The sequence below is a fragment of the Pseudoalteromonas sp. A601 genome (assembly GCF_002165575.1).
Taxonomy (GTDB): Bacteria; Pseudomonadota; Gammaproteobacteria; order Enterobacterales; family Alteromonadaceae; genus Pseudoalteromonas.
Genome location: NZ_MXQF01000016.1, coordinates 1 through 115,343, shown reverse-complemented (window position 1 = coordinate 115,343; position 115,343 = coordinate 1). Strand labels below are relative to the sequence as shown.

Sequence of the window (115,343 nt, the reverse complement as noted above, 5' to 3'; positions counted from 1 at the left end):
GTTGCCATAGAGCAAAGAGTTACAGCCAAGCAGACCGAAGTTGCAGTGGCTAAACAAAGCTATAAACCACAACTAGGCGTAAATATGGGTTATGGCTATCGCGACGATACGCCAATGGACGAGTCCCGTGCCGACTTGTTTTCGGTAGGTATCAGTATCGATTTGCCGCTGTTTACCGACAATCGCCAAGACCAGCAAGTCAATGCTGCTATTGCCATGGCTGAGTCGGTGAAAACAGAGAAATTGCTCGCACTACAAAAGCTTAAAGGGACGTATTTTAAAGAGTTTAGCCAGCTTGCTCGGCTACAACAACGGGATGCGCTTTACCACACAAAGCTATTGCCACAAATGGCCGAGCAAGCGCAAGCCACCCTGAATGCTTATACCCGCGATGATGGTGAGTTCTCAGAAGTTATGCGTGCTCGCATCAGCGAACTCAATGCCAAAATCGACGCTTTAAACATCCAAATTGATCAACAAATTATTATTGCTCGCTTGAATTATTATGCCAGTAGCAAAGATGCTGCGGTAATGACAGAGCTACTAACAGGAGAGCATGATGAACACTAATTTAAAATTGCTTATCGCAGTGTTGCTCGGTGGTTGTATTGCGTCGGCTGGCTTTACTTTTATGAATGACTCAACAAACTCTACAGCCGCTAAGGTAGAGCAAACCCCCTTGTACTGGGTCGCACCTATGGATAGTAACTATCGTCGTGATGAACCTGGCCTTTCGCCAATGGGCATGGATCTAGTGCCTGTGTATGCAGAAGACGAGGGTAACGACCAAGATGGCCCCGGCGCGGTGATGATTTCTGCTGCTGTGATCAATAACCTTGGTGTCAGAACCGCTAAAGTGCAGCTCAAAGCACTGCAAAGTGAAGTAAACACTGTAGGTTATGTACAGTATAACCAAGACCAACAGGTGCATATTCATCCGCGTGTGGAAGGCTGGCTAGAAACGTTGTTTGTCAAAGCCGCAGGTGATCAAGTCACAGAAGGGGAACCGCTATATACCTTGTATTCCCCGCAATTGGTGAACGCCCAAGAGGAGTTTGTACTGGCAGTTAATCGCAATAACCCAGTACTGATCCGTGCGGCTAAAGCGCGCTTAAAAGCATTAAATGTATCGGATGGCTTTGTTGAGCGCTTACAAACCAATAAAAATGTGATGCAAAACATCACCTTTTATGCCCGTCAAAGTGGTGTTGTTGATGAACTTAATGTTCGCGAAGGTTTTTATGTAAAGCCCGGTACTTCAATGATGAGTATTGCTCAGCTTGATGAAGTTTGGGTAGAAGCTGAGGTATTCGAACGCCAAGCTCAGCTCGTTGAAGTGGGCTTACCGGTGACCATGACGCTTGATTATATTGCCGGGCAAAGCTGGCGCGGTAAGGTTGATTATATTTACCCAACACTGGATGCCACAAACCGTACTCTACGGGTGCGTTTGCGCTTTAATAATCAAGATCATCAGTTAAAACCTAATATGTTCGCACAAGTGAGCATTCATGCTAAAGCCGCTGAGCAACAACTTATAGTGCCAAAAGAGGCAGTGATCCGCACAGGCTCTCAAGACCGCGTTGTCGTTGCGTTAGGTGGAGGTCGATTTAAATCAGTGGCGGTAGAGCTTGGTCGTAGCGATAGCCATAATGCGGTTATTTTAGCGGGTATTAAAGCCGATGATGAAGTGGTTACCTCGGCGCAATTCTTATTAGATTCTGAATCCAGCAAAAGCTCTGATTTTAAGCGTATGCAAACACCTGATATAAGCAGCACTGTTTGGAGTAAAGGGGTGATCAACCAAGTAATGGTGGCTCATCGTAGAGTCAATATTAGCCATGAGCCGATAGCAGAATTGGATTGGCCTAGTATGAAAATGGACTTTACAGTTGCAGATGATGTTGACTTTCAAGCGTTGGACACAGGGCAAACGTTGCATTTTGAGCTGACTAAAAAAGCTGATAACAGCTATATGGTAAGCGCTATTCACATTATGGATTCAACCCATATGATGGTTGATGCGGCTAATACAGCGACCGTAACAGGCACAATCAACAGCATAGATAAAGCCGCTCGTGTAGCCAATATTAGCCGCGGGGCAATTGCAAAGTGGAACCGTGGTCCGGTAACTATGGACTTTAAGTTTGCTGAGAATGTTGATTTAAACTCTCTTGAGGCGCAGCAACAGCTGACATTTACTTTTAGTGTGCAAGACGGTGAATTTGTTATCCAGCGCATTGATACTGCATCAACTATGCAATCACACAGTGGTCACTAGGGGGCATTATGATAGCAACAGTTATACGATGGTCTGTGACTAATCGGTTTTTTGTCTTGTTAATAACCGCAATACTAATTGGTGGCGGTATATTTGCAGTAAAAAATACCCCAGTCGATGCCTTACCGGATTTATCCGATGTGCAGGTGATTATAAAAACCTCATATCCTGGCCAAGCGCCGCAAGTAGTGCAAGATCAAGTTACTTTCCCGCTCACTACCGCCATGCTCTCTGTGCCTGGAGCACAAACAGTACGCGGTTTTTCATTTTTTGGTGACTCCTATGTGTATGTTATTTTTGATGAAAAAACCGATCTTTATTGGGCTCGCAGTCGAGTGCAAGAATATTTAAGCCAAGTGGCTAGTCGCTTACCAGACAGCGCAACCGCAGAGCTTGGCCCAGATGCCACCGGTGTTGGTTGGATTTATTTATATGCGCTGGTGGATAAAACCAACCAGCACGACATTAGCCAGTTACGCAGCTTGCAAGATTGGTTTATAAAGTTTGAATTGCAAACCGTACCTGGCGTGTCAGAGGTTGCGTCTGTGGGCGGCATGGTTAAGCAATATCAAGTTAATGTAGAGCCAGATAAACTGCGCGCATACGGTATTCCGCTGAGTTTAATTCAAACCGCCATCAAACAAGGTAACCAAGAAATGGGCGCCTCGGTGGTGGAAATGGCCGAAGCCGAATACATGGTAACCAGCACCGGTTATATAAAAAGCGTTGCTGATTTAGAGGCCATTCCACTGGGCGTTAACGCCAACGGCACGCCACTACAATTGCGCGATGTTGCCGATATTCGCCTTGGTCCACAAATGCGCCGCGGTATTGCCGAACTCAATGGAGAAGGTGAAGTTGCTGGTGGTGTAGTGGTAATGCGCTTTGGCGAAAATGCGCAAAAAACCATTGAACGGGTGAAAGCAAAGCTCGAATCATTAAAAAAAGGCCTACCAGATGGTGTTGAAATAGTGCCGGTATATGACCGCTCTAATTTAATTAAAAATGCCGTAGATAACCTCACTAGTAAACTGCTAGAAGAGCTAGTCGTAGTGGCGCTTATCTGTATTGTATTTCTGTTTCATGTACGCTCATCCTTGGTGGCAATCATTACTTTACCGCTGGGAATTTTAACGGCGTTTATCATCATGTATTGGCAAGGCATTAACGCTAATATTATGTCGCTCGGCGGTATTGCTATTGCCATTGGCGCAATGACCGACGGCGCAATTGTAATGATCGAAAATATGCATAAGCACATGGAAAAAAAACCATTAACGGATGAAAACCGTTGGCAAGTGGTGAGCGATGCAGCGAGTGAAGTCGGCCCAGCACTGTTCTTTAGTTTAATGATCATTACCGTCAGCTTTATGCCTGTGTTTATTTTAGAAGCGCAAGAAGGGCGCATGTTTGCTCCACTGGCGTACACTAAAACCTATGCAATGGCAGCATCGGCGGGTTTAGCAATTACCTTAGTGCCCGTGTTGATGGGTTACTTTATTCGCGGCAAAGTCATTTCAGAGCAGAAAAATCCAGTTAATCGCTTATTGGTTAACGCTTACAAGCCATTACTTTATCTCGTTTTACGGTTTCCTAAAATGACCTTAGTGTTAGCACTGGTAGTCGCAATTATTGGTTTTTATCCGGTAAACAAAATTGGCAGTGAATTTATTCCACCGTTGGATGAAGGCGATTTAATGTATATGCCGACCACTTATCCAGGTTTGTCGATAGGTAAAGCACGGGAAATTTTACAACAAACCGATAAGCTCATCGCCACAGTGCCCGAGGTGTTAACCGTGTTTGGTAAAGTAGGGCGGGCAGAAACAGCCACTGATCCTGCACCACTGACCATGATTGAAACCTTTATTCAGCTCAAGCCAAAAGATCAATGGCGCGAAGGAATGACCCTAGACAAATTGAAAAAAGAGCTCGACGGCTTAGTGAATTTTCCAGGCCTGACTAATGCGTGGGTGATGCCAATAAAAACTCGGATTGATATGCTGGCAACCGGGATTAAAACGCCGGTAGGCATTAAAGTCGCGGGACCAAATTTGAGTGAGATTCAAGAGATTGGTCAGCAGATTGAAGTGTTACTTAAAGATGTACCCGGCACGGCTTCCGTTTACTCTGAGCGAGTAGCGGGTGGGCGTTATATCAAGGTGGATATCAACCGTGAAAAAGCCGCTCGTTATAGCTTAAATATTGCCGATGTGCAGCAAGTTGTTGCTACCGCTATTGGTGGTATGAATGTAACCGAAACGGTTGAAGGGCAAGAGCGTTACCCGGTGAACTTACGTTACCCACAGGATTACCGAGATTCACCCGAAGAGCTGATGCTATTGCCAATAGTTACGCCAACAGGTCAGCGTATTGCTCTTGCCGATGTTGCCGATGTATTTATTGAAGATGGCCCGCCGGGAATAAAAAGCGAAAATGCCCGTTTAAATGGTTGGACTTTTATTGATATTGATGACATTGATATTGGCAGTTATGTAGACAATGCGCGCCAAGTGCTTGACGAAAAGCTAGTGCTACCAACGGGTTACTCAATAACTTGGGCTGGGCAATATGAATACATGGAGCGTGCTAAAGATAAGCTTGCCTATGTATTACCACTGACCTTAGCGATTATAATTGTTTTGTTGTATCTCAACTTTCGAAGCTTTGTTGAAGTAGCCATAATAATGGCCACCTTACCGCTGGCAATGATAGGTGGTATCTGGCTCATGTATTTAGAAGGCTTTAACTTCTCAGTCGCGGTGGGTGTGGGCTTTATTGCCCTTACTGGAGTCGCGGTGGAAATTGGCGTCATTATGCTGGTGTATTTAAATCAAGCCTACCAAGAAAAGTGCACTCAAGCACAACAAGCCGGCACAACGCTTAGTTTTGCAGAACTTAAGCAAGCCATAGTCGAAGGCGCAGGCCTGCGAGTACGCCCAGTGATGATGACAGTCGCGACCATTATTATTGGCTTACTCCCTGTGCTATACGGTACAGGCACTGGCAGTGAAGTAATGAGCCGCATCGCCGCGCCGATGGTCGGCGGCATGTTTAGCGCCATTGTATTAACTTTGCTCGTGTTACCTGCGGTGTATTTGTTATGGCGCAAGCGGGGTATCAGCTCATAGCCTATAACTTTTACCTAAGGCGTGTAACTTGTACTGCTTTATAGTTTGTAAGTTACACGATATGATTTTTTGTCCTTGATTTTTAAAGGTTTTTGTTTTGGCATAGATCACGCATTGTATTGATGAATAACGTTAGTTAATAAGGAATGCACATGCAAGTTAAAACAATACAACAAGTATACGATTGGACAGTTTTGTTTCACACCCAAATGGCGGCGAATTTTTATAGCGTTAAAGACATTTTAGATGAGCATAATAAAATGCTGGTTGAGTACTATCTTAAGTACGAAAAAAAGTTAGCGGAAGATCTTGTTGGTTTTAAAGCGATCACAGAAATTAATACACTGGATACTTACTGCTATGAATACTTTGCTGAAAATCCCGAGTTACTGACTTTTAATGATTTAAATAAAGATAAGCAGGTAGATGAGCAGGTTATTCAAGCTTATTTATCAGGCCAGCACCAAAAGGTGATCGACCTATATGAATATTTACTAGCACGTGCAGAAACAGAGCACGGTAAAGAAAAGCTACAGCAGTTACTTGAGCTTGAGCAACAAGGTGTAAAACAAATGATGCAAAGCTCTAACCGTCATATGGACATGTAAGTTTTTAAGAGTTTGGATAGCGTGACGCTATCCAAACTTCCTATACAAAGTCGATTAAAAAACCGACCTTTTTCAGATAGCGTTGCTCTTGCTGTAAATCAGCTAAAAGCAAAGTTTGCTCTCCTAACCAGTCAACTGGAAACTGCAGTAACATGCTGTTGCCTTTTACCGTTACTGCCAATTCTTGGTTTTGACCACTCAAGCGTTTTTGATTCAATAAAACGGCCAATCTAAGCAATACTATAAGCTGCAATATTTTAAAATGCGGCACAGACAGCAAATTAGGGAACTCTTCTAGGCGGATTTTTTTGCGATAAAAGCGGATCATACAACTTAATAAGGTTTGCTGTTGCTGAGTAAAGCCAGGAAGTTGACTATTTTGCACAACATAAGCACTATGCTTGTGTAAGCCTGATGAGTTAATACTTAAACCAATTTCATGTAATTGTGCTGCCCAACCTAGCAACTGACGGTTATCCAAAGAGTCTAATTGCCACTGAGTTTGCACTTGCTCAAATAGCCAATCAGCAGTCACAGCTACTCGCCCAGCATGTACTTTATCTATGGCATTTCTTTCACTTAAGTTCGCAATGGTATTAGTACGAATATCCTTAAGAGCCAGCTTTTGCTGCATTTCATGCAGTAGACCTTCACGCAGGGAAAAGTCGCTGTAGTCCATCTCTTTAATGGCAAATAACTCAAAAATAGCAATTAGTATGGCCAAGCCACCACAAATACTTACTTGGCGCTCTGGGCTTAAGCCTGTGATCAATAAGTTATCAATGGTTTTAGCGGCTATAAACTGTGTTTTTAGTTCTTGTAAACGCTCTAAAGTAATGTTTTTTTGTTCTGGATCATTAGCACTTATCATCGCCAGAATTGACTTAATCGTGCCTGATGTACCGACAACCGCTTTCCAACCTGCACTAATGTAGTTAGCGTAGATAATCTCAAGCTCTTGCTCTGCTTTTATTTGTGCTTTCTTAAAGCGCTTATCACTAATGATGCCATCAGCAAAGAATTGCTTGGTATAGCTTACACACCCCATATTACGACTAGCTAACAATTTATGCTTAAAGTTTTTACCGATTATAAGTTCAGTACTACCACCACCAATATCAATAATTAAACGGTTTTCATCATGGTGGATATAGTGGGCAACGCCTTGATAAATTAAGCGGGCTTCTTCTTGACCAGATATAACATCTATATGATATGGAAACACTTTGCTCGCTTGAGTTAAGAACGAGTTAATGTTTTTAGCGCGCCTGAGAGTATAAGTGGCTGCGATTTTGACATTACTCTCTGGGAAATCTTGTAATGTCGCAGCAAATTGCTTTAAGACTGCCAAAGCTCTATCAGTAGCGGCCTGACTTAATTGAAATTTATCATCTAAGCCATCAGCTAAGTACACTCGTTGCTTTTCTTTATGGAGAATTTGCAAAGAGCCATCTACCTCTCTTGCTACCACTAAGTGAAAACTATTTGAGCCTAAATCAACGGCAGCAATTGAAGGATAATCATTCATTGTTATAATTATGTTCCCATTTTTTTAGGTGATCATAAATCGCTATTTGTGAGCGAATTTTTTTACGGTTACCACGTTTAACGTAGTTGTTTTTTTGCTCACTATCGATAATGCGCGCTTTGGTACGGTCTTTAAATTGTAGCTCAATTATATCAATGATCAGCTGTTTTAATTTTTCGTCATATATGGGCACACCCACCTCAACACGATGATCTAAATTACGAGTCATCCAATCTGCAGATGAAATATAAACTTTTTCTTCGCCATTGTTGCCAAACACCATCACACGTGGGTGCTCTAAAAAGCGGTCAACAATACTAATAACACGGATATTATCGCTAAAATTGCTGATACCAGGTACTAAAGAGCACATACCGCGTACTATAATGCGAATTTTAACACCTTTTCTTGCCGCGAGGTACAAGCAATCGATTAGCTCTTTATCAACCAAGTTATTTATCTTAACGGTGATTTTTCCGCTATAACCATTTTCTACATGCGCTATTTCTTGGTTAATTAAATTTTTAAGTACTTCGCGGGCATTCACTGGCGAAATCATTAAGTGTTCGAATACAAAGGGTTTATAACTACTTTCTATAAATTTGAATACATTGTCACTTTCATCACAAATGCCGGTGTGTTTAGTAAACAAACTAAAGTCAGTATAAATTTTTGCGGTTTTCTCGTGGAAGTTTCCCGTGCCAACATGTACATACTTTGCAATTTGGCCTTTTTCTCTGCGGTGTATAATACATAACTTACTATGTACTTTTAATGCCGGTATACCAAAAATGACCTTAATGCCTGCTGCACTCAGTACCTTTGCCCACTCAATATTGTTTTGCTCATCAAAGCGTGCTTTTAGCTCCACCATGACGGTCACTTTCTTACCATTTTTAACTGCATTAATTAATGATGAAATTAATCGTGATTTACTGGCGACACGATAAATGTTTACTTTAATTTGCGTGACCTTTGGATCAAATGCCGCTTGGCGCACGTACTCCAATAAATGATTAAAAGTGTGGTACGGGTAATAAAGAAGTATGTCTTGTTTGCTAATAGCATCAAACACGCTGGCGTGATTGTTAAAAGCGCTACTTTGTAATGCAGGCAATTTTTTATTTTCTAAATATTGCCTGCCAATGTTTGGAAAGCCAATAAAATCTCTAAAGTTACGGTAACGCCCGCCAGGAATAAGGGCATCATGATGAGTTACACCTAAACGCTTTTTCATTACTTTGAGCATAGATTCAGGCATGGCTTCATCATACACCAGACGCACTGGTTCTGCATATATACGCTGCTTTAGGCCTTTTGACATTTTATCTAGAATGCCTTCTTCGAGTTCATCATCAAGGTTGTATTCGGCATCTCGAGTTAGTTTAATCGAGTGACCTTGTATTTCGTTAAAGCTAAAAAAGCTACTGAACACGTCGTTGATAAAAAATAAAATAATGTCATCAAGCAATACTATTGTTTTGTGTCTGCGGGTTTTTTCTGGCGGTAAGATCACAAAACGCGGAGCTCTATCGGTGGGAACTTCTAACATGGCATAGTGGTTTTTATCACCCAGCATTTCAACAAATATGTAAGTCATAGTGTCGTTGATATGATCAGAGTAATCTTTATTCTCGTCGAGCATTATAGGAGCAATATGCTGTAAGACGTTGTCGAAAAAGAATGTTCTTAACCAATTGATATGAAATTCACTGAGTTCTTCTGGTCGGCCGACATGAATGTTATGTTCGTTTAAATCAATTAAAATTTGCTGATGTATTTGATTAAACTTTTTACCCAGTTGTAACACTTTTTGCTGGATTTGAGTAAGCAGTAGTTCGTCTTCATCAAAGTTCGTATCAGGGAGTTTATTGAGTAGAATACGGCGCTTTACATCGGCAACTCTTACTCTAAAAAATTCGTCTAGGTTATTCGAGAATATCCCTAAAAAGCGCATGCGTTCGATGATAGGGTTGTTTTTATCTTTTGCTTCTTGCAATACGCGGTCGTTAAATGAAAGCCAACTTAGTTCAGGGGCAAAGTAATTTATTGTTTGCGGCAAGTCAGTGCAAGCATTCATGTTCTATTCCTTTATTTAAAGCTAGCTAAAAGATAGAACAAGAAGATGACATTAACATGACAAACATGTCATTTTTATTACACATTTGCCATGGGGATATTTTGGTTTTTAGATCTTAAGCGTCTTCAATATCAACAATGAGATCAGCCGTGATAGCTTCAAGTGCAGCGACAACTTCATCTTTATTCATTCCATTGGGTAACTCAACGGTCGCAACAGCACTAAATATTGGCACACCCCAATTAGGTGCGCTTTGCTGCTTTGAATTTAAATGAGTAATATTTGCCCCTTTATGTCTAATCACACCGGCGAGCTCTTGGATAATACCGGGGCGATCATTACCAGTGATAACAAAATTAAGTTCTTCAACAGGTGTATCTGGTAGCTCATCGCTACCAGTTTCAATACGTACTTCTAGTTGTGGCAGGCCGTGTAATGAATCTTGTAACTCTTGTAGATGCTCAGCTGGTACTGCCACTTCAATAATACCCGCGAAATGGCCTGCTAAATGGCTTAAATTGCTGGTGAGCCAATTGCCATGATGATTTAAAACTGCAGAAGAAATATCTTCTACAAGCCCTGGACGATCTTGCCCTAAAATAGTTATAACTAGTTGCTTCATAGTAGATTCCTAAAAATACCGATTATAAAGAGAGAAGTGCGTCGGCGTAAAATAGTTGCATGATTGTTATGGTTAAAAATTCAGATTGAGTATTGACTCTATCCGCTATTTTGTCCAACTTTTTGACTTTAAGTTTAATAAGTATACAATATATTAGTCCCTTTTTATGTGCTGTTTACGCTAACTAGCTGATAGTGATTAACAAAAATTTTAGTTGAAATTTTCTCATCTTGGCCAGTTTTACTTTAACAGCATGAAAAATAATACCTTTTACATATACCATTCAGATATGAAAACTTAACCTCGGAATTGTGACGGCTGTAACAATACTGTCATCTTGGTGAAATATAATCAGCCCAACGTTAAGTTTTAAAGGTGTTTCGATGACTTCCAATCCGAATAAACCGTCTTTTAATACGGATAGAAGCCGTCTATTTAAAGACAGGTTTGCCCAATTTAGCATTACTGCTGGCGGTATAATGGTATTAATAGCTTTGCTACTAATATTCTTTTATCTGCTTTACGTTGTTCAACCTATTTTCGAATCAGCTAAAGTTGAAACCCGCGATAGCTTTGCATTAAATAATACAGAGCAGGTCGTCGGTTTAGGGGTGGAAGAGCAAACTGAAGTCGCTTTTTTACTTTCTAAGCAAGGTAATGTTGATTTCTACAGCGTAGCAGAAGCCTCTTTTGGCGATAAACTTGAATCACTCGATGTTTCGCTAGAAGCGGATGTAACAAGCTTTGCTAACAGCGCACCATTTCAAGGTTTATATGCATACGGTTTAGAAAACGGTACTGTTAGTATTGTTGCACCAAAGTTCCTTGTTACTTTTCCAAATAATACTCGCAAGTTAACACCTCGACTAGATTATCCGCTGGGTGAGATTTCGTTAGTTGTTGATGATGGAGGAATTGCTTTATCGCAGTTTGCATTCAGCCATTTTGAAGAAAGTACCGCTGTGGTTGCACAAACCGCAGATAAGCGCATTGTATTTAGTAGCTTTGTGGCACAAGAAAATATGTTTACAGGCGAGGTTGAATGGCAAGTAGAGCGCACTGAGCTAGATGTAGAAGGACGTGTTGATCAGCTTCTTATGTCGCCTGATACGACGCGTGTTTTTGTTCGTACCGCAAATCAAATTTATATTTACGATACTCGTTACCCAAGTGAAGTTGAGTTAATTCAAATACTGGCCGCAAACGAAGAAAACGCCAACCTTGTTTCGGCTAAATTGCTGGCTGGGGCTAACTCGTTGATGTTGGCAAATGACAACGGTGAAGTGTCACAGTGGTTTGAAGTAAACACTGATGATGGTCGTGAGTATCAAAAAATTCGCTCATTCGAAACATCTAAACAAAGTAAGTTAGATATCTTCACTGAATTTTATCGCCGTACTTTTTTCACTACTAGCTCTAATGGTGAGTTAGGTGTTTATTACACCACTAGTGAGGCTAAGTTATGGCAAGGCAAAGTAAGTGAAGGCCCAATCGAGAACTTTGCTATTGCGCCGCGTTCAAATGCAGCATTGGTTTTAGCGGATGATAAGTTAACCGTGCTAGAAATTCATAACGAGCATCCAGAGGTAACATGGTCAGCGCTATGGCAAGAAGTATGGTACGAAGGTTACCCTGAGCCAGGTTATATTTGGCAGTCAACCTCAGCCAGTGACGACTTTGAATCAAAATTCTCATTAGTGCCGATTTCATTCGGTACAATCAAAGCAGCTATGTATGCCATGTTGTTCGCTGTGCCGATTGCATTGTCAGCAGCAATTTATACTGCTTACTTTATGTCTGGTTCATTACGTAAGGTGGTTAAGCCAACAGTTGAAATCATGGAAGCATTACCAACAGTTATACTTGGTTTCTTAGCGGGTTTATGGCTTGCACCATTAATTGAAGAGCACCTACCTGCTATTGTCGGTTTGTTGGTTATGCTGCCATTGGGTATTTTAGGTACCGCTTACGGCTGGACTAAATTACCTTCGAGCATCCGTCATCGTATTCCTGAAGGCTCACATTCAATTTTATTAATCCCAGTGGTATTACTTATCGGTTGGCTAGCTTTTGCCATGAGTGGTGCAATTGAATTGTGGGTGTTTGATGGCAATGTACGTCAGTACTTAACCAATGAGCTTGGTATGACCTTTGACCAACGTAACTCATTGGTTGTGGGTATTGCAATGGGCTTTGCCGTTATCCCAACTATTTTCTCAATAGCAGAAGATGCGGTATTTAGCGTGCCAAAACATCTTTCGAATGGTTCGTTAGCTTTAGGTGCAACGCAATGGCAAACCTTAGTGAGTGTGGTGCTACTAACAGCCAGCCCAGGTATTTTCTCTGCTGTAATGATGGGCTTAGGTCGTGCGGTAGGTGAAACCATGATTGTACTTATGGCAACGGGTAATACGCCAATTATGGATTGGAGTATTTTCCAAGGTATGCGTACATTAGCCGCAAACATTGCAGTAGAAATGCCAGAGTCTGAAGTGGGTAGTTCTCACTATCGCATCTTGTTCTTAGCAGCATTTGTATTATTCATATTCACCTTTATTTTCAACACAGTAGCTGAGTTTGTTCGTCAGCAGCTGCGTGATAAATACAGCTCAATGTAAGTGGAGAGACACGACATGGTAAAGCAGTGGTTTAAGTCAGGTTCTCCTTGGATATGGATGACAGGTGGTGCAGTAAGTATCAGCTTAATCTCTGTATTAGGGTTATTAGCAATGATTGCTTGGAAAGGTTTAAGCTTTTTCTGGCCATCAGAAGTTGCGCAGTTTGAGTTAGATGGCTCAGTTGCAAAGCAAACTGTTATTGGTGAAATTTATGACCGTGAAATGGTGCCAAAGTCTCGCTTAGAGGCGATGGGTATTGATTTGTCAGGCTTTGACAAAGAGCATTTAGAGCGTTTATTGATTAAAACTGGTAACCGTGAATACGTTGATTTAGATTTTCGTTGGATTTTAGAAACAGACATAAAATCAAAATCTATGCCTGCGGACTTAGCAGTATTCGAACGTAGTAAAAACGGTAACTTCTACGGTTATGTTGAACAGGTGATAAAAGACGGGCAAGTCATCACTAATAATAAAACAGAGCTATTAGAAGAGCTTGTAGAACGCGCTGTTGAGTTAAACGAAGAAGCGCTTGATTTACAAAATGGTGATATTGGTCATATAAACTACGAGTTAGAGCGTATTCGTTTAAGAGAGAAATCTTATTTACTTGATGATGCATTAACAGACGAACGCGTGGCAGAGTTAGCACAAGAAAGGGCTGAACTTCGTGCTGAATATCTCGTGTTAGAGAAACAGTTGTTCGCATTACGTAATCAAGCAAAGCGTGACCAAGTCATGGTTAAAGATATGCGTGGTGAAGTGGTAACGATCCCGCTGTACCAAGTACTCGATTTTTGGCAACCAAATGATATGGGCTTCTTTGCAAAGCTAGGCCATTATTTTGTGCAATTGGGTAAGTTTGTTGCTGATGATCCTCGTGAAGCAAATACTGAGGGTGGGGTATTCCCCGCAATCTTTGGTACTGTTTTCATGGTAATGCTGATGGCGGTGATTGTGACTCCATTTGGTGTTATTGCCGCGATTTACCTTCATGAATACGCGTCTAAAAATGCCGTCACAAAAATGATTCGAATCGCGGTAATCAATTTAGCGGGTGTACCTTCGATTGTTTATGGTGTATTTGGTTTAGGTTTCTTTGTATACATGCTCGGTGGTAGCTTAGACCAATTGTTCTACCCTGAAGCGGCGCCAAGTCCTGTATTTGGTACCCCCGGTGTAATGTGGTCTGCATTAACCTTAGCTATTTTAACGCTGCCAGTGGTTATCGTTTCTACTGAAGAAGGTTTATCACGTATTCCAAGTACCGTTCGTCATGGTTCGTTAGCTCTCGGAGCAACTAAAGCTGAGACGTTGTGGCGTATTATTGTACCAATGGCAAGCCCAGCCATTATGACAGGTTTAATATTAGCCGTTGCTCGCGCAGCGGGTGAAGTAGCACCATTAATGTTGGTCGGTGTAGTTAAAATGGCACCTACATTACCACTTGATGGAAACTTCCCATATTTTCACTTAGATAGAAAGTTTATGCACTTAGGTTTTCATATATATGACGTAGGCTTCCAAAGCCCTAACGTTGAAGCGGCTCGTCCGCTAGTATACGCCACAGCATTCTTGTTAGTATCGGTGATTATTACATTGAATATCACAGCAATCGGCATACGTAATCATTTACGTGAAAAATTCAGATCGCTTGAGCATTAATTAGTAAAGGTAAAAAGACATGATTACAGTCGCTCCACAAGTTAACCAGTCAGGCAGTAGCTTGAAATTGGACTTAGAAAATTTAGCAACAGAGCAAACGGCACTCGAGATCAAAGACTTAGATCTTTACTATGGTGATAAGCAAGCGCTAAGCTCAGTGAATATGAAAATCCCTAAAGGCCAAGTAACTGCCTTTATCGGGCCATCAGGTTGTGGTAAATCAACACTATTACGTTGTATTAACCGCATGAATGACTTAGTTGATATTTGTCGTATAGATGGTGAAATACTGCTACACGGACAAAATATATACGATAAAAGCGTTGACGTTGCAGCCCTTCGTCGTAATGTTGGTATGGTGTTTCAGCGTCCAAACCCATTTCCTAAATCAATTTACGAAAATGTGGTTTATGGCCTACGCTTACAAGGGATCAAAGAAAAACGTAAGCTAGATGAAGTTGTAGAGCAGTCACTTCGTGGTGCTGCATTATGGGATGAAGTTAAAGACAGACTTCATGACAGTGCATTTGGTTTATCAGGCGGTCAGCAACAACGTTTAGTGATTGCCCGTTCAATCGCGATTGAACCAGAAGTTTTGTTACTGGATGAACCAACGTCTGCACTTGATCCTATCTCTACGTTAGTTATTGAAGAATTGATAAACGATTTAAAAAATAAGTTTACCGTTGTGATTGTTACTCATAACATGCAACAAGCAGCACGTGTATCTGATCAAACAGCATTTATGTACATGGGTGAGTTAATTGAGTACGCAGATACCAATACTCTATTTACTACACCGAGCAAAAAGAAAACTGAAGACTATATTACAGGTCGTTACGGTTAAGGTAATTGCTACCGATTTTGCAGTGTTATTACGAATTTGATAAGAAGGTAAACAATGGAACACAATATTAATAAGCATATCTCAGGTCGCTTTAATCAAGAGCTTGAGAACGTACGTAACCATGTTTTAAGCATGGGAGGCTTAGTTGAGCAGCAGCTCAATAGTGCGCTAGATGCTGTCAGTAATGGTGATGCGGAGCTTGCGCGCAAAGTACGAGAAAATGATTATAAAGTAAACGCAATGGAAGTGAACATTGACGATGAGTGCACACGCATTATTGCTCGTCGTCAGCCTGCTGCGAGCGATTTACGTTTAGTCGTTGCGATAGCTAAAACCATTGCCGATCTTGAGCGGATTGGTGATGAAGCTGAACGTATTGCTAAAGTTGCGTTAGATTCGTTTACCAAAGATCAGCAAGATTTATTAGTGAACATTGAAAACATGGGGCGTCAGGTATCTAAAATGCTGCATGATGTATTAGATGCATTTGCGCGTATGGATGTACAAAAAGCATTTGAAGTTCACAAAGAAGATGCCAAGGTTGACCGTGAATATGAAGCGATCACACGTCAAATTATGACCTATATGATGGAAGACCCACGTTCAATCCCAAAAATTATGGATTTAGTGTGGTCTGTTCGTTCATTAGAGCGTATTGGCGATCGTTGTCAGAATATTGCTGAATACATCATCTATTTTGTTAACGGTAAAGATATTCGTCATACATCTCAAGAAGATATAGAAAAGTCATTATAAAAATGACTTTGATAATTTATTATTGAAAGCGGCTTTAGGTCGCTTTTTCTATGAGTGCTGTTATTAATATTGTATTCAGGGCGCAGTGAAGTAATAAAAAGCGTTCACAATCGTTGTGAATGCTGTAAAATTCACGCCGCAAAGCATACTAATTTGATTTAAGGGTCAGTTATGCCTACAAACGCATTTTTAGGGGTATTCGCAAAATCTCCTATCAAGCCAATGGAAGATCACATCAAAAAGGTACATCAAGCAAGTAAAGCTTTGATCCCTTTTTTCAATCACGTATTTAAAGAAGAATGGGCTCAAGCAGAAGAGATTCGCTTGAACATTCGCAATTTAGAGCGTGAAGCCGACGATATGAAACGAAATATACGTTTACAACTACCGCGTGGCTTATTCATGCCGGTAGAGCGTACAGATCTGCTCGAACTCGTCACCCAACAAGATAAAATTGCTAATAAAGCAAAAGACATTGCTGGTCGTGTAATTGGTCGTGAGATGACCATCCCTAAAGAGATTCAAACTGATTTCTTAGCCTATCTAACTCGTTGTGTTGATGCAACTAAACAAGCATCCAATGCGATTAATGAGTTAGATGAGTTACTAGAGACCGGTTTTAAAGGTCGTGAAGTGACCTTAGTAGAGAAAATGCTAGTTGAATTGGATGCAATAGAACAAGACACGGATGATATGCAAATCAAAATTCGTCGCCAATTACGCGTCGTTGAAGATGATCTAAACCCAGTTGATGTAATGTTTTTATATAAAATCATTGAATGGGTTGGCGAGCTTGCTGATATTGCAGAGCGCGTAGGTTCACGTCTTGAGCTGATGTTAGCTCGTTAATTTACACTCAGTTCAATAACGAAAGATTAAGGTTACACAATGGATATCATTGCATCTTATGGCACGGTATTAATTTTAATTGCCGCAGCAGTCGGTTTTTTTATGGCTTATGGTATTGGCGCGAATGACGTTGCTAATGCTATGGGTACCTCAGTAGGTTCAAAAGCGTTAACTATCAAGCAAGCTATTTTTATTGCGATGATTTTTGAGTTTGCTGGGGCCTATCTCGCAGGCGGCGAGGTAACATCGACGATTCGTAAAGGTATTATCGATTCAACTCCATTCTTGGATATTCCAGAATTGATGGTGCTGGGTATGATCTCTGCTCTTTTTGCAGCAGGTAGTTGGCTACTTATTGCATCATTTTTAGGCTGGCCTGTTTCAACAACTCACTCAATCATTGGTGCAATTATTGGCTTTGCTCTTGTTGCAGTAGGCAGTGAAGCCATTCAATGGGGTAAAGTTGCAGGTATCGTAGGTAGTTGGATTGTCACCCCTGCTATCTCGGGCTTTATCGCTTACCTCATCTTTATGAGTGCGCAAAAACTGATTTTTGATACCGAAGCTCCACTTAAAAACGCTAAACGCTTTGTGCCTGTATATATGGGTCTAGCCGGTTTTATTATGTCTTTAGTGACTATTAAAAAAGGCTTAAAGCATATTGGTATTAATTTAGGTGCGGTTGAAGGTTATGCGTTTGCTATCGGTATTGCTGTAATCGTTGGTATTATTGGTAAAATTGCTATCTCTCGCTTAAAGATAGACCCACAAGCGGATAAAAAAATGCAGTTCAACAATGTTGAAAAAGTATTTGCTATCTTAATGGTATTAACCGCTTGTTGTATGGCATTTGCCCATGGTTCAAATGATGTAGCCAATGCAATTGGACCACTAGCTGCTGTTGTTAATATCGTTGAAAATAACGGTGAGATTGCTAAAAAAGCGGCCCTAGCTTGGTGGATATTACCATTAGGCGGCATCGGTATTGTGGCAGGCCTTGCTATTTTAGGTAAAAAAGTAATCAAAACTATTGGTGAAGGCATTACGCATTTAACGCCTAGCCGTGGTTTTGCTGCGGAACTTGCAGCAGCATCGACTGTTGTTATTGCATCAGGTACGGGCTTGCCTATCTCTACTACACAAACCTTAGTTGGTGCTGTGTTAGGTGTGGGTATGGCCCGTGGTATAGCTGCACTTAATATGGGTGTAGTAAGAAACATTGTGGTTTCTTGGGTAATAACATTGCCAGTTGGTGCAGGTCTTGCTATTGTTATTTTCTACATATTAAGAATTGCGTTCGGAGTCTAATTCCCGCAGCTTTTAAGTAGCACAGACTTTTAGCTTGAAAAGATCTCAATGCCCTAGGTATTGGGGTCTTTTTATTTGTAGGTAACAAAGTAATGACTAATTTACCCAGTATTAAACAGCTGCAATATTTATTGGCTGTGCATCAGCATCAACACTTTGGCCGTGCCGCCAGTGCTTGTTTTATCGGTCAGTCAACGTTAAGTAGTGCAATTCAAACTCTAGAAGAAACACTCGGTTGCCAGTTAATTGAGCGTGAAAATCGCAGCCTAATGTTTACTGCTATTGGCGAAGAAGTTGCTGAACGTGCTCGTAAAATCATTGACGATACACTAAGCGTTAAAGAGCTGACTAAAAGTCATTTAAACCCATTAAGTGGTAAATTAACGTTAGGGGTAATACCTACCATAGCAAGCTTTATAGCTGCGCCTTTATACCATTTTTGCCAGCAAAACTTTATCGAATTAGAACTGATACTGGTCGAAGATACCAGTGATCAGTTGCTAGATAAGTTAGAGCATGGCCATATAGATTTAGCACTACTTGCCTTACCCTATGATACCGATAAGTTTCATACCCAAGTATTGGCTCAAGATCATTTTAGTTTAGTGCATCACTCAGACTACAAACCAGCCGCAGGTATTGAAGACTTTAATTTATTACCAGATGCGAGTGTATTTTTATTAGAGCGTGAACATTGCATGACAGGGCACGCACTAAGCGCTTGTCATTTAAATCGTTCAAGTTGTATTAATCCCTTTGAAGCGGCAAGCCTGCATACGTTACTAAGCATGGTTGAACATCAGCTCGGCGTAACATTCCTACCACAAATGGCGATCAATGCAGGGATTCTTGCCAATAAAAATATGCTTGCAACACCATCAAAGGGTGATGCATACCGCGATATTGGAATATTGTGGCGTAAAACGACCGGTCGAATTCGAGATTTTAGATTGTTTAGCCAAGCGCTCGAGGAGTTTTTAAATAAGCAATGTCAAATGGGCAATGCCTCCTAGCCACAAATACTGAAAAAGCTCAATTTATTTGAGCTTTTTTGATCTCATTTCAAACTATTTATTTTCTCCCCTCGACTAATCTAATAAGTAAGTTAATTAAAAATTGAGAATTGTGTTTTTTCAATCACTAGAAACATTAATCGCAAAGGCACAACAAGGTAATAAACGTGCATGGCTTAAGCTGGTTAAACAGCATGAGAGCCAAGTTTATAACTATTGTTTGCGGATGCTGAGCAACCCTGATGATGCAATGGACTTAATGCAGGAAGTGTTTATTTCTGTGTACAAAAGTTTGCCAAAATTTCGCGGTGAATCAAGTTTTAACACCTGGGTATTTCAAATAGTGCACCGGCGTAGTGTTGAGTATTATCGGCGCCGTAAGCAGTTTCAGAGCCTTAATGAAGTGCCTGAACAGGTGTGTGAGCATAGCGAACTAGAGAATAATCAGTTAGTGCAAGTTGAGCATCAACAATTAAAAATAATGTTAAATAACTTACCGTGGGAGCAGCGTTTAGTGGTCGAGTTAAAGTTTTTTCAGCATTGCACTTTCGAAGAGATAGCTGAGCAGCTCGATATTTCCATAAATACCGCCAAGTCACGGTTATATAGTGCATTAGGCAAATTAAAAGTTCATTTGGAGGCCGTTGATGGCTAATTTAGAGTCGCTTTTTGAGCAATGGTTAGAAGGCAATGTTTTGAATGCTGCGCAATTACAGCAGCTTGAAAATGATCCTGAATATAGTGCGCTGATGAGCCAAGCACAAGTCTGGCAGCAGCATAGTAATGAATATAAAACGGTGCCAGTGCCACAGTGGGATCGCCAGTCGACCATGCTACAGTTCGCTTCTGTAAGCGTATTTAGTATGGCTGGGGTATGGGCTGTTGCGGCATCAGTTGTGGTTTGTTCGTTAATTTTTTTAGTGATGCCAAAACAACAGGCGCCAGAATTACTGAATCAGGTCGCTAAACAAACACAGTTATTAGAATCACAGCAAAAGCAAATAGACCAGTTACAGAAAGTTATAACTGCACAAAATGAGTTACAACAGCAACATATGTATCAACTAGCAAAAGAGGCAATAGCTACCGGACGGGTTGAGCGCCAGGAAGATCTTAATAATTTACTGACTTATTTCAAAACGCAGCGTGCTCAAGATCAAGCTTATCTACGGATGCAGTTAAACGATTTAGCCGAACAAGTTCAAGAGCAGCCATTGGCAGCTATCGCAAAAAATTAGGAGTAAATGAATATGAATAATAAACTGATTAGCGGCGTTATTATTGCCATGCTAGGTTGTACGAGTAGCAAGTTATTTGCACAAAGTCCGGATGATTTAGCTGCCATACAGCGAGAAGTTGGCATTATGGAGAACATTCTTAGCGCAGCATTAAAACAAGATACCGATAAAGCTGTGCGTGCTATAAAAGCTCATTATCTTGTTAAGCAAGGTGTTGTTTTTGAATTAGACATTAGAAGTTCGAACCGTTGGCAAAGTTTTTTTAGTAGCGTACCTAATGCGCCATTACCTCCTCTGCCTGAGATTGATTTTTCTGAAGTGAATATTGAGTTTATTAGCGACCATGCCCAAGCAATAAGCGAACATGCTGTTGAGTCATCCCGTAAAGCTTATCAACAAGCTATGGAAGTAATGAGAGAAGGGGCTGAACAAGTAAGAGAAGCAGCAGAACAAGAGCGTGATATAAGTCGTGAACTACGCGATTTAGAGCGTGAAAAGCGTGATCTTGAGTTTGCTAGCCGCCATGATAATAGCGCAGAAGCAAAAGAGTTAGCGCAACGCAAAAAGAGCCTTGAAAAAGAAATTGCAGCACTTGAAAAACAACAAGTAAAGCTCACTAAACAGCAACAGAAACTGCGTCAAGATATAACTGAAAAACAAGCAGAGCATGCCAAACAGCAAGCCGTAGAGCAACAAAAATTGCTCACCCAGGTTAATAACAGCATCAGTTTAACTTTGTGTGACTATGGCAGTGGGTTGCGTAACTTACCTAATGATGAGCATGTAAGTTTTGTGCTCAATGGTTTGGCTGATAACAGAAAAAGTATGATCAAAGTATTTAATAAGGCGGATATAAAAAAGTGTGTAATGGGCGATATTAAAGCTAATGACTTAGCCCTTAAAGCCATTAGCTATGAGTTCTAATACAACTTATTAAGAACGATCCCTGACCAACAAAGCAGCCTGTCATAAAGGCTGCTTTTCATTGTGTTCTTCATACTCAAACTGCTTATTGAATGGAGTAATATCCGGTAAAAACAATAAATACACCCATACCACTAGATTAAAGTAGGGTACTAAGCCTAGGCAAGTAAATGTAGTAACAGGGTAGCCTTTTAAACAAGCATAGCGGTAGCACTGATAAGTTATCCCTAAATTTACCAATAGCAGTAGTACGATCAATTGCGTCATAATTTAACTCCTTAAATTCGACAATACCACTAACAAAATGTTAATTGCTCAGTAGTATGTTCTAGCTAATTAGTGATGTCATGTGAATTTTTGTTTATCACAGTAAAAACAAGACATTTAACAACATCGTGTACAAAGTATAGATGAGTTACAGCTATATGGAAGTAAAAAATACGCAGAATTACGCAAGAAAGTATGTTTTTTGAGCTAGGTTATTGTTCGTAAAAAGTTTTGTTTTGAGATATTTTTTCAAGCTCATTTTTTATTTTTTCTACCGGTACAGGGCGTGAAATAAAGTAGCCTTGTCCGTAATCAACACCAATTTCTTTTAGTGCTAAAAATATCTCTTCATTTTCAACATATTCCGCTACAGAGCGCTTATCTAAAGAGCGGCTAATATCATTAATCGCTTTTACTAAGGCCAAATCGATAGGGTCATTAAGCATATCCCGAACAAACGAGCCATCAATTTTTACATGTTGCGCAGGGAGTTGTTTTAGATAATTAAAGGTGCTAAAGCCTGTACCAAAATCGTCAATTGAAAAGTGGCAGCCAAGACGGTTTAGTTTTTCAATCATGGCTCTTGTTGCAGCTAAATTGTTTATACTGGCAGATTCAGTTATTTCAAAAATCACCCGAGTTGCCGGTAAATTGAACTTCTCAAGGGTTGATTCAATATGGGGTAGTAACCGCTCATCTAAAAATGATTGAGCAGATAAGTTAATCGCAATTTGATTGAGCTCTGGATTAGCTGCGATAGCTGCAACAGCATTACGAATTACACATTGATCCATTAAGTAGGTGTCATTGAGTAATTCAAGAGAAGGTATAAATTGGTTTGGATATATCAATTCACCATCAAGCTTTAATCTCAGAAGTGTTTCAAAGTAGGCGACTTCACCTTTTTTGAAGTCCCAGATAGGTTGATAATGCAGTTCAACTTGATCCTGCTGAAGGGCTTGGCGGATGCTGTGGCCCCACTCTAGGCCAGCTTGTAATGTATTATGGCTGGCGTCGTCTTTAGAATAGCAATGAACCAAATTACGGCCTAAATTTTTGGCAATATATAAGGCGATATCAGCTTGCTTTAAACACTCACTCGGGTCGTGATTGGCTGCTGTTATTTGTGTTAAACCAATAGAGCAGCTAATTGAATAAATTTGTTCTTCCGATTTGAATTGATGGCCTTCAATTGCCATGCAGATGCTTTCAGCTACCAAATGAGCGTCTAACAAGTTTATGTTTTTTAAGATAACCGCAAACTCATCACCACCAATTCTACAAACAAGGTGTTCATCACTAATATTGGCTGTAAACAACTGAGCGACTTCTTTTAAAACAATATCACCTTGTTGATGGCCTTTGCTATCGTTGATAATTTTAAAGTGGTCTAAATCAATGTAAATCAGTGCATGTTCTACATCAGCAAAGGTATTGCTTGTTTGGCAAATACGATTTAATTGTTGATCAAAGTAATATCGGTTATGCAAGCCGGTTAAAGTGTCATGCAAAGCTAGGTGGCGTAATTGTAGCTCTGCTTGTTTACGCTCATGAATGTTATCAATGGTTGCAGTGATAGTAGTAGCGCTACTGCTATTTTTTATTAGTTGTAAGCGACACTCAACCCATATTGCACGGCCATCCTTATGGATGATCTGAATTTCAACTTTTTGTTGTTCTATACCATCTTGTAGTATCGTGCTGATTGTACTTAACAATTTTACTTTGCATTCATCAACACAAAAATCAGTGAGTGATTTAGTTAAAGTATGTTTTATGCCAAAGCCACTGAGTGACTCCCAAGCCGGATTAATAAAGCGGATAAGCCCTTGTTGATCGAACTCAAGCACGACGGTATTTAAGTGTAATAAAATACGCTGGTGCGCAGAAAACAGTTCTTTATAGCGGCTTTGGCTTTGACTTAATTGTTCAACCTTCTGTGCAAACTCAGCGTAACTTACCATAAAATCTTCACGGCGCGCGGCATGGTCGCACACTTTGCTCAAAAAAGACTGTTCGTAAGGGGCGCGTATAAAATCGGTAACACCAGAAAGAAGCAATTGCTCTGTGTAATCAGCATCATTCGTTTCAATAATGGTTACAATCGCTTGCTTAGAATTGTGTTGCAATATCTCTTTGACTAGCTCATTGGCAGGTCCTGCAAGATCTGCAGTTGCATCCAGCAACACAATAGAAAAGTCTTGCTGTAAATAAGTTGCTAATGCTTGTTTGTTGGTTGTAGCGCGATTACAAGCAAAATTTAGCGCCAAGGTTTGCTCAATTTCAGCCGCTTTGTCATCGTCAACTTCTACTAACAGTAAGTTTAAGCGACTACTCTTTTCTAAGTGTGTGGACAGTACATTGGCTAACACTTGTGGCAGCATATCTTGGCGTTCAAACGGCAGCACAGCATCAATACCATAACTACGGGCTGTTGTTTCAGCTATACGTTCACAATAAATAGGAGGAGTAAGTAGAATGGGCGTATTCTTTTTAGTTTTTAACAGCCCAGAGCGTATCATCCGAGAAAAGCGCCAGCCATCAATTTTACCCACATCGAGGCCAGTGATTACAACATCAACAGCTTGATGTTTTAAAATCTCTAACGCTTGTTGCGTGTCGCTAACTTCAATGAAAGTGAATACATTTAGTTTAGTAAGAGTTGACCTAATAGTCTGACGCTCAGTCACACTGGCGTTTAAAATCAGCAACTTTAGCTGCTTAGCCATGAAGTCATTACCTCTTATTAACCCATGCTTAATTCAATAGATTAGGATAATGCCATTTGTTCCTAATCACAAGCAAACATTCTGGCTATTTTATAACTGAGTTAGTTGAGCAAAGCGGCTGATACAGTTAAACTTGGCGCGACTTTTTTGATCTGGATATATTTAATATGCGCGTTGCTGACTTTAGCTTTGATCTCCCTGATGAATTGATTGCTCGTTTTCCAAAAGAGGATAGAACAAGCAGCCGTTTACTTACTTTAGATGGCCCATCAGGTGCACTTGAACACAAAGTATTTAGCGATATTTTAGCGCTAGTGAACGAAAATGATTTACTGGTCTTTAACAATACCAAAGTAATTCCAGCGCGTATGTATGGGCAAAAAGAGTCTGGCGGTAAAGTTGAAGTGTTAGTTGAACGTGTACTTGATGAGCACAGAGTACTTGCTCATGTGCGTGCAAGTAAATCACCCAAGGAGGGCACCACGCTGACACTTGAAGGTAAAGCGAAAGCAACCATGATTGGCCGCCAAGGGGAGTTGTTTGAACTAGAATTCACCGATAGCCAAAATGTATTAGAGATTTTAAACGATATTGGCCACATGCCACTACCACCTTACATCGACCGCCCAGATACAGACGATGACCGTAAGCGTTACCAAACAGTGTATGGCGAAAAGCCTGGTGCAGTAGCTGCGCCCACAGCAGGACTCCATTTTGACGATATTTTAATGGCCGCGCTAAAAGAGAAAGGCGTTAACATGGCCTTTGTTACGTTACACGTAGGAGCAGGAACTTTTCAACCTGTACGTGTTGACTCTGTAGATGATCACATTATGCACTCGGAATACATTGAAGTGCCTGATGAAGTGGTTGCTTTGGTGGCTAAAGCAAAAGCAAATGGTGGACGAGTAATTGCAGTAGGTACCACGTCGGTTCGTTCTTTAGAATCTGCCGCAAAGATTCACGGCGGTGAACTCGCCAGTTACTTTGGTGATACTGATATCTTTATTTATCCGGGCTATCAGTTCAACGTAGTTGATGCCATGGTTACTAATTTTCACTTATCTGAATCAACACTTATTATGTTAGTGAGTGCTTTTTCTGGGCAAGATAACATCATGAGTGCGTATCAAACAGCGATAGAACAAAAGTACCGCTTTTTTAGTTATGGTGATGCAATGTTTTTGACCCGTAAGTAAATAAGACTCAGATGTAAGTAAAACCCTAGCTAAATGCTGGGGTTTTTTACTTTTAATCTGGGCTTTTATCCCAATTAATAGTAATGCCATAGTAACTAATGGTAGAATCGAGCGGTTAAATTATAGCTTGTTGGTGTTATTCACCGACATCAGTAGTTGGACTGTTTTTCCGACATTGAGGACGATATGAAATTTGAATTAGACCGTACTGACGGTAAAGCGCGCCGCGGCCGCTTGATTTTTGACCGAGGTGTTGTAGAAACACCTGCATTTATGCCTGTTGGTACTTACGGTACTGTTAAAGGCATGACCCCAGATGAAGTTAAAGATACTGGCGCACAAATTTGCTTAGGGAATACCTTTCACCTAATGCTGCGCCCTGGTACTGAGATCATCAAACAGCATGGTGATTTACACGACTTTATGAACTGGGATCGTCCTATCCTAACTGATTCAGGCGGCTTCCAAGTATTTAGTCTTGGCGCTATGCGTAAAATTTCTGAAGAAGGTGTATTGTTTAGCTCGCCAGTTAATGGTGAAAAAATCATGCTTTCTCCTGAAAAAGCGATGCAAGTACAGCGCGATTTAGGCTCAGACATCGTGATGATTTTTGACGAATGTACGCCATACCCAGCCACTGAAAAAGAAGCAAAAGATTCAATGGAGCTATCACTTCGTTGGGCTAAGCGTTCGAAAGAAGGCCATGGTGATAATCCATCAGCTTTATTTGGTATTATTCAAGGTGGTATGTACCCTGAGCTTCGCGCACAGTCGCAGCAAGGCCTTGAAGAAATAGGCTTTGATGGCTACGCGTTAGGTGGTTTATCTGTAGGTGAGCCAAAAAATGAGATGATCAACATTTTGGATCACTGCGCATATAAAATGCCAGAGAACAAACCACGTTACTTAATGGGCGTAGGTAAACCTGAAGACTTAGTTGAAGCGGTACGTCGTGGTATTGATATGTTTGACTGTGTTATGCCAACGCGAAATGCGCGTAATGGTCATTTATTTGTGACTGGCGGCATTGTTAAAATCCGTAACGCAGTACATAAGACAGACACTGGCCCACTTGATCCTGAGTGTGATTGTCATACATGTAAAAACTATTCTCGTGCATACTTACATCATCTTGATAAATGTAATGAAATTTTAGGTGCGCGACTAAACACAATCCATAACTTACGTTATTATCAGCGTGTGATGGAAGGCCTACGTAACGCAATAAGCGAAGGCAAATTAGATGAATTTGTTAATGATTTTTATGCTCGCCGTGGCCAAGAAGTGCCAGAGCTGGCAGATATAAACGATTAAATTTTATAAAAATTAAAGAGGAAGTGTTATGAGTTTATTTATTTCAAATGCCCACGCAAGTGCGGCTGGTGCAGCCCCAGCAGGTGGTGGTTACGAAATGCTAATCATGTTAGCTATTTTTGGTTTAGTGTTTTACTTTTTGATCTACCGCCCACAAGCTAAGCGTGTAAAAGAGCACAAAAGCTTAATGAGCTCGATGGCAAAAGGTGATGAAGTACTGACCCAAGGTGGTTTAGTGGGCAAAATTGTAAAAATCGCCGAAGACAAAGACTTCATCGTTATTGCATTAAACGATCAAACTGAAGTGACTGTACAAAAATCTGCGATTTCTGCAGTACTGCCTAAAGGCACAATGAAGTCGCTATAATTAGAATAATAAGGACAGGCACGTGTTAAACAAGTTTCCATTATGGAAGTATTTACTTGTTATCGCTGTGATAGCTATCGGCCTTTTATATGCTTCACCAAACCTGTATGGCCGCGATCCGGCCATACAGGTTTCTGGCGCAAAAGGTGCTGATGTTGAACTCAGTGTACTAGATACAGTAAATGGCATCCTCAAAGATAACAACGTAACAGTGAAATCTACAAAACTTGAAAATGGACAAATTTTAGTTCGTTTCAAAAACGTAGAAGAGCAACTTAAAGCGCAAGATTTACTGCGTAATTCATTGAGCGAAGATTACATCTCAGCCATTAATATGGCCCCGGCGCAACCTCATTGGCTGAAGAGCCTTGGTGGTAATCCAATGAAGTTGGGCTTGGATTTAAGTGGCGGTGTTCACTTCACGATGGAAATCGACATGGTGACAGCCGTTGATAACGCGCTGGAACAGATGGAGCAAGACTATAAAAGTGACCTACGTGGTGAAAAGCTTCGTTATCGCTCAATTCGCCGTGTCGCTAATAGCGAACGTATGCGAGTTGAAATGCGCAGCGAAGAAGATAAAGATGCCGCTGAACGTTTTCTTCAGTCTCGCTACCCGTTACATACTTTCATAGATGACAGCTCAAACGATAACGCCTTTTATGCCAATCTTAGCGATTTAAAGCTTAAAGAAATTCGCGATTACGCTATCAAGCAAAACGAAACTATTATTCGTAACCGTATCAACCAAATTGGTGTTGCAGAGCCAAACGTACAGCGCCAAGGTGCTGAGCGTATTATCGTGCAATTACCTGGTGTACAAGATACAGCTCGCGCGAAAGAAATCCTCGGTGCAACAGCAACTCTTGAGTTTCGTGAAGTAGACGAAAATGCCGATCCAACAGCGGCAGCACAAGGGCGTATTCCTGCTGGCACAGAAATGATCATGAGCCGTGACGGTTACCCTGTAGTGCTTAAAAAGCGCATCATTCTTGAAGGTAGCCACATTACAGGTGCACAATCAGGTGCCGATGAATATCAACGTCCGCAAGTGAGTATTAGCCTTGATAGCAAAGGTGGCGCTAAAATGAATGCGTTCACTAAGCGCGCCATTGGTAAACGTATGGCAACGGTATTTATCGAATATAAGCCATCAGGTAAAAAAGATGCTAACGGTAAAGCGCTTCCGCCAATTAAGGTTGAAGAAGTTATTAACGTCGCTACAATTCAGGCTCGCCTTGACCGATCATTTCGTATAACTGGGATTGATAACCCAGCTGAAGCCCATAACTTAAGCTTACTACTTCGTGCAGGTGCACTTGTTGCGCCAATTCAAATAGTTGAAGAGCGTACTGTAGGCCCAAGTCTAGGACAGGAAAATATCGAAGCAGGTATGACCGCCGTTGCTCTTGGCTTCTTATTTGTACTGATATTTATGCTGGTTTATTACAAAGGTTTTGGCATGGTGGCAAACATTGCTCTTGCAGCGAACCTTGTGTTGATCATTGGTGTGATGTCGTTAATTCCAGGCGCTACACTAACGCTACCAGGTATTGCCGGTATTGTATTAACCGTCGGTATGGCAGTTGATGCCAATGTACTTATCTTTGAGCGTATTCGTGAAGAACTTGCTGATGGACGTAGTCCGCAACAAGCAGTTCATCATGGTTACGACAGTGCATTTAGTACTATTTTTGATGCAAATGTTACGACTTTAATTGCAGCTATTATCTTATTTGCTGTGGGTACCGGTCCAATTGCAGGCTTTGCCGTAACATTAGCGATTGGTATTTTGACTTCAATGTTTACAGCCATTGTTGGCACGCGTGCCGTGATCAACTTATTTATCGGTGGTAAACGTGTCGATAAGCTGTCAATTTAAGGAGCGATGATGCAAATTTTAAAATTAGGCGGCAGAACGTTAAAGTTCATGTCGTTACGAAAAGTTGCAATGGGTATCTCAACGCTACTTATTTTAGCTTCATTAGCTTCTATTTTTGTAAAGGGCTTAAACTTTGGTTTGGACTTTACTGGTGGTACGGCCGTTGAAGTAGGTTTTTCACAGCCAGCGGACTTAAAAAAAGTGCGTGCGGTCCTGGCTGAAAACAACTTTGCTGACGCATCGGTACAGTTATTTGGTTCTAGCCAAGAGATATTAGTGCGTTTAGCACCGCGTGGCGATGACGTAAAAGCTGAAGTAATTGGTAATCAAGTAATTGCAGCATTAAAACAAGCTGATGACAGTGTAGTAATGCGCCGTATTGAGTTTGTTGGCCCAAGTGTCGGTGAAGACTTAAAAGAGCAGGGTGGCCTAGCCATGTTAACTGCACTTATCTGTATCTTGATTTACGTTGCATTTCGTTTTGAGTGGCGTTTTGCCTTAGGTGCGGTTTCGGCACTTATGCATGACGTTATTATTACTTTAGGCTTGTTCTCAGTACTTGGTTTGGAGTTTGATTTAACCATTCTTGCTGCAATACTTGCAGTAATAGGCTATTCACTTAACGATACCATTGTTGTATCTGACCGTATTCGTGAGAACTTTCGTAAAGTTCGTATTGACGACACGATAGAGATTATCGATATCTCGCTTACGCAAACACTTAACCGTACATTGGTTACATCAATCACCACTATTTTGGTATTGATTGCACTATTTGTATGGGGCGGACAAACAATTCATGGCTTTGCCACTGCATTATTGTTTGGTGTTTTTATTGGTACGTATTCATCAATATATGTTGCCAGTGCGGTAGCCATTGCTATGGGTGTGAGTAAAGAAGACTTAATCCCTGAAGTGATTGAAAAAGAAGGTGCCGATTTAGATCCAATGCCTTAGATGTTGCTCTAAACAGCAGAACTAAATGTACTTTTAAAAACCGCTCTTTGAGCGGTTTTTTTATTGCAGGAACAAGCTTCAGCCGTAACTGTCTTTAAGCTTAGGGTTATGTGTAAAGCTTATCGGCGCTAAAGCGCTCTCCTACGAATTTAATTATTGCTGTTTCTAGAACGTGATTTTTCATATAATAAGCATTATTCTTCGTTTTCATACAAGTTACCACTTTATGCTTAAGTCACTTCTTCTCGCCAGCCTTTTAATCATGCTTAGTGCATGTGGTGACAATACTGAATCTACACACTCTGAACAACTCGATGAGCCAGTGCAATTAACCTTACTTGAGCAATATCGTAATCAAGCAGTATATGTATTAGATATTATTAATATCAATAATGATGCGAATAAATTACAAAAAGAATCAGCGAAACTAGTGACACTGTCGCAATCATTATTGAAAGATCTCACTGTTGAGGTTCCGCAATGTACGAACTATTTAGTTAGCCTAAATGCTGCTGCCGCGGACATGACGAGTTTACCAGTTGAAAAAATTGCAAGTGATTACCTACGTGGTAAAAAGTTACCTAGCTTCGAACAACCCATTTGCTATCACATTAAAGAGCTACTTGTTCATGGAGCTATGGTGCAAGCTATTGCTGATAAAGGGCTTAACAACAGCGTAGAATATAAAACGGCTGAGCTTGATATGATTGAAGCCATAGCTCACTTTGAGCAAGTTGAAGCTGAGCTGGCGGATTAGACATATAACTGTCATACTTAGTTGCTACTTTAACCGCCTCTTAATAATAACTGTCGGTTTGGTGCTAGGTGAGTATTCAGCGAATTACATTAGAAAAAATATTACACAACAGTAATATAACAACCTTATTCCAACCGATTTTTGATATTTCTAATAAGCACATACTAGGTTATGAAGCATTAAGTCGCGGCCCTAAAAATAGCCTGCTAGAAATGCCGAGCGAGCTTTTTAGTGCAGCAATCAGTTATGATAAAATTTCAGAATTAGAGTTGTTATGTCGTTCAAAGGCGATTGAAAACTTTGTGAAATTAAAATTGCAGGGTAAATTGTTCTTAAATGTTAGCCCAAAAACACTCCTTGATCCATGTCATCCTAATGGTGAAACCTTACATCTTATTGAACACTTTGGCCTCATCGCAAGTCGGGTTGTTATTGAAGTAACCGAGCAAGAAAAAGTAGATGATGGCTTTTTATTATTAAAAACGATTGCGCACTACCGCAAACTTGGTTTCTCTATAGCGATTGATGACTTAGGGGCTGGTTACTCGGGTTTAAAGCAATGGTCTGAGTTGTGCCCTGACTTTGTAAAAATAGACCGTTACTTTATTGATCATTGCGATCAGAGTGTGGTGAAAAAAGAGTTTTTAAAATCGATTATCGAACTTGCCAAAGTGACTAATACAGAAGTCATTGCAGAGGGTATAGAGCGCATTGAAGAGCTTTATTTATTAGAAAGTTTAGGCATAGTAAATGCACAGGGGTTTTTACTCGAACGGCCGAGTAGAAAACCAAGTGCAGAATTTAAAAGCCCGCAAATAGAGCAGCTTAATTTCACACCTTTAAGTAATCAGTTTGAACAATCAATGGCGATCGGTTGGTTGGCCGTAGAGCAAGCCGCCATCGTCAGTGAAACACGTTGTAAAGATGCTCATAAAATATTTGAACAAGATAAAACAATAATCAGTATTGCCGTATTAAACGAGCAACAGCAGCCTGTAGGCTTATTACATAAAGACCAACTGACCGAAGTATTTGCCGCACCTTATGGACATGCACTTTATGATAAACAACCTGTCACGGCTTTAATGCATAAGCAGCCGTTAATTGTAGATGAAAACCAATTGCTTGATACGGTAAGCCAACAAATTACCGAAAACGACTTTGATATTCGACGCCATATTATAATTACGCGCGAAGAACAATATTTAGGTTTGGCACCATTGCGCGATATTTTAAAGCACATTACCGATGAAAAAATTCGTCATGCGCAGCATGCAAATCCACTGACTATGTTACCGGGTAATGTGGCAATAAATGAAGCTATCGAACACCGCTTACGCGGTAAAAATGGTTTCTCTCTTGCGTATATAGACTTAAATCACTTTAAGCAATTTAATGACCTGTATGGTTATGCCAGCGGCGATAGTGTGATCAAGCTATTAGCTGATGTCATTGTAAAGGCCTGTACTAATATCCCTAGTTTTGTTGGTCATATAGGAGGGGATGACTTTATGGTGGTATTTGACAGTGATGAAGCCACTCTCGTGTGTAATTACATAATTAATGATTTTGAAGCCAAAGCTCGTGCATTTTTTACTCCTGAGCATATCGCCAGTGGTGGCTATTGGGCAAGTAATCGTGAAGGGCAAAAGCAGTTTGTGCCATTACTCACCTTATCAATAGGTCTAGTAGAGCCTGATTTAGCTCTATGTAACAACAGTCACCAAGTGGCTGCGCTTGCAACTGATGCTAAAAAAGAAGCAAAACGATACCGAGAAAGTCATTTATTTGTTTGTAAGCGACGAAGCCCTGCACCTGCCGTGGTTAGGCTTAATCCGGATAAGCACGCTTTATAACTTTATACTTGAGTAATTACTCACCAGCGTGTAGTTTAGAAAAAACACTCTTTATTAGCCCAAATGAAACGAGCCTTTTTTTATTTGCCCATACACGCGGTATTGTTTTATTGCGCTACGCTGACTGCACAAACCATTAATGTAGCCCAAGAGCCGAGAGCACAATATAAGCGTGATGAATACTTAAGCATCTTGTTAGAGCAAGCCCTTATAGCGGCACAATACCCTGCTAAAATTAACCACGTTATTGTACATCCACATCAACAACGCACTTTGATTAGCTTAGAAGATAATAATGTCGATTTATACTGGAGTATGACCAGCCCAGAACGAGAAACCTTGGCTATAGCAATAAAGATCCCACTATATCGCGGTTATATTGGTAAACGCGCGCTCGTAACTAATCGCCAGCTGCTACCATTATTTGAAAAAATAAGCACTATTGAACAACTCGAACAACTAAGCGCAGCTCAAGGGCATGATTGGCCAGATACAAAAATATTGGCTCATAACGGGTTAACCGTCAGGCCATTTGCGAACTACGAAGCAATGTTTGCTTTGACAGCCAAAGGTAAAATAGAGTACTTCCCGCGTTCATTTATAGAAGTAACGTCTGAGCTTAATGAGGTTGATAATCCTGACTTAGCGATTGTGCCTAACCTGTTTATTAGTTATCCAGCTGCATTTTATTATTTTGTATCAAAAGAAAAGCCCGAGCTCGCCAATGCGATTGAAAAAGGGTTGCTTAAAATGGAGCAAAACGGGGCGTTTAGTCAATTATTTGATAGTTACTTTTTAGAGGACTTAAAATCATTGCCCTACCAAGTAGATAAAGCAACAGAGCTTAAGTTAATAAATCCATACTTTGAAAATTAAATACTTTATATAAGGCGTGCTTTATAAGGCTTAAAGCTGTGCTTTTTGCTTTATCAGCCTATTTGCACGCCATTTTGCTACTTTAAAGTATCGTAACATTCCTTGTCCTTTATTGTTTAAAGTAGAGCTTTTAAATAATGCCCGGTATGTGAACGCTCACACTCAGCGACTTCTTCAGGTGTGCCTGCGATTAATATTTCACCGCCGCCAGCACCGCCTTCAGGGCCTAAATCAACAATCCAGTCTGCGGTTTTTATCACATCAAGGTTGTGCTCAATCACCACAATAGTATTACCGTGGTCACGTAAGCGATGCAGTACAACTAATAGCTGCTCGATGTCAGCAAAGTGCAAGCCTGTAGTTGGTTCATCAAGAATGTACAGAGTTTTACCGGTATCGCGCTTAGACAGCTCACGAGCCAGTTTAACACGCTGTGCTTCACCACCTGAGAGTGTTGTAGCGGCTTGACCTAAGCGAATATAAGAGAGTCCTACATCCATTAAGGTTTTTAGCTTGCGTGCAATTGCTGGGATTTTATCAAAATAGTCATGGGCATCTTCAACCGTCATTTCGAGCACTTGGTGAATATTCTTACCTTTGTACTGTACTTCTAAGGTTTCACGGTTATAGCGTTGACCTTTACATACATCACAGGGTACATAAACATCAGGTAAAAAGTGCATTTCTACTTTGATAACACCATCGCCTTGGCAGGCTTCACAGCGACCACCTTTAACATTAAAGCTAAAGCGGCCAACTTTATAGCCTCGAGAGCGAGCTTCTTGAGTACCGGCAAATAGTTCACGAATACCGGTAAATATACCGGTATAGGTCGCAGGGTTTGAGCGTGGTGTGCGGCCAATGGGGCTTTGATCAATATCGATTACTTTATCAAAGTGTTCAAGCCCTTTAATTTCTTTATAAGGAGCGGCTTCTGCGGTGGTTGCACCATTTAGCTCGGTGTGTGCTAATTTGAATAAGGTATCGTTAATGAGGGTTGACTTACCTGAGCCAGACACCCCAGTAATACAGGTCATCAAGCCAAATGGAATCTGCAAGTCGACATTTTTAAGGTTATTACCTGTAGCGCCAAATAACTCAAGCCATTTATCATTGATCAGATGGCGCTCTTTAGGTACTTCAATTTTGCGCTTGCCAGATAAGAACTGCCCAGTGACAGATTTTTCGCTGGCTAAAATGTCATCACGCGTACCTTCAGCAATGACATAACCACCGTGCACACCAGCACCAGGGCCAATATCAATGATATGGTCGGCGGCGCGGATTGCGTCTTCATCGTGCTCTACCACTATAACGGTATTGCCTAAGTCGCGTAGATGAATCAGTGTTTGTAATAAGCGGTCGTTATCACGTTGATGCAGGCCAATAGATGGCTCATCAAGCACGTACATAACACCAACTAAGCCTGCGCCAATTTGGCTCGCTAGGCGAATACGCTGCGCTTCACCGCCTGAAAGTGTATCGGCGCTGCGCTCTAATGATAGATAGTTCAAACCAACGTTAATCAAAAATGATAAACGATCGCGAATTTCTTTTAGTATTTTTTCTGCTATTTGGCCTCGTTGTCCAGTTAAAGTAAGCTCTTCGAAAAAGTCCATCGCTTCGCCAATACTCATTGACGTAATATCAGGTAAGTTTGTTTGGCCGATAAACACACTACGTGCTTCTTGGCGTAATCGTGAGCCTTTACAGCTTGGGCAAGCTTGGCTGGTTTGATATTTTGCCAGTTCTTCACGAACAGAATTAGATTCAGTTTCGCGGTAACGGCGATTCATATTATTGAGCACACCTTCAAACTCGTGGTTGCGAGTAATTAAGTCGCCTCGATCATTGCGGTAATTAAAGGCAATTTTAGTGCTGCCTGAGCCTTCTAAAATGACTTTTTTAGCGTCGTTACTAAGCTCTTGAAAGGGTACTTCTAAATCAAATTTATAATGCTCGGCAACGGCTTGTAGCATTTGGAAATAGTAAAAGCTACGTTTGTCCCAGCCTTTAATGGCACCGCCTGATAAACTAAGCTCTGGGTTTTGAATAACGCGGTTTGGGTCAAAATACTGCCTAACACCTAAACCATCACAGCTTTGACATGCGCCTGCAGGGTTGTTGAATGAGAATAAACGAGGCTCAAGTTCGGTCATAGCGTAGCCACATGTCGGGCAGGCAAAGTTTGCTGATAGCAATAACTCTTCGCTGCCGTCATTATCCATTGAAGCAATTGTTGCAACACCAGACGACAACTCAAGGGCTGTTTCAAATGATTCAGCTAAGCGCTGCTGTATACCATATTTGACTTTAAAACGGTCGACCACAACTTCAATGGTGTGCTTTTTATGTAGTTCTAAGGTTGGTGGATCAGATAAGTCACACACTTCACCATCAATACGGGCGCGAATATAGCCTTGGCTTGCTAACTGTTCGAGTAACTTTACATGCTCGCCTTTGCGTTCTTTTACTACCGGAGCAAGCATCATCAGCTTACTGCCTTCTTCAAAGGCCAAAACAGTATCAACCATTTGGCTTACAGTTTGCGCTGCAAGCGGTAAGTCATGGGTAGGGCAGCGAGGCTCACCAACACGAGCAAATAATAAACGCAGGTAATCGTAAATTTCGGTAATGGTTCCTACAGTAGAGCGAGGGTTATGTGAGGTAGATTTTTGCTCTATGGAGATTGCAGGTGAAAGACCTTCGATGTGATCAACATCGGGTTTTTCCATTAATGATAAAAACTGTCTGGCGTAAGCAGATAAAGATTCTACATACCGACGTTGCCCTTCTGCATATAAGGTATCAAATGCTAAAGACGATTTACCAGAACCAGATAGGCCAGTGATAACAATTAACTTATCACGGGGAATGGTTAGGCTGATGTCTTTTAAATTGTGCGTGCGGGCGCCTCGGACTTCAATGTTTTCCATGCTATCTCGTTTCATTACCAAATGTATTTACTGAGTATCTCATAATACGCAACAAGATTAATCCTTGATCAATGAAAAAATCATCGCTTTAGGACGATTATTTCTTATTAAGCTTGTGGTAGAATCCCTGCTCGAATTTTAATAGACAGCAAGAACACGCGAATCATGACAGCTTCTTCACTCAACTCTCGAGAAAAACGCGCCGCAGTATCACTGGCCAGCGTGTTTGCATTTCGTATGCTTGGCCTTTTTATGCTGATGCCGGTACTTGCTATTTATGGGCAAGAGCTTTCAGGCTTTTCACCACTGTGGATAGGTATCGCGATTGGTGCTTATGGTTTAACGCAAGCTGTATTGCAAATTCCTATGGGCTGGTTGTCAGATAAAATAGGCCGGAAAAAGGTTATTATTGGTGGTTTGAGTGTATTTGCTTTAGGCTCGGTGATTGCTGCCACGGCAGATTCAATGCAAATGGTCACGCTAGGCCGTGCTTTACAAGGTATGGGAGCGATAGCCAGTTCTTTACTTGCTTTTGCTTCTGACTTGAGCCGTGATGAACAAAGACCTAAAGTGATGGCAGTGATTGGTATGAGTATCGGCATGAGCTTTGCCTTTGCGATGTTACTCGGACCGATGGTTGCCGCTTCTTGGGGTATTGCGGGAATTTTTTGGTTAACAGCTGCATTGGCAATTGTAGGTATTTTTATTGTATTGTTTTTGGTGCCTAAAGCCGTTAATAAAGCCCCTAAAGGCGATACATTAGCAAGCTTTACCGATATTAAAAAATTGGTGAAGCATCCACAGCTTGCACGTTTAGATTTAGGTGTGATGTTACTGCACTTAACGCTGACCACTATTTTTGTTGCATTACCTGGGCAACTTATCGCCAAAGGTTTGGTCGCAGAGGCACATTGGCAAGTGTATATTCCAGTATTAATATTAGCGTTTTTATTGATGGCACCGGTGATGATCATTGCTATCCGTAAAGAAAAAGAAAAGCAGGCTTTTTTAGGCTCTGTTGCTATATTGGTACTAAGCATGGTGGCACTTGCAGCAGGTGTTAATTCGGTTGTAGGTATGGCGCTTTGTATGCTTGCATATTTTGTTGCTTTTAACTTTTTAGAAGCCACAATGCCAGCGCTTGTCTCACGTTTAGCACCAGCTAACCAAAAAGGGTCAGCGATGGGCGTGTTTTCGTCAGGGCAATTCTTTGGTGCATTTTTAGGTGGTATTTTAGGGGGTTACGTTGCGCAATCAACAACCCCGCAAGCAGTGTTTGCCGCAGCCGCACTTGTTGGGGTAATATGGCTTATCCTTGCGTGGCAAATGCAAGTCCCGCCTAGAAGTAAAATGATTAGCTTAATGACAGAATTAAGTTCAGAGCAGCAAGCACAAGCGCTTGCCTCTAAATTGGTTGCTTTACCAGGTGTATTAGAAGCAACTGTAGTATGCGAAGAAAATCGCAGCTATTTAAAGATTAATGATAAAGAATTTGACCTAGACCAAGCCCGTAAAATGGCTGGTTTGAGCTAACGTAAATAGGAGAAAGGTCCATGGCACGCGGTGTTAATAAAGTAATCTTGGTTGGTAATTTAGGTCAAGATCCAGAAGTACGTTATATGCCCAATGGCAATGGCGTAGCAAACATTACTTTAGCTACTTCAGATAGCTACAAAGATAAAAACACCGGCCAAATGGTCGATAAAACTGAATGGCATCGCGTGGTGTTTTTTGGCAAATTAGCTGAAATCGTAGGTGAATACTGCCGTAAAGGTTCACAAATTTACGTAGAAGGTAAACTGCAAACACGTAAATGGACTGATCAACAAGGGCAAGAAAAATACACCACAGAAATAGTTGTAGATGGCTTTACTGGTCAAATGCAAATGTTGGGTGCTCGTGGTGGCGACCAACAAGGTGGTGGCTACCAAGGCGGCCAGCAATCTCAAGGTGGTCAATCACAAGGCGGTTACGGCCAGCAGCAAAACGCACCACAACAAGGTGGCGGTTACGGTCAACAACAAAGTGCACCGCAACAAAGTGGTGGTTACGGCCAACAGCAGAGTGCACCACAGCAAGCACCAGCTGCACGCCAGCAACCTGCAGCTGCACCGCAGCAGAATAACCAATACCAATCAGGCGGCGGTTATAACCAGCAGCAAAGCAGCAATAACAATGCACCGCAACAAGGTGGTTTTGCTCCTAAGCCGCAAAATGCCCCACAAGGCGGCGCATCAAATCCAATGGAACCACCAATTGACTTTGATGACGATATCCCGTTCTGAGGAATACAAAAATAAAATGTTGATAAACATTCAAAGGCCGCTTTTTAGCGGCCTTTTTGATTCTAAATATTAAATAACCAGATCTCAGGTTAAATACTCTATTTGCTTGTACTCGTTACTTCTATTTTTAAACGCGATTATGGAGGGGCACTTGCCCTACCTGTATCAAATAAGTTTGACTTGGAAAACTTTACATGTAAAATTCCATATATTCAGAATTTCATATGTGCGGATCGCTAGGAGCCAAAACCAATGACAGAAAAAATTGAATTACCAAATATCGACAAAGAGCAAAGTAAAGTACCAAGTATTGCTGACTTTAACGTTAACCTTTCAGCACATAAACCAAAGATTTTGTTGCTGTATGGGTCTTTAAGAGAGCGCTCATACAGTAAGTTAGTTATTGAAGAGAGTGCGCGACTACTCACGCATTTTGGCGCCGAAGTTAAAATCTTTGATCCACAAGGCTTACCGCAAACCGACAGTGAGGATGAGTCACATCCTAAAGTGCAAGAGCTACGAGAATTAATGCTTTGGTCTGAAGGGCAAGTGTGGTGCTCGCCTGAGCGCCATGGCTCTATGACAAGTGTATTTAAAAATCAAATCGATTGGGTACCATTAAGCTTAGGCGGTGTTAGACCTACGCAAGGAAAAACATTAGCTGTGCTTCAAGTATGTGGTGGCTCTCAGTCTTTTAATGTTGTAAATCAATTACGTGTTTTAGGCCGTTGGATGCGTATGGTCACTATTCCTAACCAATCATCTGTGCCAAAAGCATATTTAGAGTTTGACGATAATGGCCGTATGAAGCCGTCTTCTTTTTATAATCGCATTGTTGATGTGATGGAAGAGTTAATGAAGTTCACTTTGTTACTACGGGATCAGAAAGACTACTTTGTTGATAGATACTCTGAGCGAGTGGAGTCAGCGGAGCAAGTGAGTGAACGTGTAAACCAACGTTCTATTTAAATTGATCAGGAGTTGAGCATGGTTGTTATTCATCATAATCCGGATTGTGGCACGTCGAGGAATGTATTACAGCTGATTAAGGCCTCAGGGTATGAACCTACTGTAATTGAGTATTTAAAATCCGGCTGGACTAAGCCACAGCTCCTCGCCTTATTTGCTGCGGCAAATTTAACCCCCAAGACAGCCCTTAGAGTGACTAAGTCACCGGCCAAAGAGTTGGGGTTATTAAATGAAAATGTATCTGATGAACAAATTTTTGAAGCAATGCTGAAGTACCCTGTTTTAGTCAATAGACCCATTGTGTGTACAGCTAAGGGGGTTAAATTAGCGCGTCAGAGTGAAACGGTATTAACACTATTAGATAAGTGGCCGTTAGGCCCGTTTCATAAAGAAGATGGTGAGATGATTTTAGATGAAAATGGCAATCTTATTAAGCCGCAATAGTCAGTCGTTTTCTTTTGACAAATTAGGTAAAGAAAAAATAAAACCTTATAGTGGCTTAGGTAATTAAAAATACGATAGTTTTATTTACTATCGTTATCGGTAACATTTAAAGTGAGCGCTAAGCCTTGTGTTTATTGAGATCTTGAACAACACTTTACCTATTCTAACTAACTCTGTGCGTGCTATGGCAATTAAATCAAAGAATGTGCGTATGCATATGCTGAGTGTTTATGTTGGTGTTTGTCTATTGCTGCTTGGTATTTTTAACCTTTTGCTAGGTGAGGTGCTACATCAAAAAGTTCACGTTACAGGCACTGAGCTTGCTAAACAAATTTACAGTCTCAAGTTAGATCTAATTATTGATAGAGATATTATTTCTGCTTTGGCAAGTGCGCGTGGTTTTATGTTAGAGCCAGATGAAGCCCCTACTCATTTTTCAGCTTTAATGAATAAAGAAAGTGAAGTATTTAATTATAAATCAACCAGTCTAAAGCTTTATCATTGGCCTTCTTGGGTGGTTGAAAGCTATTTATTTATCTTATTAAACCTTGTTGTTGTAGGTGCCGCCGTGTGGGGGTACCGTTGGTGGATTTTGTTAGTGAAGCGCTACGAAAAAAATGCTTTTAAGAACCCAAAAAAAGAACACGTGTACCAGCCTTTAATTACTCATAACTCACATCCACAGAGCAAGGTGCCAGTAGACAAGGCGCCTGTAACACAAAATGCTAAAGAAGATGCAATGAGCAAGTTGTATTGTTTACATCAAAATAAACAGAGTTTTTTTGCTTTATTTTATTGGTCCTATCCTTTTCCCGAAAGTATTGATTTAGAAAGCCACTTTAAGCTAGTTTTAACTAAAGGGTTTATTGAGTTACCACAAGTGTCGGTGAAGTTACTTGGCTCGGGAGGAGTGGCAATTACTTTACAGGGCATATCGTTATCAGAGATAGACCAATATACACAAAAGCTCCATCAAACTATTTATCAGGCGTCGTTAGTTTACCGTGGTGATTTGTCTCGCAAAGATATTAAAGTAGGCGTTTGTAATTACCGTACAGGTGCTGATCAAGCAATTGTTTATCAGTTAACAAAATCGGCCCTTGAGCAAGCCAAGCAAAGCCCTTGGCAGCATGTGCATAGACTGCCGTTTAACCATACTTATGCCGAGGTATTAAAAAACAGTGATGAGGTGTTACCAGAGTACATCACCAAGAAAAGGTTTATGTTATTTTTTCAGCCATTATTTGAGCTTGATACTGGTGAGATGCTACAGCATGAAGCGCTAATTCGGATTCGCCATAAATCGCTAGGCTTGTTATCGGCAAAGCAGTTTATTCCATATCTAAAAACCAACAACGAAGTTATGCAATTGGATATTGCCGTTATTGAGCATGTAATCGCTTTACTAAAAAGCGAACCGAGCTCTTTAATTGTGAGTATCAACTTGCATGCTTTTAATTGGTATAGTGTAAACTTTTGGCAATGGTTTAAAGGTAAAGTAGGGGCATTTAATAGGGCGGATAAACTGCAGTTTGAAATATCAGCAGATGACTTTTACACGCAGCAACATAAATTATCTTTGGCGATTAGTCAGATAAAATCAATTAATGGAGCAATTGTAGTTGATAACGTGATGAGTATTGATAAGTTAACTTTTCTAGCTGAGTTTAAGCTAGTAAAAGGAATAAAGCTTGGTTATGAGGTAATTCATGGTATTGATAAGAGCCTGAAGCAACAAAAAATTGTACGTCAAATTGTAATAAAGAGCAGTAAGCTAAATCTACCTGTATATGGAGTAGGCGTTGAAACCCAGCAAGAACTTAAAACGTTACAAATGCTAGGAATTACTGCTGCTCAAGGGTTTTATTTTACAGAGCCACTGCAAGAGTTTACTCAGGTAACATCTTGAACTAAATAACCTGAACTCTGGTTAAGAGATGTACTAATGTATTGATATTAAATCACAAATATATTTATTAGTCTCCAGAGTTCAGGTTAATTGCCGATAACGTAATCCATCTAACCCCTGTAATCCACCGGTGTGAATTGCCGTAATTTTACTTCCCGCAGGAAAATAATCAGCTTTGATTAACTGCCATAATGCGAACATCATTTTACCAGAATAGATAGGCTCTAATGGTAGTTGATGTTGAGCTTGCATTGTTTGACAAAAGTGCCAAAGCTCCGGGGAGAACTTACCATAACCACCCCCGTGATGATTACATAATAATTGCCAGTTATTTTGTGTACGAGCGCGCATACTCAATGCTTTAATCTCGTCAATGAGATAATCAGCCTGCTTTAAGACGGCGATGCCGATTACGTGAATGTGTGGTTTAGCTCCTTCAATTAGTCCTGCTAATGTACCACCACTGCCGGTGGGACAAATAATATAATCAGACTCAGGTAATGATTGGGCAAGTTCTTTACAGCCTTGCAAAGCAGCATGATTTGTTCCGCCCTCTGGCAATAGGTAGGCATTTGGAAAGCGTTGCTGTAATTGTGCTAAATACTCTTCATTGTGGCGTTTTTTATATTCAATGCGTGTTATCGGATATAGCTGCATACCGCACTGCTTAGCAAACTTAATGGTGGGGTTGTTTAAATCAAGCTCAGGCCCGCGAATAATGCCGTGGGATTTAAAATTAAAGTGTTTTCCGGCTGCTGCACAGGCATGTATGTGATTTGAAAAAGCCCCGCCAAACGTCACTAATTCGTGTTTTTTTTGTGCTTGCATCTCAACTAAATTGTACTTGAGTTTTCGCCACTTATTACCACTAATGAGTGGGTGTAGCAGATCGTCACGCTTTATGCGTAACGAAATATTTCTTTTTTTTAACTCGAAGCTATCTATTTGTTGTATAAGGCTATTTTCATCAATGCTGAGGCCGATATGCATAAAGTACCTTTTAAATTAGATTGAAACTTGCAGGCTCGTAAAAATATACGATACTTTAAAAATCGACAATTAATATAAGTAGCTATATGAAAAAGAAGATTTTTTCATTGTTTCCTTGGTTGCAACAAGGGTTAGAGCCTAATTGTGTAATAGGGATAGCTACATATGCAAAAACAGTAAATGCTGTCAGCTTAAAGCGATTGCAGGGGCGTTGGCAAATAGATAAAACCCACAGTGTTACAGTTACAGAGCGAGGGGATTATACAAAAGCAATTACAGATTGTACAAACGAAGTGAGTAAACTTAGTTGCGCCATTAATTTCGTGATACCTCACCACTATTATCAAATTGTACAAATGGAAAAACCGAACCTAACAGATGACGAAATAGTGCAATCCTTACCATGGACAGCTAAAGACGTTGTTAATATTGCGCCCGAGAATATCATCGCTGATTTTATTGATTACCCCATCTCATTACCAATGCAAGTACGTAAGATGAATGTGTTTATTACCGATAAAACACAGATACAGCCGTTTATTAACAGCTTTGCAAATACTAATGCAGTGTTACGCTCAATGACTTCAGAAGAAATGGTACTACTCACTTTATTTGGTAAAGATAAAGATGCGCATATGCTGGTGGTACAGCATATTGAACATGAGCCGAGAATATTAATCATTTGTGACGGTAAGCTTGTATTGGCGAGGCGGCTAAATGGCTTTATAGGCATTACTGAAAAAGATCAAAACACTGCTTTTATAGATGCTTTAGGGTTAGAGATACAGCGTTCGATGGATTTTTTCGAAAGTCAGCTCAAGCAGCCTCCTATTCGCAGTATTCAGCTGCAATGCGACGATTTATCTTCTTTAACACTTAGAGCTGAGCTTGCCGAGCTGTTACAAGTTAAGGTTATTGATTTTAAACCAAACCTTGCCTTATCAGAGGGCTTAGATAGTCAGTTTTTCTATGCCTTAGCTGCAGCTATATCTATGGCTGAAAGTAAAGAGCCGCGCAATGAAGAATAGAATCAATTTCTACCAAAAATCATTGCGCCCTCGTCGTGACTTAATGCCATTACAAAGTGTATTAGCCTTGTGGGGCATCGCATTATTTGTGATAGCCATTAGTTGGGGGGGGTTTGCATTATCAGTTCACTTTAACCAAATAGAGGCTCAGCAAAGTGAATTAACATTAAATGAAATTAGTAACCAGCTACAAGCTGTGAAAGCTAAATTAGATGAAAAACAAAATAAGGATCAGTTTGTTAAGCAGTTAAAAATGATTGAGCAAGAGATTGCTCATAAACAACAAGTATTTGGTTATTTGGAGGCTGCACAAACCTTATCTAGCATGGACTATAGCCAAATAATGCTTGATTTAGCGCGTTATCATGTGGCGGATATTTGGTTAACTCAAGTAACGTTTTCTGAGCAAACAGTGACTTTAAAAGGGCAATCAAGTCAATCGGCTCAGTTACCTGTTTGGCTAAGTAGTTTAAAGCAGTCAAGGTATTTTGCAGGTAAGGAGTTCTCAGTTTTAGAGTTTGAAGATAAAGACGGCTTAAGTGAATTTAATGTGGCCACTGAGGTTGCCGCTAAGGAGGATCAGCCATGAAAACTGAAAACTCCTCTTCTCGCAATTGGCCGTTATGGGTGAAGTATCAAACACGTTTTGCTGTACTGCAAATAAGAGAAAAGCTGGCTATTTTATTTGCAGGGTTATTTATTATTTTATATTTAGGCTATCTTTTTATTGTTGAGCCAATACAAATTCAAACAAATAAACAGCACCAAGCTAACACTCAAGCACAACAAAAAATAACTCAAAATAGAACACAATTAGCGATGTTGGAGCAAGCTCTAAATAATGATTACACAAAAGAATTACGCTCACAAATAGTACAAGCCAAGAGTGAACTTGCACTTACAGATGAAAAGTTGAGCCAATTTAGCAAAGGCTTTGTCAGCGCTGAACGGGTTCCTAATATGTTGCAGCAGCTATTAAAAGAAAGTACCGAGGTTAAGGTTGTTAGTTTTAAAGTGTTAGAGCCTAAAGCTGTCGATGTTACTAAGGTTGGTGCAAACGAAGCTAAAACACTGTTTTTTGAACATCAAATGGTGCTCACATTACAGGGACAGTATTTTAACTTGCAACAATATTTAGCATCGCTAAAACAAAGTAAAGAAAAACTCTTAATCCAGCGCTTTGACTATCAAGTAGAGGATTATCCTCGGGCGCAATTAATCATACATATAGCAACGGTGAGCGCGAATGAAAAATTTATTGCTCTTTAGTGTGCTTGGGTTATTTGTTTGCTCAGCAGACGTGGTTGCGCAGCAGTTGGCCGATCCAACTAGGCCACAAAATTTGCTCGCTACTAGCGTAGTTAAAAATCAGCAAAGTAGTCTCAAGCTGCAATCAATAATTAAAAGGTCAGGCCGCTATAAAGCGATTATTTCAGGACAGATTTATACCGTAGGCGATCAAATAAATGACTATAAAGTGCTAACCATAAGCTCTAAGCAAGTTGTGTTAGCGAATGACAATAAGCAAATAAAATTAGATTTATATGATTATGAAATTAAAAATTAAATTACCTAGTCAGCTGACTATTTTATTGCTGTTACCTATCTACCTTGGTGGTTGCCATAGTTTTGCTCCAGGTAAAGAAATAAAGCCCCATATAGAGCAAGAGCTCACCGCTCAGCCTGAGCAGCAAACTACAGTAGCCCCACTGACAGTGCCAGATGAAGTTACACAAAGCTTATTGTCGTCATTTGATAGCGAACAAAGCCTTAATACAGAGCTGGCAGTTAAGCGTTTTGAAGTGGCTGCAAATGAAGTTGAAGTGCGAGCTTTTTTTACCGGCCTAACAGATGATACGCCCTACAGTGTCGCTATACACCCAGAGGTAGCTGGCAGCATTAGTCTTACATTAAAAAATGTTACCTTTGATGAGGTAATAAATGTAATTAAACGTATGTATCCACTCGATATTGTTCACGAAGGGCGAGTTGTTCAGGTGTTACCTGCAAAAATGCGCACTGAAACAATACCCGTTAACTATTTAATGATGAAGCGCAGTGGTCAGTCTACGGTGAGTGTTGTAGCGGGCGGCGTAAGCCAAATGGCTGATAATAATAGCTCAAGCCAAAGCACTGCTTCAAATAATTACAGTAATAACAATCAGCAAGATGGAGAGTTTGGTAATAATCAAAATATTGAACTTAACGGTTCGCGGATTCAAACCACTAACAGTAATGATTTTTGGAAAGATCTAGAGCTGGCTTTAAAATCTCTTATTGGCAGCGGTGATGGGCGTTATGTTATTGCCAGCCCACAAGCAAGCTTAGTAACGGTTAATGCATTACCAAGTGAAATAATGCAGCTAAAGGACTTTTTAAGGCAAACCCAAGAAAACTTACAACGGCAAGTAATTTTAGAAGCCAAAATAGTCGAAGTCACGCTTAAAGATGAATATCAGCAAGGTGTTAATTGGAACGAAATAGCGGGTTCAATTGGCAGTACAAGCCTGTCGTTTGCGACCACAGCAGCTGGGCAAATTAGTAATAGTATCACTGCCGCTTTAGGTGGTGTATCAAACTTAGTCATTAATAACGCAGACTTTACTGGAGTGATTAGCTTATTAGAAACTCAGGGCGATGTGCAGATGCTCTCAAACCCTCGAGTGACTGCAACTAACAACCAAAAAGCGGTCATTAAAGTAGGTCAAGATGAGTACTTTGTTACCAATGTTTCAAGTACCACAGTGACAGGGAATGCAACCACAACAACCCCTGAAATTGACCTAACCCCTTTCTTTTCAGGGATTGCGCTTGATGTAACCCCACAAATAGATAAATACGGTTCGGTGATCTTACATGTTCACCCCTCAGTCACTCAAACTGAAGAGCAACAAAAGGTTATTACTCTTAATAATGATGAGTTTATTTTACCGTTAGCACAAAGCAACATTAGGGAATCAGACACGGTAATTCGTGCTCAAAGCGGTGAAATAGTTGTGATTGGTGGCTTGATGCAGACGATAACCACCGATGAAGAGTCTAAAACGCCAGTATTAGGTGATATTCCCTTATTTGGTAATTTATTTAAAAGTATTAGTAAACGCCAAGAAAAGAAAGAGCTCGTTATATTGCTAAAGCCAACGGTTGTAATGCCAGATACTTGGAAAAAACAACAAACACGCAGCCGCCAATTACTTAATACTTGGTATGAGAACTAGCTATGTATTTGAGCTTCTTTAATTTAAGTGAAATGCCTTTCACCTTAACCCCTAACACCGAGTTTTTTTGTGCGCTTGCGCCACATAATGAAGCCATGCAGGTGCTTATTACTGCACTTGAAATGGGAGAGGGGTTTATTAAGGTAACTGGAGAGGTTGGCACAGGTAAAACTTTATTGTGCCGTAAATTACTTAATCAAATAGAGCACGATTACACAGTTGCCTATTTACCCAACTCATATTTAAGCCCCGATGAGCTACGCTGGGCGCTTGCTGTAGAGCTTGGTATGGACGTTGATAAACAGTTAGATCAGCAGGCGCTTAGCCAGCTGATAAATCATCATTTATTAGCACTACAAAAAGAAGGCAAAAAAGTTGTTTTACTGATAGATGAAGCGCAAAGCCTAAGTTGGGATGCTCTTGAAGCGCTTCGTCTATTTACCAATATTGAAACTGAAAGCGAAAAGCTGATTCAAGTGGTGCTATTTGGTCAGCCTGAATTAGACGAAAAACTAGCGCATACAAGGGTTCGCCAATTACGTCAGCGTATTAGCTTCTCTTACCAGTTAAGGCCAATGACCACTGGCGAAGTTATTTATTATATTAATCATCGGTTACAAATTGCGGGCTTTAAAGGTGCACCGCTATTTACCAAGCAACTAGGCTTAAAAATAGCACAAGCAAGTCGTGGTATTCCTCGGTTAGTGAATATCCTATGCCATAAAACTTTGCTACAAGCTTACGGTGAAGGGCTCACTGAAGTAAGTAGCCGACACATAAAGCTTGCGGTAAAAGACACCGAAGATTGCACGGTGAATAATTATATCAATGGTTGGAATGTTGCAGTGGTGAGTGTTTCGGCGCTTGCCATAATGATGATTTGGGCTTGGAGGCAATGGCTATGAGCGTCATTAATTCTATGCTTAAAAATATTGAGCAGCGACAGCCAACAACTTCGTTAAATGGGCAAGATACTGTTGTAGTTGAACCTGTGTATGACTCACATGGCTTTATTAAAAAGCTACTAATAATCACCATCGCCTTGTTAGTGGTTGTATTGAGCTATATTTATTTACCTACAGCAAGTGATGATGCTGCCGCTCAATTACCAGAACGAATAGATGTAGTTACTAAAGCTCAAAGCTCAAAAGAGACTGAGCAAAATAACACGCCTGTGTTAATCAATGCTCCTGTGGTGAGTAACTCTGATGTAATTAAACCAGTTGCTAAAGTAGAGCCCATTATTGAAGAAGTAGTGACGGTAAAAACGGACACTAAAGAGCCGGTTGTAGCTGAAAAACCTATGGTTGCAGCTGTCGCTATCGAGCCAAGTAAAGTACCTACCGCCAATAAAGAAAGTAGTTTTCAGGTTAAAAAGGTGACTCAGCAACGTACCGAGCAACAGCAAATTGCTGAGTTACTGCGTCAAGCTAAGCAAGCCCTTGAATTTGGTTTATATCAGGAAGGCATAGATGATTTAAGCCAAATTCTTAATCGAGATAAAGGGAATATAGCAGCAAGAAGTCTACTGGCAGCGACTTATTTTCAGCAGCAAGATATTTTATCCGCGCAAAGTATTTTAGAGCATGGCATTGCGTTTGACTCGCAGGTACTCGAGTGGCGTGTACTGCTTAGTAAAATTTATATTACTCGTAAGCAATATTCAGTTGTACAACAATTATTAAGCGATGACTTCGATAGCCAAGGAGATTCGCAATATTGGGCGCTTAAAGGCACTGCTGCGCAGCAATTGGGGGATCATACACGTGCATTAGTTTGCTTTGAGCAACTCACACAACTACAACCTCAGCAAGGCAAATGGTGGTTAGCCATGGCAACCTCTAAAGATGCACAAGGAGATTACCTCTCGGCGAAACGCTATTACTTAGCTGCTATCGAAGTGGGTAACTTAAACCCCGCTGTGCTTAAGCATGCAGAGCAGCGATTACAGGCCTTAGGAGGTGTGTCATGAGACCCAGTCTACGTCTAAGGTTAGGTGATTTGTTAGTTGAAGAGCATATGATCACTGAAGCGCAATTAAGTGAAGCGCTAAACGTTCAAGCTGCAACTGGCCGTAAGCTCGGTGCGACGCTAATTGCCCTGGAGTTTATTAGTGAGCCACAATTGCTAAGGTTTTTAGCTCAGCAGTTAAAAGTTCCCTTTTTAGATATTTCGCAACGTAAAATCTCGCCAGAAGTATCTAAGTTGCTTTCTGAGGTAATGGCACGCCGTTATAGAGCGTTGGTTATAGAAGACAATGGTGACTCAGTCCTTGTGGGCATGAGTGATCCAGCCGACTTAAGAGGACTTGATCAACTCGCGCCAATTTTAGCGCCTAAGCGAATTGATTTAGCCGTGGTGCAAGAAAGCCAGATCATGGCGGCTTTCGATAATGTGTATAGAAGAACTGAAGAAATAACCAGCTTTGCCGAGCAGCTACATGAAGAGTATGAAGATGTAGAAGAATTTGACTTAAATTCGTTAGGTGATGAATCCTCTGATGCTACTGTAGTGAAGCTATTACAATCGATTTTTGAAGATGCGGTTCAGGTCAGGGCGTCAGATATACATATTGAACCAGATGAAGGGTTGTTACGAATTCGTCAGCGTGTTGATGGGGTATTACAAGAGCATGTTCTCAATCAAGTTAAAATAGCATCAGCATTAGTTTTACGACTTAAATTGATGTCTGGCTTAGATATTTCAGAAAAGCGCTTACCGCAAGATGGCCGTTTTAACATTAAAGTGCACACTCATAGCATTGATGTTCGTTTGTCTACTATGCCGGTTCAATATGGTGAATCGGTTGTTATGCGGCTATTAGATCAATCTGCTGGGTTGTTATCATTAGATGAAACCGGTATGCCAGCGGCGCTGCTAAAACGGTTTCGCTCAATATTAAAACGCCCTCATGGCATGATTTTAGTTACTGGGCCAACAGGGTCCGGTAAAACAACTACTTTATATGGTGCATTGAGTGAGCTAAACCAGCCAGAAAATAAAATTATTACAGTAGAAGATCCGGTGGAGTATCGCATTGGCCGGATAAACCAAGTTCAAATCAAAAATAAAATAGGGCTTAGTTTTGCCAGTATTTTAAGAACCGCACTACGCCAAGATCCTGACATTCTAATGGTGGGGGAAATGCGTGATAAAGAGACGGTTGATATAGGTTTACGAGGCGCGTTAACAGGGCATTTAGTTCTTTCAACTCTGCATACTAATGACGCAATAACCAGTGCTATGCGGTTAATTGATATGGGAGCACCTGCATATTTAGTTGCCAGCTCACTAAGAGCCATTATTGCTCAGCGTTTAGTTAGGCGGGTATGTCAAAACTGCAAGCATACATATACACCCGATGCTCAAGAGGCTAGTTGGTTAAAGTATTTAAATGTTGATGTAGACAATACTGAGTTTTTTTATGGCAAGGGGTGTACCGCGTGTAATCACTCTGGTTACAAGGGTCGGGTGGGTGTTTTTGAGTTACTCGAGATGGATGAGGCTATGATGGAATGTCTTCGTCAAAATGATACTCAAGGTTTTGCTAGGGCGGCTAAAGATAACCCTTACTTTGCACCGTTATCCACAATGGCTTTAGAGTATGCCAAGCAAGGGCTCACTACTTTAGATGAAGTATTTAAAGTGGCTGAATATATTCCTGAAATGGTTGGAGGTGATGATGCACCTTTATAACTATCAAGCTAAAGACCAAAAAGGGGTCTTGATTAAGGGGCAACTAGAAGCCGCCAGCCAAGCTGGAGTCGCTGATAGTTTATTGAGACGCCAGTTTATCCCTATATCTATTACCCAGATAGACCGTGAAGGTGACATCAGCTTACCGCTAGGCCAGCTATTTAAAGAGAAGATCGACCTTGACGATATGATTATGTTTTCACGGCAAATGTATTCGTTGCTCAAAGCGGGTATACCGATAATTCGTGCCATGGTGGGATTAGCTGATACCACACAAAATAAAGAGTTTAAGTTGGTTTTAACAGACATAATCAAACAACTAGAGCAAGGACGAGATCTTTCTAGTGCCATGACTATGCACAACAAAGTATTTAGCAGATTAACTATCGCAATGGTATTGGTCGGTGAAGGCTCTGGGCGCTTAGAAGATGCTTTTCATCAACTTGCTAGTTATTTTGAGAAAGAGCAAGAAACCCGCAAACGTATAAAAGCGGCAATGCGTTATCCAACTTTTGTTATTGCTGCATTATTAGTTGCTATGGTGATTTTAAATATATTTGTGATCCCGGTGTTTGCCACCATGTTTGCAAAATTTGATGCTGAGTTACCCTTAATGACCCAGATTTTGGTGGCAACAAGCTACTTCTTCGTTAATTACTGGTGGCTTTTATTACTAATATTGGTTGGCAGTGTGATCGCTTGGCGCCGATACCTAGCAACAGAAGTTGGTTTATATAATTGGGACCACTACAAATTAAAAATACCTATAGTGGGAAACATTATTCATCGCTCATTACTTGCAAGGTACAGCCAAAGTTTAGCTATGGTATTGCGCTCAGGGGTGCCGATGACAACGGGGTTATCTTTAACCGCAAAAGCCGTTGATAACACCTATATGGAACGTGCAATTTTAAATATTCGTCAAGATATTGAAAAAGGCGACAGCTTACTCAGAGCTTCTAAAAGCAGCGATTTATTCTCCCAGTTAGTGCTGCAAATGGTCGCTGTAGGTGAAGAAACAGGGCGAGTTGATGAGCTTTTACAAGAAGCCGCAGATTATTATGAGCGAGAAGTTGATTACGATTTACGCAGTTTAACCGCCAAAATAGAGCCTATTTTAACGGTGATAGTTGCAGTTATGGTGCTAATTCTCGCGCTCGGTATTTTTATGCCGATGTGGAACATGATGTCAGCGATCAAAGGTGGTTAACAATGCTTGGTAAAACACACCATCAGGCAGGCTTTTCTCTTTTGGAACTTGTACTTGTGGTTATTTTACTGGCTATCGTAATGAGTATTGCTGTACCGCAGTTTTTAGATATTAAGGAGCGAGCTCACCGTTCAAATATTGATACCGTTGCTGGTGGTTTTGCCAGTGCTGTAGGTTTAATTCGAGGACAGTGGGAACTGGACGCGAGGCCATCTGGAAGTGATGTTTCGCAGTTTGTAACGCATATAAATTATGGAGGTGTGGTAGTTGGTGTTGATGGTCGTTTTGGTACGCCAACGAGTGATGAAACAGAGCAAGAGAACACGCAGGCATTAGCGATGAGTAGTACCAAATGCCAACAGGTGTTGAATGTAATTTTACAAGATGCACCAAGAAGTACCCTAAGTAGTGACGCGTCAGTAGTTGAAGATACAATGTTTTTAGTGAGGTATAACGCAGATAAGCTGCAATGTATTTACTATTTAACTCATTCTTTAGATGCGAAAAATATTCCAACTGATGGTGAACCACATGTTGGCACCAGTGGATTTTCGTATTTTCCTGTAACAGGCAAAGTACAGATTTTTAAATCTTAAGTAATAACAAAGAGGCTTACTTATGAAAACGCAATCAATGAACAGTAACGTAGTGAATAAACAAGCAGGTTTTACTTTAGTAGAACTGATAATCGTAATCGTCATTTTAGGTATTTTGGCTGTTGTAGCCGCCCCTCGCTTTTTGAATCTGCAGGGAGATGCTAATGCATCAACACTTGAGGGCGTTCAAGGCTCTATTCGCAGTGGGATGAATATAGTCAATGGTAAAGCGATAATCGCAAGCGTGCAAAACTACGCATATGACGACGCAAATGTAACCCCAGAAGTGGAAGGTGTTGCACTTCATTATGGTTACCCTGTTGGTACCATTGAAGCATTTGAGAAATTCTTAGATATTGATTTTGCAGATGTAACTGATGTTGCTTCAAATGTAAATGGCGCTGATTTTAATCTGGTCGATGGTGATAGTGAAACCACAATAGTTACTATCTTTCCTAATAGTTATGTTGTGACCGACAATTGCCGTGTTGAATACACACCAGCAACGGATAAAGACACTCCACCAGTAGTAAATATCTTATTGGATGGTTGTTAATTCATTAACAATGAAATATACGTGTAAGCAACGATTGCGTGGCTTTACTTTGGTTGAATTGATTATCACCTTAGTTATTTTGGGTATCCTGTCGGTAACGGCAGGGCCCAAGTTTCTAGGGAGTTCAACGGAAGATTCTTATGCATATCGCGACCGGGTATTAGCAGTGCTAAGAACAGCGCAGTTACAAGCAATGCAAGATACTGGGCTTACGAGTTGTCATAAATTGTACATAACAGCGACCTTAATTGCAGGGCCGTCACCGGATACCTGCACAGGTGGTGCTGATGGAAATAATCCAGAAGATTCAGTAGTAGCGATTAAAACAAAGCGCAGTGACTTTGTTTTTACTGCATTGGACGATCAAGGTGGGCAATTTACGCAGATCAATTTTGATCCTTTAGGGCGAAGTGATCAAAGCTGCAATGGCACTTGTCGCATTGATATATCCCTTGCCGGAGTGTGTATCAGTGGTGAAGGACTTATATATGCGTGCCCATAATAATGGGTTTACCTTAATTGAATTGATTATCAGTATTGTCATTTTTGCCATTGCACTGACGATAATTACGGGCTTAATTGCACCTCAAGCGAGACAAAGCGCAGATCCTATCATACAGCTGCGGGCAAATGAGTTAGGGCAATCATTAATGAATGAAATTTTGGCCAAATCGTTTGATGAGCACAGCGAGCGTGCTCCGCCATTTAGGCGTTGCTCTGAAAGTTCATTAGGTGCCAAAGACTGCACAAAATCAGCGAAGTTAGGCTCAGACAAAGATGAAACACGCACCACTTATGATGATGTTGACGATTATATTGCACTGAGTAATCTGCCTATAACAAATAGTTTGGGTGAAGTACTTAACCAATATCAAGGTTTTAATGTGGTCGTTACAGTTACGTATGACAGTGACTTTAATAGTGTAACGGTAAACGATGGTGTACTTGCAAAGCGTGTCACGGTAATTGTAAGTAGCCCTAATGGTGAAGAGTACGGATTTAGCGCATATAAGGGTAATTATTGATGAGTAAATACCTAAAGCAGTCGGCATTTACGTTAATAGAACTCCTACTTGTAATGGTTATTTTGGGCATTCTTGCTGTTACTTCTTTTGCTTTTATTAACTCAGGGTTTAATATTTACAGTCAGGGGGTGGAGCGCCAAGAAGCCGTTGCACAAGCACGTTTTATGTTAACTCGTTTAGCAAAAGAGCTGCGCCATGCGATGCCTAACTCTTTACGTTTAAGCTGTGAAAATAATTGTGGTTTGAGCCAATGCCTTGAGTTTACGCCCTTTCAATCGGCTACCCATTACACTGGTTACTTACCTAACACTGCTCCCTTTATTGTTACGGCAGTCGATTTTGAATTAAATGATTCAGCTCAACCAAGTATTGGCGATTGGGCCAGTATTTATCCATTAGATCCGACAGAAGTCTACGACGTAAGTAATAATAAACGTCTGCAATTAACTAATTTCGTATCATCAGCAAGCAGCGAGTTAGATCAATGGCAATTTGCTCAAGCATTTGCACAAGAGTCACCAGCAAAACGAATTTATTTACTGGCGACGCCAGTTAGCTTTTGTGTAGAAGGCACACAGTTATACCGTTATCAAGATTATGGCTTTCGCAACGCCCAACTAGATGCCGTTGAGTTGCAAAGCACCAGCGCAGTAAAACGAGATCTTTTAGCGCTCCATATAGGTAATAACCTAGCAAGTAATGCTTTTTTTAGATTAAGTGACACAGCATTAACTCGTAATGCAGTACTGAATATTCACGCGTTCATGGCGTTTAATGATAACGAAGCCATGATGTTTAATCATGAGGTGCATATTCCTAATGTACCTTAGTTCACGAGTTAAAAAAGCAGTAATTAATAAAGCATATCAAGGTGGGAACCTACTGATTGTCACTTTGGTGATCATCGTTGTACTGCTAGTACTTGGCTTAGCATTGGTTAGAATTTTATCGGCATCTTCGCAGCAAAATGTGATCGAGTATTTTGGTTCTCGCGCCTATTTAGCAGCGCAAAGTGGTTTAGAAAGCGGGCTAACTGAAATATTTCCACTTAATAGTCCAGCGTTAAACTGCGCAGCAGTAACTACATCCCCTGTTTTTCAAACTCAGTATTTAGAAAACTGCACAGTAACAATAGCATGTCAGCAATACTTAAATGTACCCGATATCAGCAATAGTACGGGGGCGGTGAATATTTTTTATTTAAAAAGCAGTGCCACATGTTCACCAAGCAGTTGTGCTATCGGCGAGTCATGCCGTAAAGACTATTGGCAAACACAACGGACAGTGAGTGTGGGAGCGAAGACGCTACCATGAGGTATACATTACTAATTTTCATCTCTATATTGCTTTTTAGTGCTTCTAGCATTGCTGTAGTGCCTAAAATTGAAGGCCGTTTTATTGAGTTGCAAGATACCTATGTTTCGCCGATTTGGACCAAGATCAATTTTCAGCAACAATACGATACACCACCTGCAGTATTTATGTTGTCGACCAATCAAGGAGGAAACCCTGCGATTGTGCGCATTCGTAATGTAACGACAACAGGGTTCGAAGCGCTCCCTCTAGAGCCTACAGGGGAAGATGGTGAGCATATTACTATGGGAGCACATTATTTAGCGGTCGAATACGGTGTTCATGAGTTTCCTGATGGCACAATAATGGAGGTCGGCAGTACAGATATCCAATTAGAGATTCAATATGGTCCTAAATCTAACTACGTTTTGCCTAAAAGTTATCAGGCAATAAATTTTGCTCAACCCTTTGCCGTTAGGCCAAACTTTTTTCACTCTCTACAAACCATTAATAGCTTGGACAGCAATCCACCTACAGATGCATTACGGCCATTTTTAACGATTGCAGTCGAAACTAACTCGTTAACAACTTCGGGGGTTAATATTGCCCTAGAAGCCTCAGAAACAAGAAGTGGCTTAATAAATAGTGAAAAAGTGGCTTATTTAGTTGTTGAGCCTGGCAACAATCGTACATTTGTTGATGATAATCAGGTCGAAGTTTTATGGGAGAGCTTTTTTACTGGTTACAATGTTGATGGTTGGAGTGACGGTTGTAACTATTTTAATTTCTCAAATAATTTTGCTACTGCTCCATTGGTTGTCGCAAGTAAAAATAGCCGAGTGGGTGAAGATGGTGGTTGGCTACGGAGCTGCAATTTGACTCGCAAAAGATTAGGTATTGTGGTCGATGAAGACCGTGATGGAGATAATGAGCGTAGGCACCCAGACGAAGAAGCCTCTATCTTAGCTATGACCAGTACGTTTGTATCAAATGGTGATATTCTAAGTTGTGACACATTATTTCCAGGCGCGATTGCAACATATAACAATGGCCAGATTCAGTTAGTCCAAGGAGTGACTGTCACCGATAACAACGCGAATGTGCTTACGACCACAAACTATATTTCAACGGCATTAACTAATATCCCTCTTTGTAATGGTCAGCCTTGTGCTGCAAAAGGTGACAATGCGTTAACTGCAGGGCAAGCTTCGCAAGTACCAACAGTGGCCAATGATGGCTCATCGGGTAGTGCAATACCTACAACACTCGGTGGTGACTACTTTTTTGATGAGTTACAAATGACCATGATTGCGCCTGAGTATAGAGTAACTGCACCCACACGTATTTTTTTACAAAATTCTACTACGTTACTGTCGACGTCATTTTTAACAGTGGCGAATACTAAAATTACAATAGAAAATGGGGCGTATTTAGCGATTTATGTAGATGGTGCGGTGTCGATTGGTGCCGCAGTCGATTTTTCAGCTTTTTTAGTCGCCACGGGAGAAGTTCGCATAGCGCAAGAGGTAAACTATACTGGCATGATCACTTCAGGTACTGAAATTATTGCAGAAGAAAGCTCATCATTTACTGGTACTGCAGTGCCAAATAACATTCCAGGTTTTTGTGGTATTAATACGCCAGTTTTATTGGATCATTACCGATTATCAATGAGTGATAATAAAGGCCTTACCTGCGAAGCTAAAGAACTTACGCTGACTGCTTGTGCTAATGATGCATGCGATATAATTTATGATGAAGTATCCACTTTAGATTTATCACCAGATAATAATACTCAACAAAGCTGGGTGACGGGGGAGGTGATAACTTTTACTGGCATTACAGATTTACAGTTTGCTAAGCGTACTACAGGGCAAGTGCAGTTTGGCTATAACGTGGCAGACCCATCAGCGCCGCTACGTTGTTATATTGGTGGTACAAATGTGGGCTTAGGTGGTTGTAAGGTTACTTTTTCAGACGCTGGGTTTATTTTTAGTAATGAGACGAATAACAACACATCAATTTTGAATCAAATATCGGGTAAACCGTCAAATACCGGGTTCAATGCATCGCAACTAGCAATCCAAGCCGTGAAAACCAATACCACAACGGGCGTATGTGAAGCAGCTTTCCCTGCTGGTGGAGAAGTTGCTATAGATTTAGCCTATAGCTGCAGTGCAGGCTCTACGTGTAGCGATAATCTTGCTTTAACAAATAACAGCACGGCTCATAGCATAGGCCAAAGTTATCAAACAGTGCCTTTAAAGTTTGATAGTGACTCAAAAGCACCTATTGTTATTAACTATCCGGATGCTGGTAAACTAAGTTTAAATGCAAAATTAAATTTAGTGCTAGACCCAGTAACTAACTTATCGGTAAATCTAACGGGTAGCTCAAATGAGTTTGTGGTTAAGCCATTTGGTTTAGCTATGAGCTTTCCTGATGCTGGAGCAAATGCTTACGCTGATGATGCTAGTGGCAGTTTATTTAAACTCACAGGGGAGTCATTTTCCTTAAAAATGAACGCCGTGCAGTGGCTTGATAACCAAGACACCAATAATGATGGCCACCCAGACGATTACAGTGCAATTTCAAGTAATCCAATCGCTAAGCACTTTATAGGTGAGCAACCTGATGTACAACCGAGCATTTACTTGCCAACGGCAGGAGTGCTGGGAACATTACAAGAAGAGAACTTAGTTGCGTTTGCAGATACTGGTAGCTTCAGTGAATCGGTATCGAGTTATAGCTACGACCAAGTCGGTATTATTGATTTAACTGCAGGGCTCAAAGGTGGCGATTATTTTGGTGCTGGCGATGTGCGAGGTGCGATTACTCGTGTTGGCCGCTTTGCGCCCTCGCAATATGCAGTACAAAATATTCAAGCCAGTGCACAGTGCACCCGCTATGGCAGTAATGGCACTTATATGAATGAGCCATTTACTTTAGGGTTTACTGTTCAGGCGCTTAATCAAAATAATCAAGTGATGAAAAACTATATCGGCGGATTTGTTAATTCAGCGGTAAGCATCAATGCAGAAAACAGTGAAGTAGGTAATTATATATCGGGTAATAGTTTAACCCCTAGACTACAAAATTTAGAGACTAGTCTATGGGGGAGTACGTCAGCCTTAGCAGGACTTTTCACTATAAGTGATAACGATACTGTATTAGCGCGGCGCGGCTTTAATGATCCAGATGGCCCATTTGAAAGTGTAAATTTGATGACAACAGTGACTGGAATTGAAGGAGCTGTATTACTCGGCGCTGATGATAACCCCACTTTAGCAACCGACTGCACAGCAAGCAGCAGCTGTAATAGTGTAGTGCTTAATGATATGCCTATTAGTTTTCGCTTTGGCCGTTTAGTGCTGGGTGATAATGCAGGCTCTGATTTAGACAATTTACTGGTGCCTATGCAAGCGCAGTATTTTAATGGCAGTGAGTTTGTACTTGATACTAATAATAATTGCACTGTGTTTGAGCACCCACAAATAACACAAGTATCTCCTGCCACGCCTGAGCTCAGTTACATATATGGTAATGACATAAGTGGTCAGCTTGAACAAGGTGTTTACCCAGCGAGTAATGGTGTTTATGCAGAGCCTAAAGGTCCGGGTATTTTTACCCTTGAGTACGATACAGAAAATTGGCTTGAGTGGGATTGGCAAGGTGATGGCAGCCAACTAAATCCACAAGGAATTTTACAATTTGGCCGTTTTAGAGGAAATGATCGTGTTATTTACTGGCGTGAGGTACGGTAATAGTTGTAAACTCAGATAATTTTTGAACAAAGCTTGTGTTTTGTGTTGCAAGTACATAGCATAAGAGTTTAATTATTAAAAAAATAAATAATGACCAAATAATTGCCGCTTTTTGGGAATGGAATATATGCGAATTGCTCCTTTATCTCTGTTAATTTCAGCAAGTTTGTTTGCATCAAGTGCATTTGCACAAGATACAGCAACGGTTTCTGGAATTGAATCTGAGATCAGTATTAAACAAGCTGAATACGATAACTCTACACAAATACTTGAAAAACATTTAAAAGAAGAAAGCCAGTTACAGAGCCAACTTGATTTATTACGTACACGTTCAACAGAGCTAGACAAAGAAAAAAACCAAGCTCTTGATGCGATGAACGAAATGTATCGTCGTTTAATCGACGACCCCACTATTGATATCAGTACTGCGCAAGCACGGTATCAGCAAGCTGTTGTGGATCATAAACAAAATAAAGATGATATCGCGATGCAGTTAGCGGCAATTGCATCTCATCGAAAAGACATTGAGCAAATTCGTGTAGCTAAACACACTCAGTTAAATACCTTAGAAAGCTTAAAAGAGCAGTTAACAACCGCTCGCGTAGAACGCTTGCGCAATGAATTTACCCGTGAAGGCACGCTTGAAGTAAACCATACAATTAATTGTAAGCGTACAGAAACCCTTGCTGCCTGTGAGCAACGAGGGCAGCAAATGGGCTTACAAAAGGCGACCAAGCGCTTTGTAGACCAAATTTTTGCTAATTTAACTGAAGAGCGTTTAGTTGAGCCAAAGCGTAATATGGCTGGTGCTCAAGTGCAAATTTTAAGTAGCCATGTCGTAAACAGTGCATTTAGTGGCCAAGGTAACTATAACGTAAACCTTAGTGTAACGATGCGTGGCGATGTAAATAGTAGTCGTCTATGTAACTTACTAAGTGTAGATAATCGTTACTGTTCAGAATATGGCACGCCGCTAAGTACTCCTTATCAAGCCAGTTACGGTACTACCTTCTCTGATAGTCAGTTAACATTCAGCGATAGCAGGGATAATAGCACAGTCGCTGTGTCGCGCATGAGTGAACAACCAGTGCAAGACTATTCTGTTAAATCAACGGCAATGGTTAATCCATTAGTTGTTGATAACAATAAAAACAAAATGGTTGAGTTAACACTGCGCTCAAACGTGTACGACGATGAGGTATTTATTGATGGTGTGAGCTTTGGAGCAACTCGCTTAGCGACAACCTTACCAAGCGGCATTCATGATATTGAAGTGCGTAAACAAGGTTATCAACCTTACCGAGTGCGAATTGATTTACGAAAGGCGCAGACTATTAACGCCAAGTTGGTAAAAAAGCCTGAGTCGATTGCTGCACCGACAAACACCCGAGAGCAAAGTATAAAGCCTGTTGGTAATGCATCTGGCGCTGCAGTTGTTGTTATTCCAGCTGGTACATTTGAAATGGGTGATATTAACGGTAATGGTCTTGCGAATGAGCGCCCTGTGGTTGAAAAAACCATTGCCAACTCGTTTGCAATGCAAAGTAAAGAGGTCACTGTTGGCGCATACCAACAATTTGTGACAAATACAGGTTATCAAACTGAAGCCGAGAAAAATCGTGGTTGTGCTTATTATTTAAATGGCGAGCCAGTGTGGGAAGCTAATTTAAATTGGCGTAACCCAGGATTTGAGCAAGGTAATGATTTCCCCGCTGTATGTTTAACTTATAATGACGCCAAAGCGTATGCAGATTGGTTGTCAGGTCAAACCGGTCAGCGATATCGTTTACCCAATGAAGTTGAGTGGGAGTACGCTGCTCGTGCAGGAACCAAAACTGAATACCCTTGGGGCAATGAGATAGGTAAAAATTTAGCGAATTGTGGTTGGTGTGGTAGCGAATGGTCAAATCAAAGCGCAGCCCCAACAGGTACATTTGCACCCAATGCGTTTGGGCTTTACGACACAGTAGGAAATGTATGGGAATGGACTCATAAATCGGCTGACCAGTCAGATGTTACTGTTCGAGGTGGTGCATGGAATTTTGCTCCTAGCTTAGCTCGCGCATCAACGCGTTTGATTTTAGCGCCTGATTTTCGTGCAAACTACATAGGTTTTCGTTTAGTACGCGAACGATAAATATTTAAAAGGAAGCTTAGCTTCCTTTTTTAGCTAATTTACATAGGTAGTTGTGCTTTATATTGCTGATCTAGCTCAGCGTGATAAAGTGACAAGCAGCTAACATAAGAACGTTTTTCAAAGGTCATCCAGCCTCATGTTTAAGAAACTCCGTGGTATTTTTTCAAACGATCTATCGATCGACTTGGGTACAGCCAATACCCTAATTTATGTCAAAGATGAAGGCATAGTCCTCAATGAACCATCAGTAGTCGCAATTCGTCAAGAGCGTGCTGGTGGCCCTAAAAGTGTCGCCTCTGTAGGCACCGAAGCTAAGCAAATGCTAGGTCGTACGCCAGGTAATATTAAAGCAATCAGGCCAATGAAAGATGGTGTAATTGCTGATTTTTACGTTACCGAAAAAATGCTTCAACACTTTATCAAACAAGTACATAACAATAACTTTATGCGTCCGAGCCCGCGTGTACTAATTTGTGTTCCATGTGGTGCAACACAAGTTGAAAAGCGTGCTATTCGTGAATCAGCCATGGGTGCCGGTGCGCGTGAGGTTTATCTAATTGAGGAGCCTATGGCTGCCGCTATTGGTGCGGGGTTACCTGTATCAGAAGCAACAGGCTCTATGGTTGTTGATATTGGTGGTGGTACAACTGAAGTGGCAATTATCTCACTTAACGGTGTTGTGTACTCTTCATCAGTACGTATTGGTGGTGATAAATTTGATGAAGCCATTATTAACTATGTGCGCCGTAATTTTGGAAGCTTAATTGGTGAAGCCACAGCTGAAAACATCAAGCATCAAATTGGCTCTGCATTTAAAACTGATGAACCCATTGAAATTGAAGTGCGTGGCCGAAATCTTGCTGAAGGTGTACCGCGTTCATTCACATTGAATTCCCATGAAATCTTAGAAGCCTTACAAGAGCCATTAATGGGCATTGTTAGTGCGGTTATGGTTGCATTAGAGCAATCACCTCCAGAGCTTGCCTCAGACATCTCTGCTAAAGGTATGGTGCTAACAGGCGGCGGTGCGTTACTAAAAGATTTAGATCGCTTATTAATGGAAGAAACCGGTATTCCGGTTGTGGTTGCTGATGATCCATTAACCTGTGTTGCACGTGGCGGCGGTAAAGCACTTGAAATGATTGATATGCACGGTGGTGACGTATTTAGTTACGACTAATGAAGTTAATGTTTGGACGTGCCATTTCTTTGCAACTGCGACTCTTTGTCGCAGTGCTTTTGAGTATCGTATTGATTGTTGGGGATAGGTATACTCAAGGTGGCACAACCGTCCGTACCAGTTTAAATACCCTTGTTAGCCCGTTAATCTACCTTGCAAACCTCCCTTACGAAGTGTTTAGTCTGGGTGCTAAAAGCCTACATACTCGAGAACAATTACTTCGTGAAAATGAAGCATTAAAGCAAAAGCAATTAATGCAAAGTGAGCAGTTACAGCAATATCAGTTCCTAGATAAAGAAAACCAGAAACTGCGTGCATTATTAGGCTCATCTGCTAAGCAGCCTAACCGCAAAATTATTGCGCAAGTACTGTCTGTACATTCAAATCCTTATAGCCACCAAGTGGTGATCAATCGCGGTGCCATTGATGGCCTCAGCGAAGGACAAGCGGTCATCGATGAAATGGGTGTCGTTGGACAATTAACTAAAGTGGGCTCAACTACCTCACGAGTCTTGCTGATGACCGACACCACACATGCAACCCCCGTACGTATTTTACGTAACGATGTGCGCACTGTGGTTGAAGGTGTTGGTAAAATCAATTTAGTAAAGCTTTCTCATGTGCCTCATAGCTTAGACGTGCGCTACGGCGATATTCTTGTTACGTCTGGCTTAGGTGGGACATTTCCTGAAGGCTACCCTGTTGCTGTAGTGACTGAAATTAATCGTGATGAAGGGCGTCCATTTGCACAAGTGTATGCAGAACCTATCGCTTTGTTAGATCGCATTCGTTTATTAGTCATCTTGTGGCGCAATAAACAGGAAAGTATATCAGATGAATAGTCGCTATAGCTTATTGATTGCTTTGAGCATATTTTTTGCCTTGATCATGGCATTGATGCCACTGCCATTTTCATTCGAACCGTTTCGCCCTGATTGGGTTTTATTGGTTTTAATGTATTGGTCATTAGCAGTACCACACAGGCTTAATATTGGCATTGCCTGGGTGGTAGGGTTGATTATCGACTTAGCCTCAGGCTCGCCGCTTGGCGTAAACTCACTGACTTTTTCGATTTGTATTTTTATTACTGCAAGTAACTTTCAAAAAATACGTAATTTCTCACTGTGGCAGCAAGCAATTTTGGTTGGCTTGTTTTTAACCTTTTATCACTTAATGCAATTTTGGTTAAATCACTTTTTAATGGATGTTTACTTTAACCCGCAGTATTTATGGCCTGTTGTTACAGGTACGCTTAGCTGGCCTTGGGTATTTTTATTACTACGTAAATATCGTCGTCATTTCAGGATCAGATAATGCAAAACGCCATTTATTTAGCGTCAGCTTCGCCACGTCGCAAAGAGCTTTTAACTCAGCTCGGTATCGAGTTTTCGCAATTTAGTGTTGATGCTGATGAAACCCAATTAGAAAATGAAACGCCGCTTGTTTACGTTGAACGCTTAGCACGCTTAAAAGCACAAAGTGGGGTGGCAATGGGCTATCACGATCGTCCTGTACTAGGGAGCGATACTGTGGTCGTTATTGACAACCAAGCACTTGGAAAACCAACAGATAAAGCTGATTTCATCGCAACATTAAAGCGCTTATCAGGGCGTACTCACCAAGTACTTACCGCTATTGCGTTTGCCAGTTATAATAAAGTAATGAGTCAGGTTGTGACAACCGATGTTACATTCAAAACACTTACCGATGCAGAGTTAGACGCTTATTGGCTAAGTGGTGAGCCGCAAGATAAAGCGGGTGGATATGGTATTCAAGGCTTAGGAGGCCGATTTGTAACACATATCTCAGGTAGCTATTTTGCAGTTGTCGGCTTACCTTTATATGAGTGTGAAAAATTATTAAGTGAATTTTAAGTAGGTAACATGAGTATAGAATTACTAATTAACGTCACCCCGAGTGAAAGCCGTGTTGCCTTGATTGAAAACGGTGTATTACAAGAAATACAACTCGAGCGAATTGGCAACCTAGGTATCGTAGGGAATATATATCTAGGTAAAATCAGCCGCGTACTGCCAGGTATGCAAGCCGCTTTTGTGGATATTGGTTTAGACAAAGCCGCCTTTTTACATGCATCAGATATTGTTAATAGTGCCTCAATTGTTGAGGGAGTTGACGAGCAACCAATCAAAAAAGTGCAAGACATTCGTGAGCTGGTGCGCCAAGGTCAATATATTATGGTGCAAGTGGTTAAAGACCCCTTAGGTACTAAAGGCGCGCGTTTAACTACAGATATTACGATTCCGTCTCGCTACTTAGTGTTTATGCCTGATGCAACGCATGTGGGCGTAAGCCAACGTATCGAGACAGAGGAAGAACGTACCCGATTAAAAAATATCGTTGCCGACTACTCAGATGACGATGGTAGCTTTATTGTACGTACCGCCGCAGAAGGTGCCAGCGAAGCTGAATTGCGACACGACGCCGCATTCTTAAAAAAGCTGTGGGAAAAAATCGTTAGCAAGCGTAAAAAAACCAGCAAAGAAAGTATTCTACACGAAGATCTAACTCTGGCATTTCGTACCCTACGTGATTACGTAGGCGAAGACATGGAGCGTATCCGTGTTGACTCGAAATTAACTTACCATGAGCTAAAAGAGTTTACCGAAGAGTTTGTACCTATTCTTGCCGGCGCATTAGAGTATTACCCTGGTGAGCGACCTATTTTTGACTTGTTTGATGTTGAGAATGAAATTCAAAAAGCGTTACACCGTAAGGTTGAACTTAAATCGGGTGGATACCTGATCATTGACCAAACGGAAGCCATGACCACGGTTGATGTAAACACTGGCGCGTTTGTTGGACACCGTAATTTAGAAGAAACCATTTTTAACACCAATGTCGAGGCGACATCAGCCATTGCTAGGCAGCTTAGACTGCGTAACTTGGGTGGCATTATTATTATCGACTTTATTGATATGATTAGTGAAGATCATAAACGCCGAGTATTACATTCACTTGAATCAGCTCTAGGAAAGGATCGCGCTAAGTCAAATATTAATGGCTTATCCGCATTAGGCCTAGTTGAAATGACCCGCAAGCGAACTCGTGAAAGTTTAGAACATATACTGTGTGATGTGTGTCCTGCATGTTCTGGGCGCGGCTCGCAAAAAACTGTCGAAACCGTCTGCTACGAAATCCTTCGGGAAATTGTACGAGTAAACCGTGCTTACGCTGCGGATAAATTTATGGTGTACGCAGCCCCAGCAGTAAGTGAAGCATTGATCAACGATGAGTATCATAACTTAGCCGAGCTTGAATTATTTATTGGTAAACAAGTAAGTATTCAAACTGAAAGCCTATACAGCCAAGAGCAATTTGATGTGGTTATGATGTAATGAAAGCAAAAACGGTCTGTTTTTTTTGCTTAAGAAAGTTATGGCAGGTGTGCGCCATAACTTTAGTGTTGTTGGCCGTTATTGTATCCGTTTTAAAGTATACCTTACCTTACGCTAATGATTATAAAGGTGATCTTGAAGGTTACTTATATAATAAATTTGCCGTAAACCTTTCCATTGGTGCTATCTCTGCAAGTTGGCAGGGCAAAGGCCCCGCCATTGTTATGGAAGAAATCTCTTTTGAAGATAACAGCACCTCACCCATTGCGCTGACGATTGCTAAAGCGAGTTTAGAATTGAACTTGTGGGAGAGCATCAAAACTCGACAGCTAAAATCTAACTACTTCGTGATTAATGGCTTTCATGCTGATGTAGATTTACCTAGCATGTTAAATTCAGCTGAAGGTGAAGTTTCATTTGAGCAAAAAGAGCTTATCGAAGGACTGTTCTTAGGTGAGACCGGGCACTTTGCTGTTGAAAACAGTAGTCTTAATTTTTTACTTGGTGATGGTAAAGAACACCGTTTAATCCTAGAAAATATAGTCTGGCAAAACTCTCCTGAGCAGCACAGTGGTAGCGGTACTTTAGCTTTACCGGGTATTTCTGTCGGCACATTCGATGCACGCCTCGCTTTGACAGGTGCAACATTAGAGTCAACCGCGGGTGATATTTACGTGCAAGCCAGCGATGTAGATGTATCTAAATGGTTAGCGCAATACAGTAATAAAGAAAAGCATGAGCTAAAATCAGACCTTAATTTAGAGTCTTGGTTGAGTATCGATCACGGCTTGATCACTGATGTTAAAGTTAAGTGGCTACCGAGTCATATAAACTGGCTACAAGGCGAAAAACAGCAGCCTCATCAAATAAGCTTAAGCGAGGGTGGCTTTCAGTTATACCCATGGCAACAGGGCTGGCGCTTAAAAAGTACAGGTTTGGCTATCAGTAATGAACAACACAGTTGGCCTGATTTTCAATTTGAAGCTCAATTAGATACACAAAAAAAACAACTTTGGTTAAGCCAGCTAGATTTTGACTTAGTAAATCAGCTCGCACAGCTGAGCAGTTTTACTGAACTTGAGCCATTGATTACTCGCCAACCGAATGGTCAGGTTGAGCAAGCTTATGTGCAATATACTGCAAACACAGACTGGCAGTTATGGTTTAGTGCGCAAAAAGTTGGCTGGCTTGCAAAGCAAGGCATACCAGGGGCACAAGCGCTGCGAGTCGAAGGAATTATAAATCAGCAAAGTGGGCGAGTGAGTTTATTTGGTGCAAATAATCAGCTACTAACGGCTGATACATTTACTCAACCGATTAAATATAATCAACTTAATTTAGATATAGACTTAGCAAATACCCCGCAAGGCTGGCAGATCAGCAGCGACAATTTATGGTTAGATAACGATGAAGTGACTCTAGCCGCTGAAATGAAAGTAAGCTTAGGCGATTCCCCACGACTTGATCTATATGCCGAAGCGTTTGCCCCCGACGCTAGTATTGCTAGTCATTACTTTCCATTACCTGTAATGAGTGAAAACTTGGTTGACTACTTAACAGGTGCCATTAAAGGGGGAGAGCTCACACAGGCACAAGTTTTGTTTTCTGGCCCCGTAACAGGGTTTCCTTTTGCGGATAATTCAGGGCAATTTGAAGTACTTGCTCAAGTAGATAATGCTAATTATCAATTTGCTCCAAATTGGCCTGCGGTTATGCAGGGAAGTGCTAAGCTGCACTTTGAAAACGAACGCATGGATATTTACACACAGCAAGGTAACTTAGTTAACTTAGCTGTAGATGATGCTGTGCATGTAAGTATTGCTGATTTAATGAATGCTGACGCTCTAAGGGTAAATATTAAAAAACGTGCTGCAGCACAAAAATTACTGCCATTTTTTCAAGCCACGCCGCTTGCTGAGCCGCTTGCGAATGTATTTACTGTAATTCAAGGTCAGGGTAATGCCAAAGCGGATATCGAATTAATTGTGAACCTTACCGAATTAGATGTGAATGCAAAAGGGGTGGTTTCTCTTAATGAAATGCCAGTTTTCATCGCTCAACCAGGGTTACAACTGGAAAATGTAACCGGGCAGCTATATTTTAATGATGATCATATAGAATTAAAAGATGCAAAAGCTCAGTGGTTAGGAATGCCCATCGCGTTTGACTTTGATGGTAAAAGTATTGGCCAAACATACCGTGGAGATATTGATATTAAAGCTCAACTTGATGCTGATACTTTAATTTCACATGGCCAAGGCCTGTTAAAAAACTACCTGTACGGTGACACCGAAGTGGCTATTAAGCTTGCACTGAATTTTTTACCAGATGGCTTTAATTATAGCGCGAATATTAGCTCGCAGCTGATTGGTTTAACAAGTGAACTGCCTATACCGTTTGGTAAATCAGCGCAGCAACCATGGCCACTGATGGCGCAGGTTCAAGGCGATGATATATCTAATTTGATTACCGCGAGTATCAATGAACAACTTTACTTTAATGGCATTTTGGCAAACGAAAACGGCAAAATGACGAATGCCCACTTAATTTTAGGTGAGCAAGATTTAGGGTTAAACCGAGAAGATTTAACCGTTTCCATTAATCTGGATGAGACTCCTTTATTACCCTGGCTTGGGCTAATTGAGCAAATTATTACAATTAACCAAGTTGAATCGCAGAGCGAAGGGGTGTTACCCCCATTAAAAGAAGTCGTAGGGCAGATTAATCAGCTTTCAATCGATGACATTGTATTTAATGACTTTGAAATGCGTTTAGCGCCTTCACAAAATGAACTCGATTTACGGTTAAATGCAAAAGAGCTTCGCTCTCAAATTACCATTCCGCTGGCACACTCTAGCCGACCTATTCAAATTAATAGTGACTATTTACGAGTAAACTTTAAGCCTGAGCAACCCGTTGCTAAAAGTGAAGCACAGGTTCAGCAAACTGTTGAAGACTTAACTTGGTTGAACACCTTACCTGCAATTGAATTTGAGTGCGGAGATTGCAAAGTAGCAACGTATCAACTCGATAAAGTAAGTGCTTCTCTTTACGGCGATGGTCAAAAATTAACGATATCAGAATTAGTTGTTGATAAGGGTGAACATATTTTACGCGCGAAAGGGCTGTGGGAAAATGGTCTAACTCAGTTAAACGGCCATATGCATAGTGATGATATCGGCGAGTTATTTGATGAATTTGATATTACCACCACAGTTAAAGATTCCACAGCCGAAATAAATTTTGACTTAGCTTGGCAAGCAGCTCCCTATCAGTTTGATATCCCCAGCCTTGCGGGTAATTTAGCATGGGATTTAGGGGATGGTCACCTAGCTGAAATTAGCGATGGCGGCGCCCGTGTATTCTCATTACTTAGCTTGGATTCATTAGTACGCAAGCTCAAACTTGATTTTAGAGATGTATTCTCGAAAGGGTTTTTCTACAATAATTTTCAAGGTACCATGCAGCTTGATAAAGGCATAGCCTACACCCAAGACACTAAAATGGATGGGGTACCAGCAGATCTCACTATTAAAGGTCACACCAATTTAAACACAATGGAAATTAACTATGATTTAGCCGTGGCACCGCAAGTTACCTCGAGTATTCCGGTGATTGTGGCATGGATGGTTAATCCCGTTACTGGATTGGCTGCGTTAGCAATAGATAAAGTTATTCACTCTGCCCGAGTTATTTCAGAGATTAACTTTAAAGTGACGGGCAGTATGAGCGACCCTGTGGTACAAGAAGTTGATCGTAAGAGCCGAGAAGTAACAATTCCTCAGGCGGCACAAAACCAGCCACAAACGCCATCACAACATAAAGAATTAAACCTCAAAGATGCAGCGGCCACAGCAACACAATGAATGATTCACAGCCATCAGGCACTATTATCGCGGTACAAATGTGCTCAGGAATTAACCCTGAGCAAAACTTACAACAGCTTGAGCAACAATTAAGCCAGCTACCAAGTACTCGACCACTGTTAGTCTGTTTACCTGAAAGTTTTTTAATTTTTGCAAAACATGGCAAAGATGCTTTAGTTATTGCTCAGCAAAGTGCTGAGTACCAGGCTAAATTGGCTAGATTGTGCAGCAAGTATGACATTTGGTTGGCTGCTGGCACAATGCCAATAGCGACTAGCGATGATAAATATTTAGCAGCTTCCTTGTTATTCAATAATCACGCAGAGGTGGTTGCGCAATATAACAAAATGCATTTATTTGATGTAGATGTCGCCGATGGTACGGGTGCGTATAGAGAGTCGAACTTTACCCAAGCAGGTAATGATGTGGTGGTAGTTGATTCGCCATTTGGTAAAATAGGCCTCACAGTGTGTTATGATTTACGCTTTAGTGGCTTATTTAGTGCATTACAGCGCCAAGGCGCAGAAGTTATTTTGGTACCCAGTGCATTTACCACGGTGACCGGAAAAGCGCATTGGCAACCTCTGTTAACAGCAAGGGCAATAGAAACCCAAAGTTATGTTATTGCTGCAGCACAAGCTGGGCAGCATGAAAATGGGCGTGCAACTTACGGCCACAGTTTAATTATTTCTCCTTGGGGCAACGTCCTGAGTGAACTTAAAAATGGCACAGGGTTTATTGGCTGTCAGCCAGATCTCCTTGCATTACACGCCATTAGACGAGATATGCCAGTGCAATCTCACCAACGATTTAGAGAGCATTTATTATGAACACGGTTGAACAGCATTTATTACACGACAGCCAGCTAAATCGAGAAGAACTCGAAAAGACGCTTAGCTTTATCCATCAACATCAAGTTGATTACGCAGATCTGTATTTTCAATCAAGTCACCATGAATCATGGGTATTAGAAGATGGCTTGGTAAAAGAAGGCTCATATAATGTTGAACGCGGCGTAGGTGTACGTGCCGTGAGCGGTGAAAAAACAGGTTTTTCATACTCAGATGCCATTAATCTTGAGGCACTCAATAAAGCAGCCACAGCGGCACGTAGCATCGCTGACGCTGGCGAAAATAAAGCTGTTCAAGTGTTTAGTGATACTTCAGCAAAACAACAGTACGCACCGCATCAACCAATTCAAAGCATGACTGATAACGACAAAGTAAGCTTATTACGTGAGCTGGAAAACTATATTCGTGAATTGGCACCTGATGCTGAGCAAGTGATCAGTTCAATGTCGGCGGTGTATGAAGAAGTATTAATCGCTGCAAGCGATGGCACATTTGCAACAGATATTCGCCCATTAATTCGCTTAAACTGTTCAGTTTTACTTGAAAAAAATGGCCGTCGTGAACGGGGCGGTGCCGGTGGCGGTGCACGCTTAGATTACGGCTACTTTAAAGAATTAGATAATGGCAAACCACGTTGGATGGGATTCGCAGAAGAAGCAGTGCGTCAAGCAAGGGTCAATCTTGAAGCTATTGATGCGCCAGCTGGGACAATGGAAGTTGTATTAGGTGCAGGCTGGCCGGGTGTACTACTACACGAAGCGGTAGGACATGGTTTAGAAGGTGATTTTAATCGCAAAGGCGCGTCAGCATTTAGCGGTAAAGTAGGCGAAAAAGTGGCTTCAGAGCTATGTACAGTAGTTGATGATGGCACTATTGCCGATCGTCGTGGTTCACTGAATGTTGATGATGAAGGCACACCCGCGGCTTACAATGTGCTTATCGAAAACGGGATTCTAAAAGGCTATATGCAAGATAAAATGAATGCCCGTTTGATGGGGGTCAACCCAACAGGTAATGCACGCCGTGAATCGTATGCACACTTACCAATGCCACGTATGACTAATACTTATATGTTAGGTGGTGAGCATAGCCAAGCAGATATTATCAGCACTGTTAAAAAAGGTATTTTTGCGCCCAACTTTGGTGGCGGCCAAGTTGATATAACATCAGGCAAGTTTGTATTTAGTGCATCAGAAGCGTATTTAATCGAAAATGGTAAAATTACTCGGCCAATCAAAGGCGCAACATTAATTGGTAACGGCCCAGAGGTTATGCAACAAATCTCGATGGTCGGCAATGATCTTGCACTGGACAAAGGTGTGGGTGTGTGCGGTAAAGATGGTCAAAGCGTACCTGTAGGTGTTGGTCAACCAAGTCTTAAAATTGATAATTTAACCGTGGGTGGCACTGCTTAAGTTTAACGTGCAAGGAAGCCTTTTAGGCTTCCTATTTATTGCCGGTCTAGTTGTGCTACAATTCCTGCCAATTTTTTGTATAAGTTAAGTAACATCGCAATGATCTTAGATGACATCCGTATTGTTTTAGTAAACACCTCGCATGCAGGTAATATTGGTTCTGCAGCACGTGCAATGAAAACCATGGGCTTATCAAAGCTTTATTTGGTTGACCCTGCATGTGAAGTTGATAGTCATGCCAGTGCGTTAGCGGCTGGTGCTACTGATGTACTAGGTAATGCGGTAATTGTTGATACTGTTGCTGATGCTATTGCCGATTGTGCACTTACCATTGGCACTAGTGCGCGTTCACGTACTTTGTCTTGGCCAATGGTTGAGCCGCGTGAATGTGGTGAAAAACTTGTTGATGAAGCACTAAATGGTCCTGTCGCGTTAGTGTTTGGTCGTGAAAACAGCGGCCTAACTAATGAAGAACTACAGCTTTGTAATTACCATGTATGTATTCCTGCTAACCCAGAGTACAGCTCGCTAAACTTAGCGATGGCAGTGCAAACGCTGTGTTATGAAACGCGCATGGCGTTTTTAAATCACCAGCCTAAAAAGGTTGAAGAAGACGAAGCGGTATACCCAAGCTCAAAACAAACCGAGTTGTTCTACGACCACCTAGAAGAAACACTGCATAATACCGGTTTTATTATTAAACAGCACCCAGGTCTCGTTATGACCAAGCTGCGCCGTTTATTTAACCGCGCACGCCCTGAAGATGCTGAAATGAATATTTTACGCGGCATCTTAACGTCGATAAATAAGTCTATAAAATAAGCGAAAGTTATAAGTGCTTTTGCTTAGTAATACTTGACTAAATTACTCAGGTAATTACAATGAACACAATACTTGACCAAAAAGGTCGGGTATTGAACTGAGTTAAGAAGATAAAGGCGCTAGGAAGACAAAGGTTCTAGGAAAAAACCAGAACACCTTAACAGTCAAGTAAATGACTCAATACTGTATTGTAGAACCTAGAACCTAGAACCTAGAACCTAGAACCTAGAACCTAGAACCTAGAACCTTGTCTTCATAATAATACTTGACTATTTTACTCTGGTAATTAAAATTTGCACTCTTTTGTGCGGGGGCTCCATGAAGTTAACATCAAAAGGCAGATATGCCGTTACAGCTATGCTCGATGTTGCACTACATGCAAATGTAGGTGCCGTACCCCTTGCCGATATTTCAGAACGACAAGAAATTTCTTTGTCATACCTTGAGCAATTATTTGCCCGTTTACGTAAAAATGGTTTAGTAAGCTCAGTGCGTGGTCCAGGTGGGGGGTATTTACTTGGTCGCGAATCAAGCACAATTTCAGTCGGCGACGTAATAAACGCCGTTGATGAATCAGTCGATGCAACGCGCTGTCACGGCGCAACAGGCGGATGTCAAAGTGGCATGCGTTGTTTGACCCACACATTATGGTCAGACTTAAGCACGCGGATTGAAGACTTTTTAAATGGTATTACCCTTGCTGAATTGGTTGAGAAATCCGACGTTAAAGAAGTCGCTTCTCGCCAAGATAACAGCGTTAATAATGCAATTAAGCAATTGGAAAATATTCAAGTAAGCTGTCAACTATAAGTTGGCGCCAGCGGAGATAGAAATGAAGTTACCGATTTATTTAGATTACGCAGCAACCACGCCAGTTGACGAGCGTGTTGCAAAAGAAATGATGCAATGCCTAACAATGGATGGCAATTTTGGTAACCCTGCATCACGTTCACACCGTTTTGGTTGGCAAGCTGAAGAAGCGATTGATCAGGCGCGTACTGATATTGCTGATCTCATTAACGCAGATCCACGTGAAATCGTTTTCACGTCGGGCGCGACAGAATCAAACAACCTTGCAATTAAAGGTGCAGCACAGTTTTATAAAAAGAAAGGTAAGCATGTAATTACCGCTAAAACTGAGCACAAAGCCGTAATCGATACGTGTCGTGAGCTTGAGCGTCAAGGTTTTGAAGTAACCTATATGGACGTTGAAGAAAACGGTCTACTGGATCTTAAAAAGCTTGAACAAACAATGCGTGAAGACACCGTATTAGTTAGCATCATGCACGTGAATAACGAGCTAGGTGTGATTCAAGACATCGCGACAATTGGTGAAATGTGCCGCGAACGTAAAATCATGTTCCATGTTGATGCAGCGCAAAGCGCAGGTAAAGTATTAATCGACATTCAACAGCTTAAAGTTGATTTTATGTCGTTCTCAGCACACAAAGTATATGGCCCTAAAGGTATTGGCGCACTTTACGTACGTCGTAAACCACGTGCTCGCCTTGAAGCGCAAATGCACGGTGGTGGTCATGAACGTGGTATGCGTTCTGGTACTTTAGCAACACACCAGTTAGTTGGTATGGGTGCTGCATTTAGAATTGCAAAACAAGATTTTGAAAAAGATCATGCTCACATCAGTGCGCTACGTAAGCGTTTAATTGATGGCATTATGGCTGATATGGATGAAGTGTACTTCAATGGCGCACAAGACCAATCAGTACCAGGAATTGTTAACATCAGCTTTAACTTTGTTGAAGGTGAATCGTTATTAATGGCTGTTAAAGATATTGCTGTATCATCAGGTTCTGCCTGTACATCAGCAAGCTTAGAGCCTTCTTATGTATTACGTGCGCTTGGCCGCAATGACGAACTAGCACACAGCTCAATTCGTTTCAGTATTGGCCGTTTTACCACCGAAGAAGAGATTGATTATACCGTCAATTTAATGAAAAACTCTATCGGTCGCTTACGTGAAATGTCTCCTTTATGGGAAATGCATCAAGAAGGTGTTGATTTAGATTCAGTTGAGTGGGCACATCATTAATTGATGGGCACACCCACTAGCAGGTAGTGAGGATAGTATTATGGCGTATAGTGATAAAGTAATTGATCATGTTGAAAACCCACGTAACGTAGGTGTTTTAGACAAAAACGATCCATCAGTAGCAACCGGTATGGTTGGCGCACCAGCATGTGGTGACGTAATGAAGCTGCAAATTAAAGTATCTGATACCGGCGTTATTGAAGATGCTAAATTTAAAACATATGGTTGTGGTAGTGCTATTGCGTCTTCATCACTTGTAACAGAGTGGGTGAAAGGCAAAACATTAGACGAAGCTGCAACGATTAAAAACACTGATATCAGTGCTGAGCTTGAGTTACCGCCAGTGAAAATTCACTGTTCGATTTTAGCGGAAGACGCTATTCAAGCAGCAATTGCTGATTACAAAAGTAAACAAGCGAAGTAAGAGATAACCATGGCAGTGACATTGACAGATGCGGCAGCAAACCGCGTAGAATCATTTTTAGCAAATCGCGGTAAAGGCCTAGGCCTGCGCGTTGGCATTAAAACGACGGGCTGTTCAGGTCTTGCTTATGTTCTTGAGTTTGTAGACGATTTATCTGAAGGCGACGAAGTATTTGAATCCCAAGGGGTAAAAGTAATCGTTGATGCTAAAAGCTTAGTATACATTGATGGTACAGAGCTTGATTACACTAAAGAAGGTTTGAATGAAGGGTTTAAGTTTATTAACCCGAATCAAGCTGATGAGTGTGGTTGTGGCGAAAGCTTCACAGTTTAATCGCTCATTGCAATTGTATTCTTAAGCCCTGCACCTGTAGGGCTTTGTTCTATCTGAAATTTATATGGTTTGATAATGCGCTATTTTGAGTTGTTTGCAATACCTGTTGATTACCAAATTGATTTGGCAACAGTCAATAAAAACTACCTAGAGCTACAGCGTGCCGTTCACCCTGATCGCCACGCAAATAGCAGCAGTCGCGACAAGTTACTAGCGGTGCAAAATGCTGCTGAAATTAACGATGCGCTACAAACACTTAAGCACCCGGTAAAACGTGCCGAATATATGCTAAGTGAGCTCGGTGTTGATATTCGTGCTGAACAGCAAACCTTGCAAGACCCATTATTCTTAATGCAGCAAATGGAACTACGCGAAGAGCTTGAAGAGTTAAGCTCAAGTAGTGACCCCGATGCAGCCATTGCACAGTTTGAGCAGCAAATAAAACAACTCGATAGCCAATACAGTGCACAACTTGCAGCACAACTAGCAAGTGACGATGAGCAGCAGTGGCAGCTAGCGGCAGATAACATTCGTAAGCTTAAGTTTGTTTATAAATTACATGATGAACTAGAACGCATTGAAGACAGTTTATTCGACGATTAATTTTTTAACTTACTGATTAAAGTAAGTAAAAGCGAGTTAAAAGAGCATTATGGCATTATTGCAAATTGCTGAGCCGGGGCAGAGCGCGGCACCACATGAACATAAGTTAGCCATAGGTATCGACCTTGGTACAACCAACTCATTAGTCGCGACGGTACAAAGCGGCGAAGCACGCACATTAACCGATGTTAGTGGCGCTGCTATGTTGCCATCAGTTGTGCGTTATCAGGCTGATAATGTGACAGTCGGTGAGCAAGCAGCGCAAGCAGCCACGCAAGATCCAGCAAATACTCTGATCTCTGTTAAGCGCTTTTTAGGTAAAACCCAAACAGAAATACAACAAAGCTACGGTCAATTACCTTATGACTTTTGCGAGCATGATGGTGCGCTAGCAATCACTACAGCAGCAGGTAATATCAGCCCAATCACCGCATCAAGTGATATTTTAAAAGCACTTAAACAACGTGCAGAAGAAAGCTTTGCTGGGCAAGATATTCTAGGTGCTGTGATCACAGTGCCAGCTTATTTTGATGACGCACAGCGCCAAAGCACGAAAGATGCAGCAGAGCTTGCCGGCATCAATGTACTGCGCTTATTAAACGAACCAACAGCAGCAGCTGTTGCTTATGGTTTAGATTCGGGTCAAGAAGGCATTATTGCTGTTTATGACTTAGGTGGCGGTACCTTTGATATTTCTATACTGCGTTTAAACCAAGGTGTATTTGAGGTGTTGGCTACTGGTGGTGATTCAAGCCTAGGTGGCGATGATTTTGATTCATTATTAGTGGATCACTTTAAGCGTAAAACCGGCGTAATGAACTTATCGCCTTCGGTACTTCGTTTATTCATCAATAAAGCCAAAGCGTGTAAAGAGGCATTGAGCCAATATGCAAAAGTGAACGTTGGCCTTGAGTTTGACGACGAAAAATACATGGTTGAAGTTACTCGCGAAAAGTTTGATGAGCTAGCAATGACGCTAGTTAAAAAAACATTGCGTTCGTGCCGACGTGCAGTAAAAGATGCTGGCATTGAAAATGATGAAGTATTACAGGTGGTAATGGTAGGTGGCTCGACTCGTATGCCGATTGTACGCAGCCAAGTAGCAGAGTTTTTTAATAAAGAGCCATTAACATCGATTGACCCAGACCGTGTTGTTGCCTTAGGTGCAGCATTACAAGCCGACGTGTTGGTAGGTAATAAGCCTGATTCAGATATGTTATTGCTTGATGTACTACCGTTGTCGCTCGGTCTTGAGACTATGGGCGGCTTGGTTGAGAAAATTATTCCACGTAACACCACGATCCCAGTTGCACGTGCACAAGAATTCACAACGTTTAAAGACGGCCAAACAGCCATGTCATTGCATGTGCTACAAGGCGAGCGTGAGCTTGTTGATGATTGTCGTTCATTAGCTAAATTTAGCTTAAAAGGGATACCTGCAATGGCAGCCGGTGCTGCGCATATTCGGGTCACCTTTAAAGTGGATGCCGATGGTTTACTGAGTGTGTCTGCAATGGAGAAATCAACCGGTGTTCAAGCTGATATTCAAGTAAAACCGTCATTTGGTTTATCAGACGACCAAGTAGCGAATATGCTAAAAGAGTCCATGACAAACGCAAAAGACGATATGCAAGCGCGCATGCTTAAAGAGCAGCAAGTCGAAGCGCTACGTGTAATTGAAGCACTTGAAGCATCACTGGCTACAGATAGTCAATTGCTTGATGAAGCTGAACTGAGTAACCTCAAAGCAGAAATAGCAGCGCTTGCTGTTATTCGTGAATCAGCCGTTGAGCCAAGTGATATTAAAGCAGCTATTGAAAAAGTGGATAACGCCAGTAGCGTATTCGCTGAGAGAAGAATGGATGCATCGATTAAAAAAGCACTGCAAGGGCAGTCAGTAGACAACGTTTAAAGAGGTTAGAATGCCACAAATTATTTTTCTTCCCCATCCGGAATTATGTCCTGACGGCGCCGCAATCGAAGCACCAACAGGTGAAACAGTTTTAGATGTTGCTTTAAAAAACGGTATTAGTATTCCACATGCCTGTGAAAAATCATGTGCCTGTACTACTTGTCACTTAGTTATTCGTGAAGGTTTTGACTCACTAGATGAAAGCGACGAACTAGAAGATGACATGCTAGATAAAGCGTGGGGTTTAGAGTCAGAGTCTCGCCTTGGCTGCCAAGCAATCATTAAAGATGAAGACCTTGTGGTTGAAATACCAAAATACAATCTCAATATCGTTAATGAAGAGCATTGATTTAAAGCAGTAAGCTTTGAGCCGTCAGCCGTCAGCCGTCAGCTTAGAGGTATAATGAAAACCATGCTTGACTTAGTCAGCATGGTTTTTTTATTTATAGCTGATAGCTGATAGCTGATAGCTGATAGCTGATAGCTGATAGCTGATAGCTGATAGCTGATAGCTGATAGCTACTAACGGAGGCCTCATATGTCACATTTAGTTTTTACTGATTCGTATATAAACGGTGAGTTTTATAAAACCGATAAGCGCTTTAGCGTCGATGATCCTGCTACCGAAAAAAGTATCGTAGAAGTCAGTGATATTGACGAGCAAGGTGTTAATAATGCCATTGATGCTGCAAAAGGCGCATTTGTAAAATTAAAAGCGACTAATGCTACATCGCGTAGCGCAACCTTGATGCGTTGGTACGAATTAGTCATAGAGCACAAACAAGCTCTCGCTGAGTTGATGACCAAAGAGCAGGGTAAACCGCTCAAAGAATCTCTCGGTGAAGTTGAATATGGTGCAGGCTTTATTAAATGGTTTGCCGAGCAAGCAAAGCGTAGTTATGGCGATGTGATCCCACCGACCGACGATCAACACCGTTTAACTAGCTTTAAACAACCAATCGGCGTTGTAGCTGGTATTACGCCTTGGAATTTCCCTATTGCGATGGTGACTCGCAAAGTGGCCCCAGCTTATGCCGCAGGCTGTAGCTTTGTATTAAAACCATCAGAACATACTCCGCTTTGTGCGCTTGCACTGGCTTATTTAGCTGATCAGGCAGGTTTTGAAAAAGGGGCATTTAATGTACTGGTATCTGAGAACGCGAAAATGGTCGGTGAACTGCTAACAGAATCAGATCTTGTTCGTAAGTTCACGTTTACTGGTTCAACCGCTGTAGGTAAGCAATTACTATCACAATGTGCTTCCACAATTAAGCGTACATCGATGGAACTAGGTGGTAATGCGCCGTTTATTATTTTTGATAATGCTGATTTAGATGAAGCTGTTACAGGTTTAATGGGCGCTAAATTTAGAAACGCAGGGCAAACTTGTGTGGCAGCAAACCGCATTTTTGTACAACGCAGCGTGTTAGATAAAGTCGTTAAAAAACTTAATGAGAAAGTTGATTCGTTAAAAGTTGCTCATGGCTTTGAAGAAGATAGCGATATTGGCCCGTTGATTTATGCAAAAGCCAAACAAAAGGTTCAAGAGCTACTCATGGATGCTAAACAAAAGGGCGCAATTCAAATAAATGCTGTCAAAGAATTAGGCGGTAATTTTCAGGCACCCGTTATTTTAACTGGCGTTACCCCTGAAATGGACATTTACCATCAAGAAGTATTTGGTCCAGTAGTTAGCATTATTGCTTTTGATGAAGAAGCCGAAGTTATCGCTCTAGCTAACGACGTACCATACGGCCTTGCCGCTTATTTTTATAGCCAAGATATCAAGCAAATCTACCGCGTTAGTGAAGCTCTAGAGTACGGCATGGTAGGTATTAATGAAGGGCTGATCTCAAACCCCGTAGCTCCCTTTGGCGGTGTAAAACAATCAGGCCTCGGGCGAGAAGGCGGTCATCAAGGACTAGACGAATACCTTGAAGAAAAATATGTCTGTATGAAAATCTGAAGCCGTCAGCCGTCAGCCGTCAGCCGTCAGCCGTCAGATCTCAGTCAGCCGTCAGATCTCAGTCAGCCGTGAGGTTCGTAACTTGCTCTTAAATGTTTTTGTTCCTATATTCTAAGCTTGTTTATAAGATGGAAGATATATGAACTTCGAAAACTTAGATGTATGGAAGCGATCAGCAAGGTTAAGTGCAGATATTTATAAGTTAACAATTAGCTTAACAGATTACGGTTTTAGAAATCAGTTAACTCGGTCGAGCTTGTCGGTACCTAGCAATATAGCTGACAAAATTGCAGGAGCAAATTTTGAACGCGCTTGCGCGGCCTCGAAGAGGTGAGATAAATGGACTTATCGAATAACGCATGACTCGTGAAAGCAACAAAGAGCGACTTAGGTTTTTAGATATTTCGAGATCTTCACTAGCAGAAACGAGAACACAGATTTATATTGGAATGGATATTAGTTATATAGATAATACTATAGGTGCTCAGTGGATAAACGAAACCATTGAGCTATCAAAAATGTTGACAGCCCTAAAGGCAAAAATAAAATTTGATAGCTGATAGCTGATAGCTGATAGCTGATAGCTGATAGCTTTTATTTCAATTAATGATAGCGCTGTCATTTTAGTTTTTATATGATGGGGAGGAGTAAATAAATAATAATAAGAGATTATGCGGGGGGAAATGCGTAGTCTTAGGGTATAAACGAGGAGAGAGTAATGGATTTTAAAAAGCACGCTTTGGCAGGTTTAATCGCTGCTGTGCCGCTTCTGGCTCAAGCGCAATTTTCGCAAAGTGAGGTCAATAACTTTGCAAAACAGACCACACTAACATTTGCGGTTATCGACAACTTTCATAATAAAGATTCTGGGTTTTTAGGAAAAATCACTCTAAATAACCAATCAAATGTTGCACTTCCTGCTGGCGAAAGTGATTGGCAGCTTTATATTCACTCTGTTCGTAAAATTAATACCGAACATGTTGCTGGTTTAAACATTGAACACGTAAATGGTGATTTACATCGTATTGTACCAACTAAAGACTTTAAAGGTTTAGCAGCAGGTAAAAGCTTAGACATCGAGTTTGATGCCCAAGTTTGGGTTGTCGCTTATACCGACTTTATGCCCCGTGCATTTTTTGTTTCAGGTGACAATAAACCGGTTATTTTTGCCAACACCGATAGCGAAGATATGAGTCAATTTGTTGCACCGTTTGAGCGCGAAAATCAGCTGCGTCGTTACAACGATCCTAAAGATCGCACTGTATTGATCACACCACAAGTGCGTTATGAGCGTAATCAGGCCGCGACTATTAAAGTATCAAAAGAAGACGCGCTTAAGCGTATTATTCCAAAACCGCAAAACATTGAGTTTAATCGTGGTGTGGCCAAACTTGATAACAGCTGGCAAATTCGTTTTCAGGGCCAATTGAAAAGCGAAGTTATGGTTTTCATGCAAGACTTACAAGATGACTACGGTTTAACGCTTAAAGCGCAGCCTGATCATATTAAAGCCAATAAAGAAAAACTGATCAGCCTTAGGGTAAACCCAAGCCTTGTTGATGGTAAAAGCGAAAGCTATACCCTCGAAATAGATGACGACCGCATTGATATTGTTGGTAGTGATAACGCAGGTGTATTTTACGCCATGCAAAGTTTGCTTAATTTAATTCCCGCCAACAGTAAAGGCGCGATTGAAGTGCCACAGTTAGAGCTGGAAGATAGCCCACGTTATGGCTGGCGTGGTATGCACTACGATAATGGCCGTAACTATCATGGTAAAGAGGCGATGTTCAAACTTGTTGAACAAATGGCTCGATATAAAATGAATAAGCTACACTGGCACTTTTCAGAAGACGAAGGCTGGCGATTAGAGATCCCAGGCTTACCTGAATTAACAGATATTGGTGGCTATCGCTGTTTTGATTTACAAGAGCGCGAATGTTTATTAACGCAGCTTGGTACTGGGCCATTTAAATCTGGCTCAGGTAACGGCTACCTTACCCGCAGTGAATTTATTGAACTGTTAAAGTTTGCTAAAGATCGTCATATTCAGATCATCCCTGAAATTGAAGGCCCAGGCCATGCGCGTGCATCTATAAAAGCAATGGAAGTGCGTTACCATAAGCTCAGTGATGAAGCTAAACAAACAGCTAAAAACAACTTAGTAAATACTAAGCAAGCAGGTAAAGAAGTCCAGCAAGTTGATATCAGTGCGGCAACACAATATTTATTGAGTGATCCAAACGATACCTCTGTTTATATGACGGTGCAGAACTACAAAGATAACTCAATGAATGTGTGTATGGATTCAACCTATGCATTTTTAGATAAAGTGACTTACGAACTGCAGCAAATGTATCGTGAAGCGGGTGTTCAGCTTACGAACCTACACTTTGGTGGTGATGAAGTTGGCGCAGGCTCTTGGGTTGACTCACCAATCTGCCAAGCCATGTTTGCCGATCCTAATAACGGTGTGGCCGGTGCTGCTGACTTAAAACCTTATTTTACTCAGCGTGTAGCTAAACTACTAGAAAAACGTGGCATTTCGCCAGGCGCTTGGGAAGATGGCTTAATGTATGACCGCACTAACCCTTTCAAACGTGATGAATTTCCAAATAAAACCTTTACAGCGAATGTATGGGACAACATTTGGGAATGGGGCGTTGCAGATAGAGCATACCGTTTAGCCAATGCCGGTTATCAAGTGATTTTATCTCACGGTACACATTTGTATTTTGATCACCCGTACGAAGCCCACCCACAAGAGCGCGGTTACTACTGGGCAACGCGTTATACCGATACAGCAAAAACATTTAATTATATGCCGGATGATGTATACGCTAATGCTGACTATACTCGCACCCGCGAGCCAATTGATAATTTAGAGGCGCTTGTTGGTCGCCCATTACCGCAACTTGAAAAGCCTGAGAATATTTTAGGTATGCAAGGTCAAGTTTGGTCTGAGACTATTCGTACCGAAGAGCAAGTGCTTGCAATGATCTTCCCGCGTATTTTATCTGTTGCAGAGCGGGCGTGGCATAAAGCCCCTTGGGAAGGTGAGCAAGTTAATACAAAAGCGCGCGTAGAAGACTGGTCACAATTTGCCGCAGCGGTAGGTATAAAAGAGCTTACTAAGCTTGTAAGTTCTGATGTAAGTATAAATTTACCCGTCCCAGGTGGGATAATTGAAAATGGTAAATTACATGTTAATACACCATTTGCTTATTTAGATGTTGAGTATAGTTTAGACAATGGCAATACTTGGCAGCTTTATACAGCTCCGATCAGTGTTTCTGAAAATCAAGCAATCGCTCTGCGTAGTCGCTTGAATGAACAAATTAACAGCAGAATTACTCATATAAATTAATGCATTATAAATGAGAATGAAAATGAAAGGGCCTTTAGGCCCTTTTTTTCGTTAGTTGTAAAATAAATCGTTACTAGTAATATGCCTGTAATTAAAGTAAAGTTTTATGGCAGCGCTGTCATTTTTGTTAGGGTAATGTTATAAACTACCGACTAGAATGAAGCTATGTGAAAGTAAATCTAGTTAAGATACTTACTAAAAATATAGATAACTATAACGAAAGCACACAACAAGAAGAATGTTTTATGGAAGCCACCGTGTCAAATAAGCAAAGTAATTTTATACCCATGGCGATTGTCGCCACTCTATTTTTTATACTCGGTTTTGCAACCTGGTTAAATGGCTCGTTAATGCCTTACTTAAAACAAGTATTGCAACTAAGCCCATTCCAAGCATCGCTGATTTTATTCTCTTTCTACATTGCAGTAACCTTTACCGCAGTGCCATCAGCAATGATCATCCGTAAGGTTGGCTATAAAAATGGTATGGCGCTGGGTATGGCCACCATGATGGTTGCTGGCTTACTGTTTATCCCTGCGGCTAAAACTCAAGTGTTTGCACTGTTCTTATTTGCTCAGTTAGTCATGGGAGCTGGTCAAACCTTATTACAAACGGCGGTTAACCCGTATGTTGTGCGTATTGGGCCTGAAGAGTCGGCTGCAGCGCGTGTAAGTGTGATGGGCATTTTAAATAAAGGTGCTGGTGTTATTGCACCTATTGTATTTACTGCACTGATATTAAGTGACTTCACAGGCTTTGTAGGTAAAGAGTTAACACAGCCAGAAATTGATGCAATGGCAAATAGCTTAATCTACCCGTATTTAGGCATGGCATTATTTATTGGCGCGCTAGGCTTTGCGGTAACAAAAATGCCACTGCCTGAGCTACTTGATGACGAAGAACAAGATGAAAAAGGCCAAGTGAAAGCGGCACTGGCGCATCCAAGTTTAGCATTGGGTGTTGTTGCATTATTTGTATACGTTGCCGTAGAGGTTATCGCAGGTGATACAATAGGAACGTTTGCACTATCGCTAGGTGTTGAAAAATACAGCGTTATGACTTCATACACCATGGCGTGTATGGTACTGGGATATATTATTGGTATTGCGCTTATCCCTCGCGTTATATCGCAGCAAGCAGCATTAAGCTCCTCTGCGATATTAGGTAGCGTGTTAACCCTAGCGGTGGTATTTAGTGATTCAAGCTCCGTGGTTGTTGCAAACGCATTAGGTTTAGAAGTGCAATTACCTGATACACTATTGATGATAGCTGTGTTAGGATTTGCCAATGCAATTGTTTGGCCTGCGGTATGGCCGCTAGCGTTATCTGGTTTAGGTAAATTAACCAGCGTAGGCTCAGGGTTATTAGTGATGGGTATTGCCGGTGGTGCATTTGGTCCGTTATTTTGGGGTCTTGCCAGTGGTGGTGTAGATTCAGCCGATGCACAACAAGCAGCTTATATTGTTATGTTACCTTGTTATTTATTTATCCTTTTCTATGCTTTAAAAGGGCATAAAATGAAAAGCTGGAAATGATCGAGCTGCAAGTTAAAAGAGTAAAGTTGCAAGAAACAAGATTAAAGGTTCAAGGTGTAAGTTAAACTCTGTAGAACCTAGAACCTAGAACCTAGAACCTAGAACCTAGAACCTAGAACCTAGAACCTAGAACCTAATTTTTGAAAAGAATTTCTACATGTAGAAATAATCCCGTGTGTAATGCCACCGAAAGGTGGCATTTTTTTGTCTTGTAGGAACAGGCTTTAGCCGTGATTGCGTTTAATGTTAGGATTTGCGATATATATAAAATCTATCGGCGCTAAAGCGCTCTCCTACGGGGAAATATATCGTACGAACAGGCTTCAGCCGTGATTGTGTTTAATGTTTGGATTTGCGATATATATAAAATCTATCGGCGCCAAAGCGTTCTCCTACGATAATTAAAGGTACTAGGTACTAGGTGCTAGGTTCTAGGTTCTAGGTTCTAGGGGGAGTGACTGGGTACTAGGTGTATTCATAGCCAGAAGCCCATTGCACGAAACCCGTGGCTTTTCTTTGTAGGAATAGGCTTCAGCCGTGATTGTTTAATATCTGGATTTGCTATGTAAAAATTGAAATGGGATATTAAAAAAGATACGAAATTAAAGAGAAGGGAAAGAATGGGGCGATTGACGGGGCTTGAACCCGCGACAACCGGAATCACAATCCGGGGCTCTACCAACTGAGCTACAACCGCCACAACACACCTTGTTTGGTGTGGCGCGGATAATACATAACTTTATAAATGTTGTGAAGGGGAAAAGGCAAAAAAAACTAAAAAAGTTTTTTAAATTGCGTAGTCCGCCCAAAAAACACACTTTAATGCTATGTTCATATTAGTTAAATAGACTTACGGCCCTCAGAAATTTCGTATTTAATAGAGTGTTTGATATATAAGTCTATAAATTTATAAAATAATACTTTTAAATGAGATATAATTTAAGCTACAAACGGCTTAATACCACATCAGGAGTGAATATGGATACAATCATTAATTGGATAAACGAGAATTCAGGTTTAATTTTACATTACGGCATACAAGCTGTAATTGCATTGGTAATCTTTTTACTTGGTGGTCGTATCGCAAAATTTTGTGCAGGACTAACAGAAAAAGCATTCGCTAAAAAGAACGTTGATAGAGCGGTTGGCTCTTTTGTATCTAGTATTGTTTATGCCATCGTATTTATGGCAACGATCCTGATGGCGCTATCGCAAATCGGCATTGAGACTACATCATTTATTGCAATTCTTGGTGCAGCTGGTTTAGCTGTTGGTTTAGCATTACAAGGTTCTTTATCAAACTTTGCATCTGGTGTTTTAATTATCCTTCTTCGTCCATTTAAATCTGGCGACTTTATTGAAGCCGGTGGCAAAATGGGCAGTGTTGATAAAATTGAGATCTTCTCTACTGAATTACGCACACCAGACAATAAAGTAATTATTATGCCTAACTCATCTATTATGTCAGGTCCAATTGTTAACTTTTCTCGTGAAAAAACACGTCGCATCGATTTAGTAATTGGTGTTGGCTATGATGCAGATCTGCGTGAAGCAAAAGCAGTATTGAAATCTGTATTAGATAAAGAATCTCGCTTACTTAAAGACCCTGCTTATACAGTAGCCGTTAACGAATTAGGCGATTCAAGTGTGAACTTTGTAGTGCGCCCTTGGGTTAACGCAGCTGATTACTGGCCAACGTATTTCGATTTAATGGAAAACATTAAAATCGCACTTGATGATGCAAATATTAATATTCCATTCCCACAAATGGATGTGCATTTTCACAAGCAAGATTAATATCTAAAACATTTTAAACTAAAAGGTGGTTAAACCACCTTTTAGTGCATTCTAATTTAACTCAAAGTAGCAAAGGTTATTTTTTAAATGAAATTAAAGCTTTTATCAATTTTAGTTGCAGCAACCGCTTCAACTAACGCATTCGCAGAAGAAACTCAAACATGGGATATTACTAGTGAGCTAGGTGCAATTATCACTAGCGGTAACACTGAAACAACTACTTTAAAAGGTGGTATCAAAGCGTTACATAACCTAGAAAACTGGAACAATGAATACAAAATCGACGGGCTTTATAAAGAAGACGAAGTAGAAAATTCTGACGGCGCTAAAGAAACTCAGCGTACTAACGAAAAGTATTCTTTATCTGCCCAAGGTAACTACAAATTAAATGAAGAGCACTCTCATTTACATATTTACGGCTCATATGTGTCAGATTACTTTGGTGCATACCGTAACGAAGCAGTAATTTCAGCTGGTTACGGCAGACGCTTACTTGACCGCTCTGATATGTGGTTGAACGCTGAAATTGGTCCAGGTTACAAATATTTTGAATTCCCTGAAGGCAGCGTTGATGAAGATGGCATTCCAAATGCAGGTGAGTCTGACAGTGAAATCATTGCGTTAGGTAAACTTGATTATAATTGGCAGATTTCTGATAACGCAAAGTTTACGCAACTAGTTGCAGTTGAGTATGGTGATACTAACACTAAAACTCGCTCTGAAACGGCATTACTTGCAAAAATCAACGGCTCATTACAAATGAAAGTTGCGTACAATATTACGCATAACTCAGACGTTGCTGATGACAAAGAAAATACAGATACTGAAACGTCATTGACATTGGTTTACAGTTTTTAACACATTTAATAACTATAATGACATTTAACTGTAATAAAGGGGCTTAGGTCCCTTTTTTATTTGTACTGAAATAATGTAGAATAGCCAATCTTTTGGCTGTTGAACTCGGGATGCACCTACTTGTGATGTTTTTTAAACAACTTTTAATGACTTTGTTATTTTTTAGCACTGTAACTGCTTGGGCTTTCACGCCAAGTGCGGCGCAAATTGAGCAATTTAAAAAACTACCAAAAGCCCAACAAGAAGCTTTAGCAAAGCAGTATGGTGTCGACTTATCCACAATTACCGGATCTAGTGCTCAGCAAACCAGTACCGAGGATCAACCTACAATTCAGCCTCGCGCCAAGGGTGAAGAAGAAACACTGACCGACGAAGAGCGCTTTAAACCAAAAACTGACACCGTTGAACCTTTCGGTTATCAGCTATTCGCAGGCGAGCCAACTTCATTCATGCCAAATGAGAACGCAGCAGTGCCAGACACCTATTTAATAGGGCGAGGTGATCAGCTAAATATTAATTTTTATGGTAAAGAAAGTGAAGAGCATGTTGTAACGGTTGACCGTGAAGGACGCATTAGCATACCAAATTTAAGCCCAGTACAAGTTGCTGGATTAACTTTTGCCGAAGTAAAGGAACTAATAAAAGCAAAAGTAGAGCAAGAAATAATAGGCATAAAAGCATTTGTCTCTGTAGGCCAGCTGCGTAGTATTCGTATTCTAGTATTAGGCGAAGCCTACAAGCCTGGCAGCTATAGCGTTTCATCTCTTACTACCGTTTCACATGCTTTATTTGTTAGTGGTGGGGTATCTGACATTGCCTCATTACGTAATATTCAAGTAAAACGAGCGGGTAAAGTTGTCGCTAATTTTGACCTCTATGATTTATTGATTAAAGGCGATAGCAGCAACGATATTATTTTAAAGCCGGGCGACGTGGTATTTGTTCCGTCGGTAGGAGCTCAAGTTGCGGTAGAAGGTCTTGTTAAACGCCCTGCTATTTTTGAACTCAAAGAGGGTGAAACCGCTGAAGACCTATTGAACATGGCTGGCGGATTAAAGCCTGAAGCCTATGCTAGTAAAGCTGTAGTCGAGCGCTATAGTGATTACAATACGAAGGAAATTCTTTCATTTGATTTTACCGCCAAAAATATAAATTATATGCCAAAAGATGGCGATCGCCTTCGCTTTAACCCAATCAGCTTACAGTATCAAAACTCAATCAGTGTAATAGGCGCTGTTGCTCGTCCGGGTCACTACCAATGGCATCAAGGTAAGCGTATTTCTGATGTGTTTAAATCAGTACGTGGAGATTTACTCCCTCAAGCTGATTTAAGCTACGGTTTACTGATCCGCGAGATCAATATTGCAGGCGATATTGAGGTATATCAATTTGATGTAGCGCAGGCCATTGTTAAAGCCGCGAAACACGATTTAGCATTACAGGCCAACGACAAACTATTAGTATTTAGCCGCTTTGAAGAAAAAGAAGCAGAAGAGCTAGCTTTAAAAAATATGGCGCTAACTGAGCAGCAGCAACAGCAGCAAATTAAAGCTCAACAATGGCATGCGTATCAAAAACAAGAATTCGAAAGATACATAGGGGTGCTAGAAGATGAAGACCCGTTCTTAAAAGCACAAGAAGAAGCCAATCTCACAATTGCGCAATTAGCAAAACAGCGTAAAGCCGAGGAGCAAGGTGAAGACGAGCTTGCACCTGAAGATTACGCTATCTTTAGCCGCTATAATTTATTACATCCAATCAAAGCAAAGTTAAAACAGCAAGCTTCAGTGCAAAAAGCCATGCAGCTGGTTGAAGTTAACGGTCATGTAAACTACCCCGGTGTGTATCCGCTTACTGTTGGCGCTGAAGTAAACGAACTTATAATTGCGGCAGGTGGTTTACTTGAATCAGCCTACACGGAGCAAGCTGAAATTACACGTGTAGTAGCAGGTGACTCATCAAAAGTTGAACATTTTAAGTTTAACCTACAAAAAGCAATGTTAGGCGATAGCGCTAATAATCGAGCTTTGCGTAGTAAAGACAGTTTAAATGTTTTCTCAATTCCTAATTGGCAAGAAAATGTAAAAGTTGAGCTTAAAGGGGAGGTTAAGTTTCCAGGTGTTTATACTATACGTCGCGGCGAAACATTAACTAACTTGTTAGAGCGTGCTGGCGGCTTTTCAGAATTTGCAGAAGAAAATGCAGCAATATTTACCCGAGAGTCGATTCGGGTTCAGGAGCAAAGGCAATTAGCTAAATTATCTGAAGAGTTACGCCGTGATATCGCACAAAAAAGTTTTGAAAACTCTGTAGGCGGTACATCGCTTTCCTACGATGAAATGAACAAGCTACTTATTGATTTGGCTGATGTCGAGGCTGTAGGGCGTTTAGTAATAGACTTACCACTCATTGTAGCAAATAAGCAAAAGCTAGTTTTACAAGATGGTGACACCCTATATGTACCAAGTAAACGCGACTCTATAAGCGTGATCGGTGAGGTTAATTACTCAACATCACATTTATTTAAACCCGGTGTTGGGGTTGATGATTACATCGCTCTAAGTGGTGGCCTAAAAGTACGTGCTGATGATGCACGAATTTATATTATTAAAGCCAATGGTTCAGTCAAAATTCCAGACTCTGGTAGCTGGTTTGCCGTTAATGACTCAGAAATGCTTGAACCGGGCGATACAATTGTAGTACCGCTTGACTCAGGTTATATGGATAACTTAACACTGTGGAGCACCGCAACACAGATTGTTTATCAACTAGGTGTAGCAGTTGCTGCGATTAGTAGTATTTAAAACGATACAACAGTTAGTTTAACAACCTAATTATCGTTATTTTAGCTGTTTTTAACTAGTATTATGCTTAGAAATTATAGCATTCTATTTTTCATTTATGAGGTTGTAGAGTAAATGCTACAGTTTGTTTCTAATAAATTAGAAGAGAGTTCTTCATTATTTGAACAGCTCAAAAAGGGTCGCTCTGTTAGGGCTCCAAAGTATGCATACCGGGCGTCCAATGTTTATGTTTATTGCCCTGAGAATAAAGTCAAACACTTAAAAGATGCGTTTAAAGGTTATGATGTAAATTTTATTTTTAATGATTATACGCTTAAAAATTTAGATCAAAAAATTATTACTCATTTCGATAATTCAAAGTTGTCTAATGAGAAAAGAAATTTTCTTGTAACTGCAACAGAGCTTGGCGCATGGGTAGAACCTTTAATAAGCTACCTTGATGAAAGAATGGGATACACAGAGGTTTCGCTTTTACAAAGTAGCTATTTTTTGCACCAAAAAGCGTTTTCTATACTTAATACAAAGAGAACTCAGTTAGCTAAAAGGTCTATTGATCTTTGTGTTGCCATAATTTTAATTTTATTATTTCTACCAATAGCTTTAATAACAGCACTATTTATTCGTTTAGAAAGCAAAGGCCCTGTTATTTATAAACAAAAACGAGTTGGGCAATATAACGAAGAATTTAAAGTTATTAAGTTTAGGTCAATGAGGATTGATGCCGAGGAAGATGGTGCTAAGTGGGCAAAAGAAAATGATAGTAGGGTCACTCGAGTTGGTAGCTTTATTCGAAAAACCCGCATTGATGAAATACCACAATTAATAAATGTTCTACGAGGAGAAATGTCAGTGGTAGGCCCTCGGCCTGAACGAGAAGTCTTTATTGAAGATTTAGAGAAAGTTATTCCCTATTATCGGTTTCGTCATGCTGTTAAACCCGGAGTAACCGGATTAGCACAAGTTAGTTACTCATACGGAGCATCGATTGAAGATGCGGTTTGGAAACACAAATACGACATACATTACATCAAACATCATAGTACGTTAGTTGATTTTAAAATTATTTTTAAAACAATTAAAGTTGTGATATTTGGTATGGGTAGATAACTTGTGTATTTATAATTTATCTCATTAACATTAGAAATGTATTACGATTTAAGTAATCTTTTTTAAGGCTTACACTAAGTGAATAGGCCGGTGTGTAACTATTAAATTAGATAATAATTGTTGTTTATGAAATGAAACTAGAATCTATTAAAAGTACTAATAACAGAGGAAACACATTAAAAATGGACGAGCAGAAGCCTATTACATTTTTGGAATTAATTCAGGCTATCTGGGAAGGCAAATGGTTAATATGTTTTTCGGTAGTACTTTTTACTAGTGCTGCTGTTGTATATGCACTATCGTCGCCAAATATATATAAAGCAAGTGCTTTGCTTTCACCCTCAGAGTCACAATCAGGCTCAGGTTTAGGTGGAATGGCAAATCAATTAGGGGGACTAGCCGCTCTAGCTGGTGTAGATATTGGTGGTGGAGAAGGAAGTCAAACAGCCCTAGCTGTGCAGGTATTAAACTCAAGAAAGTTTGTATCTAACTTTATAACAAACCGAAATATATTGGTTCCATTAATGGCTGCAAATGGCTGGGAAATGGCTAGTGACACATTGAAGTACGATGAAGAAGTCTATGACCCTAGAAAAGATCAATGGCTGAGAAAGCCAAAAGGCTTAAGAAAGGCAAAGCCTTCAGCGCAAGAAGCTTATGAAGTTTTTATTAATGACGTTTTTTCAATTACGCAAGACAAAGAAAACGGTTCATTTACAATATCCGTCACACATTATTCTCCTTTTTTAGCTCGAACATGGGTGAACTGGCTCGTTGATGACATAAATGAGGTAATGCGAGAAAGGAAGAAATTTGAAACACAACAAAACCTTGCATACTTAAATAATCAATTAAATAAAACGTCTGTGGCTGAAATGCAGGGTACATTTTATGAGTTAATCAAAGAGCAAACTAAAAGCTTAATGTTAACTGAGGTACAAAAGGATTTTGTATTCAAAGTCGTTGACCCTGCAGTTGTGCCTGAAATGAAGTACAAGCCTCAAAGAGTACTAATCGCGTTAATGGGCTTTGTTTTAGGTGGTATCATCGGCTTATTAGTTGTGTTTCTTCGCTTTGTAATAAAACAAGATAAAGCAACCCAGCTATAGAAACAGAGGGAAAAAATGTCAGCAAAATTCCAAAGCTTTATGCAGTAAATGAAGTGATGTACCTACTTACCACGTTTATTAGCGTGTTATATCTTTATTTTATGGATAGAAGGTTTGAAAAGCTTGCCTTCTTTTTGATCCTCTTGCCAGTGGTTTTCTTTTATTTTCAAATGCCTGCATTTCAATTTGATGTAGGTACTGATTATATGTCATATGTAGACATGTATAAATATGGCTACAATATAGAGTATTACTATAATAAGAAGGAATATGTATTTTATTACATATTAAGGATGTCAACAGCCTTAAGGCTTGGTGAGCAGTCTATATTTATACTGGTGTCTGTTGTTTACTCTGTGTTTTGGTTGTACTTTATTTTTCTTCTAAAAAATGCCGGTTATAAAGTTTGGGTTTTTGTATTTTTGTACTTCACAGTAACTGGTATTTATCAAAATCAGTTAAATGGTTTAAGGCAGTATATGGCGATAGCGATATTGCCTTGCTTGTTTATCGTACTTTATAATAGGCAGTATTTTGTAGCCATGGTTTTGACCGTTTTAGCGTCATTATGTCATGCATCTTTTATTCTGGTGTATCCGTTTTTTATTTTTATATATCTCAAACCAACACCTTTTAGGGTTTTGTTTTTATTTTTGTTTAGTTTTATTGTCTCTGCATTGGTTGTTCCTAAGTTGCTACCTCTTATTGTTTCAACGTTGTTTGGTAGTTATGCTGGATATTTTGAGAGTGCCTTGTCAGCAAGTGCTAACCTTGTTTCTGTAATAACAAAATTATATTATATGCCGCTTTTTTTACTTGCTATGTACACTTACAGAAAGGAAGTAAAGTTAGGCGTATATGATGATAGCTATGACATGGTAATGCGCTTTTTTATGATTTTAGCGGCGACCTATTGGTTATTTATTGTAAATATGTATTTTGGTTTTTTTGGTAGAGTAGCTCAATACTTTATGATTTTTTATATTTTTCCTATTTACTATCTAATTGCGCAATATGTTAAAAAAAATAAAGTCTATTCAACTATCTTAGTAATTTGCTACGTACTTTTACCATATTTTTTAAAAGTAACGTTTTTAGCAACATCTGAGTACGATTACAACTCTATATTAAAAGGTCTATGATGGGATTGAAAAAGGTTTGTATTGTAGCGCCTATACACATTTGGGATGACGTAAGGGTATTTAAAAAGCAAGCAGTATCATTAGCTACACATGGCTACGATGTGACCCTTATCGCTAAAATGCCTCATGAGTTAGATCAATGTACTATCGATGGTGTAAAGCTAAACCGTTCAAAAATAGCAGCTCTAGGGAAAATTGGCAGGATTGTTTGCATTTATAAAGTGTTTATACAGGCACTCGAATCAGGTGCAGATGTTTACCATTTACACAATCCAAATACTATTCCTATTGTTTTTTTATTGAGGCTTTTTTCAAAAAAAGTAATTTACGATACTCATGAAGATTATTCGAAAAGACTTTTATTTAGAGAGTGGATACCAAAAAGGCTGAGAAGCGTAGCATGTAAAGTTGTTTCAACACTTGAGTGGTTAACGGCTAATGTCACAAATAGGGCTATAGGTACTCAGGACTCAGTAGTGAAAAGGTTAGGTAAGAAAGCCGTTTTAATCGGAAACTCACCCAGGTTTAATCAATCTCTTATTGATAGAGTTCAGGAGTTGAAAAGTGAAGTGAGTTTAAAAAATGATTGCTTTAGACTTGTTTACTTGGGAACGATCAATGAGCCTAGGGGGATAACTGATATTGTAAACTCTTTAGAACTAGTGAATAAGGAAAGGCAAGTTAGGCTTTGTTTAATTGGCGAGATAAGTAGTAATTACTTGGAAACACTAAAGGCTTTGCCTGGTTGGAAGTATGTTGATTTTACAGGTAGGTTAAACCAAGAGCTTGCTTTTGCTTACGTTGCACAATCTGATATAGGTTTAATTTATATACATGACGTTGGTGATCACTCATCTACTGATCCAAATAAGCTTTTTGAGTACATGTCATTTTCAAAGCCTTATATTGCAAGTGACTTCAGCAGCTGGAAAGGTAAGCTTGAAGCATCTAAGTCAGGTGTGTTTGTTAAGCCTGCTGAGCCAAAACTGCTTGCTGAGGCAGTAGCACGGCTTGCAGAAAATAAAGATGAGTTAGAGAAAATGGGAATTAATGGACAGTTATTTGTAAAGAGCAATAACTGGGAAATTGAATTTTTAAAGTTAGCTGATATATATAGTGAAATAGTTTGAAATGAAATTAATATCTTTATACAAAATTACAAAATCTAAAATTTTAACTATTTTTAATTATCATTATAATTTGAATAGGTATGGTAAAGATAATTGTATACTAGTTAACTACTTCAAAGGTGTGCCTAATTGGGGCGACGATTTAAATGAATACCTAATTGAAAAAGTGTCCGGTAAAAAAGTAGTTATATACCCCTACTCTTTTAAAAAGCATATTCTAGGCATTGGATCTATTTTACATAGAGCCAGAAATAATAGTATTGTTTGGGGGAGTGGTTTAATCTCTTCAGAGAGTGATTGTAATAAAAGACTGGATATCAAATTGTTACGAGGCCCTTCTACAGCAAATATATTAAATTGGAAGGGAAAAGAGTATGGCGACCCAGGAGTTTGTATCAGGAAGTTTTATAGCCCACGCATTGAGAAAAAATATAAATATGGTTTGATCCCTCATCATGTAGATAAGAATAACCCAATTGTAAAGGCGTGGGCAAGCAGAGCTGACACCTTACTCATCAATATTCAGCAAGATATAGAGCCATTTATAGATCAGCTATTAGCGTGTGACAATGTTCTATCTTCATCATTGCATGGTTTAATTGCATCAGACTCATATTCAATTCCGAATGCTCATATTGTTTTTTCAGATAAGCTTTTAGGTGGGAGATTTAAGTTTGATGATTACGCATTAGGTATAAGTGACACTAAAAGAGAGCCAATTTTAATTAATGAACAAATTGAAATTGATGATCTAGGAAAGTCATTTTACTTCAATGAAATTACTGACGAAAAGATTGAACGAATATTGAGCTTGTTTCCGAGTGAAAAGTGAGTCACATGCGATTTCTCAATAAAGTAATGCATGACGCCTTTTATCGTCAAACTGTTGTTGTGTTTCTTATTAAGGTTTTTTCTTCTCTTTTAGGTTTTAGTACTACTATATTTTTAGTGAAAAACCTAGGTGGGGAGACCTCAAGTGATTATTTTTTCTTAATAGCATTATCTTCAGTGCTTACTGCACTATCAACATTTGGTGCGCCAGAAGCTATCTTAAAGTTTACAGCAATTAATAAGAGTGTAGGGAAATTAGTAAAGTCAGTTGTGAAAAATGCATGTTTTCTTTCGGTTGTATTTTCATTTGTAATTACGTTTATTTTATTTGTTGTTAATAGGGCGATAGACCTATCTGATGAGAAGTTATTCATACTTTCTATGGTAGTTGTACTACCTCTATCATCTATCACATTGTTATTATCGTCGGCTCTTCAAGGGGCTGGTAGAATTATTCTTGCGATGATAGCTACAGGTGTTGTGCAAAACATAATTTTATTATCATCACTAACTTTATTTGTCAGCAGTTACTTTGAGGCTGCGTGTGCTTTTGCTTTAGGTAACTTATTGGCATCACTAATTGCCATTTACTATCTAAATAAAGACCTTAATGACGAGAATGGAAACTTTGATAATCGCTCGTTTAAATCAACATGTAAATCGATGTTAGTAAGCCAATCTGTTGTTCAGTATAATAATCATGCAGGTATTTTGTTGCTAGGAATTCTGTGGGCAGGTAAAGATATATCCATAATGGCTGTGTCGCTTAAGTTAACAACAATGTTATCCTTTATTATCATTGCAGTTAATCGTGTATTAGCTCCACAAATAGCGATAACTTATAAAAATGGTGATTTAATCGCTTTACAGCACTTGATAAGCAAATCGTCGCGATTGATGTGGGTTCTATGTATTCCAGCTGTATTTTTCATTATGGCATTTAGCAAACAAATTCTAATGATGATTGATGAATCATACCCCAGCCAATATTTAGTATTGATAATTTTAGTCGTAGGTCAATTGGTTAATGTAATTACAGGCAATATTGGTTTATTACTATCAATGACAGGACATGAAAAAATACAAAAAAATATTTTATTATGCGCATTAAGTATTTCCTTGATTCTAGGCTATTTCCTTATCCCTAGTTATGGCCCACTAGGCGCTGCAATAATGACAACCGGTACTGTGATCATAGTAAATATCTCCTCTTATTTTTATGTTTTAATAAAATTAAAACTAAATACACTTAAAGTTCTGTAGGTTTATATGAAAAAGAAAGTGAGTCTATTAATACCTGTCTACGGTGTTGAGAAATATCTTGAGGTATTCTTAAATAATTTATGTTTGCAGACCTTGGAAGACATTGAGTTTATAATCGTAAATGATGCTTCCCCAGATGGATCAGACGATATTATTCAAAAATATTTAAAAAAAGATAGTCGTTTTGTATACATTAAAAAAGATATAAATGAAGGGCTATATAAAGCACGGCAAGATGCTTTTGATAAAGCCGAAGGTGAGTTCGTTATTAATTTAGATTCGGATGACTTTATTTCTCCAGATTTTGTCAAAGAACTTTATACATTTGCAGTGAATGAAAAGCTCGATATTGTTGTTAGTAACGTTGAGTTGGTCGATGAAAATGACAGACTATTAAAAAACAGTAAATCTAAAAAGCATGAAGAAAATTTCGTATTTTCGACTGAGAACTTGCTTTCTCTTCTTTCAATACCTTATGCAACTTGGTGCAGGATGTATAAACGTGAGCTGCTTATAAAACGAGAGTATAGGTATGATAAGGGGGAGCTTTACTTAACAAATTTTCATTTCCTAGAAGGTGTTAAATCTGGCTTAGCGGCTGATGCAACATACTACTACCGCATAAGGGATAACAGTATGTCTTCTGCTTGTAATTCATCAAAGAAATTACAAACTAAACTGTCTGGCGAGTCTATTCATAATTTTAATCGTGATATCACTTCGCAATGTGTTGATATAGATGCACTCCCAAGTTATCGATTGTTCAATAACCTTTCTTTTAGTAAGTTGAACTTTGTATCTTGCATTTATGGTAATCAAGGAAAGCGGTATAAAAGATTAAAAAGTATAATAAGTTCTGAATTTCCAGCTTCTACAAAATATCTTTTGAGTAATATTAGCTTAATTCCATACGAGCTCGCTATTTTTATTCTTTTCGATAAGTTAGGGCTTACTAGGTTGTTATTGTTTATAAAAAGTAGAGGTCTTAAATAGCTTGTAAAGCATTTAATTGAAATTAGTTATGAAAAAAAAAGAACCCCTCGTATCTATTGTGATGCCGAGCTACAACTCAAGTCAAACTATTGAAAGTAGTGTTCATAGTGTTATTGAGCAAAGCTATAAAAATTGGGAGTTAATTATTGTTGATGATTGCTCAAGTGATACGACTTGGCAAATGCTTAAGGATTTTGCAGCCAAGTACGAAAATATAACGTGTTTTCAAAATGAAACAAATCAAGGTGCGGGTGCCAGTCGCAACCTTGCCATAAGCAAAGCTAAAGGGCGCTTTATATCTTTTTTAGACTCAGATGATCTGTGGACAGCTAACAAGCTATCTGAGCAAATAGAGTTTATGTTAACCAATAATTATGGTTTTACTTATACTTATTATAGTCGTTTTGACTCAAGTTCTGAGCTTGGAGTAGTAACAGCGCCAAAGCACATTGATTATAAAAAGTTATTGTACAGCAATGTAATAGGATGCTTAACTGCTATATACGATACACAGCTCTTAGGTAAGCGATATATGCCGTTGATAAGAAAGCGCCAAGATATGGGGTTGTGGTTAGATATTCTTAAGGATATACCTAAGGCATATTGTTTACCTAAAGTTTTGGCAAAATATAGGGTAGGTAATGGAATGAGTGCGAATAAAGTGAAAATATTGTCATATCAATGGCAATTTTATAGAGAGGTAGTTGGCTTAAGTCCTATTAAGTCACTAGCGGTATTTTCTGTTTATGCTGTGAAAGGTTACATAAAACATAGAAAATAGTACTGTCAATCGCACCGCATATCCATTTCGCAGTGTTAAAATTAATCAGCAAAGCTGATTTCGCTCGGTTGTAATAGAAACCAAATTAAGAGCAAGTTGCTACTAACAACCTCAAGGTGAAGCTCCCTTGCCCAATATACAGCCCCTATTATTGATGCCGTTTCAAATGGAAAAGGTACACTTGCTTTCTATATGAAACACCAATAACGTAAATAAGAGCTCTAAGCTATAGAAAATGCCCCCATTAACCATGAAAAGTTTTAATGGGGTTTTATATAGACAGTACCCTAATTAAATGCGTATAATCTCCACTCTCAAATTGCAAGTGTAAGCAATCGAAGTTAGAGAAGTTAGTATTTTAGGGATTGATATGGATAGTTGGTACTTATTATTTTGTAAACCTCGTCAGGAAGCACGAGCGAAAATTAATTTACAAAACCAAGGGATTGAGGCTTTTTTTCCTCTTCTAAAAACAGAAAAGCTCGTTAAAGGTCGTCGTACCGTTAAAGAGTCAGCGTTATTCCCAAACTATTTATTCGTTTGTTTAAATTCACAAAACTGTAACTTTTCTGCGGTAAAAAATACCCGTGGCATCAATGGTTTTGTGTCGTATGGTGCGTCATATCAAATAGTACCTGAGCAGTTGATCAGCGAATTACAAAACTTTAAACCAAATTTAAATACCAACGACCTGCCAAATGCGGGTGATTTAGTGTACCTGAATAACGGTTCATTCAAAGACGTACAAGCAATATTTAAAGAGCCAGACGGCGACATGCGCAGCATATTATTAATTAATCTACTAAATCAAAAAATAGAAGTAGCAGTAGATAATAAAGATATAAGAAAAGTAGGTTAAAGGCGAAACTGATATATTCACAAAGAGGTTAAGAGACGCTGCGCTTAAGAGGGAAAAGCTCAAAGAAAGAAACGAAGGGCCTGGAGAGTGAAAATTTATTTTGTCTTTCTCATTTACCCTCATTCACTTCTCTTTGTGCAAAAAGTGGTTTTCGTAGGAGCAGGCTTTAGCCGCGAAAGAATTAAGTGATATATTCACAAAGAGTTTAAGAGGCGCTGCGCTTCAGAGATGCACAGGAAGGCGTTAGGGAAGTAACATATTTATTTGTCTTCTCATTTTCTCTTATTCACTTCTCTTTGTGCAAAATAGGTGTTTTGTAAGGTATGGATTTTGGCCTTTAATCTTGCACCTTAAAACTGATTAACCTAGAACCTAGAACCTAGAACCTAGAACCTAGAACCTAGAACCTAGAACCTAGAACCTAATTTTTTATCAGTACGTAGGAACTGCAACCTAGGGGCGGAAGCGTGCCCGAAGGGCTAGACAAGCAAATAGTTTTGCTTTCAAGCTGGAGCGAGAGGAGCTCTGCGACGAACTGGAACGTGAAGCGTGTCCGAAGGGCTAGACAAGCAAATAGTTTTGCTTTCAAGCTGGAGCGAGAGGAGCTCTGCGACGAACTGGAACGTGAAGCGTGCCCGAAGCGATATGCTTAAGGAAGACAAAGGTTTTAGGCTCTAGGAAAAACCATAGTCTCAGCTATAGTTAATTTACGAATTTTGGCGTGTTTAGGTGTGGTTATGAAGTTTGAACAGTTAGATGTATGGAAAAGAGCTTCCCGGTTAGCATGTAATACTTACAAAGCGATAACTAAATGCAAAGACTTTGGGTTCAAAGAGCAAGTTACACGTGCTGCTATATCTATACCCTCTAACATTGCAGAGGGGGTTGAACGTGATTCTCAAGCGGATCAAGCTAGGTTTCTATATTATGCTAAAGGTTCAGCAGGCGAGCTTGTAACGCAAATATATATAGGAATAGAAGTAGGCATTATTGAAAAGTCTCTAGGCTTAGAGCTAATAAGTGAAGCTAGAGAGGTTGCTGCGATGCTCGCGTCATTAATCAAAATCAGAAAAGGTTACATTAAAGATGTTGAAGCTAATTACAATATTGAAGAACCTAGAACCTAGAACCTAGAACCTAGAACCTAGAACCTAGAACCTAGAACCTAGAACCTAGAACCTAGAACCTAGAACCTTTTAACTAAATTTACAAAAAAATTACTCGCTTGCCTGTTTACTGAGCAACCAACCTTGCAGAGTTAACAGAGCCATGCTTTAATTAGCCAGCGAAAATATAACAGCACATATCATTATAACTAAGCTGAAAGTTTTAGAATTTTATAATATTTGGGAATATACAATGGCGCTAAGCTGTAAAACACTTGTGGCATCACTTACCTTGCTCACAATGACAGGTTGTACAATCATCCCCGGTAGCCATTTCGAAGGAATCGAATCGGGTGAACAAGTTGATAACTTAGAACAGGATCTCGAAAAGGTTAATATCCAAATAATTGACTCCTCGTTAATTTATCAACAAAAGCAAACCGCTAAAAAAGCTAAGCCAACTTCGAGCCTTGATGGTATTGATACCAGTGATTATCAATACAAATTAGGTGTGGGCGACGTACTTACCATTGGTGTTTGGGATCACCCAGAGCTAACAATACCCGCTGCTGTACAGCGTACCGCTGAGTTTGACGGCTTCCGCGTACAAGCTGATGGCACCATTACTTACGCTTATGCTCCTAATATTCAAGCAGCAGGTAAAACCGTACAAGAGGTTCACACAGAACTTGTAAAGCGCCTTAGCCGAGTGATTGAAGACCCACAAATCGACATAAAAGTGGTAGGGTTCAGAAGCCAAAAAGCTTATGTGACTGGCGAAGTAACAAAACCTGGTGTTTACCCTGTTACTGAAATACCACTAACTTTAATTGATGCATTAAATAAAGCGGGTGGTTTAACCAAAGAGGCAGATTGGCGCACGGTGACTTTTACTCGTGGCGATAAAACTGAAGTCATTAAACTTGATGACTTTTATGCACATGGTGATATTTCACAAAATCGTTTATTACAACATGGCGACATAGTGCACGTTAGTCGTAATGACCTACAAAACGTATTTGTATTAGGTGATGTAAAACGTGCAGGTTCTGTTGGTATTAACCGTTACGGTTTAAACCTAGCCGAAGCACTAACAAACTCTGGTGGCTTAAACGAAAACACAGCTGACGCTAATGGCGTTTTTGTATTACGTAAACGCGACTTACAGCGCGATGGCGTGATTGCTGATGTTTACCAGTTACATGCTAAAAATGTAGCCGCATTAGTGTTAGCTGAGCAGTTTGAATTACAGCCACACGATATTGTGTATGTAACCTCAGCACCACTTGCCCGTTGGAACCGTGTAATAAGCTTATTACTACCGTCTATCGCGACAGTTGACTCTATCGACGATTTAGCTGCAACTAACTAAGGGGATGCGATGTTTGATTCTATCTTAGTCGTGTGTGCGGGTAATATTTGCCGCAGCCCAACTGCAGAATATGTACTTAAAAGTAAGCTTGAAGGTAAAAATATTGTAGTTTCATCAGCAGGTTTAACCGCACTTGAAGGTAAACCTGCTGATGCTACCGCAAAACAAATTGCTGCCCCCCATGGTATTAATATGGATGCGCACCAAGGTCGCCAGCTTAACTCGAGCCTAGTGGTACAAAATAGTGTGATTTTAGTGATGGAACAACGCCACTTAACTGATCTATGCAACCGCTACCCAGAGGCCCGTGGTAAAACATTTTTACTGGGTAAATGGTTAGGTGATAAAGAAATCCCCGACCCTTACAGGCAAAGCCTTGAAGCATTTGAACACGTTTACGAATTAATCGATAGCGCTTGTAGCGCTTGGCAAAAGTATTTATAAGGATAGGCTAGTACATGAATGCTCAGCCCACTGCAATAGCAGCAAATAAGCAAAATCGCACACCAGAACAAAACCCAAGCCAAGAAATTGACTTAATGGCGCTACTAGGCGCATTGCTCGACCGTAAATATTTTATCATTGCAGTAACTGCTGTATTTATGTTTGTAGGTGTAGTGTATGCCGTATTCTCTACCCCTATATATCAAGCTACAGCGATGATCCAAGTTGAAGAAAGCGGCGGCTCAGTCCCTGGGTTTGACGACATGGCTGGCATGTTTGAAAGCACCTCTGCCGCGGTGACCGAAATCGAGCTACTAAAATCACGCTCAATCATAGGTGAGGCAGTTGATACCCTAAAGCTTGATATAATTGCTGAGCCTAAACTGTTCCCATTTATAGGTGGTCGCGCGTTTCGTAAATTTACCCCAATGAGCAAGGGTGATTTAGCTGAACCAAGCTTTGGCGCAAGCACCTACGCTTGGGGTGGTGAGAGCATTGATGTATTTAGGTTTGATGTACCAGAGTCAGCAGTAGGTTTGGATTTTGTGCTAGTTGCTAAAGAAAATAATAGCCTTGTGTTATTAAATGATGAAGGTGAACAAGTTTTAGCAGGTAAAGTAGGGCAAGAACTCACAAACGGTAAGTTTAACCTAACTATACGTAGCTTAAATGCCCGCGCCGGTACTGAGTTTATAATTACTCGTAAAGACCGCCTTAACACTATTTTAGATTTACAAGCAGCTATTGGCGCCAGCGAAAAGGGTAAAGATTCAGGCATTATTAATTTAAGCCTACAAAGCGCGCAACCCAATTATGCTGAAAAAGTGCTTGATAAAGTAGCGGCTATTTATGTGCGTCGTAATGTTGAGCGCAATAGCGCAGAAGCACAAAAGTCACTCGAGTTTTTAGAGGTGCAACTCCCTGAAATTAAAAAGCAACTCGAATACGCAGAAGAGCGCTTTAACGATTACCAAATCAAACGTCAATCAATAAACATTAGCCTTGAGACCCAAGGCGTGCTTGAGCAAGTTGTTGAGCTTGAAACAAAACTACAAGAGCTAGAACTTAAACGCCTTGAAATGAGCCGCAAGTTTAAAGAAAGCCACCCAACTTACCAAGGTGTACTTGAGCAAATTGAGGCTGTTGAAAAACAAAAGCAAATTTTAGTCAGTGAAGTTGGCAACTTACCTGAGACTCAACAAGAGTTACTACGTTTAAAACGCGATGTTGAAGTAAGTAACGAAATCTACACTCTATTATTAGCTAAAACTCAAGAGCTTGATATTGTTCGTGCAGGTACCGTAGGTAATGTACGTATTATTGACTACGCTGAGGTCAATACCTCAAAGCCAGTTAAGCCTAAAAAAGCCTTGATTATGGTAATGGCAACCATGCTAGGTGGCATGTTGGCTGTTGCGATAGTGCTAGTACAAAAAGCCATGCATAAAGGCGTTGAAGACCCTAATGAAATTGAAGGAATCGGCTTACCTGTATACGCTAGCGTGCCTTACTCAGATTACCAAGATAAACTCACAGGCTTTAGTAAAGCCCGTAAAGCTAAAAATAAACCTAAATCTATATTAGCACTTGATAACCCAGCAGATTTATCAATCGAGGCATTGCGAAGCTTACGTACTAGCTTACATTTTGCGATGATGGAAGCTAAAAATAATCTTATAGCAATATCAGGCCCAAGCCCGGACGTAGGTAAATCATTTATATCGGTGAACTTAGCCTCAGTACTGGCACAAAGCGGTAAAAAGGTATTAATCATCGATGCTGATATGCGTAAAGGCTACCTGCAAACTCAATTTGGCATAAAGTGGGATGATGGACTAAGTGATTACTTATCAGGGCGTTTAAACTTAAGCCAAGTGACTAAACCAACTCCCGTTGATGGGCTAAGCGTAATTACCCGAGGTCAAATACCGCCGAACCCGTCTGAATTATTAATGCACTCAAACTTTAGTAAATTAGTAGAAGAAGTAAGCGCTGAGTATGATTTAGTAATTATCGATACACCTCCTATTTTAGCAGTAACAGACCCGGCGATTGTGAGTGCTCATACTGGTACTACGTTATTAGTGACGCGTTTTGGCCAAAATCATATTAAAGAAATAGAGCTAACCCGTAATCGCTTTGAGCAAAACGGTACCGACGTAAAAGGTGTGGTTTTTAATGGCGTAGTTAAAAAAGCGAGCAATGCTTACGGTTATTATGGTTACTATAACTATGAGTATAAAAGTGATAAGGATTAAAGCAGCCAATTTGGCTCTATAAATAAAAGCTTGTCATTTATGTATTAAATGAACATATTAGAAAATTAATGAAAATGATATTTTATTTTTTAGGTTATGCAGAATGTAGTCTGAAAAAATTTAATCATTTTTAATTTTATAGGTGTGGGCAAACGTGTTTTCTTCTCAGTTGAATAGTATCTTTGGTACTATTTTAAAAAATAGTTCCTTAGCACTTTTAGTTAAAATTATCGGCTCGGCTATATCAATATCTTTAGCCGCTATAATTGCTAGATATTATGGCCCTGATATAGCGGGTCAATACTTTTTATTGATGTCGATTGTTACTTATTTTGTAGTTGTTGGTAGTTTTGGTCAACAGAATGCAATGTTGCAAAAAGTATCAAGCACAGGATCAGAAGAAAAAAAGTTTACCTTGTTAAATTCATCTATCTTTATTGTAATGTGCTTCTCTATGATTTTGTCGTGTTTAATGTACTTTGCATCAGAGTTTATATCATCTAACATTTTTAATAAACCAGAATTAAAAGAAGCTCTAGAGAGTATTGTATTCCTTATCCCTTTATTGTCTCTGTTAAATGTTTTTTCTGCTTATTATCAAGCAAATAATAGAATAATAGTTTCCATGAGTATTCTGGGTCCCATACCTAATACCATTGTGTTAGCTGTGCTAATGCTTGTGAGTTTTATTGGAATAGAATTGCAATTTAATAATTTTATTCTATTTGTTATTATTTGCACATTTATATCTTTGCTTTACTCTTCTTTTATGGTTCGGGGTTATGAGTTTGACTCCCTAGATTTCGGAGCTATAAAAAAAATGCTATTAATCGGATCTCCGATGCTAGTGGTTCAAGCATGTATGCAACTTAATTCACTCATAGGGCAATTTAGTTTAGGTGTTTGGGGTACTACAACTGATATAGCATTTTTCGCAATTGCAAATAAGATTGCGATTCTCATAAGCTTAATTTTAACATCGGTAAATAAGATAGCGGCGCCTAAATTCAGTGAGCTTTACTCAACGGGAAATTATGAGGAACTAAAGGTTGTTGTTAAAAACTGTAGTAGATTGATGCTTTTATTTTCTTTTCCTTTTTTACTAATTCTGTTGTTTTTTCCTAAATGGGTATTAGGCTTTTTTGGTGAAGAGTTTGAAGCTGCAAGCCAAATTCTTAGAATACTTGCTGTAGGTCAGTTTATTAATGTTTCTACAGGATCTGTGGGATTTATTTTATTAATGACAGGAAGGCAAAAGGTTGCTCGAAATAATATGCTTTTATCTCTTTTTATTGCATTATTTTTATCCATAATCATCGTTCCCGTATATGGGGCAGATGGCGCTGCAATAGTTACTCTCCTATCATTGAGTACGGCTAATTTGTTGTCGTGGTATACAGTGAAGAAAGAGCTAAAAATTAATACATTTAAGATACTTTGAAGTTAATATGATATATTTGAAATCTAAAAAAATTATTTTTATACATATTCCAAAAACAGGTGGAACAAGTATAAATAAGTTGCTTACAAATACTGTTAAAAACTGCGATATTGTTACTTCGGAACAGTCTCGATTTCGAAAAGCTCTCAATAAAATTACAGGAAATCAGAATTTTAAGAAACATGAAAGTGCTCTGGAATTACTTAATAAATTGGGCGAAGACAATTTCAATAGCCTTTTTTCATTTGCTGTAGTGAGAAACCCATATGATTGGTTAGTTTCATATTACTTTTTCATTACAGAAACGACAATAAGCCCTGATACGAATAAGCGTTGGAGTCATCATCTATACCCACTTGTAAAAGGTATGACTTTTAAAGATTTTGTATCGTGGGTTTGTGACCAGAATGGATTGTCTAATTTAGCATCTCGTAAATCTTTAGTATTTGAAAATAATAAAAAAGTTTTACAAAAAGATTGGGTTAGTAATTTAGATGGAAGCTTACTTGTTAAAAGGATTTTGAAAGTTGAAGAATTACAAGCCCAAGTACCTTTATTATTAAATGAGTTAGGTCTCAATAATAGCAAACTTCCTCATGTTAATTCATCTAAAAGAGGTATATATGCAGAGTATTATGATGAAGTAACTAAAAATAAAGTTTATGAGCATTTTAAGGAGGATTTTGATGCTTTTGGATACACAAGGGACTAAGGGTTATATGAAAAAAATTTTTATTGTCGGTCGGCATCGTTCAGGAACTACTTGGCTGGCAAATATATTAGCTAGCCATAAAGATGTTTACACGCCAGTACATCCTGAACATAAAGGGCAACATGAAAGCGCCTTTTTTTGTAATGTTGTCCCGTATTGTACCGAGGGTAACTTGGTTAATATAAGTAAGTTAATAAATGTGTTTGCTAAATCTGATTTTTATAATTTGTTGTTGGAAACCGGTCAAATTAAAACGAATAAAACAATAAAAACTGAATATGATTATTTTTCGCAAGTAATGGATTGCGCCGCATTTAATGCTGAGTGTGGGGCTTGGGTTGAAAAGTCACCATCACATACATTAATTCTTAATGACCTAATTGATAATTATCCAGAAGCAGTGTTTGTTGCAATAAAACGTAATTTTCTTGATACTGTAACTTCTAATGTCTATGGTTTCAGTAACCCTCATAGTTTATTTGCGTGGATTAAGGTATCAATTTGGACTTGTATATTTGAAAAAATAATCGAAGCAAATAGAAAAAAAATCTTATTAATAACATACGAAGAATTAGTAGAAGGAAATAGTATTCAAAAAGTGCTAGATTATGCAGGTTTAGAGTCAACGGAAGATGTTACTAGTAAATGGACTCCCTCTTCTTCTTATAAAGGAGCTTCAAAACCTAAAATCCAATTACGATCAAAAGTACTAGCATACTCTGTAAAAGCTATATTTAGTCTGGTTCCTTCAGTATTATGTGTTCATTATGGCAAATTTTGGGTTTCACATAATAAAAAATTACCATTGTGGTTTTATAAGGTGGGTGGGCTTGAATAATTTAATCATAGCATTTGTTATCAAATTACTAAATTCTCTACCTCGAGGCAGCTATTTTAATCTCCTTAGGCGTCATATATTGAATTTGTTTTTCTTTAAAAGAAATAGTCGGTTTAGTATATCTAATGGCTTAATCGTTAGACCTTACACTGGAATAAAAAACCTACAAATTGGTGATGGGGTGTTTATTAATCATGGCTTTAGCTTTGGCTGTCCTGAGGCTAAGATAGTAATAGGGGGTTGTACTAAAATAGGGCCGAGCTGTTTGATAGAAACAGTAAATCATCCTTATTTACAAGAAAAAAATAAGCATGTTGCAACAAGTAAAGATGTAACCATTGGTGGTGGAGTTTGGATTGGTGCTCGCGTAACTATCTTGCCCGGTGTATCAATTGGAAATAATTCAGTAATTGCAGCGGGATCTGTTGTTACAAAGGATATTCCTAGTAATGTATTAGCCGGGGGCGTCCCAGCAAGAGTAATAAAGAAATATGAAAAAAATATTGATTTTCTCTGATGAGTATTTAGGCAAAGGTGGTGGTGCAGGGGTCGTCGCAGATCAACTCTTTAATGATTTTAAGCGCCAAGGTGATGAGTGCTATTTATTGACATATAAAAGTATACCTTCTTGGGTTCCTAGTTTCTTTTGGATTATATATTACCCTGTCTTATTAGTTATACAGTATTTTAGGACTAGATATGATTTAATAGTCTGTAATGACCCTAAAGCTATTTATACATTAGGACTTCTTAATCGGTTAGGTTTTAAATTTAATTATAAATGTATTATGCATGGCTCTGAATACCGAATATTCTCAGAGTGTATAAGCTTTGTTAATAGGATTGTTTTATTTAAATACTTTTTTCAAATTTCAATAAACAAAGCAATGGAAGTTATATTTGTAAGTAAATGCGTTAAGAAACAGTCGCAAAACTCATTTGATATAACAAACAAAAATTTGAAGGTGGTTTATGCTGGGGTTGAATTGGCTATATTCACACCGCCTGAAAAGATTAACACACCAGAATCAAAAAATAAGATTATCTTAACAGTTGCTAGAGTTATTAAAGGGAAAGGGCATTTTGAGTTCTTAGAGGAGTTTAAAAAAGTACTTTCTAACGACTCTTCATTTCGGTGGCATGTAGTTGGAGATGGTATGGATCTAGATTTGTTAAAAAGTGCTGTTCAAACTGCCGGTCTTGAAGAGTTTGTAATTTTTCATGGCAAAGTAAATAGAGTAGACATTATAAAATTATACAGAAACTCTTACGTTTTTGTGCTGTTAACTAAGTTAAAAGAAGCTTTTGGTTTGGTATTTATTGAAGCAAACTCACAAGGTTGTGCTGTTATCGGTCCTAACAAACATGGCGTCAAAGAAGCTATTGAAAATGGAGTAAATGGATATCTAGTTGATAATCTTAATTGTGTTTCTGGTTTAATACTTGACAAAAGTAAAATTTCATCCATAACACCTGAGGCTTGCATAAAACACTCTCAAAAATTTTGTTCCTCTAAATTTGCTTTAGAAGTGAAAGAACTTTGATTTACTTAGCCTCTGTTGTCTTTCTATTTACGTTTCTACTTTGTTTATTACTAACTAAAAGTTATTATATTTCATTTATTGTTAGTGTGCTTAAAACCTTTTTTTTCTCTTTGTTTTTTTTACTTTACTTTCAGCACCACTTAACAGATGACTTGAAGTATTATGAAGAAGCGCTATCATTAATTAATTCATATAACAACTACAATGATTTTTTTTCATTTTACTTTGAACTTAGTGAGTTATTAAAAACTAACCACACTCTTTTCTTTTTATATAGTGCTGCTTCGATTGCAATAATTAATGAAGGATATTATTCAATTGTTCTAATGAATATATTCCTATCATGTGTTTCAACTTATTTATATGCTAAGGTGTTTACTCACTTGTTTGTGTCAGGAGATAAAGGTTTTAAATTTTTCTTTTGTCTATTAGCTTTACACCCTACTTTAATAACCTGGTCTTCTGTTATTGCATTAAAGGAAGTTTTGGTTTTGCTTCTCTCAGGTGGATATTTTTATTTAACTATTATAATAATTAGATCTAAAGCTACTTGGGAACGATTGTTTTATCTTATCATTATATTTTTTATACTTTATTTAATGCTCGATTTGAGGTTTTATCTCGTTTTTATATTTTTAGCCGCTACTTATTTTGGGTTTTCTAAATATAAGCTGAAGGGATGGAATTTACTTTACTTACTATTAATTGCTGGAATTGCCATTTTCATAAGTCTTTCATTTATACCAAGAGCAGAGAATGCTTTTTCACTTTTTTTAAAAAATTTTTCTAATCCTTTATTAGGTCTTCCAAGGTTTTTATTAACACCACTCCCATTTAGTATAGAATTTGATTATTCTTTCATCTTATTTGATAGCATACTACATTGGTTAAGCTTCCCTTTAATATTAGTTGGGTTTACCATTTTTCTATTAGATGCAAAGAGTAAGGAAGTGCTCTTTTTTACAAGCTTCTTTTTTGCCCTCATATTGGTTTATAGTATGTTTGAAACGTTACAAGGTCCTAGGCATAGAGTTCAGATTTATCCTCTTTTTTTATTTTTTCAGATTAAAGGGGTTGTTTGGATAGCTAAAAGTTTAGGATTTGTCCGTGCTTTCAAATAAAAAGGGTGTTTTTATATTTTTATTATATGGATTTTTATGAGTAAAGTAATGCTAATAAATAGTTTGGGGCGTGGGGGAGCTGAAAGGGTTTTTTCAAACCTTGCTAATTATTTTAATGAAAATGGTGTTGATTTTAATGTTGTTTCATTATTAAATGTAAATGATTATTATGATTGTAGTGGTAATAAACCAACCTATTTAACAGCCTGTCAGGCTTTATCTTTCATAACACTTTTAAAGTGTTTGGTTGTTTTTTTTATTTTTTGCGTTAAAAATAAAGTGACTTTGGTTCAAAGTCATCTTTTTTGGTCAAATTATATAAATGTAATCACCTCTAAGATATTAAATTATGATTGCCAGCTTGTGCACTGTGTAGCCTTTAATTCTAAATTTAAAAAAGGTAAAAAAAGATCTTTTCACTTTTTTGTCTGTAACTTCTTACTCAAGTATGCATCTTTGAATGTTTTTAAAAGTTATGAAATGAGAGATGAATATATAGAGTTATTTAAACTTGATAAAAATAAAACAAAGGTAATATATAATCCAATAGACCTTGAAGTTGCGACTGTTAAGCCTCATGTACACAATGAGCATCCTAAAGTTAATTCTAAACCTTTTTCTATAGGATTAGTTGGTAGATTCCATCTTAGCAAAAGATATTTTGATGTCCTTAAGTTAGCAAATATAGTTTCAAATGACTTTGTGTTTTATTGTATCGGGACTGGGGATGAGCTAAGTGAGATAAATGAAAAACTCATCAATTTTAATTTGACGGATAAAGTACACTTACTTGGTTGGCAGAGTGAACCACTAAAGTTGCTTGCGAATATGGATGCTTACTTATGTTGTTCTGAGGCCGAGGGTTTTCCTAATTCATTAATAGAAGCAATGTCTGTTGGCCTTCCTTGTATACATTCAAATTGTATGACAGGGCCAAAAGAAATTTTGGGTCATGTAGAATCATTTGAGGGTGGGCTATCATATAGGGAGTTTGGCCTAACTTTTGAAGTTGGTGATATAGAAGCTATTAAAAATGGTTTAAATAACCTCGTTACGAATCCAGTTTTATATAGTAAATATAGTGAAGCAAGTTTAAATCGTATTAAAGAGTTAAAAAAAACAGATTGTTTTAAAGAATATTTAACTGTATTTGATGAGGCAAGCAAATGAAAAATTTGCTAATTATTGTTAATGTTGATTGGTTTTTTATCTCTCATCGCTTACAGATTGCTAAAAGAGCACTTGAAAGTGGCTATGAAGTCACCGTTGCGTGTAGGTTTACTGAACATAAAGAAAAGTTAGTATCTATGGGCTTTAATGTTATAGATATCCCATTTAACCGTAGTGGTGGGGGGGTACTTTCTGAGCTAAATACTATAAAAATCATTAAATCAGCTATTGAAGATGTTAAACCTTGCCTTATACATGCTATTACTATAAAACCAGTGCTATACACAGGCTTAGCTTTAAAAGCGGTTACGAAAAATATTCCTTTCGTTGCCGCAATCTCTGGGCTGGGTTATGTATTTACTGCTAAAACTGCCAGGGCAAAGTTAACTAAGTTTATTGCGTCAGTTTTTTATAAAATAGCCCTGTCGCAAAAGTATAAAACGATAATTTTTCAGAACACGTCAGATGAAGAAATTTTGACTGTGATTACCAAGTTAAAAGCAACAGATAAAATATTGATAAAAGGCTCAGGCGCTGATCTGTCTGTTTATACCTATCAACCTGAAAGTATGAATATGCCTGTTAAAATAGTTATGGCTTGTCGTCTGCTTAAAGAGAAAGGGGTATATCAGTATATTGATGCTGCAAAAATAGTAAAAGCACAGCATCCTAATACAGAATTTTTACTTGTTGGCACACCCGATTTAGAGAATCCAAATACTGTAAAACAATCAGAGATTGATATTTGGGCAGAGCAAGGGGTAATAACTTATTTAGGTCACAGAAACGATATACCGGATGTTTTTTCAAACAGTAATATTGTTTGTTTACCATCGTTTTATGGCGAAGGTGTTCCAAAAGTTTTAATTGAAGCAGCTGCTTGTGGAAGGGCTATTGTAACAACTGATAATCCTGGTTGTCGAGATGCAGTAATTGAAGGTGAAACAGGGCTTACAGTGCCGACTCGTGATGCTAATGCACTTGCTACAGCTGTACTTAAACTTATAGAGCAACCTGAATTAAGAGTTGCAATGGGCGCTAAAGCGAGAGTTTTTGCTGAAAAAGAATTTGATGTTAACAGTGTAGTCAATAAGCATTTGGAAATTTATAACAATTTATTAAGTCGTGTAGAAAAATGATTGCACTAACAGGTTATACTGGGTTTGTAGGGCAGCATTTATTAGAGCTGCTAAATACCACCGATTGTTTGTTATTAGGGCGTAATACCTTAGCTAATTATTCTCGTTTTTACGAGTTTGATCTATCACAAACCAATGATTTAGATTTAGTCAGTAAACTGAGCAAGGTTGATGTTTTGGTGCATATAGCTGCTCGTGTTCATATTATGAACGATGACTCGACAGATCCTTTAGCTGAATTTAGAGCTATAAATACTGATAGCACTTTAAATTTAGCTAAGCAAGCAGCGCAGGCAGGTGTTAAACGCTTTATATTTGTAAGTTCTATAAAAGTTAATGGTGAAAGTACTACTGATAGACCTCCCTTTACTGCAAATGAGAACCCAGCTCCTGAAGACCCTTATGGGCTATCTAAAGCTGAAGCTGAGCAGCAGTTATTAGAACTTGGCAAGCAAACTGGTATGGAAATTGTGATTATACGCCCACCACTAGTTTATGGTGAAGGTGTAAAAGCAAACTTTGCTTCACTGATGCGGTTTGTGGGTAAAGGCTTACCATTGCCGTTTAGATCGATAAAAAGTAACAAACGTAGTTTAGTATCAGTTTATAATTTAGTTGATTTAATCAAAACTTGTATTGAGCACCCAAAGGCGGCGAATCAGGTATTTCTAACGAGTGATGATTATGACTTATCAACCGCAGAAATAGTGGCATTAATGGCTAAAGTGCAGGGTAAAAAAAACCTAGCTTTACCTGTGCCTGTTTGGTGTTTTGGGTTAGTCGGTAAGTTGCTTAACAAGAGCGATGTTATCGATAGATTAACTGGCTCATTGCAGTTAGATATTACTCATACAAAAAATACCCTTGATTGGGCTCCGCCTTATTCAGTTGAACACGGTTTCAAATTAGCTGCTAAAAAACCTTAAAAAAATAATTAATGGATTTATAAATGATACGTTTACTCGACTTTTTGTTTTCACTCTTTGGTTTGTTATTTGCATTACCATTTTTAGTGATTTTATACTTTATTGGTTTGTTTGATACTGGCTCACCTATATTTATCCAAGAGCGTGTTGGCCGTAATAAAAAACCATTTACACTAGTAAAATTTAGAACCATGACAGTTGATACTGCATCTGTCGCTAGCCACCTAGCAAGCACTGCATCAATAACTCCTTTTGGTGGTTTTTTACGTAAAACAAAGCTCGATGAGCTACCACAACTTTGGAATGTGTTAAAAGGTGAAATGAGTCTTGTAGGCCCACGCCCAGGTTTATTTAACCAAGAAGAGCTCACTCAAGAGCGTGAAGCTAAAAATGTATTTGACGTACGCCCTGGCATTACCGGCCTTGCCCAAGTTAACGAAATTGACATGTCTACCCCTGAACTATTAGCTAAAACAGACCGCGAGATGATAGATACCATGACCATCGGAAACTACTTTAAATATATATTAATGACAGTAACCGGCAGTGGTAGTGGGGACCGCATCAAATAGATGCGAGGTAAAAGTTTAAAGGTACAAGGTGAAAGGCAAAAGATTAAAGATAGAAGTGATCTAACCCCGATAAAGTAGACACGGGGCTCAGATTCTCAATGGAAAAGCTATAGGCAAAAATACAAGCTTTAAAGTTAAAGGACTTAAGTTAGGTATAAGGGATTTTATGCAATTTGAAGATTTAGCGGTATGGCAGCGTTCAGCTGATTTAGCTTGTGAGATTTATATACATTTTAAATCAAGCAAAGAGTTTGGGTTAAAAGATCAAATTACTCGCTCAGCTTTATCTATTTCTTCAAATATTGCAGGAGCAAATTTTGAACGCGCTTGCGCGGCCTCGAAGAGGTGAGATAAATGGACTTATCGAATAACGTTATGAGAGGAAGACCCCCAAAGATTATGCGAGGTTTCTTTCATATTCCAAAGGTAGTTGTGGTGAGTTACGGTCTCAAATTTATATTGCCGTAAAAATTGGCGAAATTGACATAAAAACATCAGAATTTTGGATCGAAGAGACAAAGCAGCTCTCAAAAATGTTATCAGGCCTGGTGAAGTCTATTGAGTCGTGGGAGTAAGTGTCATAAGCTACCTTTGACCTTTGACCTTTGACCTTTGACC

General features: G+C 39.7%; 97 protein-coding genes, 1 tRNA gene and 2 pseudogenes (1 of these 100 running past the window's edge). 92 read left to right on the top strand and 8 right to left on the bottom strand.

Going from position 1 to position 115,343, the window contains the following annotated elements; translation table 11 throughout:
• The 4 genes from B5G52_RS14530 to B5G52_RS14515 all read left to right on the top strand — a co-directional run.
• Positions 1-570 carry the end of a TolC family protein gene (locus B5G52_RS14530; RefSeq protein ID WP_087533364.1) on the top strand. Its footprint begins 756 nt before the window's first position, so the window shows 570 of its 1,326 coding nt (coding positions 757-1,326); its start codon lies beyond the left edge, outside the window; its stop codon occupies positions 568-570.
• Entirely contained in the window at positions 560-2,281 is a 1,722-nt protein-coding gene (locus B5G52_RS14525) for an efflux RND transporter periplasmic adaptor subunit (RefSeq protein ID WP_087533363.1), read from the top strand. The genes B5G52_RS14530 and B5G52_RS14525 overlap by 11 nt, the downstream gene beginning before the upstream one ends.
• Positions 2,282-2,289: 8 nt before the next feature.
• On the top strand, positions 2,290-5,412 hold the full coding sequence (locus tag B5G52_RS14520; RefSeq protein WP_087533362.1) for an efflux RND transporter permease subunit: 3,123 nt from the start codon (positions 2,290-2,292) through the stop codon (positions 5,410-5,412).
• Positions 5,413-5,564: 152 nt separating this feature from the next.
• On the top strand, positions 5,565-6,020 hold the full coding sequence (locus B5G52_RS14515) for a hypothetical protein (protein ID WP_087533361.1): 456 nt from the start codon (positions 5,565-5,567) through the stop codon (positions 6,018-6,020).
• Positions 6,021-6,060: 40 nt separating this feature from the next.
• Here B5G52_RS14515 and B5G52_RS14510 read toward each other — a convergent pair whose 3' ends face one another.
• From B5G52_RS14510 to B5G52_RS14500, 3 genes are all read right to left on the bottom strand, one after another.
• On the bottom strand, positions 6,061-7,548 hold the full coding sequence (locus B5G52_RS14510) for an exopolyphosphatase (RefSeq protein WP_087533360.1): 1,488 nt from the start codon (positions 7,546-7,548) through the stop codon (positions 6,061-6,063).
• A complete protein-coding gene (gene ppk1, locus B5G52_RS14505; protein ID WP_087533359.1) occupies positions 7,541-9,628 on the bottom strand; it encodes a polyphosphate kinase 1 in 2,088 nt (695 codons plus the stop codon). Before ppk1 ends, B5G52_RS14510 begins: the two co-directional genes overlap by 8 nt.
• A gap of 115 nt (positions 9,629-9,743) precedes the next feature.
• A complete protein-coding gene (locus B5G52_RS14500; protein WP_087533358.1) occupies positions 9,744-10,250 on the bottom strand; it encodes a glycine cleavage system protein R in 507 nt (168 codons plus the stop codon).
• A 383-nt stretch (positions 10,251-10,633) separates the two neighbouring features.
• Between B5G52_RS14500 and B5G52_RS14495 the strand changes: the two genes are divergently transcribed.
• The 10 genes from B5G52_RS14495 (at position 10,634) to B5G52_RS14450 (ending at position 21,468) form a co-directional block, all read left to right on the top strand.
• Positions 10,634-12,868 carry an ABC transporter permease subunit gene (locus B5G52_RS14495; RefSeq protein ID WP_087533357.1) on the top strand — a complete coding sequence of 745 codons (2,235 nt, stop codon included), beginning with the start codon at positions 10,634-10,636 and terminating at the stop codon, positions 12,866-12,868.
• A gap of 15 nt (positions 12,869-12,883) precedes the next feature.
• On the top strand, positions 12,884-14,533 hold the full coding sequence (gene pstA, locus B5G52_RS14490; protein WP_087533356.1) for a phosphate ABC transporter permease PstA: 1,650 nt from the start codon (positions 12,884-12,886) through the stop codon (positions 14,531-14,533).
• Between the two features lie 19 nt (positions 14,534-14,552).
• Positions 14,553-15,380, top strand: a complete 828-nt coding sequence (gene pstB, locus B5G52_RS14485) for a phosphate ABC transporter ATP-binding protein PstB (RefSeq protein ID WP_087533355.1) — start codon at positions 14,553-14,555, stop codon at positions 15,378-15,380.
• A gap of 54 nt (positions 15,381-15,434) precedes the next feature.
• A complete protein-coding gene (gene phoU / locus B5G52_RS14480) occupies positions 15,435-16,136 on the top strand; it encodes a phosphate signaling complex protein PhoU (RefSeq protein ID WP_087533354.1) in 702 nt (233 codons plus the stop codon).
• Positions 16,137-16,307: 171 nt separating this feature from the next.
• Positions 16,308-16,985, top strand: a complete 678-nt coding sequence (locus B5G52_RS14475; RefSeq protein ID WP_087533353.1) for a TIGR00153 family protein — start codon at positions 16,308-16,310, stop codon at positions 16,983-16,985.
• A 39-nt stretch (positions 16,986-17,024) separates the two neighbouring features.
• The gene (locus tag B5G52_RS14470; protein WP_087533352.1) at positions 17,025-18,293 is read left to right on the top strand and encodes an inorganic phosphate transporter; all 1,269 of its coding nucleotides are present in this window, start codon (positions 17,025-17,027) and stop codon (positions 18,291-18,293) included.
• Positions 18,294-18,385: 92 nt separating this feature from the next.
• Positions 18,386-19,306 (top strand): hydrogen peroxide-inducible genes activator, encoded by a 921-nt coding sequence (locus B5G52_RS14465; protein WP_087533351.1) that lies wholly within the window; start codon positions 18,386-18,388, stop codon positions 19,304-19,306.
• A gap of 112 nt (positions 19,307-19,418) precedes the next feature.
• The gene (locus B5G52_RS14460; RefSeq protein WP_087533350.1) at positions 19,419-19,961 is read left to right on the top strand and encodes an RNA polymerase sigma factor; all 543 of its coding nucleotides are present in this window, start codon (positions 19,419-19,421) and stop codon (positions 19,959-19,961) included.
• A complete protein-coding gene (locus B5G52_RS14455) occupies positions 19,954-20,544 on the top strand; it encodes a hypothetical protein (protein ID WP_087533349.1) in 591 nt (196 codons plus the stop codon). The genes B5G52_RS14460 and B5G52_RS14455 overlap by 8 nt, the downstream gene beginning before the upstream one ends.
• Positions 20,545-20,556: 12 nt before the next feature.
• The gene (locus B5G52_RS14450) at positions 20,557-21,468 is read left to right on the top strand and encodes a hypothetical protein (RefSeq protein ID WP_087533348.1); all 912 of its coding nucleotides are present in this window, start codon (positions 20,557-20,559) and stop codon (positions 21,466-21,468) included.
• A gap of 42 nt (positions 21,469-21,510) precedes the next feature.
• On the opposite strand, the gene B5G52_RS14445 is transcribed toward B5G52_RS14450, so the two are convergent.
• Together B5G52_RS14445 and B5G52_RS14440 are read right to left on the bottom strand one after the other, a co-directional pair.
• Complete coding sequence (locus tag B5G52_RS14445) at positions 21,511-21,735, bottom strand: hypothetical protein (protein ID WP_087533347.1); 225 nt, start codon at positions 21,733-21,735, stop codon at positions 21,511-21,513.
• Between the two features lie 212 nt (positions 21,736-21,947).
• On the bottom strand, positions 21,948-24,464 hold the full coding sequence (locus B5G52_RS14440; RefSeq protein ID WP_087533346.1) for an EAL domain-containing protein: 2,517 nt from the start codon (positions 24,462-24,464) through the stop codon (positions 21,948-21,950).
• Between the two features lie 167 nt (positions 24,465-24,631).
• On the opposite strand from B5G52_RS14440, the gene queA reads away from it, so the two are divergent.
• The 8 genes from queA to B5G52_RS14400 all read left to right on the top strand — a co-directional run bounded on the left by queA (position 24,632) and on the right by B5G52_RS14400 (position 33,672).
• On the top strand, positions 24,632-25,663 hold the full coding sequence (gene queA, locus B5G52_RS14435; protein ID WP_087533345.1) for a tRNA preQ1(34) S-adenosylmethionine ribosyltransferase-isomerase QueA: 1,032 nt from the start codon (positions 24,632-24,634) through the stop codon (positions 25,661-25,663).
• Positions 25,664-25,849: 186 nt separating this feature from the next.
• Positions 25,850-26,977, top strand: coding sequence for a tRNA guanosine(34) transglycosylase Tgt (gene tgt / locus B5G52_RS14430; protein WP_087533344.1), 1,128 nt, complete (start codon positions 25,850-25,852; stop codon positions 26,975-26,977).
• A gap of 28 nt (positions 26,978-27,005) precedes the next feature.
• Entirely contained in the window at positions 27,006-27,344 is a 339-nt protein-coding gene (gene yajC / locus B5G52_RS14425) for a preprotein translocase subunit YajC (protein ID WP_087533343.1), read from the top strand.
• Positions 27,345-27,366: 22 nt separating this feature from the next.
• Positions 27,367-29,226 (top strand): protein translocase subunit SecD, encoded by a 1,860-nt coding sequence (gene secD / locus B5G52_RS14420; protein ID WP_087533342.1) that lies wholly within the window; start codon positions 27,367-27,369, stop codon positions 29,224-29,226.
• Between the two features lie 9 nt (positions 29,227-29,235).
• Positions 29,236-30,183 carry a protein translocase subunit SecF gene (secF, locus tag B5G52_RS14415; protein WP_087533341.1) on the top strand — a complete coding sequence of 316 codons (948 nt, stop codon included), beginning with the start codon at positions 29,236-29,238 and terminating at the stop codon, positions 30,181-30,183.
• Between the two features lie 226 nt (positions 30,184-30,409).
• Positions 30,410-30,940, top strand: coding sequence for a hypothetical protein (locus B5G52_RS14410; RefSeq protein WP_140394333.1), 531 nt, complete (start codon positions 30,410-30,412; stop codon positions 30,938-30,940).
• Between the two features lie 68 nt (positions 30,941-31,008).
• The gene (locus B5G52_RS14405; protein ID WP_087533339.1) at positions 31,009-32,796 is read left to right on the top strand and encodes a bifunctional diguanylate cyclase/phosphodiesterase; all 1,788 of its coding nucleotides are present in this window, start codon (positions 31,009-31,011) and stop codon (positions 32,794-32,796) included.
• A 63-nt stretch (positions 32,797-32,859) separates the two neighbouring features.
• Positions 32,860-33,672, top strand: a complete 813-nt coding sequence (locus B5G52_RS14400; protein WP_087533338.1) for an ABC transporter substrate-binding protein — start codon at positions 32,860-32,862, stop codon at positions 33,670-33,672.
• Between the two features lie 116 nt (positions 33,673-33,788).
• Here the strand turns inward: B5G52_RS14400 and uvrA are convergent, their stop codons facing one another.
• Entirely contained in the window at positions 33,789-36,608 is a 2,820-nt protein-coding gene (gene uvrA, locus B5G52_RS14395; protein WP_087533337.1) for an excinuclease ABC subunit UvrA, read from the bottom strand.
• 165 nt (positions 36,609-36,773) lie between these two features.
• Here uvrA and B5G52_RS14390 point away from each other — a divergent pair, with 165 nt between their 5' ends.
• The 5 genes from B5G52_RS14390 (at position 36,774) to B5G52_RS14370 (ending at position 42,215) form a co-directional block, all read left to right on the top strand.
• On the top strand, positions 36,774-38,141 hold the full coding sequence (locus B5G52_RS14390) for an MFS transporter (protein ID WP_087533336.1): 1,368 nt from the start codon (positions 36,774-36,776) through the stop codon (positions 38,139-38,141).
• 20 nt (positions 38,142-38,161) lie between these two features.
• The gene (gene ssb / locus B5G52_RS14385) at positions 38,162-38,893 is read left to right on the top strand and encodes a single-stranded DNA-binding protein (RefSeq protein ID WP_087533335.1); all 732 of its coding nucleotides are present in this window, start codon (positions 38,162-38,164) and stop codon (positions 38,891-38,893) included.
• Positions 38,894-39,145: 252 nt separating this feature from the next.
• Positions 39,146-39,862, top strand: coding sequence for an arsenical resistance protein ArsH (gene arsH, locus B5G52_RS14380; RefSeq protein WP_087533334.1), 717 nt, complete (start codon positions 39,146-39,148; stop codon positions 39,860-39,862).
• Between the two features lie 18 nt (positions 39,863-39,880).
• Entirely contained in the window at positions 39,881-40,306 is a 426-nt protein-coding gene (locus B5G52_RS14375; RefSeq protein WP_087533333.1) for an arsenate reductase family protein, read from the top strand.
• Positions 40,307-40,490: 184 nt separating this feature from the next.
• Positions 40,491-42,215, top strand: coding sequence for an EAL domain-containing protein (locus B5G52_RS14370; RefSeq protein ID WP_140394332.1), 1,725 nt, complete (start codon positions 40,491-40,493; stop codon positions 42,213-42,215).
• Positions 42,216-42,296: 81 nt separating this feature from the next.
• Here the strand turns inward: B5G52_RS14370 and B5G52_RS14365 are convergent, their stop codons facing one another.
• A complete protein-coding gene (locus B5G52_RS14365) occupies positions 42,297-43,205 on the bottom strand; it encodes a 1-aminocyclopropane-1-carboxylate deaminase/D-cysteine desulfhydrase (protein WP_087533331.1) in 909 nt (302 codons plus the stop codon).
• Between the two features lie 86 nt (positions 43,206-43,291).
• Here B5G52_RS14365 and B5G52_RS14360 point away from each other — a divergent pair, with 86 nt between their 5' ends.
• The 37 genes and pseudogenes from B5G52_RS14360 (at position 43,292) to nagP (ending at position 85,408) form a co-directional block, all read left to right on the top strand.
• Positions 43,292-44,233, top strand: a complete 942-nt coding sequence (locus B5G52_RS14360) for an MSHA biogenesis protein MshI (RefSeq protein WP_087533330.1) — start codon at positions 43,292-43,294, stop codon at positions 44,231-44,233.
• Positions 44,223-44,822: a PilN domain-containing protein gene (locus B5G52_RS14355; protein WP_087533329.1), complete on the top strand. Its 600-nt coding sequence runs from the start codon at positions 44,223-44,225 to the stop codon at positions 44,820-44,822. Before B5G52_RS14360 ends, B5G52_RS14355 begins: the two co-directional genes overlap by 11 nt.
• On the top strand, positions 44,819-45,502 hold the full coding sequence (gene gspM, locus B5G52_RS14350; protein ID WP_087533328.1) for a type II secretion system protein GspM: 684 nt from the start codon (positions 44,819-44,821) through the stop codon (positions 45,500-45,502). The genes B5G52_RS14355 and gspM overlap by 4 nt, the downstream gene beginning before the upstream one ends.
• Positions 45,480-45,800, top strand: coding sequence for an agglutinin biogenesis protein MshK (locus B5G52_RS14345; protein ID WP_087533327.1), 321 nt, complete (start codon positions 45,480-45,482; stop codon positions 45,798-45,800). The genes gspM and B5G52_RS14345 overlap by 23 nt, the downstream gene beginning before the upstream one ends.
• Positions 45,784-47,451, top strand: a complete 1,668-nt coding sequence (gene mshL / locus B5G52_RS14340) for a pilus (MSHA type) biogenesis protein MshL (protein WP_087533326.1) — start codon at positions 45,784-45,786, stop codon at positions 47,449-47,451. Before B5G52_RS14345 ends, mshL begins: the two co-directional genes overlap by 17 nt.
• A gap of 2 nt (positions 47,452-47,453) precedes the next feature.
• A complete protein-coding gene (locus tag B5G52_RS14335; RefSeq protein WP_087533325.1) occupies positions 47,454-48,356 on the top strand; it encodes an ExeA family protein in 903 nt (300 codons plus the stop codon).
• Positions 48,353-49,423 carry a lipopolysaccharide assembly protein LapB gene (locus B5G52_RS14330; protein ID WP_087533324.1) on the top strand — a complete coding sequence of 357 codons (1,071 nt, stop codon included), beginning with the start codon at positions 48,353-48,355 and terminating at the stop codon, positions 49,421-49,423. Before B5G52_RS14335 ends, B5G52_RS14330 begins: the two co-directional genes overlap by 4 nt.
• Entirely contained in the window at positions 49,420-51,147 is a 1,728-nt protein-coding gene (locus tag B5G52_RS14325) for a GspE/PulE family protein (protein ID WP_087533323.1), read from the top strand. The genes B5G52_RS14330 and B5G52_RS14325 overlap by 4 nt, the downstream gene beginning before the upstream one ends.
• Positions 51,134-52,357, top strand: a complete 1,224-nt coding sequence (locus B5G52_RS14320; protein ID WP_087533322.1) for a type II secretion system F family protein — start codon at positions 51,134-51,136, stop codon at positions 52,355-52,357. The genes B5G52_RS14325 and B5G52_RS14320 overlap by 14 nt, the downstream gene beginning before the upstream one ends.
• A gap of 2 nt (positions 52,358-52,359) precedes the next feature.
• The gene (locus B5G52_RS14315; RefSeq protein WP_087533321.1) at positions 52,360-52,953 is read left to right on the top strand and encodes a prepilin-type N-terminal cleavage/methylation domain-containing protein; all 594 of its coding nucleotides are present in this window, start codon (positions 52,360-52,362) and stop codon (positions 52,951-52,953) included.
• A gap of 22 nt (positions 52,954-52,975) precedes the next feature.
• Positions 52,976-53,509 (top strand): prepilin-type N-terminal cleavage/methylation domain-containing protein, encoded by a 534-nt coding sequence (locus tag B5G52_RS14310; RefSeq protein ID WP_087533320.1) that lies wholly within the window; start codon positions 52,976-52,978, stop codon positions 53,507-53,509.
• A 10-nt stretch (positions 53,510-53,519) separates the two neighbouring features.
• The gene (locus B5G52_RS14305) at positions 53,520-54,011 is read left to right on the top strand and encodes a Tfp pilus assembly protein FimT/FimU (RefSeq protein WP_087533379.1); all 492 of its coding nucleotides are present in this window, start codon (positions 53,520-53,522) and stop codon (positions 54,009-54,011) included.
• Positions 53,998-54,534, top strand: a complete 537-nt coding sequence (locus B5G52_RS14300; protein WP_087533319.1) for a prepilin-type N-terminal cleavage/methylation domain-containing protein — start codon at positions 53,998-54,000, stop codon at positions 54,532-54,534. The genes B5G52_RS14305 and B5G52_RS14300 overlap by 14 nt, the downstream gene beginning before the upstream one ends.
• The gene (locus B5G52_RS14295) at positions 54,534-55,364 is read left to right on the top strand and encodes a type II secretion system protein J (RefSeq protein WP_087533318.1); all 831 of its coding nucleotides are present in this window, start codon (positions 54,534-54,536) and stop codon (positions 55,362-55,364) included. The genes B5G52_RS14300 and B5G52_RS14295 overlap by 1 nt, the downstream gene beginning before the upstream one ends.
• Entirely contained in the window at positions 55,354-55,848 is a 495-nt protein-coding gene (locus tag B5G52_RS14290) for an agglutinin biogenesis protein MshP (RefSeq protein ID WP_087533317.1), read from the top strand. Before B5G52_RS14295 ends, B5G52_RS14290 begins: the two co-directional genes overlap by 11 nt.
• Positions 55,845-59,591, top strand: coding sequence for an H-type lectin domain-containing protein (locus tag B5G52_RS14285; protein ID WP_087533316.1), 3,747 nt, complete (start codon positions 55,845-55,847; stop codon positions 59,589-59,591). The genes B5G52_RS14290 and B5G52_RS14285 overlap by 4 nt, the downstream gene beginning before the upstream one ends.
• A 127-nt stretch (positions 59,592-59,718) precedes the next feature.
• Positions 59,719-61,728, top strand: coding sequence for a formylglycine-generating enzyme family protein (locus B5G52_RS14280; protein ID WP_087533315.1), 2,010 nt, complete (start codon positions 59,719-59,721; stop codon positions 61,726-61,728).
• 136 nt (positions 61,729-61,864) lie between these two features.
• Complete coding sequence (locus B5G52_RS14275; protein ID WP_016709506.1) at positions 61,865-62,908, top strand: rod shape-determining protein; 1,044 nt, start codon at positions 61,865-61,867, stop codon at positions 62,906-62,908.
• On the top strand, positions 62,908-63,750 hold the full coding sequence (gene mreC / locus B5G52_RS14270; RefSeq protein ID WP_176372557.1) for a rod shape-determining protein MreC: 843 nt from the start codon (positions 62,908-62,910) through the stop codon (positions 63,748-63,750). The genes B5G52_RS14275 and mreC overlap by 1 nt, the downstream gene beginning before the upstream one ends.
• Positions 63,743-64,222 (top strand): rod shape-determining protein MreD, encoded by a 480-nt coding sequence (mreD, locus tag B5G52_RS14265; protein ID WP_087533314.1) that lies wholly within the window; start codon positions 63,743-63,745, stop codon positions 64,220-64,222. The genes mreC and mreD overlap by 8 nt, the downstream gene beginning before the upstream one ends.
• Complete coding sequence (locus B5G52_RS14260) at positions 64,222-64,782, top strand: nucleoside triphosphate pyrophosphatase (protein WP_087533313.1); 561 nt, start codon at positions 64,222-64,224, stop codon at positions 64,780-64,782. Before mreD ends, B5G52_RS14260 begins: the two co-directional genes overlap by 1 nt.
• A 9-nt stretch (positions 64,783-64,791) precedes the next feature.
• A complete protein-coding gene (gene rng, locus B5G52_RS14255; protein ID WP_087533312.1) occupies positions 64,792-66,264 on the top strand; it encodes a ribonuclease G in 1,473 nt (490 codons plus the stop codon).
• Positions 66,264-70,130 (top strand): YhdP family protein, encoded by a 3,867-nt coding sequence (locus B5G52_RS14250; RefSeq protein ID WP_087533311.1) that lies wholly within the window; start codon positions 66,264-66,266, stop codon positions 70,128-70,130. Before rng ends, B5G52_RS14250 begins: the two co-directional genes overlap by 1 nt.
• Positions 70,127-70,960, top strand: coding sequence for a carbon-nitrogen hydrolase family protein (locus B5G52_RS14245; protein ID WP_087533310.1), 834 nt, complete (start codon positions 70,127-70,129; stop codon positions 70,958-70,960). The genes B5G52_RS14250 and B5G52_RS14245 overlap by 4 nt, the downstream gene beginning before the upstream one ends.
• On the top strand, positions 70,957-72,396 hold the full coding sequence (gene tldD / locus B5G52_RS14240) for a metalloprotease TldD (protein WP_087533309.1): 1,440 nt from the start codon (positions 70,957-70,959) through the stop codon (positions 72,394-72,396). Before B5G52_RS14245 ends, tldD begins: the two co-directional genes overlap by 4 nt.
• A 99-nt stretch (positions 72,397-72,495) precedes the next feature.
• Positions 72,496-73,218, top strand: coding sequence for a tRNA (cytosine(32)/uridine(32)-2'-O)-methyltransferase TrmJ (trmJ, locus tag B5G52_RS14235; RefSeq protein ID WP_087533308.1), 723 nt, complete (start codon positions 72,496-72,498; stop codon positions 73,216-73,218).
• A gap of 318 nt (positions 73,219-73,536) precedes the next feature.
• Positions 73,537-74,028 carry a Fe-S cluster assembly transcriptional regulator IscR gene (gene iscR, locus B5G52_RS14230; RefSeq protein WP_087533307.1) on the top strand — a complete coding sequence of 164 codons (492 nt, stop codon included), beginning with the start codon at positions 73,537-73,539 and terminating at the stop codon, positions 74,026-74,028.
• Between the two features lie 22 nt (positions 74,029-74,050).
• Positions 74,051-75,268, top strand: a complete 1,218-nt coding sequence (locus tag B5G52_RS14225) for an IscS subfamily cysteine desulfurase (protein ID WP_087533306.1) — start codon at positions 74,051-74,053, stop codon at positions 75,266-75,268.
• A gap of 40 nt (positions 75,269-75,308) precedes the next feature.
• Complete coding sequence (iscU, locus tag B5G52_RS14220) at positions 75,309-75,692, top strand: Fe-S cluster assembly scaffold IscU (RefSeq protein ID WP_087533305.1); 384 nt, start codon at positions 75,309-75,311, stop codon at positions 75,690-75,692.
• A gap of 9 nt (positions 75,693-75,701) precedes the next feature.
• Complete coding sequence (gene iscA, locus B5G52_RS14215) at positions 75,702-76,025, top strand: iron-sulfur cluster assembly protein IscA (protein WP_058560437.1); 324 nt, start codon at positions 75,702-75,704, stop codon at positions 76,023-76,025.
• A gap of 75 nt (positions 76,026-76,100) precedes the next feature.
• Positions 76,101-76,628, top strand: coding sequence for a co-chaperone HscB (hscB, locus tag B5G52_RS14210; protein WP_087533304.1), 528 nt, complete (start codon positions 76,101-76,103; stop codon positions 76,626-76,628).
• Between the two features lie 49 nt (positions 76,629-76,677).
• Entirely contained in the window at positions 76,678-78,540 is a 1,863-nt protein-coding gene (gene hscA / locus B5G52_RS14205) for a Fe-S protein assembly chaperone HscA (protein ID WP_087533303.1), read from the top strand.
• Positions 78,541-78,550: 10 nt separating this feature from the next.
• Complete coding sequence (fdx, locus tag B5G52_RS14200) at positions 78,551-78,889, top strand: ISC system 2Fe-2S type ferredoxin (protein WP_087533302.1); 339 nt, start codon at positions 78,551-78,553, stop codon at positions 78,887-78,889.
• Between the two features lie 189 nt (positions 78,890-79,078).
• A complete protein-coding gene (locus B5G52_RS14195) occupies positions 79,079-80,506 on the top strand; it encodes an NAD-dependent succinate-semialdehyde dehydrogenase (RefSeq protein ID WP_087533301.1) in 1,428 nt (475 codons plus the stop codon).
• Positions 80,507-80,645: 139 nt separating this feature from the next.
• A pseudogene (locus B5G52_RS14190) lies at positions 80,646-81,066 on the top strand (four helix bundle protein).
• A 158-nt stretch (positions 81,067-81,224) separates the two neighbouring features.
• The gene (locus tag B5G52_RS14185) at positions 81,225-83,873 is read left to right on the top strand and encodes a family 20 glycosylhydrolase (protein WP_087533300.1); all 2,649 of its coding nucleotides are present in this window, start codon (positions 81,225-81,227) and stop codon (positions 83,871-83,873) included.
• Positions 83,874-84,118: 245 nt separating this feature from the next.
• Complete coding sequence (gene nagP / locus B5G52_RS14180; protein WP_087533299.1) at positions 84,119-85,408, top strand: N-acetylglucosamine MFS transporter NagP; 1,290 nt, start codon at positions 84,119-84,121, stop codon at positions 85,406-85,408.
• A 621-nt stretch (positions 85,409-86,029) separates the two neighbouring features.
• Here nagP and B5G52_RS14175 read toward each other — a convergent pair.
• Positions 86,030-86,105, bottom strand: a tRNA-His gene (locus tag B5G52_RS14175).
• Between the two features lie 281 nt (positions 86,106-86,386).
• Here B5G52_RS14175 and B5G52_RS14170 point away from each other — a divergent pair.
• From B5G52_RS14170 to B5G52_RS22385, 28 genes and pseudogenes are all read left to right on the top strand, one after another.
• A complete protein-coding gene (locus tag B5G52_RS14170) occupies positions 86,387-87,205 on the top strand; it encodes a mechanosensitive ion channel family protein (RefSeq protein WP_087533298.1) in 819 nt (272 codons plus the stop codon).
• A gap of 87 nt (positions 87,206-87,292) precedes the next feature.
• Complete coding sequence (locus B5G52_RS14165) at positions 87,293-88,063, top strand: YdiY family protein (RefSeq protein ID WP_087533297.1); 771 nt, start codon at positions 87,293-87,295, stop codon at positions 88,061-88,063.
• A 146-nt stretch (positions 88,064-88,209) separates the two neighbouring features.
• On the top strand, positions 88,210-90,867 hold the full coding sequence (locus B5G52_RS14160) for an SLBB domain-containing protein (RefSeq protein WP_254911216.1): 2,658 nt from the start codon (positions 88,210-88,212) through the stop codon (positions 90,865-90,867).
• A 114-nt stretch (positions 90,868-90,981) separates the two neighbouring features.
• On the top strand, positions 90,982-91,974 hold the full coding sequence (locus tag B5G52_RS14155) for an exopolysaccharide biosynthesis polyprenyl glycosylphosphotransferase (protein ID WP_087533296.1): 993 nt from the start codon (positions 90,982-90,984) through the stop codon (positions 91,972-91,974).
• 182 nt (positions 91,975-92,156) lie between these two features.
• Positions 92,157-93,083, top strand: coding sequence for a Wzz/FepE/Etk N-terminal domain-containing protein (locus B5G52_RS14150; RefSeq protein WP_217896189.1), 927 nt, complete (start codon positions 92,157-92,159; stop codon positions 93,081-93,083).
• Positions 93,084-93,184: 101 nt separating this feature from the next.
• On the top strand, positions 93,185-94,225 hold the full coding sequence (locus B5G52_RS14145; protein WP_176372556.1) for an EpsG family protein: 1,041 nt from the start codon (positions 93,185-93,187) through the stop codon (positions 94,223-94,225).
• A complete protein-coding gene (locus B5G52_RS14140; protein WP_087533293.1) occupies positions 94,222-95,355 on the top strand; it encodes a glycosyltransferase in 1,134 nt (377 codons plus the stop codon). The genes B5G52_RS14145 and B5G52_RS14140 overlap by 4 nt, the downstream gene beginning before the upstream one ends.
• 1 nt (position 95,356) lies before the next feature.
• On the top strand, positions 95,357-96,187 hold the full coding sequence (locus tag B5G52_RS14135; RefSeq protein WP_087533292.1) for a polysaccharide pyruvyl transferase family protein: 831 nt from the start codon (positions 95,357-95,359) through the stop codon (positions 96,185-96,187).
• A 5-nt stretch (positions 96,188-96,192) separates the two neighbouring features.
• Positions 96,193-97,449, top strand: coding sequence for an oligosaccharide flippase family protein (locus B5G52_RS14130; RefSeq protein ID WP_087533291.1), 1,257 nt, complete (start codon positions 96,193-96,195; stop codon positions 97,447-97,449).
• A 6-nt stretch (positions 97,450-97,455) separates the two neighbouring features.
• Positions 97,456-98,442, top strand: coding sequence for a glycosyltransferase family 2 protein (locus B5G52_RS14125; RefSeq protein WP_087533290.1), 987 nt, complete (start codon positions 97,456-97,458; stop codon positions 98,440-98,442).
• A gap of 28 nt (positions 98,443-98,470) precedes the next feature.
• Complete coding sequence (locus B5G52_RS14120) at positions 98,471-99,223, top strand: glycosyltransferase family 2 protein (protein ID WP_087533289.1); 753 nt, start codon at positions 98,471-98,473, stop codon at positions 99,221-99,223.
• A gap of 370 nt (positions 99,224-99,593) precedes the next feature.
• A complete protein-coding gene (gene rfaH / locus B5G52_RS14115) occupies positions 99,594-100,082 on the top strand; it encodes a transcription/translation regulatory transformer protein RfaH (RefSeq protein ID WP_087533288.1) in 489 nt (162 codons plus the stop codon).
• A gap of 737 nt (positions 100,083-100,819) precedes the next feature.
• Positions 100,820-101,209, top strand: a complete 390-nt coding sequence (locus B5G52_RS14105) for a four helix bundle protein (protein WP_087533286.1) — start codon at positions 100,820-100,822, stop codon at positions 101,207-101,209.
• 232 nt (positions 101,210-101,441) lie between these two features.
• Positions 101,442-102,560, top strand: a complete 1,119-nt coding sequence (locus tag B5G52_RS14100; RefSeq protein WP_087533285.1) for a polysaccharide export protein — start codon at positions 101,442-101,444, stop codon at positions 102,558-102,560.
• A gap of 9 nt (positions 102,561-102,569) precedes the next feature.
• Positions 102,570-103,004, top strand: coding sequence for a low molecular weight protein-tyrosine-phosphatase (locus B5G52_RS14095; protein ID WP_087533284.1), 435 nt, complete (start codon positions 102,570-102,572; stop codon positions 103,002-103,004).
• Between the two features lie 14 nt (positions 103,005-103,018).
• Positions 103,019-105,262, top strand: coding sequence for a polysaccharide biosynthesis tyrosine autokinase (locus tag B5G52_RS14090; RefSeq protein ID WP_087533283.1), 2,244 nt, complete (start codon positions 103,019-103,021; stop codon positions 105,260-105,262).
• A gap of 154 nt (positions 105,263-105,416) precedes the next feature.
• Complete coding sequence (locus B5G52_RS14085; RefSeq protein ID WP_176372555.1) at positions 105,417-106,703, top strand: oligosaccharide flippase family protein; 1,287 nt, start codon at positions 105,417-105,419, stop codon at positions 106,701-106,703.
• A gap of 16 nt (positions 106,704-106,719) precedes the next feature.
• Positions 106,720-107,415: a sulfotransferase family 2 domain-containing protein gene (locus B5G52_RS14080; RefSeq protein WP_176372554.1), complete on the top strand. Its 696-nt coding sequence runs from the start codon at positions 106,720-106,722 to the stop codon at positions 107,413-107,415.
• Between the two features lie 7 nt (positions 107,416-107,422).
• On the top strand, positions 107,423-108,253 hold the full coding sequence (locus B5G52_RS14075) for a sulfotransferase (protein WP_176372553.1): 831 nt from the start codon (positions 107,423-107,425) through the stop codon (positions 108,251-108,253).
• On the top strand, positions 108,246-108,770 hold the full coding sequence (locus B5G52_RS22485) for a DapH/DapD/GlmU-related protein (RefSeq protein ID WP_303394027.1): 525 nt from the start codon (positions 108,246-108,248) through the stop codon (positions 108,768-108,770). The genes B5G52_RS14075 and B5G52_RS22485 overlap by 8 nt, the downstream gene beginning before the upstream one ends.
• Positions 108,745-109,797, top strand: a complete 1,053-nt coding sequence (locus B5G52_RS14065; RefSeq protein ID WP_087533278.1) for a glycosyltransferase family 4 protein — start codon at positions 108,745-108,747, stop codon at positions 109,795-109,797. The genes B5G52_RS22485 and B5G52_RS14065 overlap by 26 nt, the downstream gene beginning before the upstream one ends.
• A 152-nt stretch (positions 109,798-109,949) precedes the next feature.
• Entirely contained in the window at positions 109,950-110,918 is a 969-nt protein-coding gene (locus B5G52_RS14060; RefSeq protein WP_140394329.1) for a hypothetical protein, read from the top strand.
• 36 nt (positions 110,919-110,954) lie between these two features.
• Positions 110,955-112,088, top strand: a complete 1,134-nt coding sequence (locus B5G52_RS14055) for a glycosyltransferase (protein ID WP_087533276.1) — start codon at positions 110,955-110,957, stop codon at positions 112,086-112,088.
• Positions 112,085-113,227, top strand: coding sequence for a glycosyltransferase family 4 protein (locus B5G52_RS14050; protein ID WP_087533275.1), 1,143 nt, complete (start codon positions 112,085-112,087; stop codon positions 113,225-113,227). The genes B5G52_RS14055 and B5G52_RS14050 overlap by 4 nt, the downstream gene beginning before the upstream one ends.
• On the top strand, positions 113,224-114,153 hold the full coding sequence (locus tag B5G52_RS14045) for an SDR family oxidoreductase (RefSeq protein ID WP_087533274.1): 930 nt from the start codon (positions 113,224-113,226) through the stop codon (positions 114,151-114,153). Before B5G52_RS14050 ends, B5G52_RS14045 begins: the two co-directional genes overlap by 4 nt.
• 23 nt (positions 114,154-114,176) lie before the next feature.
• Complete coding sequence (locus B5G52_RS14040) at positions 114,177-114,725, top strand: sugar transferase (RefSeq protein WP_087533273.1); 549 nt, start codon at positions 114,177-114,179, stop codon at positions 114,723-114,725.
• 166 nt (positions 114,726-114,891) lie between these two features.
• A complete protein-coding gene (locus B5G52_RS22390) occupies positions 114,892-115,074 on the top strand; it encodes a four helix bundle protein (RefSeq protein ID WP_254911215.1) in 183 nt (60 codons plus the stop codon).
• 88 nt (positions 115,075-115,162) lie between these two features.
• A pseudogene (locus B5G52_RS22385) lies at positions 115,163-115,300 on the top strand (four helix bundle protein); the annotation flags it as partial.
• Positions 115,301-115,343 lie beyond the last annotated feature (43 nt).

Coding starts and splice junctions, on each gene's coding strand:
- B5G52_RS14245 (WP_087533310.1), top strand. CDS start 70,127: ATGAATGATTCACAGCCATCAGGCACTATTATCGCGGTACAAATGTGC.
- iscU (WP_087533305.1), top strand. CDS start 75,309: ATGGCGTATAGTGATAAAGTAATTGATCATGTTGAAAACCCACGTAAC.
- B5G52_RS14130 (WP_087533291.1), top strand. CDS start 96,193: ATGCGATTTCTCAATAAAGTAATGCATGACGCCTTTTATCGTCAAACT.
- B5G52_RS14140 (WP_087533293.1), top strand. CDS start 94,222: ATGATGGGATTGAAAAAGGTTTGTATTGTAGCGCCTATACACATTTGG.
- B5G52_RS14525 (WP_087533363.1), top strand. CDS start 560: ATGAACACTAATTTAAAATTGCTTATCGCAGTGTTGCTCGGTGGTTGT.
- B5G52_RS14500 (WP_087533358.1), bottom strand. CDS start 10,250: ATGAAGCAACTAGTTATAACTATTTTAGGGCAAGATCGTCCAGGGCTT.
- iscA (WP_058560437.1), top strand. CDS start 75,702: ATGGCAGTGACATTGACAGATGCGGCAGCAAACCGCGTAGAATCATTT.
- B5G52_RS14290 (WP_087533317.1), top strand. CDS start 55,354: ATGTACCTTAGTTCACGAGTTAAAAAAGCAGTAATTAATAAAGCATAT.
- pstA (WP_087533356.1), top strand. CDS start 12,884: ATGGTAAAGCAGTGGTTTAAGTCAGGTTCTCCTTGGATATGGATGACA.
- B5G52_RS22390 (WP_254911215.1), top strand. CDS start 114,892: ATGCAATTTGAAGATTTAGCGGTATGGCAGCGTTCAGCTGATTTAGCT.
- B5G52_RS14075 (WP_176372553.1), top strand. CDS start 107,423: ATGAAAAAAATTTTTATTGTCGGTCGGCATCGTTCAGGAACTACTTGG.
- B5G52_RS14310 (WP_087533320.1), top strand. CDS start 52,976: ATGAAAACGCAATCAATGAACAGTAACGTAGTGAATAAACAAGCAGGT.
- rng (WP_087533312.1), top strand. CDS start 64,792: ATGAGTATAGAATTACTAATTAACGTCACCCCGAGTGAAAGCCGTGTT.
- B5G52_RS14455 (WP_087533349.1), top strand. CDS start 19,954: ATGGCTAATTTAGAGTCGCTTTTTGAGCAATGGTTAGAAGGCAATGTT.
- B5G52_RS14305 (WP_087533379.1), top strand. CDS start 53,520: ATGAAATATACGTGTAAGCAACGATTGCGTGGCTTTACTTTGGTTGAA.
- B5G52_RS14095 (WP_087533284.1), top strand. CDS start 102,570: ATGTTTGATTCTATCTTAGTCGTGTGTGCGGGTAATATTTGCCGCAGC.
- B5G52_RS14145 (WP_176372556.1), top strand. CDS start 93,185: ATGGATAGAAGGTTTGAAAAGCTTGCCTTCTTTTTGATCCTCTTGCCA.
- B5G52_RS14045 (WP_087533274.1), top strand. CDS start 113,224: ATGATTGCACTAACAGGTTATACTGGGTTTGTAGGGCAGCATTTATTA.
- gspM (WP_087533328.1), top strand. CDS start 44,819: ATGAAAACTGAAAACTCCTCTTCTCGCAATTGGCCGTTATGGGTGAAG.
- B5G52_RS14040 (WP_087533273.1), top strand. CDS start 114,177: ATGATACGTTTACTCGACTTTTTGTTTTCACTCTTTGGTTTGTTATTT.
- B5G52_RS14330 (WP_087533324.1), top strand. CDS start 48,353: ATGAGCGTCATTAATTCTATGCTTAAAAATATTGAGCAGCGACAGCCA.
- arsH (WP_087533334.1), top strand. CDS start 39,146: ATGACAGAAAAAATTGAATTACCAAATATCGACAAAGAGCAAAGTAAA.
- hscA (WP_087533303.1), top strand. CDS start 76,678: ATGGCATTATTGCAAATTGCTGAGCCGGGGCAGAGCGCGGCACCACAT.
- mshL (WP_087533326.1), top strand. CDS start 45,784: ATGAAATTAAAAATTAAATTACCTAGTCAGCTGACTATTTTATTGCTG.
- B5G52_RS14320 (WP_087533322.1), top strand. CDS start 51,134: ATGCACCTTTATAACTATCAAGCTAAAGACCAAAAAGGGGTCTTGATT.
- iscR (WP_087533307.1), top strand. CDS start 73,537: ATGAAGTTAACATCAAAAGGCAGATATGCCGTTACAGCTATGCTCGAT.
- B5G52_RS14450 (WP_087533348.1), top strand. CDS start 20,557: ATGAATAATAAACTGATTAGCGGCGTTATTATTGCCATGCTAGGTTGT.
- B5G52_RS14360 (WP_087533330.1), top strand. CDS start 43,292: ATGAAAAAGAAGATTTTTTCATTGTTTCCTTGGTTGCAACAAGGGTTA.
- B5G52_RS14125 (WP_087533290.1), top strand. CDS start 97,456: ATGAAAAAGAAAGTGAGTCTATTAATACCTGTCTACGGTGTTGAGAAA.
- rfaH (WP_087533288.1), top strand. CDS start 99,594: ATGGATAGTTGGTACTTATTATTTTGTAAACCTCGTCAGGAAGCACGA.
- B5G52_RS14295 (WP_087533318.1), top strand. CDS start 54,534: ATGAGTAAATACCTAAAGCAGTCGGCATTTACGTTAATAGAACTCCTA.
- B5G52_RS14065 (WP_087533278.1), top strand. CDS start 108,745: ATGAAAAAAATATTGATTTTCTCTGATGAGTATTTAGGCAAAGGTGGT.
- B5G52_RS14250 (WP_087533311.1), top strand. CDS start 66,264: ATGAAAGCAAAAACGGTCTGTTTTTTTTGCTTAAGAAAGTTATGGCAG.
- B5G52_RS14260 (WP_087533313.1), top strand. CDS start 64,222: ATGCAAAACGCCATTTATTTAGCGTCAGCTTCGCCACGTCGCAAAGAG.
- B5G52_RS14355 (WP_087533329.1), top strand. CDS start 44,223: ATGAAGAATAGAATCAATTTCTACCAAAAATCATTGCGCCCTCGTCGT.
- hscB (WP_087533304.1), top strand. CDS start 76,101: ATGCGCTATTTTGAGTTGTTTGCAATACCTGTTGATTACCAAATTGAT.
- trmJ (WP_087533308.1), top strand. CDS start 72,496: ATGATCTTAGATGACATCCGTATTGTTTTAGTAAACACCTCGCATGCA.
- phoU (WP_087533354.1), top strand. CDS start 15,435: ATGGAACACAATATTAATAAGCATATCTCAGGTCGCTTTAATCAAGAG.
- mreC (WP_176372557.1), top strand. CDS start 62,908: ATGAAGTTAATGTTTGGACGTGCCATTTCTTTGCAACTGCGACTCTTT.
- B5G52_RS14195 (WP_087533301.1), top strand. CDS start 79,079: ATGTCACATTTAGTTTTTACTGATTCGTATATAAACGGTGAGTTTTAT.
- B5G52_RS14150 (WP_217896189.1), top strand. CDS start 92,157: ATGGACGAGCAGAAGCCTATTACATTTTTGGAATTAATTCAGGCTATC.
- B5G52_RS14120 (WP_087533289.1), top strand. CDS start 98,471: ATGAAAAAAAAAGAACCCCTCGTATCTATTGTGATGCCGAGCTACAAC.
- B5G52_RS14365 (WP_087533331.1), bottom strand. CDS start 43,205: ATGCATATCGGCCTCAGCATTGATGAAAATAGCCTTATACAACAAATA.
- B5G52_RS14050 (WP_087533275.1), top strand. CDS start 112,085: ATGAAAAATTTGCTAATTATTGTTAATGTTGATTGGTTTTTTATCTCT.
- ssb (WP_087533335.1), top strand. CDS start 38,162: ATGGCACGCGGTGTTAATAAAGTAATCTTGGTTGGTAATTTAGGTCAA.
- B5G52_RS14100 (WP_087533285.1), top strand. CDS start 101,442: ATGGCGCTAAGCTGTAAAACACTTGTGGCATCACTTACCTTGCTCACA.
- B5G52_RS14440 (WP_087533346.1), bottom strand. CDS start 24,464: ATGGCTAAGCAGCTAAAGTTGCTGATTTTAAACGCCAGTGTGACTGAG.
- pstB (WP_087533355.1), top strand. CDS start 14,553: ATGATTACAGTCGCTCCACAAGTTAACCAGTCAGGCAGTAGCTTGAAA.
- tldD (WP_087533309.1), top strand. CDS start 70,957: ATGAACACGGTTGAACAGCATTTATTACACGACAGCCAGCTAAATCGA.
- B5G52_RS14285 (WP_087533316.1), top strand. CDS start 55,845: ATGAGGTATACATTACTAATTTTCATCTCTATATTGCTTTTTAGTGCT.
- B5G52_RS14475 (WP_087533353.1), top strand. CDS start 16,308: ATGCCTACAAACGCATTTTTAGGGGTATTCGCAAAATCTCCTATCAAG.
- B5G52_RS14495 (WP_087533357.1), top strand. CDS start 10,634: ATGACTTCCAATCCGAATAAACCGTCTTTTAATACGGATAGAAGCCGT.
- B5G52_RS14410 (WP_140394333.1), top strand. CDS start 30,410: ATGCTTAAGTCACTTCTTCTCGCCAGCCTTTTAATCATGCTTAGTGCA.
- uvrA (WP_087533337.1), bottom strand. CDS start 36,608: ATGGAAAACATTGAAGTCCGAGGCGCCCGCACGCACAATTTAAAAGAC.
- B5G52_RS14155 (WP_087533296.1), top strand. CDS start 90,982: ATGCTACAGTTTGTTTCTAATAAATTAGAAGAGAGTTCTTCATTATTT.
- B5G52_RS14275 (WP_016709506.1), top strand. CDS start 61,865: ATGTTTAAGAAACTCCGTGGTATTTTTTCAAACGATCTATCGATCGAC.
- B5G52_RS14400 (WP_087533338.1), top strand. CDS start 32,860: ATGAAACGAGCCTTTTTTTATTTGCCCATACACGCGGTATTGTTTTAT.
- B5G52_RS14055 (WP_087533276.1), top strand. CDS start 110,955: ATGAGTAAAGTAATGCTAATAAATAGTTTGGGGCGTGGGGGAGCTGAA.
- B5G52_RS14390 (WP_087533336.1), top strand. CDS start 36,774: ATGACAGCTTCTTCACTCAACTCTCGAGAAAAACGCGCCGCAGTATCA.
- B5G52_RS14315 (WP_087533321.1), top strand. CDS start 52,360: ATGCTTGGTAAAACACACCATCAGGCAGGCTTTTCTCTTTTGGAACTT.
- B5G52_RS14185 (WP_087533300.1), top strand. CDS start 81,225: ATGGATTTTAAAAAGCACGCTTTGGCAGGTTTAATCGCTGCTGTGCCG.
- B5G52_RS14300 (WP_087533319.1), top strand. CDS start 53,998: ATGCGTGCCCATAATAATGGGTTTACCTTAATTGAATTGATTATCAGT.
- B5G52_RS14170 (WP_087533298.1), top strand. CDS start 86,387: ATGGATACAATCATTAATTGGATAAACGAGAATTCAGGTTTAATTTTA.
- secF (WP_087533341.1), top strand. CDS start 29,236: ATGCAAATTTTAAAATTAGGCGGCAGAACGTTAAAGTTCATGTCGTTA.
- B5G52_RS14470 (WP_087533352.1), top strand. CDS start 17,025: ATGGATATCATTGCATCTTATGGCACGGTATTAATTTTAATTGCCGCA.
- B5G52_RS14165 (WP_087533297.1), top strand. CDS start 87,293: ATGAAATTAAAGCTTTTATCAATTTTAGTTGCAGCAACCGCTTCAACT.
- B5G52_RS14105 (WP_087533286.1), top strand. CDS start 100,820: ATGAAGTTTGAACAGTTAGATGTATGGAAAAGAGCTTCCCGGTTAGCA.
- tgt (WP_087533344.1), top strand. CDS start 25,850: ATGAAATTTGAATTAGACCGTACTGACGGTAAAGCGCGCCGCGGCCGC.
- B5G52_RS14445 (WP_087533347.1), bottom strand. CDS start 21,735: ATGACGCAATTGATCGTACTACTGCTATTGGTAAATTTAGGGATAACT.
- B5G52_RS14375 (WP_087533333.1), top strand. CDS start 39,881: ATGGTTGTTATTCATCATAATCCGGATTGTGGCACGTCGAGGAATGTA.
- mreD (WP_087533314.1), top strand. CDS start 63,743: ATGAATAGTCGCTATAGCTTATTGATTGCTTTGAGCATATTTTTTGCC.
- queA (WP_087533345.1), top strand. CDS start 24,632: ATGCGCGTTGCTGACTTTAGCTTTGATCTCCCTGATGAATTGATTGCT.
- fdx (WP_087533302.1), top strand. CDS start 78,551: ATGCCACAAATTATTTTTCTTCCCCATCCGGAATTATGTCCTGACGGC.
- B5G52_RS14280 (WP_087533315.1), top strand. CDS start 59,719: ATGCGAATTGCTCCTTTATCTCTGTTAATTTCAGCAAGTTTGTTTGCA.
- nagP (WP_087533299.1), top strand. CDS start 84,119: ATGGAAGCCACCGTGTCAAATAAGCAAAGTAATTTTATACCCATGGCG.
- B5G52_RS14335 (WP_087533325.1), top strand. CDS start 47,454: ATGTATTTGAGCTTCTTTAATTTAAGTGAAATGCCTTTCACCTTAACC.
- B5G52_RS14515 (WP_087533361.1), top strand. CDS start 5,565: ATGCAAGTTAAAACAATACAACAAGTATACGATTGGACAGTTTTGTTT.
- B5G52_RS14135 (WP_087533292.1), top strand. CDS start 95,357: ATGAAATTAATATCTTTATACAAAATTACAAAATCTAAAATTTTAACT.
- ppk1 (WP_087533359.1), bottom strand. CDS start 9,628: ATGAATGCTTGCACTGACTTGCCGCAAACAATAAATTACTTTGCCCCT.
- B5G52_RS14160 (WP_254911216.1), top strand. CDS start 88,210: ATGACTTTGTTATTTTTTAGCACTGTAACTGCTTGGGCTTTCACGCCA.
- B5G52_RS14370 (WP_140394332.1), top strand. CDS start 40,491: ATGGCAATTAAATCAAAGAATGTGCGTATGCATATGCTGAGTGTTTAT.
- B5G52_RS14465 (WP_087533351.1), top strand. CDS start 18,386: ATGACTAATTTACCCAGTATTAAACAGCTGCAATATTTATTGGCTGTG.
- B5G52_RS14520 (WP_087533362.1), top strand. CDS start 2,290: ATGATAGCAACAGTTATACGATGGTCTGTGACTAATCGGTTTTTTGTC.
- B5G52_RS14325 (WP_087533323.1), top strand. CDS start 49,420: ATGAGACCCAGTCTACGTCTAAGGTTAGGTGATTTGTTAGTTGAAGAG.
- yajC (WP_087533343.1), top strand. CDS start 27,006: ATGAGTTTATTTATTTCAAATGCCCACGCAAGTGCGGCTGGTGCAGCC.
- B5G52_RS14225 (WP_087533306.1), top strand. CDS start 74,051: ATGAAGTTACCGATTTATTTAGATTACGCAGCAACCACGCCAGTTGAC.
- B5G52_RS14090 (WP_087533283.1), top strand. CDS start 103,019: ATGAATGCTCAGCCCACTGCAATAGCAGCAAATAAGCAAAATCGCACA.
- B5G52_RS14510 (WP_087533360.1), bottom strand. CDS start 7,548: ATGAATGATTATCCTTCAATTGCTGCCGTTGATTTAGGCTCAAATAGT.
- B5G52_RS14345 (WP_087533327.1), top strand. CDS start 45,480: ATGAAAAATTTATTGCTCTTTAGTGTGCTTGGGTTATTTGTTTGCTCA.